This is a genomic window from Mesorhizobium sp. M0663, assembly GCF_040320585.1.
Classification (GTDB): domain Bacteria; phylum Pseudomonadota; class Alphaproteobacteria; order Rhizobiales; family Rhizobiaceae; genus Mesorhizobium.
Map to the genome: position 1 here is coordinate 54,790 of NZ_JAMYPX010000013.1, position 108,685 is coordinate 163,474.

General features: G+C 62.4%; 98 protein-coding genes, 4 tRNA genes, 3 pseudogenes and 1 riboswitch (1 of these 106 cut by a window edge). Of the genes and pseudogenes, 57 read left to right on the forward strand and 48 right to left on the reverse strand.

The annotated features are described in order from the left end of the window. Together NKI54_RS21470 and NKI54_RS21475 are read right to left on the reverse strand one after the other, a co-directional pair. Positions 1 to 361, reverse strand: partial view of an NADP-dependent oxidoreductase gene (locus NKI54_RS21470; RefSeq protein ID WP_352635524.1) — the 5' end (the start) only. 620 nt of this gene lie to the left of the window's left edge; the window shows 361 of its 981 coding nt (coding positions 1–361); the start codon lies at positions 359 to 361; the stop codon falls past the left edge of the window. Between the two features lie 128 nt (positions 362 to 489). Then, positions 490 to 1,563 (reverse strand): alkene reductase, encoded by a 1,074-nt coding sequence (locus tag NKI54_RS21475; RefSeq protein WP_031211698.1) that lies wholly within the window; start codon positions 1,561 to 1,563, stop codon positions 490 to 492. Positions 1,564 to 1,648: 85 nt separating this feature from the next. On the opposite strand from NKI54_RS21475, the gene NKI54_RS21480 reads away from it, so the two are divergent. Further along, on the forward strand, positions 1,649 to 2,518 hold the full coding sequence (locus NKI54_RS21480; RefSeq protein WP_352635522.1) for a LysR family transcriptional regulator: 870 nt from the start codon (positions 1,649 to 1,651) through the stop codon (positions 2,516 to 2,518). A gap of 435 nt (positions 2,519 to 2,953) precedes the next feature. Here NKI54_RS21480 and NKI54_RS21485 read toward each other — a convergent pair whose 3' ends face one another. After that, positions 2,954 to 3,604 (reverse strand): hydrolase, encoded by a 651-nt coding sequence (locus NKI54_RS21485; RefSeq protein ID WP_352451920.1) that lies wholly within the window; start codon positions 3,602 to 3,604, stop codon positions 2,954 to 2,956. A gap of 180 nt (positions 3,605 to 3,784) precedes the next feature. Here NKI54_RS21485 and NKI54_RS21490 point away from each other — a divergent pair, with 180 nt between their 5' ends. Next, on the forward strand, positions 3,785 to 4,678 hold the full coding sequence (locus NKI54_RS21490; protein ID WP_023676402.1) for a LysR family transcriptional regulator: 894 nt from the start codon (positions 3,785 to 3,787) through the stop codon (positions 4,676 to 4,678). 511 nt (positions 4,679 to 5,189) lie between these two features. On the opposite strand, the gene NKI54_RS21495 is transcribed toward NKI54_RS21490, so the two are convergent. Beyond that, a tRNA-Asn gene (locus tag NKI54_RS21495) sits at positions 5,190 to 5,264 on the reverse strand. Positions 5,265 to 5,484: 220 nt separating this feature from the next. Here NKI54_RS21495 and NKI54_RS21500 point away from each other — a divergent pair. Further along, entirely contained in the window at positions 5,485 to 5,745 is a 261-nt protein-coding gene (locus NKI54_RS21500; protein ID WP_023676401.1) for a hypothetical protein, read from the forward strand. A 64-nt stretch (positions 5,746 to 5,809) separates the two neighbouring features. Here the strand turns inward: NKI54_RS21500 and NKI54_RS21505 are convergent, their stop codons facing one another. Beyond that, positions 5,810 to 6,010 carry a hypothetical protein gene (locus tag NKI54_RS21505; protein WP_156937330.1) on the reverse strand — a complete coding sequence of 67 codons (201 nt, stop codon included), beginning with the start codon at positions 6,008 to 6,010 and terminating at the stop codon, positions 5,810 to 5,812. A 217-nt stretch (positions 6,011 to 6,227) separates the two neighbouring features. On the opposite strand from NKI54_RS21505, the gene NKI54_RS21510 reads away from it, so the two are divergent. The 8 genes from NKI54_RS21510 to NKI54_RS21545 all read left to right on the forward strand — a co-directional run bounded on the left by NKI54_RS21510 (position 6,228) and on the right by NKI54_RS21545 (position 17,339). Next, positions 6,228 to 6,301 (forward strand) — tRNA-Cys (locus tag NKI54_RS21510). An 89-nt stretch (positions 6,302 to 6,390) separates the two neighbouring features. Beyond that, entirely contained in the window at positions 6,391 to 7,059 is a 669-nt protein-coding gene (locus NKI54_RS21515; RefSeq protein ID WP_352568867.1) for a protein-L-isoaspartate O-methyltransferase family protein, read from the forward strand. A 186-nt stretch (positions 7,060 to 7,245) separates the two neighbouring features. Continuing rightward, complete coding sequence (locus NKI54_RS21520; protein WP_352587844.1) at positions 7,246 to 8,637, forward strand: TolC family outer membrane protein; 1,392 nt, start codon at positions 7,246 to 7,248, stop codon at positions 8,635 to 8,637. Positions 8,638 to 8,836: 199 nt separating this feature from the next. Further along, the gene (locus NKI54_RS21525; RefSeq protein ID WP_352587847.1) at positions 8,837 to 9,718 is read left to right on the forward strand and encodes a DUF2497 domain-containing protein; all 882 of its coding nucleotides are present in this window, start codon (positions 8,837 to 8,839) and stop codon (positions 9,716 to 9,718) included. A gap of 386 nt (positions 9,719 to 10,104) precedes the next feature. Beyond that, positions 10,105 to 12,888, forward strand: coding sequence for a valine--tRNA ligase (locus NKI54_RS21530; protein ID WP_352587850.1), 2,784 nt, complete (start codon positions 10,105 to 10,107; stop codon positions 12,886 to 12,888). 403 nt (positions 12,889 to 13,291) lie between these two features. Then, positions 13,292 to 14,512, forward strand: coding sequence for an OmpP1/FadL family transporter (locus NKI54_RS21535; protein WP_352587853.1), 1,221 nt, complete (start codon positions 13,292 to 13,294; stop codon positions 14,510 to 14,512). A 279-nt stretch (positions 14,513 to 14,791) separates the two neighbouring features. Further along, the gene (gene ilvD, locus NKI54_RS21540) at positions 14,792 to 16,516 is read left to right on the forward strand and encodes a dihydroxy-acid dehydratase (protein WP_352692343.1); all 1,725 of its coding nucleotides are present in this window, start codon (positions 14,792 to 14,794) and stop codon (positions 16,514 to 16,516) included. Next, positions 16,503 to 17,339, forward strand: a complete 837-nt coding sequence (locus tag NKI54_RS21545) for a tetratricopeptide repeat protein (protein ID WP_023678939.1) — start codon at positions 16,503 to 16,505, stop codon at positions 17,337 to 17,339. The genes ilvD and NKI54_RS21545 overlap by 14 nt, the downstream gene beginning before the upstream one ends. Before the next feature lie 23 nt (positions 17,340 to 17,362). Here the strand turns inward: NKI54_RS21545 and NKI54_RS21550 are convergent, their stop codons facing one another. The 4 genes from NKI54_RS21550 to erpA all read right to left on the reverse strand — a co-directional run bounded on the left by NKI54_RS21550 (position 17,363) and on the right by erpA (position 19,322). Next, entirely contained in the window at positions 17,363 to 17,680 is a 318-nt protein-coding gene (locus NKI54_RS21550; RefSeq protein ID WP_352692344.1) for a hypothetical protein, read from the reverse strand. Between the two features lie 77 nt (positions 17,681 to 17,757). Further along, a complete protein-coding gene (gene xth / locus NKI54_RS21555) occupies positions 17,758 to 18,552 on the reverse strand; it encodes an exodeoxyribonuclease III (protein ID WP_352692345.1) in 795 nt (264 codons plus the stop codon). A gap of 30 nt (positions 18,553 to 18,582) precedes the next feature. After that, on the reverse strand, positions 18,583 to 18,972 hold the full coding sequence (locus tag NKI54_RS21560) for a VOC family protein (protein ID WP_352470415.1): 390 nt from the start codon (positions 18,970 to 18,972) through the stop codon (positions 18,583 to 18,585). Positions 18,973 to 18,974: 2 nt separating this feature from the next. Then, positions 18,975 to 19,322 (reverse strand): iron-sulfur cluster insertion protein ErpA, encoded by a 348-nt coding sequence (gene erpA, locus NKI54_RS21565; RefSeq protein WP_352692346.1) that lies wholly within the window; start codon positions 19,320 to 19,322, stop codon positions 18,975 to 18,977. A 73-nt stretch (positions 19,323 to 19,395) separates the two neighbouring features. Here erpA and NKI54_RS21570 point away from each other — a divergent pair, with 73 nt between their 5' ends. The 13 genes from NKI54_RS21570 (at position 19,396) to NKI54_RS21630 (ending at position 36,069) form a co-directional block, all read left to right on the forward strand. After that, positions 19,396 to 20,610, forward strand: a complete 1,215-nt coding sequence (locus NKI54_RS21570; RefSeq protein ID WP_352692347.1) for a deoxyguanosinetriphosphate triphosphohydrolase — start codon at positions 19,396 to 19,398, stop codon at positions 20,608 to 20,610. 61 nt (positions 20,611 to 20,671) lie between these two features. Then, a complete protein-coding gene (argS, locus tag NKI54_RS21575; protein WP_352635503.1) occupies positions 20,672 to 22,429 on the forward strand; it encodes an arginine--tRNA ligase in 1,758 nt (585 codons plus the stop codon). Between the two features lie 103 nt (positions 22,430 to 22,532). Further along, positions 22,533 to 26,180, forward strand: coding sequence for an SPOR domain-containing protein (locus NKI54_RS21580; RefSeq protein WP_352635501.1), 3,648 nt, complete (start codon positions 22,533 to 22,535; stop codon positions 26,178 to 26,180). Positions 26,181 to 26,296: 116 nt separating this feature from the next. Then, positions 26,297 to 27,316: a beta-N-acetylhexosaminidase gene (nagZ, locus tag NKI54_RS21585; RefSeq protein ID WP_352635499.1), complete on the forward strand. Its 1,020-nt coding sequence runs from the start codon at positions 26,297 to 26,299 to the stop codon at positions 27,314 to 27,316. Positions 27,317 to 27,374: 58 nt separating this feature from the next. Further along, positions 27,375 to 28,175, forward strand: a complete 801-nt coding sequence (locus tag NKI54_RS21590) for a segregation and condensation protein A (protein ID WP_352635677.1) — start codon at positions 27,375 to 27,377, stop codon at positions 28,173 to 28,175. After that, positions 28,172 to 28,951 (forward strand): SMC-Scp complex subunit ScpB, encoded by a 780-nt coding sequence (scpB, locus tag NKI54_RS21595; RefSeq protein ID WP_352467012.1) that lies wholly within the window; start codon positions 28,172 to 28,174, stop codon positions 28,949 to 28,951. The genes NKI54_RS21590 and scpB overlap by 4 nt, the downstream gene beginning before the upstream one ends. 178 nt (positions 28,952 to 29,129) lie before the next feature. After that, complete coding sequence (locus NKI54_RS21600) at positions 29,130 to 29,351, forward strand: twin-arginine translocase TatA/TatE family subunit (protein ID WP_352635497.1); 222 nt, start codon at positions 29,130 to 29,132, stop codon at positions 29,349 to 29,351. 45 nt (positions 29,352 to 29,396) lie between these two features. Then, positions 29,397 to 30,083, forward strand: coding sequence for a Sec-independent protein translocase protein TatB (tatB, locus tag NKI54_RS21605; RefSeq protein ID WP_352467010.1), 687 nt, complete (start codon positions 29,397 to 29,399; stop codon positions 30,081 to 30,083). Further along, positions 30,080 to 30,943 carry a twin-arginine translocase subunit TatC gene (tatC, locus tag NKI54_RS21610; protein WP_023678927.1) on the forward strand — a complete coding sequence of 288 codons (864 nt, stop codon included), beginning with the start codon at positions 30,080 to 30,082 and terminating at the stop codon, positions 30,941 to 30,943. Before tatB ends, tatC begins: the two co-directional genes overlap by 4 nt. A gap of 294 nt (positions 30,944 to 31,237) precedes the next feature. Further along, complete coding sequence (serS, locus tag NKI54_RS21615) at positions 31,238 to 32,545, forward strand: serine--tRNA ligase (RefSeq protein WP_352467009.1); 1,308 nt, start codon at positions 31,238 to 31,240, stop codon at positions 32,543 to 32,545. Between the two features lie 244 nt (positions 32,546 to 32,789). Further along, positions 32,790 to 33,548: a 5'/3'-nucleotidase SurE gene (surE, locus tag NKI54_RS21620; RefSeq protein ID WP_352467008.1), complete on the forward strand. Its 759-nt coding sequence runs from the start codon at positions 32,790 to 32,792 to the stop codon at positions 33,546 to 33,548. After that, positions 33,545 to 34,210 (forward strand): protein-L-isoaspartate(D-aspartate) O-methyltransferase, encoded by a 666-nt coding sequence (locus NKI54_RS21625; RefSeq protein WP_023678924.1) that lies wholly within the window; start codon positions 33,545 to 33,547, stop codon positions 34,208 to 34,210. Before surE ends, NKI54_RS21625 begins: the two co-directional genes overlap by 4 nt. 326 nt (positions 34,211 to 34,536) lie before the next feature. Beyond that, entirely contained in the window at positions 34,537 to 36,069 is a 1,533-nt protein-coding gene (locus tag NKI54_RS21630; protein ID WP_023678923.1) for a peptidoglycan DD-metalloendopeptidase family protein, read from the forward strand. 96 nt (positions 36,070 to 36,165) lie between these two features. Here the strand turns inward: NKI54_RS21630 and NKI54_RS21635 are convergent, their stop codons facing one another. Then, complete coding sequence (locus tag NKI54_RS21635; RefSeq protein ID WP_023678922.1) at positions 36,166 to 37,041, reverse strand: ATP-binding protein; 876 nt, start codon at positions 37,039 to 37,041, stop codon at positions 36,166 to 36,168. Positions 37,042 to 37,334: 293 nt separating this feature from the next. Here NKI54_RS21635 and yajC point away from each other — a divergent pair, with 293 nt between their 5' ends. The 5 genes from yajC to NKI54_RS21665 all read left to right on the forward strand — a co-directional run bounded on the left by yajC (position 37,335) and on the right by NKI54_RS21665 (position 42,828). Continuing rightward, complete coding sequence (gene yajC / locus NKI54_RS21640; RefSeq protein WP_352451381.1) at positions 37,335 to 37,676, forward strand: preprotein translocase subunit YajC; 342 nt, start codon at positions 37,335 to 37,337, stop codon at positions 37,674 to 37,676. A 55-nt stretch (positions 37,677 to 37,731) separates the two neighbouring features. After that, complete coding sequence (locus NKI54_RS21645) at positions 37,732 to 38,832, forward strand: SecDF P1 head subdomain-containing protein (protein ID WP_352587894.1); 1,101 nt, start codon at positions 37,732 to 37,734, stop codon at positions 38,830 to 38,832. Positions 38,833 to 39,017: 185 nt separating this feature from the next. Further along, entirely contained in the window at positions 39,018 to 41,570 is a 2,553-nt protein-coding gene (gene secDF, locus NKI54_RS21655) for a protein translocase subunit SecDF (protein ID WP_352568850.1), read from the forward strand. A 15-nt stretch (positions 41,571 to 41,585) separates the two neighbouring features. Continuing rightward, entirely contained in the window at positions 41,586 to 41,975 is a 390-nt protein-coding gene (locus tag NKI54_RS21660) for an Mth938-like domain-containing protein (protein WP_352568849.1), read from the forward strand. A gap of 25 nt (positions 41,976 to 42,000) precedes the next feature. Then, positions 42,001 to 42,828: a phytoene/squalene synthase family protein gene (locus tag NKI54_RS21665; RefSeq protein ID WP_502894606.1), complete on the forward strand. Its 828-nt coding sequence runs from the start codon at positions 42,001 to 42,003 to the stop codon at positions 42,826 to 42,828. 26 nt (positions 42,829 to 42,854) lie between these two features. On the opposite strand, the gene trmFO is transcribed toward NKI54_RS21665, so the two are convergent. The 3 genes from trmFO to NKI54_RS21680 all read right to left on the reverse strand — a co-directional run bounded on the left by trmFO (position 42,855) and on the right by NKI54_RS21680 (position 44,973). After that, the gene (gene trmFO / locus NKI54_RS21670) at positions 42,855 to 44,264 is read right to left on the reverse strand and encodes a methylenetetrahydrofolate--tRNA-(uracil(54)-C(5))-methyltransferase (FADH(2)-oxidizing) TrmFO (protein ID WP_352635493.1); all 1,410 of its coding nucleotides are present in this window, start codon (positions 44,262 to 44,264) and stop codon (positions 42,855 to 42,857) included. 379 nt (positions 44,265 to 44,643) lie between these two features. Then, on the reverse strand, positions 44,644 to 44,784 hold the full coding sequence (locus NKI54_RS21675; RefSeq protein WP_023678914.1) for a DUF1127 domain-containing protein: 141 nt from the start codon (positions 44,782 to 44,784) through the stop codon (positions 44,644 to 44,646). 48 nt (positions 44,785 to 44,832) lie between these two features. Then, complete coding sequence (locus NKI54_RS21680; protein ID WP_023678913.1) at positions 44,833 to 44,973, reverse strand: DUF1127 domain-containing protein; 141 nt, start codon at positions 44,971 to 44,973, stop codon at positions 44,833 to 44,835. Between the two features lie 222 nt (positions 44,974 to 45,195). On the opposite strand from NKI54_RS21680, the gene NKI54_RS21685 reads away from it, so the two are divergent. Further along, a complete protein-coding gene (locus tag NKI54_RS21685) occupies positions 45,196 to 46,314 on the forward strand; it encodes a DUF2157 domain-containing protein (protein WP_352568847.1) in 1,119 nt (372 codons plus the stop codon). Then, entirely contained in the window at positions 46,311 to 46,895 is a 585-nt protein-coding gene (locus NKI54_RS21690) for a GDYXXLXY domain-containing protein (RefSeq protein WP_352635491.1), read from the forward strand. The genes NKI54_RS21685 and NKI54_RS21690 overlap by 4 nt, the downstream gene beginning before the upstream one ends. A 91-nt stretch (positions 46,896 to 46,986) precedes the next feature. Here the strand turns inward: NKI54_RS21690 and NKI54_RS21695 are convergent. Next, positions 46,987 to 47,071: transfer RNA gene (locus NKI54_RS21695), tRNA-Leu, on the reverse strand. A 343-nt stretch (positions 47,072 to 47,414) separates the two neighbouring features. Between NKI54_RS21695 and tig the strand changes: the two genes are divergently transcribed. The 5 genes from tig (at position 47,415) to NKI54_RS21720 (ending at position 52,347) form a co-directional block, all read left to right on the forward strand. After that, complete coding sequence (gene tig / locus NKI54_RS21700; RefSeq protein WP_023678910.1) at positions 47,415 to 48,890, forward strand: trigger factor; 1,476 nt, start codon at positions 47,415 to 47,417, stop codon at positions 48,888 to 48,890. Between the two features lie 160 nt (positions 48,891 to 49,050). Then, positions 49,051 to 49,572, forward strand: a complete 522-nt coding sequence (locus NKI54_RS21705) for a hypothetical protein (protein WP_352635489.1) — start codon at positions 49,051 to 49,053, stop codon at positions 49,570 to 49,572. Positions 49,573 to 49,784: 212 nt separating this feature from the next. Further along, positions 49,785 to 50,138 (forward strand): c-type cytochrome, encoded by a 354-nt coding sequence (locus tag NKI54_RS21710; protein ID WP_502894605.1) that lies wholly within the window; start codon positions 49,785 to 49,787, stop codon positions 50,136 to 50,138. A gap of 147 nt (positions 50,139 to 50,285) precedes the next feature. Then, positions 50,286 to 51,218: a heme o synthase gene (locus NKI54_RS21715; protein WP_023678907.1), complete on the forward strand. Its 933-nt coding sequence runs from the start codon at positions 50,286 to 50,288 to the stop codon at positions 51,216 to 51,218. A 316-nt stretch (positions 51,219 to 51,534) separates the two neighbouring features. Further along, the gene (locus NKI54_RS21720) at positions 51,535 to 52,347 is read left to right on the forward strand and encodes a DUF2189 domain-containing protein (RefSeq protein ID WP_352635486.1); all 813 of its coding nucleotides are present in this window, start codon (positions 51,535 to 51,537) and stop codon (positions 52,345 to 52,347) included. A gap of 65 nt (positions 52,348 to 52,412) precedes the next feature. Here NKI54_RS21720 and NKI54_RS21725 read toward each other — a convergent pair whose 3' ends face one another. From NKI54_RS21725 to NKI54_RS21770, 10 genes and pseudogenes are all read right to left on the reverse strand, one after another. Beyond that, positions 52,413 to 52,886, reverse strand: coding sequence for an aminoacyl-tRNA deacylase (locus NKI54_RS21725; RefSeq protein ID WP_352577606.1), 474 nt, complete (start codon positions 52,884 to 52,886; stop codon positions 52,413 to 52,415). Between the two features lie 144 nt (positions 52,887 to 53,030). After that, entirely contained in the window at positions 53,031 to 53,435 is a 405-nt protein-coding gene (locus tag NKI54_RS21730) for a cytochrome C oxidase subunit IV family protein (RefSeq protein ID WP_352635484.1), read from the reverse strand. Positions 53,436 to 53,445: 10 nt separating this feature from the next. After that, positions 53,446 to 54,168, reverse strand: coding sequence for a heme-copper oxidase subunit III family protein (locus NKI54_RS21735; RefSeq protein ID WP_352635482.1), 723 nt, complete (start codon positions 54,166 to 54,168; stop codon positions 53,446 to 53,448). Positions 54,169 to 54,181: 13 nt separating this feature from the next. After that, on the reverse strand, positions 54,182 to 54,886 hold the full coding sequence (locus tag NKI54_RS21740; protein WP_352635480.1) for a cytochrome c oxidase subunit 3: 705 nt from the start codon (positions 54,884 to 54,886) through the stop codon (positions 54,182 to 54,184). Then, the gene (ctaD, locus tag NKI54_RS21745) at positions 54,883 to 56,652 is read right to left on the reverse strand and encodes a cytochrome c oxidase subunit I (protein ID WP_023678901.1); all 1,770 of its coding nucleotides are present in this window, start codon (positions 56,650 to 56,652) and stop codon (positions 54,883 to 54,885) included. Before ctaD ends, NKI54_RS21740 begins: the two co-directional genes overlap by 4 nt. 91 nt (positions 56,653 to 56,743) lie before the next feature. Continuing rightward, complete coding sequence (coxB, locus tag NKI54_RS21750; protein ID WP_352692348.1) at positions 56,744 to 57,559, reverse strand: cytochrome c oxidase subunit II; 816 nt, start codon at positions 57,557 to 57,559, stop codon at positions 56,744 to 56,746. A 167-nt stretch (positions 57,560 to 57,726) separates the two neighbouring features. Beyond that, positions 57,727 to 57,919, reverse strand: a pseudogene (locus NKI54_RS21755) (efflux RND transporter permease subunit); the annotation flags it as partial. Positions 57,920 to 57,925: 6 nt separating this feature from the next. Next, positions 57,926 to 59,272 carry a PQQ-dependent sugar dehydrogenase gene (locus NKI54_RS21760; protein WP_352635477.1) on the reverse strand — a complete coding sequence of 449 codons (1,347 nt, stop codon included), beginning with the start codon at positions 59,270 to 59,272 and terminating at the stop codon, positions 57,926 to 57,928. Continuing rightward, positions 59,272 to 59,721 carry a DUF2231 domain-containing protein gene (locus NKI54_RS21765; RefSeq protein ID WP_352620501.1) on the reverse strand — a complete coding sequence of 150 codons (450 nt, stop codon included), beginning with the start codon at positions 59,719 to 59,721 and terminating at the stop codon, positions 59,272 to 59,274. Before NKI54_RS21765 ends, NKI54_RS21760 begins: the two co-directional genes overlap by 1 nt. A gap of 131 nt (positions 59,722 to 59,852) precedes the next feature. Further along, on the reverse strand, positions 59,853 to 60,209 hold the full coding sequence (locus NKI54_RS21770; RefSeq protein WP_023678896.1) for an SPW repeat protein: 357 nt from the start codon (positions 60,207 to 60,209) through the stop codon (positions 59,853 to 59,855). Between the two features lie 494 nt (positions 60,210 to 60,703). On the opposite strand from NKI54_RS21770, the gene NKI54_RS21775 reads away from it, so the two are divergent. From NKI54_RS21775 to NKI54_RS21785, 3 genes are all read left to right on the forward strand, one after another. Continuing rightward, positions 60,704 to 61,798, forward strand: a complete 1,095-nt coding sequence (locus tag NKI54_RS21775) for a glycosyltransferase family 4 protein (protein WP_352454464.1) — start codon at positions 60,704 to 60,706, stop codon at positions 61,796 to 61,798. Between the two features lie 237 nt (positions 61,799 to 62,035). Beyond that, on the forward strand, positions 62,036 to 62,902 hold the full coding sequence (locus NKI54_RS21780; RefSeq protein WP_352692349.1) for a class I SAM-dependent methyltransferase: 867 nt from the start codon (positions 62,036 to 62,038) through the stop codon (positions 62,900 to 62,902). A 350-nt stretch (positions 62,903 to 63,252) separates the two neighbouring features. Continuing rightward, a complete protein-coding gene (locus NKI54_RS21785) occupies positions 63,253 to 65,832 on the forward strand; it encodes a bifunctional diguanylate cyclase/phosphodiesterase (protein WP_036239064.1) in 2,580 nt (859 codons plus the stop codon). Positions 65,833 to 65,920: 88 nt separating this feature from the next. Here NKI54_RS21785 and radC read toward each other — a convergent pair whose 3' ends face one another. Together radC and map are read right to left on the reverse strand one after the other, a co-directional pair. Next, positions 65,921 to 66,667 (reverse strand): RadC family protein, encoded by a 747-nt coding sequence (radC, locus tag NKI54_RS21790; RefSeq protein ID WP_352568841.1) that lies wholly within the window; start codon positions 66,665 to 66,667, stop codon positions 65,921 to 65,923. Positions 66,668 to 66,719: 52 nt separating this feature from the next. Then, complete coding sequence (gene map / locus NKI54_RS21795; protein WP_352454462.1) at positions 66,720 to 67,547, reverse strand: type I methionyl aminopeptidase; 828 nt, start codon at positions 67,545 to 67,547, stop codon at positions 66,720 to 66,722. A gap of 294 nt (positions 67,548 to 67,841) precedes the next feature. Here map and NKI54_RS21800 point away from each other — a divergent pair, with 294 nt between their 5' ends. Beyond that, positions 67,842 to 68,138 carry a DUF982 domain-containing protein gene (locus tag NKI54_RS21800; protein ID WP_023678889.1) on the forward strand — a complete coding sequence of 99 codons (297 nt, stop codon included), beginning with the start codon at positions 67,842 to 67,844 and terminating at the stop codon, positions 68,136 to 68,138. 205 nt (positions 68,139 to 68,343) lie between these two features. Here NKI54_RS21800 and NKI54_RS21805 read toward each other — a convergent pair whose 3' ends face one another. Beyond that, positions 68,344 to 68,832 (reverse strand): hypothetical protein, encoded by a 489-nt coding sequence (locus NKI54_RS21805; protein ID WP_352568840.1) that lies wholly within the window; start codon positions 68,830 to 68,832, stop codon positions 68,344 to 68,346. 217 nt (positions 68,833 to 69,049) lie between these two features. Between NKI54_RS21805 and NKI54_RS21810 the strand changes: the two genes are divergently transcribed. Next, on the forward strand, positions 69,050 to 69,244 hold the full coding sequence (locus NKI54_RS21810) for a hypothetical protein (protein WP_352568839.1): 195 nt from the start codon (positions 69,050 to 69,052) through the stop codon (positions 69,242 to 69,244). Positions 69,245 to 69,371: 127 nt separating this feature from the next. After that, positions 69,372 to 70,160, forward strand: coding sequence for a DUF4145 domain-containing protein (locus tag NKI54_RS21815; protein ID WP_352635474.1), 789 nt, complete (start codon positions 69,372 to 69,374; stop codon positions 70,158 to 70,160). Between the two features lie 67 nt (positions 70,161 to 70,227). Here NKI54_RS21815 and NKI54_RS21820 read toward each other — a convergent pair. The 3 genes from NKI54_RS21820 to phaC form a co-directional block, all read right to left on the reverse strand. Beyond that, positions 70,228 to 70,302, reverse strand: a tRNA-Glu gene (locus NKI54_RS21820). Between the two features lie 174 nt (positions 70,303 to 70,476). Then, entirely contained in the window at positions 70,477 to 71,589 is a 1,113-nt protein-coding gene (locus NKI54_RS21825) for a YcbK family protein (protein ID WP_352568992.1), read from the reverse strand. A gap of 327 nt (positions 71,590 to 71,916) precedes the next feature. Continuing rightward, positions 71,917 to 73,752 carry a class I poly(R)-hydroxyalkanoic acid synthase gene (phaC, locus tag NKI54_RS21830; RefSeq protein ID WP_352568837.1) on the reverse strand — a complete coding sequence of 612 codons (1,836 nt, stop codon included), beginning with the start codon at positions 73,750 to 73,752 and terminating at the stop codon, positions 71,917 to 71,919. 97 nt (positions 73,753 to 73,849) lie between these two features. Between phaC and NKI54_RS21835 the strand changes: the two genes are divergently transcribed. The 5 genes from NKI54_RS21835 to recJ all read left to right on the forward strand — a co-directional run bounded on the left by NKI54_RS21835 (position 73,850) and on the right by recJ (position 80,055). Further along, positions 73,850 to 74,236: a hypothetical protein gene (locus NKI54_RS21835; RefSeq protein WP_023678887.1), complete on the forward strand. Its 387-nt coding sequence runs from the start codon at positions 73,850 to 73,852 to the stop codon at positions 74,234 to 74,236. 40 nt (positions 74,237 to 74,276) lie between these two features. Next, positions 74,277 to 75,494 carry an LL-diaminopimelate aminotransferase gene (locus tag NKI54_RS21840; protein WP_023678886.1) on the forward strand — a complete coding sequence of 406 codons (1,218 nt, stop codon included), beginning with the start codon at positions 74,277 to 74,279 and terminating at the stop codon, positions 75,492 to 75,494. A 276-nt stretch (positions 75,495 to 75,770) separates the two neighbouring features. Further along, complete coding sequence (locus tag NKI54_RS21845; RefSeq protein ID WP_352635470.1) at positions 75,771 to 77,084, forward strand: homoserine dehydrogenase; 1,314 nt, start codon at positions 75,771 to 75,773, stop codon at positions 77,082 to 77,084. Between the two features lie 142 nt (positions 77,085 to 77,226). After that, positions 77,227 to 78,210, forward strand: a complete 984-nt coding sequence (gene glpX, locus NKI54_RS21850; protein ID WP_352692350.1) for a class II fructose-bisphosphatase — start codon at positions 77,227 to 77,229, stop codon at positions 78,208 to 78,210. A gap of 60 nt (positions 78,211 to 78,270) precedes the next feature. Beyond that, positions 78,271 to 80,055: a single-stranded-DNA-specific exonuclease RecJ gene (gene recJ, locus NKI54_RS21855; RefSeq protein ID WP_352692351.1), complete on the forward strand. Its 1,785-nt coding sequence runs from the start codon at positions 78,271 to 78,273 to the stop codon at positions 80,053 to 80,055. A gap of 19 nt (positions 80,056 to 80,074) precedes the next feature. Here the strand turns inward: recJ and NKI54_RS21860 are convergent, their stop codons facing one another. The 3 genes from NKI54_RS21860 to folE all read right to left on the reverse strand — a co-directional run bounded on the left by NKI54_RS21860 (position 80,075) and on the right by folE (position 82,274). After that, positions 80,075 to 81,046: a patatin family protein gene (locus NKI54_RS21860; protein ID WP_352692352.1), complete on the reverse strand. Its 972-nt coding sequence runs from the start codon at positions 81,044 to 81,046 to the stop codon at positions 80,075 to 80,077. Positions 81,047 to 81,130: 84 nt separating this feature from the next. Further along, entirely contained in the window at positions 81,131 to 81,601 is a 471-nt protein-coding gene (gene hisI, locus NKI54_RS21865; RefSeq protein ID WP_352635466.1) for a phosphoribosyl-AMP cyclohydrolase, read from the reverse strand. A gap of 10 nt (positions 81,602 to 81,611) precedes the next feature. Next, complete coding sequence (gene folE, locus NKI54_RS21870) at positions 81,612 to 82,274, reverse strand: GTP cyclohydrolase I FolE (RefSeq protein WP_023678880.1); 663 nt, start codon at positions 82,272 to 82,274, stop codon at positions 81,612 to 81,614. A gap of 240 nt (positions 82,275 to 82,514) precedes the next feature. Here folE and NKI54_RS21875 point away from each other — a divergent pair, with 240 nt between their 5' ends. Next, positions 82,515 to 82,961: an iron-sulfur cluster assembly scaffold protein gene (locus NKI54_RS21875; RefSeq protein WP_023678879.1), complete on the forward strand. Its 447-nt coding sequence runs from the start codon at positions 82,515 to 82,517 to the stop codon at positions 82,959 to 82,961. Here the strand turns inward: NKI54_RS21875 and NKI54_RS21880 are convergent. After that, positions 82,958 to 83,871 (reverse strand): annotated as a pseudogene (locus NKI54_RS21880) (LysR substrate-binding domain-containing protein). The gene NKI54_RS21875 and the pseudogene NKI54_RS21880 sit on opposite strands and share 4 nt — an antisense overlap. Positions 83,872 to 83,962: 91 nt before the next feature. Here NKI54_RS21880 and NKI54_RS21885 point away from each other — a divergent pair. The 4 genes from NKI54_RS21885 (at position 83,963) to thrS (ending at position 87,689) form a co-directional block, all read left to right on the forward strand. Then, entirely contained in the window at positions 83,963 to 84,130 is a 168-nt protein-coding gene (locus NKI54_RS21885; protein ID WP_352635464.1) for a hypothetical protein, read from the forward strand. A gap of 79 nt (positions 84,131 to 84,209) precedes the next feature. Beyond that, on the forward strand, positions 84,210 to 84,584 hold the full coding sequence (yidD, locus tag NKI54_RS21890; protein WP_352635673.1) for a membrane protein insertion efficiency factor YidD: 375 nt from the start codon (positions 84,210 to 84,212) through the stop codon (positions 84,582 to 84,584). Between the two features lie 146 nt (positions 84,585 to 84,730). Further along, the gene (gene blaOXA, locus NKI54_RS21895) at positions 84,731 to 85,546 is read left to right on the forward strand and encodes a class D beta-lactamase (RefSeq protein ID WP_352692353.1); all 816 of its coding nucleotides are present in this window, start codon (positions 84,731 to 84,733) and stop codon (positions 85,544 to 85,546) included. Positions 85,547 to 85,715: 169 nt separating this feature from the next. Next, positions 85,716 to 87,689: a threonine--tRNA ligase gene (gene thrS / locus NKI54_RS21900; RefSeq protein ID WP_352635460.1), complete on the forward strand. Its 1,974-nt coding sequence runs from the start codon at positions 85,716 to 85,718 to the stop codon at positions 87,687 to 87,689. 159 nt (positions 87,690 to 87,848) lie between these two features. Here the strand turns inward: thrS and NKI54_RS21905 are convergent, their stop codons facing one another. Then, positions 87,849 to 88,814, reverse strand: coding sequence for an RgsD C-terminal domain-containing protein (locus NKI54_RS21905; protein ID WP_023678874.1), 966 nt, complete (start codon positions 88,812 to 88,814; stop codon positions 87,849 to 87,851). Positions 88,815 to 88,970: 156 nt separating this feature from the next. Here NKI54_RS21905 and NKI54_RS21910 point away from each other — a divergent pair, with 156 nt between their 5' ends. Further along, positions 88,971 to 89,555, forward strand: a complete 585-nt coding sequence (locus tag NKI54_RS21910; RefSeq protein ID WP_352568828.1) for a nitroreductase family protein — start codon at positions 88,971 to 88,973, stop codon at positions 89,553 to 89,555. Between the two features lie 20 nt (positions 89,556 to 89,575). Here NKI54_RS21910 and NKI54_RS21915 read toward each other — a convergent pair whose 3' ends face one another. Together NKI54_RS21915 and NKI54_RS21920 are read right to left on the reverse strand one after the other, a co-directional pair. Continuing rightward, positions 89,576 to 90,457, reverse strand: a complete 882-nt coding sequence (locus NKI54_RS21915; RefSeq protein ID WP_352635456.1) for an HpcH/HpaI aldolase/citrate lyase family protein — start codon at positions 90,455 to 90,457, stop codon at positions 89,576 to 89,578. A gap of 3 nt (positions 90,458 to 90,460) precedes the next feature. Then, the gene (locus NKI54_RS21920) at positions 90,461 to 90,952 is read right to left on the reverse strand and encodes a MaoC family dehydratase (protein WP_502897363.1); all 492 of its coding nucleotides are present in this window, start codon (positions 90,950 to 90,952) and stop codon (positions 90,461 to 90,463) included. A 110-nt stretch (positions 90,953 to 91,062) separates the two neighbouring features. On the opposite strand from NKI54_RS21920, the gene NKI54_RS21925 reads away from it, so the two are divergent. Then, positions 91,063 to 92,184 carry a DUF2336 domain-containing protein gene (locus NKI54_RS21925; protein ID WP_352692354.1) on the forward strand — a complete coding sequence of 374 codons (1,122 nt, stop codon included), beginning with the start codon at positions 91,063 to 91,065 and terminating at the stop codon, positions 92,182 to 92,184. Here NKI54_RS21925 and NKI54_RS21930 read toward each other — a convergent pair. Further along, positions 92,181 to 94,247: pseudogene (locus tag NKI54_RS21930) on the reverse strand (FUSC family protein). The gene NKI54_RS21925 and the pseudogene NKI54_RS21930 sit on opposite strands and share 4 nt — an antisense overlap. Positions 94,248 to 94,289: 42 nt before the next feature. Then, positions 94,290 to 96,341 carry a DNA topoisomerase IV subunit B gene (gene parE, locus NKI54_RS21940; RefSeq protein ID WP_352451346.1) on the reverse strand — a complete coding sequence of 684 codons (2,052 nt, stop codon included), beginning with the start codon at positions 96,339 to 96,341 and terminating at the stop codon, positions 94,290 to 94,292. 273 nt (positions 96,342 to 96,614) lie between these two features. On the opposite strand from parE, the gene NKI54_RS21945 reads away from it, so the two are divergent. Continuing rightward, positions 96,615 to 97,784, forward strand: coding sequence for a GGDEF domain-containing protein (locus NKI54_RS21945; RefSeq protein ID WP_352692357.1), 1,170 nt, complete (start codon positions 96,615 to 96,617; stop codon positions 97,782 to 97,784). A gap of 72 nt (positions 97,785 to 97,856) precedes the next feature. Here the strand turns inward: NKI54_RS21945 and gcvP are convergent, their stop codons facing one another. The 3 genes from gcvP to gcvT are packed head-to-tail and all read right to left on the reverse strand — an operon-like array spanning position 97,857 to position 102,176. Beyond that, a complete protein-coding gene (gcvP, locus tag NKI54_RS21950; protein ID WP_352587967.1) occupies positions 97,857 to 100,667 on the reverse strand; it encodes an aminomethyl-transferring glycine dehydrogenase in 2,811 nt (936 codons plus the stop codon). Between the two features lie 16 nt (positions 100,668 to 100,683). Then, complete coding sequence (gene gcvH, locus NKI54_RS21955; RefSeq protein ID WP_352587970.1) at positions 100,684 to 101,052, reverse strand: glycine cleavage system protein GcvH; 369 nt, start codon at positions 101,050 to 101,052, stop codon at positions 100,684 to 100,686. 5 nt (positions 101,053 to 101,057) lie between these two features. After that, positions 101,058 to 102,176 (reverse strand): glycine cleavage system aminomethyltransferase GcvT, encoded by a 1,119-nt coding sequence (gene gcvT, locus NKI54_RS21960; RefSeq protein ID WP_352692358.1) that lies wholly within the window; start codon positions 102,174 to 102,176, stop codon positions 101,058 to 101,060. A 148-nt stretch (positions 102,177 to 102,324) separates the two neighbouring features. Further along, positions 102,325 to 102,411: riboswitch (glycine riboswitch) on the reverse strand. A gap of 204 nt (positions 102,412 to 102,615) precedes the next feature. Here gcvT and NKI54_RS21965 point away from each other — a divergent pair. Beyond that, complete coding sequence (locus NKI54_RS21965) at positions 102,616 to 103,614, forward strand: hypothetical protein (protein ID WP_352692359.1); 999 nt, start codon at positions 102,616 to 102,618, stop codon at positions 103,612 to 103,614. A gap of 14 nt (positions 103,615 to 103,628) precedes the next feature. On the opposite strand, the gene NKI54_RS21970 is transcribed toward NKI54_RS21965, so the two are convergent. Beyond that, positions 103,629 to 104,459, reverse strand: coding sequence for a transporter substrate-binding domain-containing protein (locus NKI54_RS21970; protein WP_352692361.1), 831 nt, complete (start codon positions 104,457 to 104,459; stop codon positions 103,629 to 103,631). An 86-nt stretch (positions 104,460 to 104,545) separates the two neighbouring features. On the opposite strand from NKI54_RS21970, the gene NKI54_RS21975 reads away from it, so the two are divergent. Next, a complete protein-coding gene (locus NKI54_RS21975) occupies positions 104,546 to 105,148 on the forward strand; it encodes a DUF3011 domain-containing protein (RefSeq protein ID WP_352692362.1) in 603 nt (200 codons plus the stop codon). A gap of 23 nt (positions 105,149 to 105,171) precedes the next feature. Here NKI54_RS21975 and NKI54_RS21980 read toward each other — a convergent pair whose 3' ends face one another. From NKI54_RS21980 to gfa, 5 genes are all read right to left on the reverse strand, one after another. After that, positions 105,172 to 105,981 (reverse strand): molybdopterin-binding protein, encoded by an 810-nt coding sequence (locus NKI54_RS21980; protein ID WP_352647832.1) that lies wholly within the window; start codon positions 105,979 to 105,981, stop codon positions 105,172 to 105,174. Position 105,982: 1 nt separating this feature from the next. Next, positions 105,983 to 106,864, reverse strand: coding sequence for a cytochrome b/b6 domain-containing protein (locus NKI54_RS21985; RefSeq protein ID WP_352647834.1), 882 nt, complete (start codon positions 106,862 to 106,864; stop codon positions 105,983 to 105,985). A 104-nt stretch (positions 106,865 to 106,968) separates the two neighbouring features. Next, on the reverse strand, positions 106,969 to 107,646 hold the full coding sequence (locus NKI54_RS21990) for a DUF1345 domain-containing protein (RefSeq protein ID WP_352692363.1): 678 nt from the start codon (positions 107,644 to 107,646) through the stop codon (positions 106,969 to 106,971). 5 nt (positions 107,647 to 107,651) lie between these two features. Then, the gene (locus NKI54_RS21995) at positions 107,652 to 108,119 is read right to left on the reverse strand and encodes a YaiI/YqxD family protein (protein ID WP_352635439.1); all 468 of its coding nucleotides are present in this window, start codon (positions 108,117 to 108,119) and stop codon (positions 107,652 to 107,654) included. Between the two features lie 66 nt (positions 108,120 to 108,185). Further along, positions 108,186 to 108,685: S-(hydroxymethyl)glutathione synthase (gene gfa / locus NKI54_RS22000; protein WP_352692364.1), on the reverse strand; the 500-nt coding region annotated here is incomplete at its 5' end.

Below are 108,685 nucleotides of genomic sequence, written 5' to 3' on the forward strand. Positions count from 1 at the left end.
GCAAATGGTCAGCATAAGCGCCCAGGCCCCCCAGCGCGGCCATGACCCGGTCTCCGACCCTCACGCCTTCGACGTTGGAGCCGGTCCGCAGCACGACCCCCGCCATTTCGATGCCAAGCGTCGCGGGCAAAGATAACTTGAACTTGTCGCGGACGTAGCCTTCACGGATTTTCCAGTCGATTCCGTTTACTCCGGCAGCCTTGACCTGGACGAGCACTTGGTCGGGACCAGGCTCGGGGGCGGATACCCAATCGACCTTCAAGCTCTCTGTGCCGCCATATGCTTGAAGACGCAGGGCCCGGCCGGAGCCAAGCGGTTCAGCCCGGCCGGGGGCACTTTGGAAGTCATTGTGTAGGTTCATCAGGCTTCTCCTTCCTGTTGGACGATATAGTTTGAAATCTCTCAAGAAGAACTTCTAATTATGCAGTCCACATCGGGTGAGAAATGCTTATTCTACTGCTGGCGCTTGGGGATTTACTTGCTTGCGCTTTACGCGCTCAAAGCAAGATAGTCGGTGTAGCCCAGGGCGGTGCCACCATAGAAAGTGGCTTGGACTGCCGCATTCAGCGCCGCATTGGTCTTCAACCGTTCCACAAAGTCCGGATTGGCCAGGACCATCTGGCCGTAGGACTCCTGATCGGCCAGCCCCGAATCTACGTCGGCGCCGATCTGGTCACGCGGACGACTTGGCCGATTGAGGATCAGCGATTGGTGCCAGAGCTTGCGGATATCGGCCAGCAGCGCCTCGTCGCCCTGGTGCATGATGTGCACGTAAGCGAGCCCGAGCTTGTCGAGTTCGGCGACCAGATAGCGGTAGAGGTCCGGCCCTTCGGCGCCTTCGTCGATCCCCCATATCGTCGTCCCGGGTGAAAGGCGGATCGCGGTGCGGTCCGCGCCGATCTCCTCGGCGATCGCCGTGGCGACTTCGATGGCGAAGCGCGCTCGCTTCTCGATCGACCCGCCATATTCGTCCGTGCGCGTGTTGGCGCTGGGCGCGAAGAACTGCTGGACCAGGTAGGCGTTCGCGCCGTGAATCTCGATGCCGTCGGCGCCCGCCTCGACCGCCGAGCGCGCGGCATGGCGGAAATCGTCGACCGTCTGGCGCACCTCTTCGGTCGTCAGCGCGCGCGGCGTGGGAATATCCTGCATCCCGGTCATGGTGAACATACCCGCCCCCGGCGCGATCGCGGAGGGCGCGACGGCTTGGCGGTGATGCAGCGTATTGTCGGGATGCGACATGCGCCCGGCGTGCATCAGCTGGATGAAGATGCGGCCGCCCTTGTCGTGCACGGCGGAAGCGATCTTCCGCCAGCCGGCGACATGGGCAGGCGTGTAGATGCCCGGTGTGGTGAGATAGCCCTGGCCGTCATCAGAGGGCTGGGTGCCTTCGGTGACGATCAGGCCGACGCCGGCGCGCTGGGAATAATATTCGGTGGCCAGCTCGCCCGGCGTACCGTCGAAGGCGGCGCGGCTGCGGGTCATCGGGGCCATGACGAGGCGGTTAGGCAGAGTGTAGCGGCCGACGCGGACAGGGGTGAATAAGGGACTCATTGGGATCTCCATTTTGCTGGAGCGCTTGTCCACTATTCCAATGTCGGGATAAATCTGGCAAAAGTGAAATTAAATATTCCAAATATGGAGCAATAGCGTGAGCCATTTGAACGACATGGCGCTGTTCGTGGAGGTGGCGAGAGCGAGGAGCTTCCGGAAGGCGGCTGAGGCTCTGGGCATGCCCAACTCGACTCTGTCGCGACGTATCAGCGCGCTGGAGAAGGCGATCGGCCTGAGGCTTCTGCATCGAACGACGCGCAAGATCGAGCTCACCGAGGCCGGCCAGCTCTATTACGAACGAAGCAAGCGCATCGTCGACGAGGCACGGCTCGCACACGAGCAGCTCGGCGCGATGCTGGAGCAGCCGAGCGGTGTCCTGCGGGTCTCGCTCCCGGTCGACTTCGCCACGCTTTACCTGACGCCGATCATCGTCGATTTCGCGCGGCACTATCCCGGCATCACTTTCGAGTTCGACCTGACCCCGCGCCGCGTCGATTTGGTGGCCGAGCCGTTCGATGTAGCGATCCGCATCGGCGAGCTGGAAGACTCCAGCCTGATCGCTCGCCTGATCGGGCGCCACGCGCGCCACCTCTATGCGTCTCCTGGCTACATCGAAGCGTCCGACGAGCCGGCGACACCGGCGGATCTGGCGGAGCATGAATGCATCTGCATGCCGAAGATCTGGACCCTGCATCAGGGGACGAACAAGGTCGAAGTCGAGGTTGGAGGCCGCTTCACTGTCAACAGCGTCGGGATGATCCGCGCCCTGGCGGTCAACCACCAGGGCATCGCCCTGCTTGCCGAGAAGATCGTCGCCGAAGATTTGGCCTCGGGCAGGCTCCGGCGTGTCCTGCCCGAATGGCAGGGATCGGCGGTCAGCATTCACGCCGTCACCGAAACTCGCCTCATTCCAGCCAAGGCCCAGCGCTTCATCGAATTCCTGTCCGCCAGGCTGGTGGAAACTTGACCCAGATCGTTACGCGGAGAAAAGTCGGATGGCGGCGCGCTGCATCGCGCCTTAGCGTAGAAAAGACGGTGGCTCGCCGGAGTCGATGAAGCTGAGAAATACGAATTTGCCATACCCCCCTACACCAGAATGCACCAGAGTCGCCAAAAATGCGCAAACGTGACCGGACGGCGCAGAAGCCCTACGCCTCGCCGGCGGGCCGACACCGACGCTCAGGGAGCGGGCCATCGCTCTACCGCGAGGGCGGGGCGAGGTGCGCACGGCTGAACTCACGGCCATCGGCATCCCCGATGCTGTCTATCCAGGATGTGCGACGAGCGACTGCTCGTGAAGGTGGGTTCGGCATCACAAGGCTTCCCTGTGAGGTGAGATGGCGAGGGCCGGCAAACGGATCGATTCCGACCCTCACCGAAATGCTCGCCATCCCGGCCCGAATCAGCCTTCGCTCGGCACAGGCGTCTTGAGGAGTTGTTGCTCCCACAGGAAGGCGATGCCGCTGCCGCCGAAGTGCTGGATGAGAATCTCGGTCAGCTCTTCGACATGCTCGGTGCGCGCCCAGTCGCGCTGCCATTCGCCAGCGAGCGCCATCACGGTCATCATGTTTGCGCCAGCCGCGATCATCCGCTGGATGGCGATCTGGTGGGACTCGGTCGAAACGCCGCCCGACGCATCGGTGATCACGGACACGTCCCAGCCTTCGCCGAGGGCTTGGATGACAGGCATCGCGACGCAGACTTCGGTCCAAAGGCCTGCGATAATCAGTTGTTTGCGGCCGGTCGCCTTGACCACGTCCACCACCTTCTCGTCCTGCCAGGTGTTCACCCAAGTCCGGTCGATCACTTCCTGCCCCGGGAAGACGTCAGTGATCTGCTTGAAGAGGATGCCGCCACGACCCGCGATCACGCTGGTGAGAATGGTCGGAACATTGAAGGCTTTTGCTAGCTTCGCCAGCGCGGTCGCGTTGTTGACCACAGCTTGCGGATCGTGGCTGTTCAGGTTCGCGAGTTGGTAAGGCTGGTGGTCGATCAGAACGAGTACCGAGTCTTCAGGACGAAGAAGCGAATCAAGGCCGTTGCGAGGGGTCATCAAGACTTCCTTTCTCTGCCGCCATGGACGGCAATCTTTCTCTGCCGCTATGGACGGCAATGGGTTCACGGGAGACATGCGCCAGCGGGCGACGTTGCCTGGACGCAATTTGCCGTTCCTTTTGGTGATGCAGTAGTGCCATAATCAGGCAAGCTGTGTCGCGAAATGAGGAACGCTGAATTGGACATCGAAGATCTACAGACATTCGTCGCAGTGGCCGATGCAGGGGGCGTATCGGCCGCCGCGCGCCGGCTCGGCGTCTCCAAGTCAATCGTCAGTCGGCGGCTCTTTCGGGTTGAAGCGGAACTTGGCGTCCAGCTTCTTGCACGAACGACCCGCGGCGCCGCGCTCACCGAAGCGGGAATCGCGTTCAGAGACCATGCGGCCCGGGCCAGCGCAGAGATCGATACGGCTCGGGAAACGATCCTCCCCACCGGTGAGCTGCGCGGCCGCCTGAGGGTTGCCATGCCGCTTACTTTCGGCGCGACCCACTTCGCCCCCGTGCTCGCGGAAATGGCGCGTCTGCACCCGAAGCTTCACATCCATACTTCCTACAGCGATCGCTTCGTCGATCTCATCGCAGAAGGTTTCGATTGCGCGATCCGGGGCGCCTACCTTCAAGACTCCAACCTGATCGCGAAGCGCGTCGGGCCGATCCATGGAAAGCTTGTCGCAAGCCCGGATTATATCGAGGTGCACGGGTCACCCGAGACTCTGGACGAACTCGTCACCCATCAGGCCCTCATGCAGGGAACGGAAGCCTGGCAGTTCATAAATGGCAGCAAGATTGTTACGGTCCAGCCGCAGGGCAGGTTCAAGGCCGATAGCGCCACGGCGCTTGCCGCCGCGGCGGCGGCAGGTCTCGGCATCGCCTGGCTCCCCGATTGCATCACACATGAATATGTGGCCTCCGGCGCGCTGGTCCCGATCATGACACGCTATCCGGTACCTCCGGGGGCCGCGTATGTCGTCCGACCGCCGGGTCAGCATCCCACGCGGAAAGTGCGGGTGCTCACCGAGATGCTAATTGAGTACTTCAAACGGAACACGGATCTTTGGGGTCTTGACAACTAGGACACGAACGGTGCGAAGCCTCCCCACCGGCAGGAGGCACGGGGGTAAATTCTCCAGGCAACGCCGCAGGCGCGACGTCCACGCGGATCATGTTCAACCGAGTAGGCGTTGAGATCTTGCCTGTGCAGATCTGGCGCGAGGCCTCTCCGCTTTGTCCCAGCGACGCCTCGCGCGCGCAGGCTCAAAGCTATGCAATCCGCCGTCCACGAACACCTCGCGCCCGTCTGTAAGCTGCTGTCGTTGAGGCAGCGACGGCAAGTAATAACGGGCGGCAACGTTCGGACGCCGCCGCGGCGAACTGAACGGCGCACTCGGGCGCGAAGCCGCCGGTCATCAGTATTTCCGCGCGGTAGCCGCCGAATAGGCGTGGGCGGGCGAGCCCTGCTATTCTACGCCTGATTTCATCGGTCCTCGATGCTCTGACACTCTGGAGGCAGGACTATCGAGATCGACGCGTAGGGAGAAATTGCACGCTGGCGCGCAATATCGCGCTATGGCGTAGAAGAGGCGGTGGCTCCCCGGGCCGGATTCGAACCAGCGACCAACCGGTTAACAGCCGGTTGCTCTACCACTGAGCTACCGGGGAACAGAGGCTCTTGCGTGAGTGGGGCAGCCTATAGCAAACCCGTTTCGGCTTTGCAAAGAAGCATTTCGCATTTTTTCGGTGCTTTTTGGCGCAGGGCTTGCTGGCAATGGCCGGCGAGCGCCCTCATATGAGCTGTCTCTCGCCTGTCACGGAACAGAAAAGGCCGTTGCGGCTTTCTCCGGCTGATGGTGCTACTGATGCAAACGGATCGACATTTCACATGACGGCAATGAGCGACGAACAGCCACCGGCCCGGAAAATCTCGGTCTTCGGCCGCCAGTTCACCATGCCGCGCTCGCGCGGCCTCAGGATTGCGATCGGCGTTGTGCTGATCATCGGCGGCATTCTCGGCTTCCTGCCGATCCTGGGTTTCTGGATGGTGCCGATCGGATTGCTGGTGCTCTCCTACGAATTCGCATTGGTGCGCCGTCACCGGCGCCGCTTCGTCGTCTGGTGGGAGCGACGGCGCCGGCCGGATTGAGACTGCCCTGCTGACAGGCCGGTATCCGGCAAAATGTCGGAGAGCGGCGTGGTCCGTCCAGGCCTCACCGAGGCTGGTCGAAACAGCTTTCCAGGCGTTCGCAAAGCTCCTTGAGAACGGCGGTAGCCGATGCCAGCCGCGCCCGGTCGCGCGGCGGCAGGCTGTTTGCGCCTTCTATGCTGAGGCGGTCGATGGCATAGCGCACAAGCTCTGCAGACTGCGACAATCCGCGCGACGTGCCGTCCTTCGTAGCTGCTCGACGCATGGCGGAGCCTCTTCCTTGCCCAACGTGGCCGCCGGTTTCGGGTTCCCGTCGCCCAGAATCATGCTTAACGATAAGCTAATATGTTATTGCTAACATGGGCATTGCGTTGATAAGGCAGGGCATGGAATGTCGAGGAACCGTTGGGAATGCATGGTGGCCGCTTGACGGCATTTTCGCCGCAACCTATTGGAGCCGGGTGGAACGCCGGGAGCAATGAGGCCTCGTGGCGGAGTGGTTACGCAGAGGACTGCAAATCCTTGCACCCCGGTTCGATTCCGGGCGAGGCCTCCAATGCCCGAGCTCCCGCGCGTCAGCGCCAGGGGGCTTCAGTTCCGGTCGAAACAGCCGCGGCCTTTGCGCGGCAAGCGGATGGTTGGAACATGAGCGCTGATTTTGCCGAACGCCGGGTGAAGATGGTCGACGGCCAGATCCGCACCACCGACGTGACCAGCGCACCGCTGCTCGAGGCGATGCTTGTCGTGCCGCGCGAGGCCTTTGTCGGCGCCGGCCAGCGCGATCTTGCCTATATCGACGAGGACATCCGCATTGCCGATACGGCAGATGGTCCGCGCTATCTGATGGAACCGTCGCCATTGGCCAAGCTGATGCAGCTGGCCGATATCGGCCCAAGCGATTCGGCACTAGATGTCGGCTGCGGCACCGGCTATGCGGCGGCGATCCTGTCGCGGCTGGCAAGGTCCGTGGTGGCGCTGGAAAGCGATCCGGCGCTGGCCGAGACCGCCACTTCGACGCTTGCGGCACTTGGTTGCGGCAATGTCACCGTGGTCCACGGGCCGCTGCCGCAAGGCCACGCAGATAAGGCGCCTTACGACGTCATCCTGATCGGCGGCAGCGTCGGGGAGGTGCCGGCGGCGCTGTTCGACCAGCTTGCCGAAGGCGGCCGACTCGTCGCCGTGGAGGGGCAGGGCAATTCGGGCGTAGCCCGGCTTTTTTTTAAGACTGGAGGGGTTGTAACGGGAAGACGCGCATTTAATGCGGCAATTAAGCCACTACCGGGATTCGAACGCATTCCCGCCTTCGAATTCTGAGTGATTTTGCCTTGCAGCGAAGGCGCTGTCATGATCGCTTGCGTTTGAACAATCGTTGCTGATCTGCATAACCGGGCGTTTCTGGGGGCTTTCAGCGGGGGAACGATAAAAAACGCGGCGCCGGCTGATCAGAAGGAGAAGCCAGCGTGGCGCAGTTCCCGTGCAAAACGAATGAGGGAATATAACGTGCCGTCTGTACGCAAGTTGCTTTTTACCGCTGTCCTCGTTTCGGCGACAGCGCTGTCTCCAATGGCCGCCTCGGCCGAAACGATCATCGGGGCCCTTTCAAAGGCCTACCAAAACAATTCCTCGCTCAATTCTTCACGCGCCGGCGTTCGTGTCACCGACGAGGGCGTCGCCATCGCCAAGTCGGGCTGGCGCCCGACCATCACCGGTTCCGCGAGCATCGATTATACCGCCAGCCACAGCAACCGGTTGCACCGAAACATCTCGTTGACCACCGGCAACTTCGGCGTCGAGATCGACCAGACGCTGTTTGACGGTTTTCAGACCAGGAACAATGTGGCGGCCGCCGAATCGCGGGTCCGCGCTTCGTTCGAAAGCCTGCGCAACGCCGAAGAAAACACTCTTTTCAACGCGGCAAGCGCCTATATGGACGTTATCCGCGACCGCCAGGTCGCCGTGCTGACCGAACAGAATCTGCAATTCCTGACCGAGCAGGCGCGTGCGGCGCGTTCGCGCTTCGAGGTCGGCGAAGGTACGCGCACCGACGTCGCGCAAGCCGACGCCCAGCGTGCCTCCGCGGTGGCGCAGTTGAGCGCCGCCCGCGCGACGGCTCTGGCAAGCGCTGCGACCTATCGCCAGATCGTCGGCGACGAGCCGGGCAGGCTCAGGCCGGCTTCGCCGGTGTCGAAGCTGTTGCCGTCGAGCCTCGATGCGGCGATCGCGATCGCATCGGCCGAGCATCCGGCCATCCTCGCCACCGCGCATCTGGTCGACGCGGCGGGGTTTTCGGTGAAGTCGGCAGAGGGCGCGTTGCTGCCGCAACTATCGGCGTCGGCGGGTGTTTCGAGCGCCTTTCGCGGCACCGCGCCCGGCTCGCTCTCCTCGACACAGGATGGCGTAACCAATTCGGCGAACATCGGCGCGACATTGACGATACCGATCTATTCCGGCGGCCGGACCTCGGCATTGGTTCGCCAATCAAAGGAATCACTTAGCCAGGCCCGTATCGAGGTCGATGTCAGCCGCGACACCGTGCGCCAGGCGGTGACCTCGGCATGGTCGCAATACACCGCCGCGCAGCAAAGCGTCACGGCCAACCGGCAGGTGGTCGCCGCCGCGCAGCTTGCCCTGAACGGCGTCATCGAAGAGCGCAATGTCGGCCAGCGCACCACGCTCGACGTGCTCAACGCGCAGGCGACCCTCATCACTGCCAAGATCAATCTTGTCAGCGCCGAACGCGACGTGGTGGTGGCGAGCTATGCCATCCTCTCGGCGGTTGGCCATTTGTCGGCAGACCGCCTTGCGCTCAACGTGACGAAGTACAGGCCCGAAGAGCATTACAACGCCGTCAAGGACAAGTGGATCGGCCTGCGCACGCCGGACGGCCGCTGATCGCCAAGCCGTGTTTTCAGCCCGCGCTCGAACGACGCGCGGGCTTTCAACTCCCGACCCTAATCTGTTGAAATCCGAGATGTCGCCAGATTGGGGATTCTCGCAAGCCGTTCCGTCGGTTACGCTGTTGCCATGATTCGAATCCGGCATTGCCGGACAGGAAATCTGAGAACGAGTCACAAGGGCGGCGGATGTGACGATGGCGACGGCAAGCAGCGTACAGCGCGAACCTTCCATGGAAGAAATACTGGCTTCCATCAGAAGGATCATCGAGGACAGCGATACCGGCCGCAAGCAGCCGGGCGACGCGGACGAGCTGCGCCAGGATCTGCAACCGGCGCCGGCAGCAGCGGAGGCGGATGCGTTCCGCTCCGAACTGCGCGGCGGACTGGAGATCGCCAAGCCGGCCACGCGCGCCGAGGTGCAGCCAACGGCCGCGCCGGTCATTGAGCGCCTGGAAACGCCGGTGCGCCCCGGCCCGGTAAAGGCAGCGGTGACGCTGGCTGAGGTGAACGCCGCTCCCGAACCGCCCGCAAAGCCGGATCGGCCTGCGACAGCCAAGGCTGCCGAGACGACCGACACCATCATCGCCGATTGGCGGCGCGAGATCGCCGCGGTCGGCGACGCGATGGCCAAGCCGGAGCGCGCCGAGCCACTCCGGACGCCGGACGCCGAGCCGAAAGCCGAGGTTATTGAGAACGAGGCGACTGCTGGATCTGTGCCGGAGCCTTCGGAAATTGGGCCGGAGCCTTTGGAAAGCGGCCCGGAGCCTTCGAAAATCGGCCCGGAATCTTCGAAAATCGGCCCGGAATCTTCGAAAATCGGATTGGCGCGTCCGGCGGCCAGCGAGGCGCCGCCCGTGCGTCCGGCGATCCTTTCGGAGCATACGGGCCGGCAGGTTGCCGCCGCCTTCGGCGAGCTTTCCGATGCGTTTGCCAGCCGTAGCAAGAAGACCTTCGACGAGATGGCCGAGGAGATGCTGCGGCCCATGCTGCAGGACTGGCTGGACAACAACCTGCCGACGCTGGTCGAGCGGCTGGTGCGCGAGGAAATCGAGCGCGTCGCGCGCGGCGCGCAGTAGCAATTCGGAGAGCCGCCAATAGGCGGCGCTCGACCGGCGAATTGTCGAAGTCGGCGCTGCCCCTCATCCGCCTGCCGGCACCTTCTCCCCGTATAGTGACGGGGAGAAGGGGTTGACCGCAATTTAGGCGCCTTTTCCGCAACGTTCGTGATTGGCGAGAGCTTCAGTACAGGCGTCTTTCTCCCCGTCACTATACGGGGAGAAATGCCCGGCAGGGCAATGAGGGGCAGCGCAAACCTGAAGCGATTGCCGTGCAACATTCAGTTCCGCGAGTTGCGCCGAACCATCCCGGCGCTATCTATCGGCCATGCCCTTGCGGTTGACTTGGCAACAACCTTCCGATTTACACCGGACCACAAATTCCGGACAGCGCGGACCGTTTTCCCATGCTCGAAAAGACCTACGACGCCAAAGCCGTCGAGCCGAAGATTGCCAGGATCTGGGAAGAGGCCGACGCCTTTCGGGCCGGCGCCGGGGCCGAGGAGGGGGCTGAAGCCTTCACCATCGTCATCCCGCCGCCGAATGTCACCGGCTCGCTGCATATGGGTCATGCGCTCAACAACACGCTGCAGGACATTCTGGTGCGCTTCGAGCGCATGCGCGGCAAGAACGTTCTTTGGCAACCAGGCATGGACCATGCCGGCATCGCCACGCAGATGGTGGTAGAGCGCCAGCTTATGGAAAAGCAGATCCACCGCCGCGACCTGACGCGAGATGAGTTCATCGACAAGGTGTGGGAGTGGAAGGCCGAGTCCGGCGGCGCCATCCTCAACCAGCTGAAGCGGCTCGGGGCCTCGGCCGACTGGAGCCGGGAGCGCTTCACCATGGACGAGGGCTTATCCAAGGCCGTGCTCGAAGTGTTCGTGACGCTCTACAAGGAAGGGCTGATCTACAAGGACAAGCGCCTTGTGAACTGGGACCCGAAGCTGTTGACCGCCATCTCGGATCTCGAGGTCGAGCAGCAGGAAGTCAACGGCAACCTCTGGCACTTCCGCTATCCGGTCGAAGGCATGACCTTCGATCCGGAAAATCCGAAGACCTTCATTACCGTTGCGACGACCCGACCGGAGACGATGCTGGGCGATACGGCTGTCGCCGTCCACCCCGACGACGAGCGTTTCCGGCATCTCGTCGGCAAGAACCTCATCCTGCCGATCGTCGGCCGCAGGATCCCGGTGGTGGCGGACGAGTATTCCGATCCCGAAAAAGGTAGCGGTGCGGTCAAGATCACGCCGGCGCATGACTTCAATGATTTCGAGGTCGGCAAGCGCCACCGGCTGCCGGCGGTCAACATCCTCACCGTCAATGCGGCGGTGAGCCTCAAGGACAATGAGGACTTTCTCGCCGGACTGGACGTGACGCCGGAGCGCCAGGCCGTCTGGGACAGCCTCGACGGCCTGGACCGTTTCGATGCGCGTAAGAAGATCGTCGAGTTGATGCAGGCGGGCGGCTTTCTCGAAAAGGTCGAGCCGCATCGCCACACGGTGCCGCACGGCGACCGCGGCGGCGTGCCGATCGAGCCGTTTCTGACCGACCAATGGTATGTCAATGCGGCGGAACTGGCCAAGCCGGCGATCGCCTCGGTGCGCGAGGGCCGCACCAATTTCGTGCCCAAAAACTGGGAAAAGACCTATTTCGACTGGATGGAAAACATCCAGCCCTGGTGCATTTCGCGCCAGCTCTGGTGGGGCCACCAGATCCCTGCCTGGTACGGGCCGGACGGGCATGTCTTTGTCGAAAAGACCGAGGAAGAGGCGCTCGGTGCCGCCGTCGAATACTATTTGGCGCTGGAAGGGCCATGGAAGGCCTGGGTCGAGGACAAGCTCGAGAATTTCCAGCCTGGCGAGATCCTGACCCGCGACGAGGACGTGCTCGATACATGGTTCTCGTCGGCGCTGTGGCCGTTCTCGACGCTTGGCTGGCCGGACCAGACGCCGGCGCTGAAGACCTATTACCCGACCGACGTGCTGGTGACCGGTTTCGACATCATCTTCTTCTGGGTCGCCCGCATGATGATGATGGGCCTGCATTTCATGGACCAGGAGCCGTTTCATACCGTCTATGTCCATGCGCTGGTTCGCGACAAGAACGGGCAGAAGATGTCGAAGTCGAAAGGCAACGTCATCGATCCGCTCGAGCTCATCGACGAATACGGCGCCGATGCGCTGCGCTTCACCTTGACGGTGATGGCAGCGCAAGGGCGCGACGTTAAGCTCGATCCGGCCCGCATTGCCGGTTATCGCAATTTCGGCACCAAGCTGTGGAACGCGACGCGCTTCGCCGAGATGAACGAAGTGGCGCGCGACGACGATTTCTGGCTGCAGGACGCCAAGCTGGCGGTCAACCGCTGGATCTTGACGGAGCTGACGCGAGCCGCGCGCGACATAACCGACGGTATCACCTCATACCGCTTCAACGAGGCGGCGGGTGCCGCCTACCGCTTCGTCTGGAACCAGTTCTGCGACTGGTACCTGGAACTGCTGAAGCCGGTGTTCATGGGCACCGACGAGGCCGCCAAGGCCGAGAGCAGGGCATGCGTCGCCTTCGTACTCGACGAGATCTACAAGCTGCTGCATCCGATGATGCCGTTCATGACCGAGGAACTGTGGGCCGAAACCGCCGGCGAGGGCAGGCAACGGCAATCGCTGCTTTGTCATGCGGCATGGCCGTCGCCCGACTTCGAGGACGAGGCGGCCGCCGCCGACATCAACTGGCTGGTCGACCTTGTCTCCGGCATCCGCTCGGTGCGTTCGGAGATGAACGTGCCGCCGGCGGCTATCGCACCGCTCGTGGTGATCGGCGCCAACGACGCGACACACGAAAGGCTCGAGCGTCAGGGCTCGGCCATCAAGCGTCTGGCGCGGGTCGGCGACATCTCGCTCGCCGAGGCGCCACCGAGGGGATCCGCCCAGATCGTGGTCAACGAGGCGACGATCTGTCTGCCGCTCGGCAGCCTGATTGACCTTGCCGCCGAGGCAGCGCGCCTGCACAAGGAGCTTGCGAAGGTGACCGAGGAAATAGCGCGGCTCTACAAGAAGCTGTCCAACGAGAAATTCGTCGCCAACGCGCCGGAAGAGGTGGTGGAGGCCGAGCGTGAAAAACTCGCCGAATATCGCGAGGCGCAAGAGAAGCTTTCGGTGGCATTGGCGCGGGTGCGCGATGCCGGTTGATCGAACAGATTGGGCCGGCTGATCAAACAAATTGGGCCTGCTGGCCGCAATAGATTCGCCGGTCACGAATCTGCCTTCCAGACAGGCCGCCTGCCACGAAAACGGGCATTCCGCAGCGTAAATCTTGAGGCAAACTGAATGTTTTTGCCCCATTGTTGCCGTAATGTAACAATGGCTGACTGGGCACGCAAAATGCCCTGTTTTGTAGTGATTTAGGGGTTTTTCCCGAGTTTTCTCGTCGATCTGTATTGTGGCGGCCATTTTCCCGCCTCGGTAAGAAGGCCGATACCTTGTCGGAAATGCGTTCAGCCAAGGTGTACATGTACGCACGGCGAATTCGTTGTTGCGCCGTTAACCTGAATTGGTTCTAGCTTGATGCAAGGATGTTTCGGGGAGGAGATTCATGTGTTATTCGCGTCTGAAAGTGCTGCTGGGCGCGGGGGCTTTTTCGCTGGCTTTGGCTGGGACGGTGCAAGCCGGGGGCTTTGACCGGGGCGGCGTCAATATCGACCAGCTGTTCGACGCGGCGCCATATTCGTTCGACGCAGGCGTCACCTATGTTTCGCCACAGCGCAAACTCAAGAATGTGCAGCGTCTGGATGGCTCGGGATTGTCGACGTCGGCGGTGGATGTTGGTGGCGACTATGCGGTGCCGCATGTCGGCATCAAGGCCAACATCTTTGAGCCCGTAGACTGTCTTGCCACCTATACGAGACCGTATGGTGCGGACGCAAATTTCGGCATGAACAACGCCTATTCGCCGACAGCGGTCAAATACGCCGTCGACACAGACGATTTCGGTTTCACCTGCTCCTACAAGGTGAACGTCGGCAAGGGCGCCATACGATTCATCGGCGGTGTCTCCTACCAGCAGGTCGACGCGTTTCTGTCCCGCCAGACACTGCTGGCCTTCGGCAATACCGGCCTCGGCGTATTCAAGCTATCGGACGAGGCATGGGGTTGGCGTGCGGGCGCAGCCTATGAGATCCCCGAGATCGCCCTGCGCGCCAGCCTGATGTACTCTTCGAGCTACAAATATGACGGGCTATCGGGAACCGTCGACACTACCGGCTTCAGGGGCGCCTTTCCGGCGGATCTGGTTCCTGGCTCTACCGGCGTGTACCCAGTCTCGGCGTCGGCTGAAATACCTCAGGCTCTGGAATTCAAGCTGCAGAGCGGTATAGCTCCTGGCTGGCTGGCCTTTGGTTCCATCCGCTGGCAGGAGTGGAGCAAGCTTGGCGTCATTGCCATCAATGGCGTGCGCAGTCCGGTAACCGGTTTGCCCTCGCCCGTTTCATTCGACCTGCTTTATCGCGACGGCTGGACGGTCACGGGCGGTATCGGGCACAAGTTCACCGATCAATTGTCGGGCGTGGTTTCGCTGACCTGGGATCGCGGCACCTCGACGACCTCCGGCTATCAGTCGGATACCTGGGCCGTTGCCAGCGGCGTCTCCTATTCGCCGAACGACCAGGTCGAGGTCAGGCTCGGCGGCTCGATCGGTGTGCTGACGAGCGGGTCATCGACTTTCAGCGGTGTCGGCGACGTGGCGAATGCCGTTACCTATACCTACGGCAACGACCTGCTTCTCGCCGGTTCGGCTTCCGTCAAGATCAAGTTCTAACTATTAAATTTTAAACGACAAAACGGCCGGGCACTGCCCGGCCGTTGGTTGGATGCGTGGCGTCCGGCATTCGGCCGGCGCAACAATTGTCCCCATGATGTTCGCTTCTGTAATTGTGACGTTTTGGCAACAGTTTCTGAACAACCCTCGCGCCACCCGGCCGCCCGGGAACATTGCCCATTTCCCGCCATAAACCCGGCGCACCTCGAACTTGTCTCGGGACATGCGCCAAAAGGCTAGGCGAAGAGGCAGGCCGCACCGCCCGCGGCAAGGACGAGTATGGACGCCAGAGCGATCTCCAAGGCCAAGCTGCCGAGCCGCCACGTGACCGTTGGTCCCGAGCGGGCGCCGCATCGCTCCTACCTTTATGCGATGGGGCTGTCGGCGGCCGAGATCGCGCAGCCTCTGGTCGGTGTCGCCAGCTGCTGGAACGAGGCCGCGCCCTGCAACATCTCACTGATGCGCCAGGCGCAAGTGGTCAAGAAGGGCGTGGCGGCCGCCAGCGGCACGCCACGCGAATTCTGCACCATCACCGTCACCGACGGCATCGCCATGGGTCATCAGGGCATGAAGTCGTCGCTGGTGTCGCGCGAGGTCATCGCGGACTCGGTCGAGCTCACCATGCGCGGCCATTGCTACGATGCGCTGGTTGGATTGGCCGGTTGCGACAAGTCGCTGCCCGGCATGATGATGGCCATGGTGCGCCTCAATGTACCGTCGATCTTCATCTATGGCGGCTCGATACTGCCCGGCAGCTACCGTGGCCGGCAGATCACCGTGCAGGACGTGTTCGAGGCGGTCGGCCAGCATTCGGTCGGCACGATCGGCGACGCCGAGCTGCTCGAGATCGAGCAAGCCGCCTGTCCGTCGGCCGGCTCCTGCGGCGCCCAGTTCACCGCCAATACCATGGCCACCGTCGCTGAGGCGATCGGCCTGGCGCTGCCCTATTCCTGCGGCGCGCCGGCACCCTACGAGATGCGCGACCGCTTCAATTTCGCTTCCGGCGAAAAGATCATGGAGTTGATCGCAAGGAACATCCGCCCGCGCGACATCGTTACCATAGAAGCGTTGGAAAATGCCGCGACCGTGGTCTCGGCCACCGGCGGCTCGACCAACGCGGCGCTGCATCTGCCGGCGATCGCGCACGAGGCCGGGATAAAGTTCGATCTTTTCGACGTGGCCAAGATATTCGAGAAAACACCCTATATCGCCGACCTCAAGCCGGGCGGCAAATACGTCGCCAAGGACATGTTCGAGGCCGGCGGCATTCCGCTCTTGATGAAGACGCTGCTCGACCATGGCTATCTTCATGGCGATTGCCTGACGGTGACCGGCCGCACTTTGGCCGAAAATATGGAACATGTTTCCTGGAATGACAGCCAGGATGTGGTCCGTCCCGCCAACAGGCCGATTACCCAGACCGGCGGGGTCGTGGGCTTGAAGGGTAACCTTGCCCCCGAAGGCGCGATCGTGAAGGTCGCTGGTATGGCGGAGCTGAAATTCTCGGGTCCGGCGCGCTGCTTCGATTCGGAAGAGGAATGTTTCGAAGCGGTTACGCATCGCAACTATAGAGAAGGCGAGGTTCTCGTCATCCGTTACGAGGGTCCGCGCGGCGGCCCGGGCATGCGCGAAATGCTGTCGACGACGGCGGCTCTCTACGGCCAGGGCATGGGCGGCAAGGTGGCGCTCATCACCGACGGGCGTTTTTCGGGCGCAACGCGCGGTTTCTGCATCGGCCATGTCGGGCCGGAAGCGGCAGTGGGCGGCCCGATCGGGCTGCTTAGGGATGGCGACTTGATCTCGATCGATGCGGTGAACGGCACGATCGAGGTTGCATTGTCCAAAGCCGAACTGGCGGCGAGGGCAAAAGCATGGAAGGCGCGCACGACCGACTATCAGTCGGGCGCGATCTGGAAATACGCACAGACGGTCGGATCTGCCCGCGACGGCGCGGTCACCCATCCCGGCGGTGCCAAAGAAACACACTGCTATGCGGACATCTGAGTTGTTGAGGTCGTCTGTCCTTTCGGCACTGGTTGCGCTCGCCACGTTTGGCGCGACCTTGGGCGCCGTCGGCCAGGCCATGGCCTTCGACGATAAGGTGTTCGACGACAAGACCGGCGTGAAGCCGCAGTCGAGCCCTTGGGCGGTGTTCCAGTTCGGCTTTTCCGCCTACAAGAACGGCCATAAGGAGCAGGCTGCGGAAGCGTATAAATATGCCGCGGAGAACGGCCAGATCGGCGCCACCTGGAAGCTTGCGCGCATGTATGCCGAAGGCGATGGCGTGGCGCGAGACGACTACGCGGCATTCAAGTTCTTCAGCGAGATCGTCGACCAGGATGTCGAGCCCGGTTCGCCCGAGGAAAGCTATGTTTCGGACGCGCTGGTGGCGCTTGGCGACTATCTGAGGAAGGGCATTCCCGGCAGCCCCGTCGAGGAGAACGAGGTGGCGGCCCAGGAATATTACATGCGCGCCGCCGCCAACTACCGCAACCCGAACGCCCAGTTCGAGATGGGCCAGATGTTCCTCAAGGGTGAGGGCGGCGTCAAGGCCAGCGTCAAGCAGGCCGGACGCTGGTTCCAGCTGGCGGCCGAAAAGGGCCATGCGGGCGCGCAGGCGACGCTCGGCAACCTGCTTTTCCAAAGCGGCAAGATCGTGCGGGGGCTGGCGATGATGACCGCGGCGCTCGAACGGGCCTCACCCGCCGACCAGCCATGGATCCGCGGCATGCAGGAAGAAGCGTTTGCGGCCGCCGGCGAAGCCGACCGCCGCACCGCGATCTCGCTGGCCGACGACATCCTCACCAAGGGTGGCGGCGACCAATAGGTCGGCAGAATTCCGTTTTTAGATCAATTGTCGGTCGGTTCCGCCGGCATGCCGCTGGGCGCCGGTGTTGAGATCGGCGTGCCCTGCAGATGTGGGGCCAGCGTGTTCTCCGGGCAGCCGTCGCGGAGCTTTATCCAGGACGTGTTGTTGAGCTCCATGTCGCAGCGGGCGAGATGGCTCTGGCCTGCAACCGTCAGGCAGGCGACCCGGCCGATCTGGAATGATTTTCCGTTAGCCAGGCACTCTGCATCGGCAAAAGCCGGCGTCGCCACCGCCATCGCAAGCGCGCAGCCGATCGGGCAGAGTGCAAATCGAGTAGTCATGGGAACCCCAGCCACCATGATGATTTCTCATCAAGCGCGCGATTTGTGGCGATAAGAGGTCAACTTATCAATGTGCCGCCGGACAGCAGCTCCGGTCAGGCCGGCTGCAGCGCCAGATCGATCGCCACCGGCACGTGGTCGGAGGGTTTTTCCCAGGCGCGCACCTGTTTTTCGATCGAAGCCGAGGAAAACCAGTTGGCGGCTTCGGGCGACAGAAGCAAATGGTCGATGCGGATGCCGTTGTTCTTCTGCCAGGCGCCGGCCTGATAGTCCCAGAACGTAAAAATGTCCGGGGCGTCGGTGACGGCACGCATGGCTTCGGTGAAGCCGAGATTCTTCAGCCGCCGGAACGCCTGCCGCGTCGCGGGCTGGAACAGCGCATCGCTTAGCCAGTTTTCCGGATATTTCGCGTCGATCGGCTCGGGAATGACATTGTAGTCGCCGGCCAGGACCAGCGGCTCTTCCAGAGCAAGCCGCTCCTCGGCCCAGCGCTCAAGTCGCGCCATCCAGGAAAGCTTGTAGGAGAACTTCTTCTCGTCGTCGATCGGGTTGCCGTTCGGCAGATAGATCGAGGCAACGCGCAAGGCGCCCTTGTCGGTCGAGAACACGCCCTCGATGAAACGCGCCTGCTCGTCGGCATCGTCGCCCGGCAAGCCGCGATTGACCTCGTCGAAACGCAGCTTCGACAGGATGGCGACGCCGTTGAAGCCTTTTTGGCCGTAAGTCTCGACATTGTAGCCGAGCGCCTCGATCTCGGCGCGAGGAAACTGCTCGTCGACCGTCTTGATCTCCTGCAGGCAGGCGATGTCGGGCGCGCTTTCCGTCAGCCAATGGGTCAAATTGCCGATGCGGGCGCGAACGCCGTTGATGTTCCAGGTGACGATTTTCATGACGGCCTCGATAGGCTGGTGGTCCGGAGACTAGCGATCCGGTGGATGACGTTCGACAAGGCCGATCGTATTGCCTGCCGGGTCCTTTAGGAAGGCCATCCATTCGCTTTCCCCCGCCTGGCCGAACAGGCCTTCGGTGTCGCGATGGACGAGCGCCGGCGGCGCGGTGAAGGGAACACCGGCGGCCCTTGCCGAAGCGTGGAACTCGTCGAGGCCCGATATGTCGAGATAGACGGTGCCGGCAGGCAGGCCGTCGGTGAAAAGCAGGCGCACGTCACCGGCCATGATAAAGGCGATGCCCGGCGGATCGAAACGCGCATGCAGGTTCATGCCGAGCACCTCGCGCCAGAACGCCAGTGTCGCATCGAGGTCGCGCCCGGCGGAAAGCGCGACCTGACGGACCGCGCCGATGTCGGGCATTTCTAGATCGAGAAGCTGGTGCCGCAGCCGCAGGAGGCGACCGCATTGGGGTTTCTGATCTGGAACGACTGGCCCATCAGATCGTCAACGAAATCGATCACCGAGCCGCCCATATAGACCAGCGACAGGTTGTCGATCAGCACGGTGGCGCCGTCCTTTTCGATGGCGACGTCGTCGTCATTGCGCCTGTCGACCAGGTCGAACTTGTAGGAGAAGCCGGAACAGCCGCCGCCCTCGACCGAAACGCGCACGGCCGTCTTACCGGCTTCGCTCGCTACAATCTTGGCGATCCGCCTGGCGGCGGCGTCGGTCATCTCGACTTTCATGGCGGTCTTGGCATCAGCGCCCATGGGCGTCACCTTGCATTCGGTTTCGTATGATAGGTATGAAGCGCGACGGGGCAAGTCAACTGCGGCATACGCTATGACCAACGAGTTGGGCGACATCGGATTCGGCTATCGGCCGCGCGCGGCCTATGCCAGCGACCCGGCGAAGTCGCGCGGGCGGCTGTTCGACGAGGTGGAAAGCCCGACGCGCACGCCGTTCCAGCGCGACCGCGACCGCATCATCCATTCGACGGCGTTCCGCCGGCTGAAGCACAAGACGCAAGTGTTCGTCGCACACGAAGGCGACCATTACCGCACGAGGCTGACGCATTCGATCGAGGTCGCGCAAATCGCACGCGCTCTGGCGCGGGCGCTGCGCGGCGACGAGGACCTAGCCGAGGCGGTGGCCCTGGTGCACGACTTCGGCCACACGCCCTTCGGTCATACCGGCGAGGACGCGCTGAACGAGAAGATGGCCGCCTGGGGCGGCTTCGACCACAATGCGCAGTCGCTGCGTGTGGTGACGCGGCTGGAGCGGCGCTATGCCGAGTTCGATGGGCTGAACCTCACCTGGGAAACGCTGGAGGGGCTGGTCAAGCACAATGGCCCGCTGACCGATGCCAAGGGCAAAGGGCTGAAGGGGCCGGTGCCGCAGGCTATCCGCGACTATTCCGAACTGCACGACCTCGAGCTCGACCGCTTCGCTGGTATCGAGGCGCAGTGTGCGGCGATTGCCGACGACATCGCCTACAACACCCACGACATCGATGACGGCTTGAGGGCAGGGCTGTTGACGCTGGATATGCTGGAGGGCGTCTCGCTGCCGGGGTCGATCCTCAAGGGCGTGCGTCAGCGCTATCCGGCGCTCGATGACGTACGCACCGGCCACGAGCTGATGCGCCGGCAGATCACTATCATGGTCGAGGACGTGATCGTCTCGACGACAGCCAATCTGGCGCGCATCAAGCCCGGCAGCGCCGAAGCGGTAAGGGCGGCCGGCGAGCCGATGGTGAGCTTCTCCGCCGAGACGGCCGTATTGGAAAAGGAGCTGAAGGCCTTTCTCTACAAGCACCTCTACCGGCATGCGGAGGTCATGCGGGTGCGCGCCGATGCCGACCAGATCGTCAGGGACCTGTTCGACGTCTATTTCGCCGATCCGCGCGCTATGCCGGATGGCTGGCGCGAAGGGCTCGACCGGGCAGAGGACCGCGCCAAGGCGCGCAGTGTTGCCGATTTCCTGGCCGGCATGACGGACACTTATGCACTCAAGGAACACAGGCGTTTGTTTGACCATACGCCGGATTTGAGCTAGGGCGGGCGCGATTTTGCCGGCCAACGAGCCGGATTCCTGCAAAACCGTCAGAGCCACAGCAATGAACATCTTCGCCGATTTCAACGCGCGAATCATAAAGGCCGTCGAAGCGCTTGATTTGAAAGACAAGGATGGCGTGTCGCCGGACCTGTCGCGCATCGCCGTCGAGCCGCCGCGCGATGCCAGCCATGGCGATCTCGCGACCAACGCAGCCATGGTGTTGGCCAAGCCGACCGGCCAGAACCCGCGCGCGCTGGCCGAAAGGCTGGCCGAGGCGCTGCGCGCCGACGAGGATATCGCGGCCGCCGAGATCGCCGGCCCGGGCTTCGTCAATCTCAGGCTCAAGGACGGCTTCTGGCAGGCGCATCTGACGGCGATGCTCGGCGAAGGCCGCAACTATGGCCGCTCGACTATCGGCGGCGGCAAGAAAACCAATGTCGAATATGTCTCGGCCAACCCGACCGGCCCGATGCATGTCGGCCATTGCCGGGGTGCTGTAGTCGGCGACGCGCTGGCCAATCTGATGGCCTTCGCCGGTTACGACGTGACCAAGGAATACGTCATCAACGATGCCGGTTCGCAGATCGACGTGCTCGGACGCTCGGTCATGCTGCGCTACCGCGGAGCGCTCGGCGATGAGATCGGCGACATTCCGGCCGGGCTTTATCCAGGCGACTATCTGATCCCCGTTGGTCAGGCGCTGGCCAGCGAATTCGGCCGCTCCCTGCTGCAGATGCCGGACGAAGAGGCGCTTGCCATCGTCAAGGACAGAACGATCGATGCGATGATGGCGATGATCCGCGAGGATCTGGCGCTGCTCAACGTGCATCACGACGTCTTTTTCTCAGAGCGCACATTGCATGCCAACAATGCCAAGAAGATTCGCTCGGCGATCAACGACCTGACGCTGAAGGGCCACATCTACAAGGGCAAGCTGCCGCCGCCCAAGGGCGAGAAGCCGGACGACTGGGAGGATCGCGAGCAGACGCTGTTCCGCTCGACCGCGGTCGGCGACGACATGGACCGGGCGCTGGTCAAGTCGGACGGCACCTTCACCTATTTCGCCGCCGATGTCGCCTACCTCAAGGACAAGGTCGATCGCGGCTTCGTCGACCTGATCTATGTGCTTGGCGCCGATCATGGCGGCTACGTGAAACGGCTGGAAGCGCTTGCCCGGGCGATTGCCGGCGACGAGGTCAAGCTTACCGTGCTGCTTTGCCAGTTGGTGAGGCTGTTTCGCGCCGGCGAGCCGGTACGTATGTCGAAGCGGTCGGGCGAGTTCGTGACCTTGCGCGAAGTGGTGGAGGAGGTCGGCCGCGACCCGATCCGCTTCATGATGCTCTACCGCAAGAACGACGCGCCGCTCGACTTCGACTTCGCCAAGGTGACCGAGCAGTCGAAGGACAATCCGGTGTTCTATGTGCAGTATGCCTCGGCGCGCTGCCATTCGGTATTCCGGCAGGCGAGCGAGCAATTGGGCGAGGCCATGTTCGACCGCAACCAGCTGGCCGCCGAAGTGGCTTTGCTGACCGATGAGGGGGAGATCGGCCTGATCAGGAAGCTCGCCGAATATCCTCGGCTGATCGAAGCCGCGGCGCTCGCGCTCGAGCCCCACCGGCTGGCATTTTACCTCTACGAACTCGCTTCCAGCTTCCACGGACACTGGAACCGGGGCACCGATAATCCCGACTTACGTTTTGTTAAGGTTAACGACCGACAATTGACGCATGCCAGACTAGGGCTGGTGCAGGCTGTTTCGGACGTTTTGACGTCCGGCCTGACGCTGATCGGAGCCAATGCGCCCACCGAAATGCGTTAGGTTTGAGTAAAAAACCTGTCACCTTTTGCCCACATTGCGCTGGTAAGGGCCAACCCTACGCGACGTCCATGGCGTCCGAATGAGTGCGAGTTCGGGAACAATAATGGCAGACAGAACCCAGCTGAGAGCAGCCGACCACAACGACATCGCCAACGATGATCCGTTCGCGGAACTGACCAGGATCATGGGGTTCGACCCGCGCCAGCCGGTCAAACCGCAAACGCCGGCCCAGCCGAAAACCGCTGCCGCCGAACCGTCGGTGGACGAGGCCGATTTCGACATCGATCTCGAGAAGGAGTTGATGGGCGAGTTCGGCGCCGATGCCAATGACAATGCTTCCCCTGCCGAGCTTCGCGAGCCGACACCCGAACCGGCCGCCGCCGACGAAATGGAGGACGCGCTTGCTGCCTCGTTCGAACAGGATTTCGCGTTCGACGACAGTGCGGCGGACGATGCTGCTCCCGTTGCGGCCGCTCCTGTTGCCGCCGACGAAATTGCCTCCGCCCCCGAAAGGGCGTTCGCTCCCGCCGTCGAGCCGGAGTTCGACGACGAGTTCGATAACGCCGTCGCCGGCTCGCTCGAAGACGTGTCGCCGTTCGAGGACGACCTTTCGAGTGACGACGAACTTGCCGCCTCTGTCGACCAGGATTTTCGGCACGACGACGATGTGACGGCCAAGATCGCGGTGACCGGCGAGGATGATCCCAGGGCCGCAGCCGAGGCGATCGAGCCGGTCGACGAGCCCGCCTTCGACCCCGCCTTGGACGATGAGTTCGACAACGCCGTGGCAAGTTCGCTCGAAGACGAGCTGATGCTCGAAGAGCATGAGCCGATGGAGCAGGCGGCTGCCGTTGAAACCGCCGCGCAAGCGGCCGCGCCTGCGTTCGATGACGAGTTCGACGATGCCGTTGCAAGCTCGCTCGAAGGCGAGCTGATGTTCGACCAGCAGGAGCCGGCGGAAAACGTCTCCGCTCCGGCATCGCCGGTTGAAGCGGTTTCGGCCGATGAGGATCTTGCCGGCCATTTCGATGATGCCATGGCCGATGTCGACATGGACTTCGACGTCCGTCCGAACGAGCCTGCCGACATCGAAGAACCAGAGTTTATCGAAGAGCTGTCGATCGAAGAGCCAGAGGCCGCCCGGCTTTCCGGCACGGCCGCTGAAGCGGCGTTCGACGACGATTTCGATCTGAGCTTCGACGATGCGCCTGCCGAGGACGCCGAAGAGCCCGTGGCGCAGGTTGCGGCCGAACCGGCGCCGCCGGCCGCTGTCGTCGCGACGGCTCCAGTGGCCGAGGAACGCAGCCTGGAAGACGAACTGAACGCGCTGCTGGGTGCGATGAGCACACGGCCGGCACAAGCGGTCAACGAACCTCAGACAAGCCAGCAGTCTGCCCAGCAGCCTGCCCAGAAACCCGTGATGGCTGCTCAGCAGCCCGTCGCGCCGGTAGTTCAGAAGCCAGCCGTGGCTGCTGAACAGCCCGTGGCGGCGGCTGAGGACGTCGCCAACGAACCGGTGCATGCTGTCGACGAGCTGGATTGGGAACTCGACGAGCACGAGCCCGCCGAGCCGCAGCAGTCCAGTGCCGCCGATGACGCCGATCTTGGCAGTGTCCTCCTCGATGAGCTTGAAGGCGAGGATTTCGGTGTCGAAGCCGCTGCCGGACGCGCGGATGATCTCGACAGCGATGCGCTCGATGCCGACTTCGCCAGGAATATCGGCCTGGATCACGACTCGGCCGACAAGAGTGCGGCAGCTGCTGCCGAGGAAGACCCGCTCGATGCGCTGAACTGGCTGACAACACGCGCCACACCGCCCGAGCCGGCCCGCTCGTGGAGCCGCGTGACACCGGTCGCACAGCCTCAGCCCGCTTTTGCAAGCCAGCCGGTGGCTTCGGCGCGTCCGGCACCACCGCCGCAGCCGGCCGCAACGCCGTCCTATCGGGCCGCACCGGTCGAAGAGAGGCCGTCCTATGAAGATCGGCCCGCCTACACGGAAGCTGCACCAACCTCGCATCAACAGCCTTCCGCCTATGACGAGATGCCCGATGTCGAGACGGTCGACGTGCCCGAGCGCGTGGTGGCGCTGGCGGACGATCTCGACATTCCGGAGCTCAACTTCGACGATGACGAGCCGGTGGCGCCCGCCTACGACGATCTCGATGCCGATTTTGCCAGCCTTCTCACCGAAATGAATGCAACTGACATCGCGCCTGCCCCGGTGCGCAGTGCTGGCTATGACGATGAATACGATGCCGGCTTCGCGTCTGGCTACAAGCAAGATCGTAGCGAGACGCGCGCCTATGGCGCCAAGCCTGCGGAAGCCCCCGTCAGCGCGGCGGCCGCTTCCTATGCCGATGCAGCGGACGGTTTCGATCTGGGCCCATTGCCCGGTGGCCAGCCGGTTTCGCAGGCCGACGATTTCACCTTCGATGAGCTCGACTACGATCCCGAACTGGACGAGGAGATGTCGGTTCCGGGCCTTGCCGAACGCGGGGCCGAAAGGCAGCCGCGCAGGCGCGGGCTGCTGATAGGAGCGGTGGTCGGCGCCGTGGCGATCGCCGGAGGCCTTGGCGCCTTTGCGTTGACCCTCGGCGGCAAGAGCGGCGGCGATGCGCCGGTTATCGTCAAGGCCGACAACAGGCCGATCAAGATCAAGCCGGAAAATCCAGGCGGCACCGTCGTGCCGAACCAGGACAACAAGGTTTATGACGCTGTGGTCAAGGGCGCCAAGCCCGCCGAGCCGGTTCAGCAGAAGCTGGTCACCAACACCGAAGAGCCCGTGGACCTGAAAGCCAACGAACCGGAGAGCCGCGTCGTCGATCTTTCGCCCAATGACCCCGATGCCGCGGACGATATCGACGCGCCCGGCACCGAGGCGTCTGATAGCAATGCGTCTGGCACCAACGCGCGTGACACCAGCGCGCCTGACACCAATGCGCTTGGCGCCAATGCGGCTGGCGCTACCGAAACCGTCGCCGCACCGGCACCCAAGTCCGAGGATCGCATCGCGCAGGTTCTGCAGGAGGCCGAGAAGGGTGCAACCCCCGAGATCGTCGCCGTTGCGCCGCGCAAGGTACGGACCATGGTCGTGAAACCTGACGGTTCGCTGGTGGCGCGCGAGGATCCGGCGCCTGCCGCCCCGCAGATGGCTGCTGCCGAGCCGGCCGATCCGGCGCCGCAGCACGTCGCTCCGTCGGCCCAGGCCGACGCCGCCGCGCAGACCGGCACCGTGCCCCTGATCGACCAAATCACAAGTGATCCGAAGATTGGCGACCAGCCGAGTGGCGACCAGGCGAGCGGCGATCAGGCCGAAACCTCCAAGCTGCAGCCGGCGCCCAAGCCCGACACAAAGGCTGAAGCTAAGCCGTCAGCCAGCAAGCAGTCCGCCAGCACCCCGGCCACGGTTCCGGTGGCGCCGCAGCGTCCGTCCGACCAACCGGTCGATGTGGTTGGCGAGGTCAAGCCCGATCAGGTTGCTTCCATCGATCCGGCCGCGGCCGGGGCTGGTTCGTGGTCGATACAGATCGCTTCGCAGCCGACAGTCGAAAGCGCCCAGGCGACTTACCAGGATCTGCAGCGCCGCTACGGCAGCGTGCTTTCCGGCCGCACCGCCAACATCGTCAAGGCCGAGATCGCCGGCAAGGGCACCTTCTACCGCGTCCGCGTTCCGGCGCAGTCTCGCAACGAGGCGATCAAACTGTGCACCAGCTACAAGGCTGCCGGCGGCAATTGCTTCGTGTCCCACTAGGCACCAAAACCTCTCGAAAAGTCGGCGTCCGCGCCGGCTTTTTTGCGTGAACGGAAACCTCTGAAGGCAATTGCGGGCGATTCCCTTTGTCGGCGCGAAGCTCTAAACTGTTCCGCATGACCGAATCAAAATCCATGATCCTCGGCTGCGCCGGGAAATCACTGACCCGCGACGAGATCCGTTTCTATCGCAACGAATGCCCGTGGGGCTTCATCCTGTTTGCGCGCAATATCGGCGAGACCGAGCAGATCCGCGATCTGGTGGCCGCCATGCGCGACTGCGTCGGGCGTGCGGATGCGCCGGTGTTCATCGACCAGGAGGGCGGCCGGGTGCAGCGCCTACGGCCGCCGCTGGCGCCGAACTATCCGGCTGCCGGTGCACTCGGCGCCTTGTGGCGCGACGACCATGACGCCGGCACCCGTGCCGCATGGCTGATGGCGCGGCTGCATGCCTTCGACCTGCTGCGCTACGGCATCACGGCGGATTGCCTGCCGGTGCTCGACGTGCCCATCGAGGGCGCCAGCGACGTCATCGGCGCGCGCGCCTATGGCAAGGAGCCGCGCGCCGTCATCGAATTGGGTCGCGCCGCGGCGGAAGGCCTGATGGCGGGCGGCGTGCTGCCGGTGATGAAGCATATTCCCGGTCATGGAAGGGCCTTCGCCGATACGCATTTCGAACTGCCGACCGTCGACGCCTCGATCGGCGACTTGCAGCGGCATGATTTTGCCCCGTTCAGGGAGCTCAACCATTTGCCGATAGCGATGACGGCGCATGTCGTCTATAGCGCGATCGACCCGAAGAACCCGGCCACGACTTCCGGCAAGGTCATCGAAAAGATCATCCGCGACGAAATCGGCTTCGACGGGCTGTTGATGAGCGACGACACCTCGATGAAGGCACTTTCTGGGGATTTCCCGTCAAAGGCGGCCGCTATCCTTGCGGCGGGCTGCGATCTGGTCCTTCACTGCAACGGCGTGTTCGAGGAGATGGCCGGCATTGCATCGCGCACGACCGGGCTTGAAGGCAAGTCGTTTGAGCGCGCGGAGCGGGCGCTGACCTATATCAGGAACCGCGACGTGGCGGACGAGACCGAGATTCGGGCCGAATTTGCCAGTTATTTCGACGCGGTGGCCTAGCATCAAAGGAAGCGAAGTGGCGGAAACATTGGACCTGAAGGCCGGCAAGGCCGCACCGATGGACCGCTTGTGGGCCGAGAACGACGATTCCCGGCTGACCGGCGATCCGGCGTTGGTCGTCGATGTGGCCGGTTTCGAAGGTCCGCTCGATCTTCTGCTGCATCTTGCCCGCAATCAGAAGGTCGACCTGTCGCGCATCTCGATCCTGGCGCTGGCCGAACAGTATCTGGCGTTCGTCGAGAAGGTGAGGGCGCTGAGGCTGGAGCTTGCCGCCGACTACCTGGTGATGGCGGCATGGCTGGCCTTCCTCAAGTCGAAGCTCCTGATCCCCAAGCAGCCCGGCGACGAAGGCGAAAGCGGCGAGGAACTGGCGGCGGTGCTGCAGTTCCGGCTGAAGCGGCTGGAGGCGATGCGCGACGCGGCGGCACGGCTGGTCAACCGCAACCGGCTCGGACGCGACGTGTTTGCACGCGGCATGCCGGAAATGGTCATCGTCGAGAAGCGCAATGCCTATTCGGCCTCGCTCTACGACCTGTTGACCGCCTATGCCCAGCAGCGCCAGAAGCAGGCAATAACCCATGTGACGATCGCCAGGCGCGGCGTGTGGTCGCTCAAGGATGCGCGCGACGTGCTGACCAGGCTGATCGGGTCGCTGCGCGACTGGACGGCGCTCGACAGTTTCCTGGTCGAATATCTGGCCGGCCCGGAAGAGCGGCGCACCGCGGTTGCCAGCTCGTTTGCGGCGACGCTGGAACTGGTGCGCGAAGGCAAGATGGAAATGCGGCAGGACCAGGTGTTCGCGCCGCTTTATCTGCGCGGCCGCGCCGCGGCCATCAAGATAGTCGAGGTGACACCATGAGCGAACGCGCCAACGCTTCGGTCATTCCGTTCAAGGTCGACGACGACGCCGAGCAAGGCGCGGTCGCCGAAAACCCGGCACAAAATCAGGGGCAGAATTTGTCGCGGAATCCTGGCGAGCGGCTGCATATGGCGGAGGCCGTACGGATGGCCGAGGCGATCGTATTCGCCAGCGCCGAGCCGGTCAGCGAAAAACAGCTCACTTCGCGACTGCCCGACGGCATCAACATTGCCGCGGCGATGGCCGACCTGCAGCAGATCTATGCGCGGCGCGGCGTCAATTTGGTGCGCGTCGGCGATGCCTGGGCGTTTCGCACCGCCGGCGACCTTGCGTTCCTGATGAGCCGTGACACGGTGCAGCAGCGCAAACTGTCCCGCGCTGCCCTCGAAGTGCTGGCGATCATCGCCTACCACCAGCCGGTAACGCGCGCCGAGATCGAGGACATCCGCGGCGTCGAGACCTCAAAGGGGACGCTCGACACGCTGATGGAGACCGAATGGGTGAGGATGCGCGGCCGGCGCCGCACGCCCGGCCGTCCCGTCACCTACGGCACGACCGACATTTTCCTCGACCATTTCGCGCTGGAGGAGATCCGCGATCTCCCCGGCATGGAGGAATTGAAAGGTGCCGGGCTGCTGTCCGGCCGCATGCCGTCGAATTTCTCGGTGCCGCTGCCGCCGGCCGACCCCGATGCGCTCACCGACGACGAGGATCCGCTGACCGACATCGACCTCGAAGAACTCGGCCTTTTGACGCCGCGCGTCACGGAAGATTGAGCCGAGCGCCATCTTAAAGCCACAGGCAGGATGGAACTGCGCCGATTGGTAGCGGGCCGCCGTGCCGAAAGTGCGTGACTTCGGCCACTCATTCATGAACTCTGTCGCAGTTCTGTTTGAATCCGAACCCGAAAGCGCATAGATCAGCGTCTGGGAAACCGTTCGAGAGAGATTTGCTATGGGTTCATTTTCGATTTGGCACTGGATGATCGTTCTGGTGATCGTGCTGCTGGTCTTCGGCCGCGGCAAGATCCCCGAGCTGATGGGCGACATGGCCAAGGGCATCAAGAGCTTCAAGAAGGGCATGGCGGACGACGACGCTGCCGAGGACAAGCGTACCGTCGAACACCGTTCCGACGAAACCGTTTCGGTACCGAAGGAAAAGGCCAGCAAAAGCTGAGCCCAAAACTTTAGTCGGCCAAAACTTGAGTCGGAACGTATAGCCATGTTCGAAGTCGGCTGGACCGAGATGCTGGTGATCGCGATCGTCATGATCGTGGTCGTCGGGCCCAAGGATTTGCCCAACATGCTGCGCACCTTCGGCCGCACAACGGCGAAGCTGCGCGCCATGGCTTCCGATTTCCAGCGGCAGTTCAACGATGCGTTGAAGGAAGCCGAGCTCGACGACGTCAAGAAGTCGGTCGATTCGCTGAGAAGCCTCAATCCGGCAGCCGAGATCAGGAAGCAGCTCAATCCCTTCGAGCAGGCCGCCGCCGACGTCCGTTCCGGCGTCGACGCAGTGATGAAACCCAAGCCGGCCGTCGATGCCGCCGCTTCGACAGAGCAGACAGCCGAGCCGCTGAAGAACGGCGCAACGACGATGCCGGGCGTCAGCCCGCCGGAGCCGACGCCGGCCACGTCGATCTTTCCGGCGATGACGGACGAGTCCGTCGTAGCGCCGGCAGTGCAGGTGCAAACGGCTGCAGCGGCCGTGCCGAAAAAAGCACCTGCGGCAAAGAAGAAGCCAGCGCCCGCGAAAGCCGCGGCCGCCGCGCCGGCCAAGCCGGCAAAGACCGCTGCGCCGAAGGCTGCCGCAAAAGCTGAGCAAAAAGCGCAGTCGTCAGCGGCGAAGAAGCCGGCGTCAGCAACGAAGAAGCCGGCCGCCAGGAAAACGGCGGGAGCCGCCAAGTGAGCGTTTCGGACAAGGAAAAGGACGAGATAGAAAAATCGTCGGCTCCGCTGATGGAGCACCTGATCGAGTTGCGCCGGCGGCTGATCTGGTCGATTGGCGGTTTTTTTGTTGCCTTCCTGGTCTGCTTCTTTTTCGCCAAGCGGCTGTTCAACCTTCTGGTCATTCCGTTCAGATGGGCGACCCAATGGGCCGGGCTCGACCCGCACAAGGTCGAGCTGATCTATACGGCGCCACAGGAGTTCTTCTTTACCCAGGTCAAGCTCGCCATGTTCGGCGGCATGGTCATCGCCTTTCCGCTGATCGCCACGCAGATCTACAAATTCATCGCGCCCGGCCTCTACAAAAACGAGCGCAACGCCTTCCTGCCGTTCCTGATCGCCTCGCCAATCCTGTTCCTGATGGGCGCATCGCTGGTCTATTTCTTCTTCACGCCGATGGTGATGTGGTTCTTCCTCGCCATGCAGCAGACCGGCACCAACGACCAGGTGCAGATTTCGCTGCTGCCGAAAGTGTCCGAATATCTCAGCCTGATCATGACGCTGATCTTCTCCTTCGGCCTGGTGTTCCAGCTGCCGGTGGTGACAAGCCTGATGACGCGGGTCGGCATGCTGTCGTCCACGGCCCTGGCCGAGAAGCGCAAATGGGCGATCGTCATCGCCTTCGTGGTGGCGGCGGTGCTGACGCCGCCCGACCCGATGAGCCAGATCGGCCTCGCCATTCCGACGATCCTGCTCTACGAGGTCTCGATCTGGTCGGCCCGGCTGATCGAACGCAGCAAGGAGCGCGACCGTGTGGCCCGCGAAAAGCAGGACGCCACCGAAGAGGTGGCCGAAAAGCCGGCGGACGCGTCTTCGACGTAGGTTCGGTTGAAGCGGGCAGCATTTTTTTGCCGGCCATGGCAACTTTGTTCTTGCTTTGTGCCGGCAGCTATGCTACTAATTTAAGTATGGTGCCAATTGGCTCCAAAAACCCGCCTCTCGAGGCGGGTTTTTGTTTCCGGGGTTCTTTCGATCGAACGTTGCGCGTGCTGCCTACCTGAGGTCGGCGCGAAGGAACTCTGCCTTGACGTCTTGTATCGATGCGGTTTACGCCCTCTGGTCTTTGTTTTGGGCATTTCCTTGCCCCGAAACCGCCGTGCCGAGGACGAACAGACCATGCTTGACATCAAATGGATTCGCGACAACCCAAAGGCCCTTGTCGAAGCGCTGAAGAAGCGCTCGTGGTCGGCTGAGGATGCGCAGTCCACGGTCGACGACCTGATCGCCGCGGATGAGGCGCGGCGCGAGCATCTGACCGAGCTGCAGACCAGGCAGGAACGCCGCAACGCCGCATCGAAGGAGATCGGCAATGCCATGCGCTCGGGCGATGCAGCTCTTGCCGAAAGGCTGAAGGCCGAGGTCGGCGAGATCAAGGCCTTCATCCAGAATGGCGAGGCGCGCGAGCGCGAGCTCGACAAGGCGCTGAACGATGCGTTGGCAGTGCTGCCAAACGTGCCGTTCGACGACGTGCCGGTCGGCAAGGACGAGCACGACAACGTCGTCAAGCGCGTCGTCGGCGAGGTGCCGACGCGGCCGAACTGGGTGAAGGAGCATTTCGAGATCGGCGAAGCGCTCGGCATGATGGATTTCGAGCGGGCAGCACGGCTTTCCGGCTCGCGCTTCACCGTGCTCAAAAGCGGCCTGGCGCGGATGGAACGCGCGCTCGGCCAGTTCATGCTGGACCTGCACACCACCGAGCACGGCTATGTAGAGATCCAGCCGCCGTTGATGGTGCGCGACGAGGTGCTTTTCGGGACCGGGCAACTGCCGAAATTCGAGGAGGATTTATTCTTCGTTCGGCACGGGGACGGCAGGCTTGGCCTAATCCCAACCGCCGAAGTGCCGCTCACCAATCTCGTTCGCGACGAGATCACGCCGCACGAAAAACTGCCGCTGCGCTATACGGCGCTGACGCCGTGCTTCCGCTCCGAGGCGGGCTCGGCCGGGCGCGACACGCGCGGCATGCTGCGCCAGCACCAGTTCTACAAGGTCGAGCTGGTGTCGATCACCGACCAGGAGACTTCGGTTGCCGAGCATGAGCGCATGATCGAATGCGCCGAGGAGGTGCTGAAGCGGCTCGGCCTGCCGTTCCGCACCGTGACGCTGTGCACCGGCGACATGGGCTTTGGCGCGCGCAAGACCTACGACATCGAGGTCTGGCTGTCCGGCCAGAATGCCTATCGCGAGATATCGTCGTGCTCGGTATGCGGCGATTTCCAGGCGCGGCGCATGGACGCCCGCTACAAGGACAAAGACGGCAAGGGCAACCGCTTCGTCCACACGCTGAACGGTTCCGGCACCGCCGTCGGCCGCGCTCTCATTGCCGTCATCGAAAATTACCAGAACGAGGACGGCAGCGTAACCATTCCTGAAGCGCTTCGGCCTTACATGGGCGGTCTCGCAAAGATCGAATCATCGAAGTGACAAGCTTGTCGGCCCCGCGTTCCTTCGCGCCCCCCTCTGTCCTGCCGGACATCTCCCCCTCAAGGGGGGAGATTGCGCCGTCATCACAGCTTTCGCCAACTGTTGGCGTAGCAAGGAAGGCGGCGGCTACGGAATTGCCGATCTCCCCCCTTGAGGGGGAGATGTCAAGCGGTGGAAAAGAGGGCAGGACAGAGGGGGGTATCGTAGAGCGCTGCCGTCAATCCAATTCTGCAAAGGCGGTCTCATGCGCATCCTTCTGACCAACGACGACGGCATCCATGCCGAGGGCCTTGCATCACTCGAACGCATCGCGCGCACGCTGTCGGACGACGTCTGGGTGGTGGCACCGGAACAGGATCAGTCCGGCTATGCGCATTCGCTGTCGATCTCGGAGCCGCTGCGGCTCAGGAAAATCGGCGAAAAGCACTTTGCGGTGCGCGGAACGCCGACCGACTGTGTCATCATGGGCGTGAAGAAGATCCTGCCCGAAGCGCCTGACCTGATCCTGTCCGGCGTCAATTCCGGCGCCAACATCGCCGACGACGTCACCTATTCGGGCACGGTCGCCGGCGCCATGGAAGGCGCGCTGCTCGGCGTGCGATCGATCGCCATCAGCCAGGCCTATTCCTATGTCGGCGAGGACCGCGTCGTTCCCTACGAGACGACCGAAGCGCTGGCGCCGGCCCTGCTCGAAAAGCTCGTCGCCATGCCGTTGCCGGACGGCGTGCTGCTCAACGTCAATTTTCCGAACTGTGCGCCGGAAGAGATCGCCGGAACTGTAGTCACTTCGCAGGGCAAGCTGGTCCACAGCCTGTGGGTCGACGAGCGGCGCGACGGGCGCGGCCTGCCTTACTACTGGCTGCGCTTCGGCCGCGAGCCGGTCGAGGGCAAGCAAGGCACCGACCTCCATGCCTTGCGCAATCGGCTGGTGTCGGTGACGCCGCTGCAGCTCGATCTCACCGCGCATGAAATCCGCGATCAACTGGCCAAGGCGCTCGCATGAACTTGAACCACGCTGCAACGGTCGACGAGCGCGAAGGTTTCGCTGCCTTCCTGCTTCGTCTGCGCGGCAGGGGGACGGTGCCGAAGGCGCTGATCGCCGCCTTCGAGGCGACGCCGCGGCGCGGCTTTCTGTCTCCGCATTTCCACCCGATAGCCTGGTCGGACCGTATGCTGCCGATCGAATGCGGCGAGGCCATCGAAGGCGCCGACCTGCAGGCGGCGGTGATCGCGGCACTTGCCATCGAGCCGGGCAACCGGGTGCTCGAGATCGGCACCGGGTCCGGCTACACGGCGGCGGTGATGTCGCGGCTTGCCGCGCGGATCGTCACCATCGACCGTTACAAGACGCTGGCCGAACAGGCCCGGCAGCGGCTCGAGGCGCTCGCCATCGGCAATGTCATCGTGCGCCAGGCGGACGGTTCCAACGGGCTGGCCAACGAAGCGCCGTTCGACCGCATCGTCGCCTGGGCGGCCTTCGACAGCCTGCCGCGCTTTCTCCTCGACCAATTGTCGAGCGGCGGCATCGTCATCGCGCCGATCGGACCCGACGAAGGCGAGCAGGTGCTGGCCAAGCTGACCAAGGTCGGCAGCCGCTTCGAACGCGAGGATATCGGCCTGGTGCGCCTGCAGCCGATCCTGCACGGTGTCGCCGCGGTGATCTAGGCTGTGTCGATATTCAGGTTAGGCCGGCCTGCAAATGGCGGCTTCCTCCACTTCCGGCCTTCGCCGGCCGAAGCATTCATAAGAGGTCGCGGCAGTTAAGGCTATGGCCGGCGTAGGCCGGTGCTCACGTACCCAAAAGTACGCTCCGCTCCGGTTCTCGGAACCCACCATTTTCGGCTCGGCCTGACCTGAATCTCGACACACCCGGCGCTCGATCCTCGAATATTTTAAGAAAATTTGCGTCTGATTCTACAAGTTTAACCGACCGGTAACATTAACGCGCTTTAATCACACTCAGTTGTACCGGGTCTGTGCGGGTTAGTGCGATGCAATTCAGTGTTTTGAAGGCAAACGGACGCAATCTGGCGCGTGGCTGCGCCGTCCTCATGATCGCAGGCGCTGCGACGGGGTGTAGTTCCCAGGTGGCGCGGTTCAACAGCGTCGATGACGTGTTCACCGCCTCGACCAACAACCAGCGCGCCATCATCGACAAGCAGGATGCTGCCCAGCCCTATCCGGGCGATGTTGCGGCCGCGCCGATCGACGGCAGCCACACCCAGTCGGTCAGCCGCTCAAGCCTCGAACCGGTTACGGGACAGCAGTTGCCACCGCCGGCTCCCGCCCTGGCACCCGCAGCCCGTCCGGTGCGTACCGCTGCCGCGCCGACCCTGGCGCCTGCCGCTCCTCGTGTCGACAGGACGGCAACCGGCACCGTCGCTCCGGCGGCAAGGCCGTTCAAGAACGCCGAGCCCGACGCGCCGCGCATGGCGACGGCCGCCGGCGCACCGCATGCAACCGAGATCGTCGTCAAGGACGGCGAGACCATTTCCGGCCTGTCACGGCGCTACGGCGTGCCGGCCGATGCCATCATGAAAGTAAACGGGCTGAGCGCGACCAAGGGGCTGAAGACCGGCCAGAAGCTCGTCATCCCGGCCTATGCGTATTCGAGCAACGGCGCCACGCCGAAAGTCGCCGACGCCAAGCCCGCGAACGGCACCAGGCACGACCAGCCGGCCGACGCGCCGGAGAAGGTGGCCGTGCTGCCGCAGCAGCCGAAGCTCAGGGAAGGCAAGTCTGCCGCGCAGGTGGACGCCTCGGCTGCCGCAAGCCAGCCGAAGGATGGAAAGACCGCGCCCAAAGTGGCTTCGGCGACGGCCAAGCCAGCCGGTGCTGGCGGCACCTACACGGTTCAGCAAGGCGATACGCTGTCGGCCATCGCCAGAAAGACCGGCGTCGGCGTCGTCGCGTTGAAGCAGGCGAACGGCATGCAGGATGGACTGCTCAAGATCGGCCAGACCCTGAAAGTGCCGGCAGGCGGAACCGCTGTCGTCGCCAGTGCGAAGCCGGCAAAGGTCGATCCGGTGACGACGGCCACCACCCAGCCGCCTGCCAAGGCCACGCCGACGCAGACGCTCGCCTCCTACACGCCGCCAAAGAAGGACGCGAAAGTCATCCAGCAGGCCGAGGACGACGATGCGGTGGCGCCGGACGCAACGGGCATCGGCAAGATGCGCTGGCCGGTGCGCGGCCGCGTGATCTCAAGCTTCGGCGGCGGCAAGGACGGCGTCGACATTGCCGTGCCCGAGGGGACGCCGGTCAAGGCAGCTGAAAACGGCGTCGTCATCTATGCCGGTGACGGCCTCAAGGAATTCGGCAACACGGTGCTGGTGCGGCACGAAAACGGTCTGGTCACTGTCTACGGCCACGCCAGCTCGATCGAGGTGCAGCGCGGCCAAAAGGTCAAGCGCGGCCAGGAAATCGCCCTGTCCGGCATGAGCGGCACCACCGACTCGCCGAAACTGCATTTCGAAGTGCGCAAGAACTCGGCGCCGGTCGATCCTTCGACCTATCTCGAATAGAAGACGAAAGCGATTTGCGGGCCACTTGACCTTCAGCCCGCCGAGGAAGTCCGCTCCGCAAGGTGCGGGCTTCTTCTGCTGTTAGTCCTTGAGCGGCTAATCCTTCAGCGATTTGCCGAGCCGGCCTGCCAGATCCTGGGTGAACTGCCAGGCGACGCGGCCCGAACGGCTGCCGCGCGTCGTCGCCCATTCCAGCGCCTCGGCGCGCAGCGTCTCGGGATCGATGGCGAGATCGTGATGGCGGACATAGCCTTCGATCATGTCGAGATATTCGTCCTGCGAACATTTGTGGAAGCCAAGCCACAGGCCGAAACGGTCCGACAGCGAAACCTTTTCCTCGACCGCTTCGGACGGATTGATCGCCGTCGAGCGCTCATTGTCGATCATGTCGCGCGGCAACAGATGCCGCCGGTTCGAGGTGGCGTAGAAGATGACGTTGGCCGGGCGGCCCTCGACGCCGCCTTCAAGCGCTGCCTTCAGCGATTTATAGGACGTGTCGTCATGGTCGAATGACAGGTCGTCGCAAAACAGGATGAAGCGGAAGGGTGCCGCCTTCAGCAGTCCCATCAGCTTCGGCAGCGTGTCGATGTCTTCGCGATGGATCTCGATAAGCTTGAGCGGCAGGTCGAGCTTGGCCGAAGCGTTGACCGCGGCGTGCACCGCCTTGACCAGCGACGATTTGCCCATGCCGCGCGCGCCCCACAACAGCACGTTGTTGGCGGCGTAGCCGGAGGCGAAGCGCTCGGTGTTGTCGACCAATATGTCGCGGACGCGGTCGACGCCGCGGATCAGGCCGATGTCGACGCGGTTGACCTTGCGCACCGGTTCCAGATAGCCGGGATCGGCCTGCCAGACGAAGCAATCGGCCTCGCCGAGGTTGGTTTGCGGCACCGGCGGCGGGGCGAGGCGGGCGACCGCCTCGATCAGGCGGTCGAGCTTCTGGCTCAGGATATCGATGGTACTGTCGGTCATCTCTTGTCTTTTTTGTTTCGCTTTCAGGATGGTGCGGCAGGCCAACCTACCTGATTTCAGCGGTTTCGAAACTCGTCCCAAGCATTTGTTCGGGCATGATCTTTTGCGGAAACCGAGCGTCGCTTTTGGGGATCACCCTCTAACACGGCTCACCAGGCTGGAAAAGCAGCCGATTTGCCCGGCCGCGCAGTTGCATTGGCAACGTTACCGACTATATTCCGGCCAAATTTGGCGGGGCCGTCAAATTCCCAGAACGGTTAAGGCGGCTGTTTTTAAAATTCAGGAGTACCTCGATGTTCGTGACACCGGCATACGCCCAAGGCATCGGCGGGGACTCGTCCGCAATGTTTATCCAGATCGTGCCGTTTGCTCTGATTTTCGTGATCATGTATTTTCTGATCATCCGGCCGCAGCGCACGCAGCTGAAGAAGCGCGGCGAGATGCTGGCGGCGGTTCGCCGCGGCGACACCGTTGTCACCGGTGGCGGCTTGGTCGGCAAGGTAACCAAGGTGATCGACGATAACGAGCTCGAGATCGACCTTGGCGGCGGCACCAAGGTGACGGCGCTGCGCTCGACGATCGCCGACGTGCGCGTCAAGGGCGAGCCGGTGGCGAACCAGAACGCCAAGAAATAAAGCTCAGGAGATAACCGGGTCTTCGGGCGGCACGATCCGCAACGGGCAACGCCATATGTGGTTTTCGCGCCTTACCAAGATTCTTATCTGGCTGGCTGTTGCCGGCATGGTGGTCTTGGGCGTGATGCTTGGCGCGCGCGCTATGAAGCCGGACGGTACGCTCGTCGACCTTCTTGCCTGGCTGCCGAAGCGGCAGGCGAGTTTCGACCGGCAAGGTGGTTGGCAGATTCTGCTTGAGGTGGATAAGGAGGATCTGATCAAGAACCGGCTGGAGACGGTGCGCAATGACGTTCGCTCGCTGCTGCGCGATGCCAGGATCGGCTATACGGGCCTTGCTGGATGGGGTCGCGAGGTCAAGGTCCGCATTTCGGATCCGGCTCAGATCGATGCCGCCAAAACAGCCCTGAAAATATTCACCGATCCGGTTGCCGGGACGAACCCAGTCGAGGAGATCGCGCTTGATGAGCCGGAACCCGGATTGCTCAGCCTCACAATAACGGATGCTGGCGTCAGGCTTCGGACATTGATGGCGCTGGTGCCGTCGATGGAAGTCGTCAAACTCCGGGTTAGCGAGAGTGGCGCTTTCGAACCGATCGTGCAGCAGCAAGGCGATGACCAAATACTGGTTCGGGTGCCCGGCTTGCGGACCCCAGTCCGGTTCAAGGACATTCTCGGACGGACTGGCAAGTTGACATTTCAAATGGTCGATACGTCGTGGCCTGTGCAGGATGCGCTCAACAACCGGGCGCCGCGAGGCTCTTCGGTGCTCTATTCGCAGGACGATCCGCCGATTCCCTATCTGGTCGAAGATCGTGTGATTGTTTCCGGTGACAACATCGTCGATGCCCGGGCGACCTACAATTCGGCCATGAATGAGCCGGTTGTATCGTTCAATTTCGATTCCAAGGGTACAACGCGTTTTGCTCAAGCGACCTCACAGAATGTCGGCAAGCAGTTTGCAATGATCCTCGACAGTCAGGTGCTTTCGGCGCCAGTTATCCGCGAGCCGATCCTTGGCGGCTCCGGCCAGATATCAGGCAACTTCACCAATGAGAGCGCCAAAGAACTTGCCCTGCTTTTGCGTTCTGGTCCGTTGCCGGCAAGACTGAAAATAGTTGAAGAACGCACTATAGCGCCTGGCGGCGGGCAGAATTAGAATAGGGCAGGAGATCAGCCAATTACGTCGGAACCGATCCCGGCGGCGGCGCCAAATTGACTGCACCGCGCTCGACAATTGACGATGTGCAGGTTAAGGGCGAGCCGGTGGCGAACCAGAACGCCAAGAAATAACCGAATTGTCGGCGGAACGATCCGCCAGTACGCCCTGACGGACGACGCCATATGCTTTATTTTTCGCGCTTCAAGATGATCCTGATCTGGCTGGCCGTGGCCGCCACAGTGGTCCTCGCTGCGCCCAACCTTTTTTCCGCCAGCACGCTGGCCAAGTTGCCCGACTGGGTGCCGAAGCGGCAGATGACGCTCGGCCTCGACCTGCAGGGCGGCTCGCACATCCTGCTCAGGATGGATCCGAACGATCTGATCAAGGACCAGCTGGAGACGACGCGCGACGAAATTCGAACGCTGCTGCGCAATGCCAAGGTCGGCTATACCGGCCTTTCCGGATCGGGCCGCAGCGTTCAGGTCCGCATCACCGATGCCAATCAGGTCGATGCCGCCAAGAATGCGTTGAAGACATTAACCGATCCGGTGCAAGCTGGCCTGTTCAGCGGCGGCTCCATCCGGGAGATGACGCTGGATGAATCCCAGCCCGGCCTGCTGAAGTTCACCGTCACCGATGCCGGCATCAAATACCGCACCTCGGCGGCGCTGACGCAGTCGATCGAGGTCGTCGGTCGCCGCGTCAACGAGCTCGGCACCACCGAGCCGATCGTGCAAAGGCAGGGCGACGATCGCGTTCTGGTCCAGGTGCCGGGCCTGCAGGATCCGCAGCGGCTGAAGGAGATCCTCGGCCAGACCGCCAAGCTGACCTTCCAGATGGTCGACCAGTCGATGCCGGTGCAGGATGCGCTCAAGGGCCGCCCGCCGGCGGGGTCCTCGGTGCTCTATTCGCAGGACGATCCGCCCGTTCCCTATCTGATCGAGAACCGCGTCATCGTCTCGGGTGAAGACCTCGACAAAGCGAGTGCGACCTATAACTCCCAGACCAACGAGCCGGTGGTTTCGTTCACCTTCAATTCCAGGGGAGCGACGCGGTTCGGCCAGGCGACATCGCAGAATGTCGGCAAGCTGTTCGCCATCATCCTCGACAATCAGGTGATTTCGGCGCCGCAGATCCGCGAACCGATCCTTGGCGGCAGCGGCCAAATCTCGGGCAATTTTACTGCCGAGAGCGCCAACGACCTCGCCGTGCTGCTGCGTGCCGGCGCTTTGCCGGCGACGCTGACTGTGATCGAGGAGCGCACCGTGGGGCCTGGTCTCGGCCAGGATTCCATCCATGCCGGCAAGGTCGCGGGTATCATCGGGTCAATCCTGGTGGTGGCGTTCATGTTCGTCGCCTACGGTTTCCTCGGCTTCCTCGCCAATATCGCGCTGGCGGTGCATGTTGCGATGATCGTCGGGCTGCTGTCGCTGCTTGGAGCGACGCTGACCCTACCTGGTATCGCCGGTATCGTGCTGACCATCGGCATGGCGGTCGATTCGAACGTCCTCATCTATGAACGCATCCGCGAGGAGCGACGTGCCGGCCGCTCGGTCATTCAGGCGATCGATACCGGTTTCAGCAAGGCGCTGGCGACCATCGTCGATTCCAACGTGACCTCGCTGATCGCAACCGTGGTGCTGTTCTGGCTCGGAACCGGGCCGGTGAAGGGCTTTGCCGTCACCTATGCCATCGGCATCCTGACCACGGTCTTCACCGCCTTCACCTTCACCCGCCTGCTGGTGTCGATCTGGCTTCGCCGGGCCCGTCCGAAGGAGTTGCCGCGCGCGCCGGTGACCTTCATTCCGCCGGGAACGAAAATTCCGTTCATGGGCATCCGCCGCTGGACGTTCACACTGTCCAGCGTGCTTTCGGTGCTGTCGGTCATCGGCTTCATGACCATCGACATCAATTACGGCATCGATTTCAAGGGCGGCTCACTGATCGAGGTGCAGGCCAAGACCGGCAATGCCGATCTGGCCGACATCCGCGGCAGGCTGACGGAACTTAATATCGGCGAGGTGCAGGTTCAGCAGTTCGGCGAACCGAACGACGTGCTGATCCGCGTCGGCACGCAGGAGGGCGGCGAGAACGCCGAACAGACCGTCATCGACAAAGTGCGCGGCGAGCTGCAGGACCAGTATGATTTCCGCCGCGTCGAAGTGGTCGGGCCGACGGTCTCGGGCGAGCTTGCCAAGCAAGGCACCATTGCCATGCTGGTCGCGCTGCTCGGCATCCTGATCTATGTCTGGTTCCGCTTCGAATGGCAGTTCGCGGTCGGCGCCATCGTTGCGACCGTTCACGACGTGGTCATGACGATCGGCTTCTTCGTCATCACCGGCCTCGAATTCAACCAGTCGTCGCTGGCGGCGATCCTCACTATCATCGGTTATTCGCTCAACGATACGATCGTCGTCTATGACCGTGTTCGCGAGGATCTGCGAAAATACAAGCGAATGCCGCTGCCGCAATTGCTGAACAACGCCATCAACGAGACGCTGTCGAGGACGACGCTGACCTCGGTGACGACGATCCTGGCGCTGCTGGCGCTGGTGCTGTTCGGCGGCGAGGTGATCCGCTCGTTCACCATGGCCATGCTGTTCGGCGTCGTGTTCGGCACCTATTCGTCGATCTTTATCGCCGCGCCACTGCTTATCCTGTTCAAGCTGCGGCCGCAGGCCACAGCGTCCGATGAGGAAAAGCCGGTGGGCGGCGGCAAAGCCATAGCCACCTGACGGCTTGCCTCAAAAGTGGCCAAGGGCATCGTCATCCGCGAGGCGCATTTCCCCGGCCGCGCACCGATCGAGGCTTACGGCAATGGCGGTTTCCGCTTTGCCGACATGTCGCATCGCGGCTCGCTGCTGTGCCTGCCTTCTGGCATCTATGGCTGGGAGCCGGCCGATCCGTTGGCGCTGACGGCAGCGGATTTCACCAAGCTGTTCAACGAGGCCGCCAAGGTCGAGATCCTGCTGGTCGGCAGCGGCAAGGATCTGAGGCCGTTGCCGACCGCGCTGCGTGCCGCGCTGAAGGACGCCGGCATTTCCGCCGATCCGATGTCGACCGGGGCGGCGGTGCGGACCTATAATGTGCTGCTGGCTGAAGACCGCGCCGTGGCGGCAGCACTCCTCGCCGTCGACTGACGTGGCCGAAAACACCAAAGTCGTCATGGAGACGGTGCGCGCCGCCGATCATGACCGCTATCTGACCGCGCTCTACGCGCCCGAAGACAAGCGGGACGCGCTGTTTTCGCTCTATGCCTTCAACGCCGAAATTGCCGGCATACGCGATCGCATCCGCGAAGCGCTGCCGGGCGAGGTCCGGCTGCAATGGTGGCGCGATGTCATCGCCGCCGAAGAGGATGAGGCAGAGATTGGCCATCCCGTGGCGGACGCGCTGAAGGCGACGATTTCCACTCACCGCCTGCCCAAGGCGGCTTTCGACAATATGCTCGAAGCGCGCGTCTTCGATCTCTATGACGACCCGATGCCGTCGCGCACCGATCTCGAAGGCTATTGCGGCGAGACTGCCGCCGCGCTCATCCAGCTTGCGGCGATCGTGCTCGATCCGGCCGAAGCACCGCGCTTTGCCGAACTTGCCGGCAGGGCAGGTTGTGCGCAGGCGATGACCGGTCTGCTGCTTCTGCTGCCGCTGCATCGCAAGCGGGGACAGTGCTTTGTCCCGGCCGACATTTTGGCAGCGGCGGGATCCTCGCCGCAAGAATTCGTTACAGGCGACGGCGGGCCGGGCGCGGAACGCGCCGTTGCCGCGATGATCGCGCTGGCACGCGAGCATCTTTCCGCTTTCGAGCAGGGGGCGTCCACCCTGCCGGTTTCACTGCGTCCGGCCTTTCTGCCGCTGGCTCTGACGGGCGCGTATCTCGGCAAGATGGAGGGCTCCCGCCACTCACCGCTTGATGGCGCGGTGCGGCTTTCGGCCTTGCGCCGGCATTTGCTCTTGTTCCGGCGCGCGACGCGGGGCTGGCCGGTCGCATAGAGGCTGCCGCGTAGCCAACCTGATCGTTATTCCGCAGCTTCCGCCCGAAAAGGCAGCCCCAGCCATTCGCGGCAGTCGGCGAGCGCGCGCGATGTCACCGCATGCCGCTTGGCGACCGTCTTGTCCTTGCCGCGCAGCCGCTTGCCCTCGATCTTTGGCGCGTCCACGGGCGGGAACAGACCGAAATTGACGTTCATCGGCTGGAAGGAGCGCTTTCCCGGCTCGTCGTCGGAGACAATATGGCCACCAGTGATGTGGTTGAGCAGCGCGCCGAAAGCGGTGGTCAAGGGCGGCAGCGACGGCGCATGGCCAAGCCTTTCGGCGGCCGCGAAACGTCCGGCAAGCAGGCCGATGGCGGCGCTCTCGACATAGCCCTCGCAGCCGGTGATCTGGCCGGCAAAACGCAAGCCGGGCCGCGATTTCAACTGCAGCGACGCATCGAGCAGCGTCGGCGAATTGATATAGGTGTTGCGGTGCAGGCCGCCTAGGCGCGCGAACTCGGCGTTTTCCAGCCCGGGAATGGTGCGGAATACGCGCACCTGCTCGGCATGCTTCAGCTTGGTCTGGAAGCCGACCATGTTGTAAAGCGTGCCCAGTGCGTTGTCCTGGCGAAGCTGGACGACGGCATAGGCCTTTACAGACGGATTGTGTGCATTGGTCAGCCCCATCGGCTTCATCGGCCCGTAGCGCAATGTCTCGACGCCGCGCTCGGCCATCACCTCGATCGGCAGGCAGCCGTCGAAATAGGGCGTGCCTTCCCACTGCTTGAATTCGGTTTTCTGGCCGTTGACCAGCGCCTGGATGAAGGCAAGGTACTGCTCCTTGTCCATCGGGCAGTTGATGTAGTCCTTGCCGGTGCCGCCGGGACCGACCTTGTCGTAGCGCGACTGGAACCAGCAGATATCCATGTCGATCGTGTCGAAATGGACGATCGGGGCGATGGCATCGAAAAAGGCGAGCGCGTCGGCGCCGGTTGCGTCCGCAATCGACTGGGCGAGCGACGGCGCCGTCAGCGGGCCGGTGGCAACGATCGCCTGGTCCCAGTCCGCCGGCGGCAGGCCCGGCAATTCCTCACGCTGGATGGTGATGAGCGGGTGGGCTTCGAGCTTTCTGGTCACCGCTTCGGAAAATCCGTCGCGGTCGACGGCCAGCGCACCGCCGGCCGGCACCTGATGCGCGTCGCCGGCGCTCATGATCAGCGAACCGGCCAGCCGCATTTCGGCGTGCAGCAGGCCGACGGCATTGGTTTGCGCATCGTCGGAGCGGAAGGAATTGGAACAGACGAGCTCGGCCAGCCCGTCGGTCTTGTGCGCATCGGTGCCGCGGACGGGACGCATTTCATGAAGGACAACGGGAACGCCGGCTTCGGCCGCCTGCCAGGCGGCTTCCGAGCCGGCAAGTCCGCCGCCGATAACGTGAATGGGGTTCTTGTCCATGAGCGCCGAAATAGTCGCTTGGCGCGAGGATTGCAATTGCCAGGGATCGCACCGCAAGTGGGCTGCCTAGGAAAGACCGCCCAAAACAACAACACCCGCCGAGGGAGGAGATCCGGCGGGTGTCGTTTTGTTGGTCGATCCTCGGGAGGAGGTGAAGATCGACCGTATTCGTCATTGCCGGGGAGGAGGTCGGCTTTAACGAAATTCTTTTCGCCATTTGAAGGGCGCGAAACCCTTTTAGAAACAACCTGGAAACAGCGCCCGCCGGGGGAGGAGGTCCGGCGGGCGCCGTTTTTGTGGTCAACCCTCGGGAGGAGGTGAAGGCTGACCGTATCCGTCAGGGTCGGGGAGGAGGTCGACCCTGGCGAAATTCTTGTTGTTAGATCGCCCTGCGAGCGACCATCTTGATCTCGTCGCGGACGATGCCGAGATCGTTGAGCTGGCGATTCGACAGGCGACCCAGCTCGGTAACCGTCTCGCGGTAGACGCGCCAGTTACGATAGTTGCGGATCAGGTTCATTGTCGTTCTCTTTTCAAAACTGGTTCGGACCATTTGCGGCCCGAAGGATTAGACCGCCTTGCGGGCGACGTAGTGAATGTCGCTGCGGCTGATGCCGAGGTCGGTCAGTTCACGGGTGCTCAGGCGGTTCAGCTCGGACACGGTGTCCCTATAGCGGCGCCAGTTGCGATAGTTGCGGATCAGGTTCATGGTAGTCTCGTTTCGTCTTTCTTTCGGATCATTCCGTCTTTGTGTGCACCGTGAAAATAGGTGAGGTTATATCGATTTAAAAGCGCTATTGGTGCATGGCAGCAATGCAAATTGTGCAATGCAGCATTAACGCGCGTCCGGTTTTCCGCCCAGATCGGAAAATGCCGTTAGGTCAAACGCTTGGCCGGACGAGCTAAAAGGACCAAGCAAAGGGGGAGGGGCATGGCGAGCTATTCGTCACGGGTCAGGTCGGATATCGCGCGATGGCAGCAGGCTGGCCTGATCGACGCGCCGACAGCCGATGCGCTGACGCGCGACGTCGAGGCAAACGAACGCAAATCGCTGAGTTTCGGCTCGATCCTGGCGATGATGGCGGCGCTGCTGTTCGGCGCGGCTATCCTGATCTTTATCGCCGCCAACTGGGAAGTCATCCCGCGGCTGGTGCGGGTCGCGGCACTTTTTGCCGTTATCCTTGCCGGCTATGTCGGCGGCGCGGTGCTGAAGATGCGCGACCATGCGGCGATCGGCGAAGCACTGTGGATCGTCGCGGCGGCGGCATTCGGCGGTTCGATCGCGCTGATCGGCCAGATGTATCATTTGTCGGGCGACGAGGCCTCGGCCTTGATCACCTGGGGCGCCGGCACGGCGCTGGCGGCGGTGGCGCTGCGCTCAAACCCGCTGACCGTCGCTGCCGTCGGCATCGCCGATGCCTGGCTGTTCCTGAGAGGGTTCGACTACTTCCGGCGCACGGAATTTCCGCATCTCTTCGTGGTCATGGCGCTAATTCTGTTCGCCGTTTCGTTCTGGACGCGCAGCCAGGCGGCGCGCCACCTGATCATCCTGTCGGTCCTTTTCTACCTCGTGCTGTTGGCCATGGAATACGACACGCTGCAAGTCGCCATCCCGCTCGTTGCCGCATCGGTGCTGCTTTTTACCGCTGCGATCTTTGCTGCCGGGCCGGTCGAGAGGGTTTTGCAACTCGGCGGCAGGTTGCCCTTGCACGCGCTGATCGGCTTTCTCACCGGCCTGGCGATGATCCAATTCGAACTGGCGGATGAAAGCAGCTACAATAGCGGCTTCGCCATTGCCTCGGCTGTTGCGCTGGCCGGCATCGTCGCGGCGATCGTGCTGGGTGGCCGCGAGAGCCGGGGACTGCGCTGGGTTGCCTATGCGGGCTTCGCCTTCGAACTCGCCATCATCTATGTGGTGATGCTGCAATCAATGCTCGACACGGCAGGCTTCTTCCTTGCGGCGGCGGTGCTTCTCGCCGTTCTTGCTTTCATTATCATCCGCATAGAAAAGCGCATGAACGCCTCGAACATGACAGGAGCGGCGGCATGATGACCGGCAAAAGACTGATCATCTCGGCGCTGGTCCTGGCGCTCGTCCAGATCGGCTTTCTGAGCTGGATCATCGCCGGACGCGCGGCGATCCTGCGCGATGGCAAGCAGGTCCTGCTCAGGGTCGAGCCGATCGATCCGCGCGATCTCTTGCGCGGTGACTACATTCTGCTCGGCTACGATATTTCGCGCATACCGGTGAAGCTGATCGGCAACATTCCGGCCGGCAAGCTTTCCAGCGAGGAAACGTCGATCGTGGTCAGGCTGAAGCAGGGCGCCGACGGCTATTGGGGGCCGACCGCGGCTTGGTTCGGGCAAGCGCCGGCGCCGGCAGCATCCGATGAAGCCGATATCGTCGGACACGTCTCCGAGGGCTGGAATATCAGCCAGGGAGCAACGACGATCGCGCCGGAGTACGGCATCGAGCGCTTCTATCTACCGGAAGGCGAGGGGATAGCGATCCAGAACGACATGCGGGTGCGGCCGTTCGGCATCCGGGTGGCGATCGCGGCCAACGGCACGGCGCAGATCAAGGCGCTGGTGGACGGCGACAAGACACTGTTCGAGGAGCCGCTTTATTAGATCGCGCTACGGCCTTGGCAATGATCCTCCTTCGCCAAGGCTTCGGAGGAGCTTCGAGTGGCCTGCCACCCGAAGCTCGAAGAGCGAAGGGTGGTGCGGATGAAGGGACTCGAACCCCCACGCCTTTCGGCACTGGAACCTAAATCCAGGGCGTCTACCAATTCCGCCACATCCGCATTGCCCGGCCAATCCCATGTAGCCATCATTCTGTCAATGTCAGGGCCGATATCGGCATCATTGGCCGGAATGCAAAGACGGTTGAAAATCGGCCGCGCCTGTGACAAAAGGCGTGTCGAATGTGACGGGACGCGACGATCCGCTTCTGCAGAATGTGATAAGAAGTAGGAAAAACAAAGACTTATTCACATTTTGGAGCGTATTTCTGGAGGATTTGTGCCGCGTTGAGCGGACAGATCGCCAAGTCCCGCACCAAAAGCCATTCCCGGCAAGATCATACCGGCAGGCTGTAAACGGCAGGGGCCGTTTGACGGCCTCATTGGTGGAAACAAAGGTTTTATGATGCAGGTCACCGAAACGCTCAACTCCGGTCTCAAGCGCGAGATCAAGATCACCGTGCCGGCCGGTGACATGGAAGCCAAGCTGATGGCGCGGCTCTCCGATGCTAGGAACAAGGTCCGCATCAACGGCTTCCGCCCCGGTAAGGTGCCGGTTCAGCATCTGCGCAAGGTCTACGGCAAATCATTCATGGCCGAAGTGGTCAACGAGATTCTCAATGATTCGACCCGTTCGATCATCACCGGGCGCGGCGAAAAGGCCGCCATGCAGCCTGAAGTGATCATGACCGAGGACGAGAAGGAAGCCGAGAAGATCCTGGCAGGCGGTGCCGATTTCGAGTTCCGCCTGAACTATGAGGTCATTCCGCCGATCGAGATCAAGGATTTCTCCGACATCAAGGTGACGCGCCAGGTGTTCGACGTGCCGGATGAAGAGATCGACGAGCAGGTCAAGCGTGTCGCTGAATCCGCCCGCACTTACGAGCCGAAGACCGGCAAGGCCGCCGAGGGCGACCGTGTGACCATCGATTATGTCGGCAAGATCGACGGCGAAGCCTTCGGCGGCGGCGCCGGCACCGATCAGCCGCTGGTGCTCGGCTCGAAGGAATTCATCCCCGGCTTCGAGGACCAGCTGGTCGGCAGCAAGGCCGGCGACGAGAAGCAGGTCACGGTTACCTTCCCGGAAAACTACCAGGCGGCGCATCTGGCCGGCAAGGAAGCCACTTTTGACGTGACGATCAAGGAAGTGTCGAAGCCCGGTGCGCTTGAGATCAACGACGAGATGGCCAAAAATCTCGGCCTTGAATCGCTGGAGCGCCTGCGCGAGGTGGTGCGCGGTCAGATCGAGAACCAGTTCGGCTCGATAACGCGCCAGAAAGTCAAGCGGCAGTTGCTCGACCAGCTCGACGCTGCTTACTCGTTCGAGGCGCCGTCCAAGCTCGTCGAGGCCGAGTTCAACAACATCTGGAACCAGGTCAACCGCGACCTCGAAGCTGCTGGGCGCACCTTTGCCGACGAAGAGACGACGGAAGAAGAAGCGCGTGCCGAATACATGCGGCTTGCCGAGCGCCGCGTGCGTCTCGGCCTGGTTCTCGCCGAAATCGGCGAGAAGGCCGGCGTCACCGTGACGGACGAGGAATTGCAGCGCGGCCTGTTCGAGCAGGTGCGTCGCTATCCGGCCAACCAGCAGCAGGAAGCCTTCGAATTCTATCGCAATAATCCCGAAGCGCTGAACACGTTGCGCGCGCCGATGTTCGAAGAGAAGGTGGTTGACCATCTGCTCGGCCAGATTTCGGTCACCGATGTCAAGGTCAGCAAGGAAGAGCTGCTGGCCGACGACGAGGATACGGAGACAACCAAGGCCAAGCCGGCGAAGAAGGCGGCTGCGAAAAAAGCGGACACCAAGAAGGCCGACGACGACGCTGAAGAGCCGAAGAAAAAGGCCGCGCCGAAGAAGAAGGCCGCCAAGGACGCTGAATAACGTCCCTGCTGAATTCCGAAAGGCCGCCTTCTCGAGGCGGCCTTTTTCGTTGTGGCGCAGACGCAACGGATTTCACGCATCTGGCGGTCGAGGTAGCGATATGAAGCTTTGATGATTATCTGCGCTGGGTTGCTGACCGCAGCGGTTGTTGGAGGCATCGTTGAGACAGTTCTTCGGTATCGGAAGCGTGGCGGCGGCGTTCCTGCTTGCGTCGGTCTGCGGCATTGCCCAGGCTGATACGGTTCTCGACAACTGGCGGTTCGACAAGAGCAGCGATGGCCTTGTCACCGCCTCGCTTTACGCGACCAACAAGCTCATCACCGGTGGCGGCGCATTGAGCTACAGCCCGGTTTTGACGATCGCCTGCCGGACAGCCGGCGAACCGCGTTGGAGCGAATGGCTGCAACTGAGCGACACCGTTTCCGCCAGCCGAACCATCGCCATGTCGGTGACTGTCGGCCAATCCGGCAAGCTCAACGAAAGCTGGTCGGTCGGCCCGCGCAGCAGAATGCTGGTCCGCGACGGTGCCGACGGCATCAGGCGACTGATTTCCGCGGACCGGCTGCTGCTGTCCTGGCGGTTCGGGCTGCTGTCGGGGCGCGGCAAAGCCGAGTTTGACCTCACCGGAGTTGAAGGGGCGATCGGCCGGATCGCCGCCAGCTGCAACACCAAATTGCCTTGAGCAGATTGTCCGCATTAAACCTTTGCATGGCCGAACTCTACCTGCCGGCCGGGTTCTGTGGTATGTAGGTGCCGCAACCCCAGGCATTGGATATCCGTTCTGCCATTCAAGAGCGCATGCCAGCGGACTAAATGTCGGCCTGTGCAGGTCAGCCAGGGCAAATTGGCGATCAGGGAGGAAATGCCATGCGTGCCATTGTGTTTTTTATCATCATGTCCGTCGCCACCGTCATTGCCGGCCCCTCGCGGGCACAGGATGCCGCGGCGGGTGAGAAGGTCTTCGCCAAATGCAAGGTCTGCCATATCGCGGACAAGGATCAGAACAAGATCGGTCCGTCCTTGAACGGCGTCATCGGCCGAACGGCCGGCACGCATCCAGGGTTCAGCTATTCCAAGGCTATGACCGAGGCCGGAAAATCCGGCGTTAAATGGGACGAAGCCACGCTGACGACCTACCTTCGCGATCCCAAGGCGATGGTCAAAGGAACCAAGATGGCGTTTGTCGGCCTCAAGAAAGACGAGGACATCGCCAACGTCATTGCTTATCTGAAGCAATTCTCCAAATAGCCCGACTCTTCCGCCGGATCTTGGCATAGCAAACAGGTCGAGGCATAGCCTCGGCCGCAATCTGCCGGCAGTGTCGGTGGGGAGGGCGGCTCGTTGCAAAAAAGACATTGGCCGGCTAGGCTGCCATTCCCATCGGTGGTCGTCTGAATGTCGACTGAAGAAAGCCGTCTCAAGGATACCGGCATCCGCCTCTCGGAGGCGACGGCGGGTGATTTCTTTGCGCTTTTGAAGCCACGCGTCATGGCGCTTGCCGTGTTTACTGCCTTCGTCGGCCTGATGATGGCGCCCGGCGTGATGAATCCAGTTATCGCCGTAATTGCCATCGGCGCAATCGCGGTTGGAGCGGGAGCCGCCGGCGCGCTCAATATGTGGTACGACGCAGACATAGACGCCTTGATGTCTCGCACGTCCAAGCGACCAATTCCGTCCGGTCGCGTCACGCCTGGCGAAGCTCTCAGCTTCGGTCTGGTGCTTTCCGCACTGTCGGTCATGACGCTCGGCGTGCTGGTGGGGTGGCTCGCCGCATCGTTGTTGGCGTTCACCATCTTTTTCTATGTTGTTATCTACACGATGTGGCTGAAGCGCTCGACGCCACAGAATATCGTCATAGGCGGCGCGGCAGGCGCCCTTCCTCCGGTAATCGGGTGGGCTGCTGCAACCGGCGCAATCGGCATTGAAAGTCTCATCCTGTTTCTGATCATTTTCCTCTGGACGCCGCCTCATTTCTGGGCGCTGGCCCTTTTCAAGGTCGGTGACTATGCCGCGGCGGGGGTCCCGATGATGCCGAATGTGGCCGGCCAGCACTCGACCAGAAAACAAATCTTCGCCTATTCGCTGCTCTTGGCGCCAATCGGCGTGCTTCCTTGGGGCTTCGGCTTCGCGAGCGGATATTACGGCACTGTTTCAGCCGCGTTGGGTGCAGGTTTCATTTGGCAGGCCTGGAAGGTTCTCGTCGCCGACAAGGAGATGAAGCCGGCAAAGGCACTGTTTGCGTATTCGATTGTCTATCTTTTCGCAATATTTGCGGCGTTGCTTGCCGACACCATTGTAATGCGAGTGATCGCTTCAGCCGACTATTGACCCCGGCTCAAAACATCACGTTGGCAGAGCACAAAATCCCAGCAACAGCAGAATAATGACGCCAAGGCCGAGTATGAGAACTGTCCTTCCGTCCATGACCTTCACCTTCGACTAGAAGAGCATATCGAAGAACGGCGTCCGTAGCTAGTCAGGCTACCCGGGACCTCCTACTCCCGGGCCTTCCTACAAAGCGCGACAAGTCCCCCGCATGAGAGTATATTGATCATGGTGCAGGTCGCGGTTTGCGTGGGCCAATCATGCGGAACGGCAGCACCGTAAAACGCGACCTTACCGGACCTGGTCTGGAGGAATGGTCATGGCAAGCTTTCACGTAATAGCAGGCGCCAGCGAGGCGCTGGAACACACCAGAATTCGAAAAATCGGTGTCTCCGATCTTTTTGATGCGCTCAGGCGTGGCGTCGATGATTTCATGGTCAAGCCGTCGCACATCGTTTTTCTCTGCCTGATCTATCCGATTGCGGGAGTCGTGCTTGCTGTCTGGACATCAGGTAACAACACGCTGCCATTGCTGTTTCCGCTTGTATCCGGCTTTGCACTGATTGGTCCGTTCGCGGCGATCGGCCTCTATGAGATCAGCCGGCGACGGGAAGCCGGGCTCGACGCCTCGTGGAGGCACGCCTTTGAGGTCAGGAGTTCTCCAGCACTGCCGGCTATTGCAGCGGTCGGCGTCATGCTGCTTGCGATCTTCATCGCCTGGCTTTTGACGGCCCAGATATTCTACCAGACCCTGTTCGGCCCGGCGCCGCCGCAATCGCTGTCCAGCTTCATCAGTGAAATATTCGCCACGGGACGCGGCTGGACGCTCATCATCCTGGGTCACGCCATCGGCTTCGTGTTCGCCGCGGTTGTGTTGTGCACCACGGTCGTCGCATTCCCGTTGTTGCTCGACCGCGATGTCGGCGCCTACGAAGCCATCCACACCTCGGTGCGCGTTGTCCTGGCCAACCCGATCGTGATGGCCGTGTGGGGCCTTATCGTCGCCGTCGCCCTGATCGTCGGCTCGCTGCCAGTGTTCGCCGGGTTGGCAGTCGTGCTGCCGATCCTTGGTCATGCGACCTGGCATGTCTATCGGAAAGTTGTGGAATCGCCGCCGGCCACCAGACCGTGAGCTGAAAAAACCTGCCCTGCGCGCACCGGTGAAAGTGCCGGTGCGGGCAGGGTGGGGCAGAGCTTTCAATAGGCCGGGTGGCTGAAACGGGCCTGGCGCGCGTCCTTTGTCAGGTCGCGGAAATCCTTGCCGCTCACATGCACCAGCGTCCTATGGTCACCGCCCTCGAAATAGATTTCGGGAGCGTCGCCGAGGCTTTCATCGAGGACCACTGGCACATCATAGGCAGCGCCGATCGGCGGCACAGCGCCGACGTCGCAATCGCCGAACAACGAGACCACCTCGTCTTCGGAGGCAAGTCCAAGAGGCTTCTCCATGACATCCTGCAATGTCGCGAGTTCTATCCTGTGCGTACTTGGAACCACGGCGAGCGCGTAGCCACGGTCGTGGTGAACGACCACCGATTTGGCCATTATGCTGCCAGGCACATGTGCCGCAATGGCGGATTGTCTGCTTGTCGCCGTGCGGTGGTGCTCGACGGTGTCGTAGGAAATTCCTTTCCTATCGATGAAGTCCTTCAGTCTGTTTGCGATGGTCATCTTGGGCGCCCCTTGCTGGTGTTCGCGACGCATGTGGAAACGCCGGCATCGCCTGTCGTTTCCGATACCAACAGAAATGGACCAGCCGTGGATTGTTTCAAGGCGAAGGCTCCAGGACCGGACGGCCTGGATCCGGATTGCATGTCAGGGCCCGGCCCCGAAAAACGCCATTCGGGTGAGAAGCGTGTAGTCCGCTTCGAAGACCATCATCGTCACGAACACCAGAACCAGCACCGGCGGCAGGATAATTGCATATGCCAGTGCCAGCCGTTCCCAGGCCATGTGCATGAAGATGGCGACGATCAGTCCTGCCTTGAGGATCATGAAGATCAGGATCAGCGACCATCTGAGATAGCCGTGGAGACCGAAATAGTCGACCAGATAGGAGCAGGTGCTGAGGATGAACAACCACGCCCAGACCACCAGATAGAGCTTGATCGGGTGCTCTTGATGAACCTCCGCCGGGGTAAACCCGGTCGTCGTCGCATCATGGGTACGGGCGCTGTCCAGCGCATGCTGTCCCAGGCCGTTTGCGGTTGCTTCAGCCATGTCCTGCCTCTCACCAAAGATAGAAAAATGCGAAAATGAACACCCAGACCAGGTCGACGAAATGCCAGTAAAGCCCCATGATTTCGACGTTCTCGTAGCGGCCCCTTCGGCTGGTGAAGAAACCGGGCCGTCCGACGTCGTAGTCTCCGCGCCAGACCTTTCGCGCCACGATGATCAGAAAGATCACCCCGATCGTCACGTGCGTGCCGTGAAAGCCGGTAATCATGAAAAAGGATGCGCCGAACTGGGCAGCGCCCCAGGGATTGCCCCAAGGCCGCACGCCCTCGGTGATCAGCTTGGTCCATTCGAAGGCCTGCATGCCGACGAAGGTCGCGCCGAGTGCTGCGGTCAAGAGCATCAGCACTGCCGTCTTGCGGCGGTCGCGGCGGTAGCCGAAATTGACCGCCATGGCCATCGTTCCGCTGCTCGAGATCAGCACGAAGGTCATGATGGCGATAAGGATCAGTGGAATGTCGGAGCCGCCGATGCGCAGGGCGAAGACCTCGCTCGGATTGGGCCACGGCACGCGTGTTGAGATACGCGCGGTCATGTAGGAGAGCAGGAAGCAGCCGAAGATGAACGTGTCGCTGAGCAGGAAGATCCACATCATGGCCTTGCCCCAGGACACGTTTTTGAACGCCCGCTGATCCGAGGACCAGTCGGCGGCGATGCCTTGCCAGCCTGCGGGCCGCGGCTCTGTTCGGCCGATGTGGACCAGTGTCGTCTCTGCCATCCGCCCGTTCCTCCTAGGTCAGCAACCCTCGGCAAATGTCGATTAAAGTCGAAGCCCACCCGGCCAGAAGCGCAAAGATGGCGAGCCAGACGAAAAGCAGGAAATGCCAGTACATGGCGCACAGCTCGACACTGAGGCGAAGCCGCTGCGGCTGCGCTCCGTTCCAGGCGCCGACGCTCGTTCTGCCCAGCCCGACCAGTCCTCCCAGTATATGCAGGCCATGCATTCCCGTTAGCAGGTAGAAGAAGCTGTTGGCCGGATTGGATGCCAGAAAATAGCCGTCCGCACTCAGTTCCCGCCATGCCACAAGCTGTCCAATCAGGAAGACGAGCGCCGTGAGTCCAGCGGTGGCGAGGCCAAGCCTGACCATGTCCACTTGACCCTTGCGCGCCGCGAGCGAAGCGCACTGTATCGCAATGCTGCTCAAGACCAGTACGCCGGTGTTAAGCCAGAGCAGGGGCGGGATGGGCAGCGGCCGCCAATCCGACAGCGCCATGCGCATGAAGTAAGCACTGGTGAACAGCGCGAACAGGCAGCCGACGACGGCAAGGAAGACGCCGAGACCGATCTTTGCGGTCGGCAGCGCCGATCGGTCCAGAGCGACAAAATCCCCGATCATACCTGGCTCGAGCCACGGCTTCGTCATTAGCCGCTGATGGGAAAGCCACCACCCGGCAATACCGGCGATCACGAGCAGGAAGACCAGGATTACGCTCATGCCGGCTCCCTGGAGGGCGCGAAGGAGCCCGGAACGTTTTGCGGTATGAAGTCCTCCTTGGCTCCCGGTACGCTGTAGTCATAGGCCCAGCGATAGACGATCGGCAGATCCTTGCCGAAATTGCCGTGGGCGGGCGGTGTTTCGGGCGTCTGCCACTCGAGCGTCGTTGCCCGCCACGGATTGCCGCCAGCCTCACGGCCATGGCGGATGCTCCAGATGAGATTGAACAGAAACACAATCTGAGCAAAACCGACTATAAAAGCCATGATGCTGATAAACGAGTTCAGGTGGTGGGCCGATTCCGTCATGATCGTCATGTCGGTCAATTCGTTGTACCGCCGCGGCACGCCCATCAAGCCGAGATAGTGCATGGGAAAGAAGATCAGATAGGCGCCGAGGAAGGTGACCCAGAAATGGAACCGGCCCAGTGTCTCGTTCAGCATCCGGCCGGTGACCTTCGGATACCAGTGATAGATCGCGCCGAAGATTACGATGATCGGGGCAACCCCCATGACCATATGGAAATGGGCGACGACGAACATCGTGTCCGACAGCGGAACGTCGACGACGACATTGCCGAGGAACAAGCCGGTCAACCCGCCATTGACGAAGGTGACGATGAAGGCCAGGGCAAAAAGCATCGGAATCGTGAGGTGGATGTCGCCGCGCCACAGCGTCAGCACCCAATTATAGACCTTGATGGCTGTTGGGACGGCGATGATCAATGTCGTTGTGGCGAAGAAAAAGCCGAAATAGGGATGCATGCCACTGACATACATGTGGTGCGCCCAGACCACGAAGCTCAGCGCGCCGATGCCGACGATGGCCCAGACCATCATGCGGTAGCCGAAGATGTTCTTGCGCGCATGGGTGCTGATCAGGTCGGATACGATGCCGAAGGCCGGAAGCGCCACGATGTAGACCTCCGGATGGCCGAAGAACCAGAACAGATGCTGGAACAGGATCGGGCTGCCGCCGCCGTGCTGCAACTGTTCGCCCATCTCGACGATCGCCGGCATGAAGAAGCTGGTGCCGAGCGCCCTGTCGAGCAGCATCATCACGCAGGCGACGAACAGCGCCGGGAAGGCGAGCAGCGCCATGATGGTGGCGGTGAAAATACCCCAGACAGTAAGCGGAAGGCGCATCAGCGTCATGCCGCGCGTGCGCCCCTGCAGCACCGTCACGACATAGTTCAAGCCGCCCATGGTAAAGCCGACGATGAACAGGATCAGCGAGACAAGCATCAGGATGATGCCCCAGTCCTGGCCGCCTGGCGTACCGGTCATGATTGCCTGCGGCGGATAGAGCGTCCAGCCGGCACCCGTCGGTCCGCCGGGCGCAAAGAAGCTCGACACCAGGACCAGCACGGCGAGCAGATAGATCCAGTAGCTCAGCATGTTGACATAGGGAAAGACCATGTCGCGAGCACCAACCATCAACGGGATCAGATAGTTGCCGAAGCCGCCCAGGAAGAGTGCCGTGAGCAGGTAGATCACCATGATCATGCCGTGCATGGTGATGAACTGGTAGTAGGCTTCCGGGGTGATGAAGTCGAATGTGCCGGGGAAGCCGAGTTGCAGCCGCATCAGCCAGGATAGCACCAGCGCGACCATGCCGATCGCTGTCGCCGTCGCCGAATACTGGATGGCGATGACCTTGGCGTCCTGCGAGAAAACGTATTTCGTCCACCAGCTGTGCGGATGGTAGAGTTCCATTTCCGCGACTTCGGCCGGCGGTACCGCATCTGCAGGTGTGATATCGACCATAGGAACACCTCCGTGCCCTTTTCGGCCAGCCCGACAGTTCGGGCTTGCCACACTAATTTCAATCCCGACGGCGCGCCGTCGTTCCGGTTTCCTACTCTGCCGAGCCCATCTGCTGGGGGGCGGACAGCTGCGCAAAAGTCTGCTGCTGGCCAAGCCACGCCAGATAGTCTTCCTGAGTATCGACCATGACCACGCCATGCATCATCGGATGTCCCTGGCCGCAGAGTTCGGCACACAGGACCTGGAAGGTTCCGGTCTTGGTCGGAGTGAACCAGAAATAGGTGACCGAGCCCGGGATCATGTCCATCTTGGCGCGGAATTCCGGCACGTAGAAATCGTGCAGCACATCGACCGAGCGGAGCAGCATCTTGACCGGTTTGCCTACCGGGAGGTGCAGGTCGGCCGCTTCCACTACGACATCGTCCTGGCCGTTGGCATCGGTGGCGATGACGCCGAGTGGATTTTCAGCGTTGACGTCGCGAGTGTCGGATGTGCCGAGCTTGCCGTCCTTGCCGGGGAGGCGGAAACTCCATTGCCACTGCTGGCCGACGACTTCGACCTCGGTTGCGTCGCCTGGAACGTTAACGAACCGGCTCCAGACGAACAGGCCTGGAACGAGCAAAGCGGTGACGCCAACCGCGGTGACGACCGTCAGCCAGGATTCGAGCCGCCTGTTCTCAGGTTCATATGCCGCCTGATTGCCTTCCCGATGACGGAAGCGGAAGACGCAATAGGCCATGAAAAGAACCACGGCGGCGAAGACGACACCGGTGATCCAGAAAGTTATGATGATGGTGTTGTCGATATAGTCCCAGTTCGAGGCAATCGGCGTCCACCACCATGGGCTCAGGAAGTGGAACAACACCGAGCCCACGACTATCAGAACGAGTACAAGCGCAACGGCCATGTCCCGGTTCCTCCCGGTATTCCAAGCGGCGCAAGCCGTCCCGGGAAATACCAAGTGCATCATAACTTGATTTGCGATGAAAATTCTAGAGCCGGCTGTGGGAAGGGCAAAAATACCATTTCGGGGCTGGCGGTCCTTCGGTTCGGCGGTGATCAGCGGCAGCGCGTGGCAAACATCGTCAGCGTCGAGTAACCGGCAAGGGCGGGCACGCCGAATGTGCCCGGCAGAGTCACCGGAACGGCGATCGTCGGGGATCGTCGCGCGCAGGTTCTGCAGGAACAGCAGCATGACGAAGCACGTCAGCACGATTGCTTCGACCAGTGTCCGTTCACCTGCTCGACGCTCGACGAAGGGAGTGGAGCCACTTTATTGGCCGGCAGATGTCACCCGCCAAACTGTGTTGCCGACGTCGTCGGCGATGAGCAGGGCCCCGGTTTTGTCGACAGCCAGGCCGACAGGCCGGCCGCGCGCCTTGTTGTCCTTGTCCAGGAAGTCAGTCACCACGTCGGTAGCGACGCCGCTCGGACGGCCGCCGCTGAATGGTACGAACACTACCTTGTAGCCATTGAAGCGCGTGCGGTTCCAGCTGCCATGCTCGCCAACGAAGGCGCCGCCGCGATATGCCTCGGGAAGGCTGGTTGCCGTATAGAAGGCCAGTCCCAGAGGGGCGACGTGGGAACTCAGTGCATAATCCGGAACGATCGCTTTTGCGACCAGGTCCGGACGTTGGGGCATGACGCGGGGATCGAGATGCTGGCCGTAATAGCTGTATGGCCATCCGTAGAAGCCGCCATCCTTTACCGAGGTCAGATAATCCGGCACGAGATTGGGGCCGAGCTCGTCGCGCTCATTGATCACTGCCCAGAGCGCCCCGGTCTGCGGCTCCCAGCTCAGGCCGTTTGGATTGCGCAAACCGCTGGCGAAAATGCGCGACCGGCCGGTGGCCCTGTCTACCTGCCAGATGGCGGCGCGGTTCTTCTCTGCCTCGATGCCGTTTTCGGCGACGTTGCTGTTCGAGCCGATGCCGACATAGAGCAGCGAGCCGTCGGGGCTTGCCACCAGACTCTTCGTCCAATGGTGGTCGATCGGGCCGCCGGGCAGGGCGGTTAGCGGCGTTCCGGGCACGGTGATCTTTGTGTCACCGGTGTTGTAGGGATAGCGGACGATGGAGTCGGTATTGGCGACGTAGAGATCGCTTCCCACCAGCGCCACGCCAAAGGGGGAGCTCAGGTGGTCGAGGAATACGCTGGTCAGCTCCGGCTTGCCATCGCCATCGGTGTCGCGCAGCAGCGTAATGCGGTTGCTTGGGCCGCTGTCGCCGCCCGAGGTGACCCAGGATTCGATCCAGCCCATCACCAAATCCTTGGGCCGTTTGATCGGTTCGCCACCCGGCGCCTTGGACTCGACCACCAGGACGTCGCCATTGGGCAGCACGTAAAGCGACCGCGGATGCTGCAAGCCGTGGGCATAAGCCTGGATCTGCAGCCCCTGCGCGACGGTCGGCTTTTCGTCGTTCTTCCATCCGACCACGGAAGCGAGATGCATGGGCGGGAAGAAATATTGGATCGGCTCCGGCAGGTTTGGATTCGGCCCTATCTGACTGCTGGGATCCGGGTCGTTGCCGCTGCACGCTGCAAGAGTGATCGCCGCAGTGCAAATGAGGACGGACACCGCGATGCGCCTGGTCTGACCGATGGAGCTTGCTATGCGCATCAATCCGCCACTCCGACGTGATGCCGGTACACCATGGACCAGCCCAGCCAACCAGTGAAGATGAGGATGAGCACGACAACCGCCGAGAGGATCAAGCCGGTAGGAACGATGGAGGTCCATGCATCGCGGGTGTGCACGAGCATGTTGATAATGGATAACGCCAGCGCCAGAAGATTGCCGAGCACGTGTGGCCAGGCGGGGGGCTGTGCCCTTATCAGCGGATTGGCCAGGAAATCGATCAGCCCCGCGATCGCTGCTAGGCAGCCCATGATCACGCCGACGGTAACCAGCCAAGCGGAGAAGTCAGCCCACATCATCTCCGCTGTTCGCCAATAGGCTAGATCCGTCAGCAGGGTGCCGACGAAGCAGGCGATCGGAAATGGCACGAGCATCGGATGAATAGGATGTCCCGCAATCCTGGCCGTCGAACGCGGATTGTCACCGACCATAATGCGCCATCCTTCCTATTCTCGTCCAAACAAACGCCGCCTGCCCGGCCTCCGGCGGCTGTTGCCGAGAGACCGGCAGACGACCGATAGATCCGTCAGGCCCAAAAAAGGGCGCTGGCTGGCTGCGCCTGTTAGGCGGCGGACTGGGTCGGCGGGTTCTGATACATCATCCAGAGCTCGATCGCCGCCAGCACGGCGACCAGAATGCCGATCACGACATGCACGGTCATCGCCGTGGTCGCCTGGAATCCAAGCACCCAAGGCGATGCGAGAACCCACAGTCCGACGACCAGGTTCACCCACTCTTCCCACACGGCAAATGCTGCGAGGGCGGCAACCGAAAGCACGACGATCAAGATTCCGCTGCCGAGGGCGTTCTGCGTCTGCGGGCCTGCCGCAAATGCGAAGATCCAGGGAGAGAAGAACAGAATTGCCCCAAGGATCAGGTTGGCTACGTCACAGAGCCTGGCGTTTGTCCACTGGTTCATGGCATCCTCCATAAGGAGCGTTTATGGCTCCCGAGTTCGGCAAGGTGGTGCCTGAGTTCGGCGCGATACGCCCGAAGCCGCTCACTCCGTGTCACGGCAGTGCCCTTGCCCGGCCGGAGTTGCGCATGTGGCGAACTCCAGTCAAATCCAGCTATCTAACTGAATTCCGGGCTTTATGTTCCATTGGGCACCGGCACGCCTGGATCAATTGATGGTGATCGAACAAATCCAAACCTGCCTGTCAGGGGGCGGCGGGACGGCGGCGCGTAGCTCATTCTGTCTTTTTATCGAGCCGGTGAAACATTTCTCATGGATCGCAGTTCTTGGATCCAGAGGAGTTGAATAAGGGCAACCTGATTGCACGGGAGGAGCGCGGACGGCACAACTATAAATACGCTCTGCATAGAATACTTCGCAACTGGAAGCTCTCGCTTGTCTTGGTTGTCGCCGAAGCTTGTTTGAAAGACGGCGGTCGCCGCCGAAAAGATTTCTAAATGAAAATAGCCCAGATCGCACCGCTAACCGAATCCGTGCCGCCCCGAACCTACGGTGGAACCGAGCGAATTGTTTCGTATCTGACCGAAGAACTTGTCCGACAGGGCCACGAGGTGACGCTGTTCGCCAGCGCCGATTCTCGTACCTCAGCCGAGCTGGTGCGATGTTGCGACGTCGCGCTGCGCCTGAACCCCAGGGTCCAGGACGGTGGTCCGCACCATGTTATGATGCTTGAACGGGTGCGCCGGCGAGCCGATGAATTCGACGTTTTACATTTCCACGTCGATGTTCTGCACTTCCCAATAATTCGGGATTTTGCCAGACGAACGGTTACCACGCTTCACGGCAGGCTCGACCTGCCCGATCTGGCACAGCTTTATGCGATGTTCGACGACGTTCCCCTGGTCTCGATTTCCTTCGACCAGCGCCGGCCCATGCCGCCCGTCAATTGGGTTGGAACCGTGCATCACGGCCTGCCCCGCGATCTTCTGCCATTCCACCCGAACACCTCTGGCTATCTTGCGTTTCTCGGTCGCATCTCGCCGGAAAAGGGGCCGGAAACGGCTATAGAAATAGCAGCGCGGGCCGGGTTTCCCCTGAAGATCGCCGCCAAGATCGACAAGGTGGACCAGTCGTTCTGGAAGGAAAGGGTCGAGCCGCAAGTGCTGCGGCATTCGAACGTGGAGTTCATTGGCGAGATCGATGAGCGGCAAAAGGCGGATTTTCTGGGCAATGCGATAGCGCTTTTGTTTCCGATCGACTGGCCGGAACCCTTCGGGCTCGTAACGATCGAAGCAATGGCCTGCGGTACGCCGGTGGTTGCGTTCCGGCGTGGCGCCGTCCCGGAGATCATCGATGACGGTGTGTCCGGATGGATCGTGGATACGGTGGAGGAAGCCGTGGGCGCGCTCCGGCGCATAGACAGCCTCGATCGCGCACGAGTGCGGCAGACGTTCGAGAAGCGGTTCACGGTCGAGCGCATGTGCAGCGATTATGTGGCACTCTACCGAGCACTCACGAGCGGCACGGCAGACGCAGTTGCCCCCACAAACGAGCTCTCCAGAAATATCGCGATGGTGGCTGTGCCGGGCTGAGGAACCGACTAATCCATATACAGACCACGACGGCGGAGTCCGGGAGCGCCTGCGGGGTCTTGTCGCCGGGCGCGGCGATCGCGCCAGAAGCCTTTGATCAGCAGCAAGCCTTCCCGGGGCTAGTGCTTTCGCGAGCGGCGGCGCACTGCCGCCCGGTCCGGATTGACGCGCGCTACTTTCGCTGCAAAGGTGCTTTAATGACTTGTTTACCATGCGTCAGTCAGGGGTGGGGGGAATTTGGAACGGTTTCTGAGCGCGAACCGCCTTAATTGGGATGATCGGGCCGAACTGCACTCGACCGACACAACGGGCAGCTACCACATCGAGAATGTGCTGGCCGGCGGATCCAATCTCTATGAGCTGGAAACGCGCGAGCTCGGCGATATCGCCGGCAAGGATATCGTCCACCTGCAGTGTCACATCGGTCTTGACACGATCAGCCTGAAGAATCTCGGCGCAGGCAGCGTGACCGGGCTCGACTTTTCACCGACGGCGATCGTGGCGGCGCGGGATTTTGCTGCGAAGGCAGGCACCGACGTGCGCTTCGTGGAAGCGCCACTGTTCGAGGCGGTGGAAGCGCTCGGCCGGACCTTTGACATCGCTTACGTTACTTGGGGCTCGGTAAACTGGCTGGACGACGTGTTCCGTTGGGCGCGGGTGGTTGCCGATCTTCTGCGACCCGGCGGCCGCCTCTACATGGCCGAGGGCCATCCATTGATGTTTCAGTGCGATCGAAAGGCCGCGGCCCTGGAATTGAAGCACGACTGGCGAACGCCGATAGCTCGGCCGCTCGCCTGGAACGAGGAACTGACCTACACCGGCGATGATCGCATCTTGAAGCATCCTCGCTATTATGAATGGATCCACCCGATCAGTGACGTGGTGAATGCGCTGATTTCAGCTGGTCTGACGCTCGATTTTCTCAATGAGCATGATACGGTTTCGTGGCAGCACTTTTCATTTGCCGTGCGCGCCGGCAAGGATATGTACGGCCTACCCGAGAACTCTCCCAAGATACCGATGGCCTATTCCATTGGCGCGACGAAGCGCAGCGTCGGCAAGATACCATACCTTGTGTCTCCCAAGGCGATTGAGGGGCACTAGTCCAAGGTCAACGCTCCAGAGTACTCGGGTCGGAGCGTCGAAATGTGCAATGGCGCTCGTGCGCCTCGATCTTCCGAGCAAGGCTGATCTAGCTGGCGTTTCATGTTGGTCCGCATCGTGCAGCCCGCCTTCAGCATCGCTGTCGGTATCGCAGCCGGCGTCAGCCGTCGGAAAATGAAATTTCTCAGGAGTATGAAGGTCAAATTAAACATTGAAAGCTAATGTTCCTCATCGGGTCGACCCCGAGAACCTGAAAATGGCACTTGAGGAATCGCCTATTGGCTTTTTTCCGCGCTAGGTTCAACGGCATCAAGGAGGCCGTCTTTTCGTCGGCAAATATTCCGGCGGCGATCGCGTTTGTCGTCATCCTTGTCAGCGCAGCGTTCGCGGAGCACCAGAACAAAATCGTCTCGGACCAGGCCGTCCGTGCGGACGTGCTGACCAAGGTCAATCTCATCCGCGCCAAGCTCGAAGGCAATATCAACGGAAACCTTCAACTCGTGCGTGGACTGGTCGCCGCGGTCGTGACCGAGCCCTATATGGGACAGCAACGCTTCGCCTCGCTCGCGAGCAATCTGTTTGGCGCCGACTCGCAATTGAACGATATTGCCGGCGCGCCTGATCTGGTCGTTTCCCTTATGTATCCGATGGAGGGTAACGAGCAGGCGATGGGTCTGGACTACCGCAAGAACGAGCGGCAGCGTGCGGCTGCGCTAAGGGCGCGAGACGAACGCAAGCTGGTGCTTGCCGGTCCCGTCGACCTGAAACAGGGAGGACAAGGCTTCATCGGCCGCTTTCCGGTCTTCGTGCCGAGCGCTGGCAATACGGAAAGGTTCTGGGGTATCATTTCCGCCGTTGTCGACGTGCAGCGCCTTTACAGAGCGAGCGGCTTGCTTGACGACGATCTCGGGATCGACGTAGCGCTGATCGGCAGGGACGCCCTCGGTCACCGAGGTGGTCAATTCTACGGCAATGAGGAGATCAGCAAAAGCGATCCGGTGACGGCTGACGTTTTGCTTCCTTCCGGCTCGTGGCAGCTCGCGGCCATTCCCAAAAACGGCTGGCCTTCGACGCCAAGCAACGCATGGTTGTTGCGCGCGATCATGGCGACGGCCGGAGCCTTGGTTGTGTTCCCTTTCCTGGTCACAGGCCGCCTGATTGGCGAAAGACAGCGCAATTATGCGGAATTGCGTCGATTGTCACGACGCTTGGAACTCGCTCTGGAAGCTTCGGCTATTGGGGTTTGGGAACACGATCTCGCGACCAACGAGCTTACGTGGGATGATCGCGTCAACGAAATATATGGCAAACCAACCGGCGAGCACCGGGGCTACCCAGACTGGGCGGGAGCAATCCACCCAGATGATTTGGCTGGCGCCAACGCGGACTTCGACAGGGCGGTGGCCAGCGGACGACCATATTTGTCGGAGTACCGGATTGTGCGTCAGGATGGCGAGATCCGTCATGTCCGGTCCAAGGCGATCCTCTACCGGGTCGCAAACGACACCCCAAAAATGATCGGCGCGGAATGGGACGTGACTGCCGACGTCCTGCTGAACAAGGATCTGGTTCGTGCAAAACAGCTGTCCGAGTCGAAAAATGCAGAACTCGAGTCGGCCAAAGCGCGCATAGAGCACATCGCGCTTCATGATTCGCTGACCGGCTTGCCCAACCGGCGTTACCTCGACCAGGTACTGGAACATTACGCGGCAAACGCCAGGCGCTCAGGCGGGCACGCGGCACTGCTTCACATAGATCTGGATCGGTTCAAGCACATCAACGATACGCTGGGCCACGCCGCCGGTGACGCGATGCTGGTTCACGCGTCAACCGTGCTCAGGTCGAAGGTCGGCGACGAGGGATTCGTCGCCCGTATCGGGGGAGACGAATTCATCGTTCTGTGCGTGGTGCGCGACGATACCAAGCAACTGGCGCTGCTCGCCGACCGCATCATCAGCCAGATGCGCGAACCCGTCTACTATCAGGGTCATCGATGCCGTTTTGGTGTCAGCGTGGGAATCGCTGTCGATAACGCAAAAGATGTCGAAGCCAAACACCTGCTGGTGAACGCCGATATCGCGCTTTACCGAGCAAAGGGGCGGGGCCGCAATCGATACGAATTCTTCACCGACGCGATGCAAAGCGAAATCGTCGATACTAAGCGGATTGCCGACGAAATTCTCGGCGGCCTCGAGCGCAACGAGTTCATCCCCTTCTACCAGCCCCAATTTGACGCAAAGACGCTCGAAATCGTTGGGGTTGAGGCGCTGGCGAGGTGGAAACATCCAATAAAGGGTATTTTGGCGCCCGACATCTTCCTGAGGATTGCAGAAGAACTGAACGTCGTCTCGATTATCGACCAAGCCATATTGAAGCAATCGCTTTCGGATTTCGAAGAGTGGTCCGCTGCAAAACTTCACATTCCGCGGGTGTCGGTCAATGTCTCGGCCAGGCGCCTTCAAGACGAGGAGCTCATCAAGAGCCTGCGAGAACAAAATATCAAGAAAGGAACAGTTTCGTTCGAGCTTGTTGAGTCGATTTTCCTGGACGAGAACGACGACCTTGTCACCTGGAATATCGAGCAGATAAAAGAGCTGGGGATTGACGTCGAAATAGACGATTTTGGTACCGGCTACGCTTCGATGGTCAGTTTGCTGAAGTTGCAGCCGCGCCGGCTGAAGATAGATCGGCAGCTGGTCACCCCAATCGTCAAATCTCCGCAGAGAAGGCAGGTTGTCTCGTCGATCATTGAAATCGGCAAGTCGCTGGGTATCGAGGTCGTGGCGGAAGGCGTCGAGACGATGCAGCATGCACGGCTACTCAAGGGCCTGGGCTGCGACATATTGCAGGGTTATGCCTTCGGCCACGCATTCGATTCCGAGGGACTTAAGACCTTTGTCCGATCGCGACGCCTGCGCACGGCCAGCTGAGCCTCGGCGCCAGAATTTATCGAGCCGACCGCCTTGACGTTGCGGTACAGAGGCGCACAGCGGACAAAGCTGAAAACAACGCCAAACCTCAGATCAGCAGCAGGCCCTTCATGCTGGAGTGGCCTTTCCTGCCGATGATGATGTGGTCGTGAACGGCAATGCCAAGCGGTTTGGCCGTTTCTATGATCAGCTTGGTCATCTCGATGTCGGCGCGCGACGGCGTCGGGTCTCCCGACGGATGGTTATGCGCCAGAATGATCGCCGTGGCGGAGAGCTCCAAGGCGCGCCTGACCACCTCGCGCGGATAGACCGGTGTGTGGTCGACTGTGCCGACCTGCTGGACTTCGTCGGCGATCAGCGCGTTTTTCTTGTCGAGGAACAGGATGCGGAACTGCTCGCGCTCCTCGAAGGCCATCACCGACCGGCAGTATTCGAGAACCTGCGTCCAGGTCGACAACAGCTCGCGGCCGACGATCTCGCCGCGCGCCATGCGCTGCGCCGTTGCCGCAACCACCTTGAGGTCGAGCGCCACCGCCGGGCCGATGCCCTTCACCTCCTGCAGGCGCTCGACGGGCGCACCGAGGACCTCGGCCAATGTACCGAAGCGTGCCAGCAATGCCTTGGCGACCGGCTTGGTGTCGGCGCGCGGGATCAGCCGAAACAATAAAAGCTCGAGCAGTTCGTAGTCGGGGAGGGTGTTGGTACCGGCGGCGAAGCGCTCGCGCAGGCGGTCGCGATGGCCGAGATAATGCGGCTTGTCGGCGGCCACCGCCTTCGCGGGCGATCGCACTGGCCTTTCGGGAAAGAAGGCCCGCTCGTCATCGTCACCGTTCATGGCTGCCCCACCCAGCATTTGCCGGGCAAGGTAACGCCCGATCTGCCAGACACTAGGCCCGCAGGCCGGGGCGGTCGAGGTTTTTTGGCGACAGCGTGAAGATCTCGCAGCCGGTCTCGGTGACGCCGATCGTGTGCTCGTACTGCGCCGACAGCGAACGGTCGCGCGTCACCGCGGTCCAGCCGTCCGACAGCACTTTCACATGCGGCCGGCCGAGATTGATCATCGGCTCGACGGTGAAGATCATGCCCGGCCGCATCTCGACGCCTTCGCTGGCGCTGCCGTAATGCAGGATATTCGGCGCGTCGTGAAACAGCCGGCCAACCCCGTGGCCGCAGAAATCGCGCACCACCGAGCAACGCTCGGCTTCGGCATAGGTCTGGATGGCGGCGCCGATGGCGCCGGTTCGGGCGCCCGGCTTGATTGCCGCGATGCCGCGCATCAGGCACTCATACGTGACTTCGAGCAGCCGCTCCGCGGCACGCTTGATCGTACCCACCGGATACATGCGCGAGGAGTCGCCATGCCAGCCGTCGAGGATATAGGTGACGTCGATATTGACGATGTCGCCATCCTTCAATGGCTTGCTGTCGGGTATGCCGTGACAGACGACGTGGTTGATCGAGGTGCAGGATGATTTCGTGTAGCCACGGTAGTTGAGCGTCGCCGGAAGCGCGCCATGGTCCATCCCGAACTCGAAGACGAAGCGATCAATCGCTTCGGTGGTGACGCCGGGCGCCACAATCGGTACCAGTTCGTCGAGGCAGCGCGCGGTGAGATCGCAAGCCTTGCGCATGCCGACAAAACCTTCCTCGTCGTAAAGACGGATCTGGCCGGTGTTTCTGAGCGGTGCCGTGGCGGCGTCGAGATAGGTGACCATTTTTATCCGTCTTGCAGGATGCGGGGCTGGATGAGCCTCCGCGAGAGAAACCTTCCCAGATTTGGCACTGGAAAGCGCAAGGTTCAAGGACGAACTGCCGGCGACGGCCGAAGACCGGCGATATTCACGCCTGGGAGCATTCTCCTTGCCTCTAGCGGCCCATGCTTCGCCGGGTTCATTGACCACCGTAGTGACGACACATTTCTAGGCGAGAAGTCGGCCCAAGCGTTAGCCGCCACGGCAACTTTTTGCGACGAACGGCGCTGCTGCGGGGGTCGGTTCGGGAGAGATCGAATGGACAGACTGCAATTCGAGGTGCCGGTGCGGATCGCGCCTGTGCCCGGCCAGCCGGTCGAGGAAATCTACAGTGTCGAGCAGGCGCTCGATTTCCTGCAAACGTGGCCGGTTCGCCGGAAGGGACCAACCTACCAGGCCGCGTTCAATGCCTGTTTTGGCGCCACGGTGGACATCGTCGAGACCGAGGACGCATGGCGGGCCTTCATGGCCTTTTGCCGGGTGAGCGGCCTGCTTGCCAGGGACATGATGGTTCCGCGCAAGCGCGGCGGCGAGGCGAGGGGACTGCGGGCGTAGGGAGCCGGTTCGATTTCTGCCGGCGTTCCATCTGGAAGTTGACGAAGCGCTCCATGCGAAGCTCGATCATACCCGCGATCGTTGACATTTGGCGGCCTTTGCTTGCCGGGTGGGAAGGGTGTCTACAGGAGATGACGGCTTCGCACCGGCTTGCGCGGCTATGGCGGGCCGTAACCGGCGAGCGCTGGCGGTCCGGACCGAAGGCCTACAGCTTTCTGACAAGCTCCTTGCGTTTCGCGTCTCTGACGGTGTCGCTGTATCGGAACTCCGATTCCTTAGGAAAGCGAATCCAGACATCGTGCCATGCGTTCCGAGACGTGCCGCGCGCCACGTTCCTGACCCATTGAGACACCGAAGAAAATGTGGTCGCATCGCTTACCACATTCTCGGACTTGATGGTCGCGTAGTGTGTCTTACCCAGGTACTTCATGCGAAGCTCGGTTCCGTTGGGCAGGAACACAAAGCTCCACTGATGGCCGCGATCGGGGTCGCCGAACTCAGCTCCAGCAACGGCCTGCTCTGCTGCGAACTGGGCAACGCCCTCCCTGGTCCACACAAGCGGCTCGTCCCGCGTTCGCTCGATGAACTGTTCCACCTGATCGACGGCTAGGCTGACCGGGTCAAGCTTGCCCCCGGATCGAAGGATAATGCGGTTGTATAGATCCTGCGGGAAGGGAATCGAAACGTAATCCACCAGCGCTCTCCCTGTTCGAGTAGGGGCTTTATGGCAGAGTTAAAAATAGTAGTCAATCGTAGCTATGCGTAGTTATTTGCTGCGCTTTAGTGCCGTCTCACCTACTCCGAGCGGAAGCTCACGTTCGCGCTGAAGTCTCCCATCTTCCAGACGCCGTGAAATAACAGCGGCAAGCTCCGTGACCTGAGTGCCGAGCCCTGGGAGCCCCGGAGGAGAGATGCTGAGGCTGCGCTGGCGCCGCAGCCGCCATTGGGCGGAGCTCGACAGGATCGAGCGCATCTCCAAGGCGGTGGTGGACACCGAGCGCGGCGGCCAGCTGGTGGTCAAGTACACCGCCCAGCTCAGCAGCACCGAGATCGTGGCGAAGGCCGAAGCCGCCCAGCGGGCCGTCTCCGGGGCCATCAACAGCTGACTCCCATCGCTCCTTCCCCGGCAGCGCGGCTAGGGCCGCCCGCCTCGCGGCCGGGCGGCCCTAGCGTTGATTTCGTCTCTCGTCGGGTCTAATGCCGAGGGTCGGCATCGAATGAGAGAACGGCTGCATGTCCACGGAGACTCCTCCGACCGTCATCAAGGCGAACTGTTCGAGCTGCGGCGGGGAGCGCAACTGCGAGGTCCGCGGATATCACGATCAGCGCGGCGACGATGATTACCGCCACTGGTCAAAGAAGTGGTACATCCTCGAGTGCCGTGGTTGCGAACATGTATTTGCGCAGACATCGTTCTCCAGCAGCGAAGACTTCGAGGTCGTATATCTGCCGAACGGCGAAGAGATCTTGGATCACAATGTCTACAACGACACGTGGCCCGCACAGCTGAAGAGAAATCGACCTGACTGGTTTGCGAACGTGTTGCTGATAGGCGGGGACTTGAGTGAAGCTCTGACCGAGCTCTACGGCGCGCTCGACAACGACCTCAACACTCTGGCGGCCATCGGAATGCGAACGACATTCGATGTGGCTTCGGGCCGACTAGGGGTCAGTCAGAATATGACATTCAAAGAGAAACTGGGTGAGTTGGCCCATAAAGGCCACATCGGCGTTATCGACGAGAAGCGCCTCCTCGCGCTTGTCGAGGCGGGCAACGCTTCAGCGCATCGAGGCTGGAAGCCAAGTGGTCATGACTTGAACACGATGATGGACGTGTTGGAGCACTTTCTCCACGAGGCATTCGTCAGGCCGGCGCTTAATTCGCACCTCGATGCCAAGATCGATAAAATGAAGAGCCTTGTTCCGCCGAGAGCCACCATAAAATTTCCCGCAACTCCGCCCCTCAGCGTACCTGACGCGAATCCCCCCGCGCCATCCACACTGCCGCCCATATTACCCTAGAATCAGCCTGCGAAGGCGAGAGGGACCGCGATGCATCCGGTAAGTACCTGATTTCTTGTGGATTTTCTGGTACGCCCAAGGGGAATCGAACCCCTGTTACCGCCGTGAAAGGGCGGTGTCCTGACCGCTAGACGATGGGCGCGCTCAGATGTGAGCGCTTATAGTTGCGTCGCGACAAACCGGCAACCCGTCTGCCGCCGGCTGCGACAACTTTTTTCCTTTGGCTCCAAACCGCGTCTTTCCGACAGCCAAGCTGGTTTTTGCGGCATGATGCAACGCCGCCGAAGGGCCTTCGCGGTGACGGAAGATCCTCGCCCTAGCCGCGCCTGCGGCAACGCCAGTTCCAGTCGCGCTCCGGTCCGACATCGACGTGAACGGATTCGGTGTGGCAGTAGGTGCCGACGCCGCCGCGGCCCGGCATGGTGCGGATGTAGCTCGCCAGTTCCCACTTCGAGACGCCGGGGACCTGGATGTCGGCGGCGGCGCAGTACATGTGCAGCGAATTCTTGGCGCCGTTGGCGCGGCGGTTGCGGGCCGGATCGCGGTAGCCGGAGGTGACCGTCATCTTGCGGCCGTAGTGGCCTTCGATCGTCTTCAGCACGCGAACCAGCGACGGCTTCAAGCAGGCGACATCGACGCTTTCGTTCTGTTTCAGGAGGCCGTTGGGCGCCAGCCGGGCGAGGCCGGCGGCGGAGGCGACCTGGTAGGCGCCACCCGAACCTTCGTCTTCGTTGAGATCGACGTCACTCTCATCGTCGAGGCCGGATTTGCGCTTGATCTCGAACAGCGCCGTCTGTCGCACGCCGGGCAGCGCATCGGCCGTGAAGTGGCTGGTATCGCCCGTCGACACCAGCTGCACCGGCTTTTCAGCCGGATTGGCCGAGGCCAGGGTAACGGTGGGTTTTGCCGCAGGCGTCGCCTTGGCCTGCACGACCGTTGGCTGCCCGCCCGATCTGCTGTTGGCCGGCGATGCTGCCGAAGCGGGGGTGGCGCTGAACAGCGAGGCCAGGAAATTTTTCTTCGGTGCGTAGGCCTGTGGCTGCGGCATCTCGCCGGCGGTCACATAGACCGGGTTGTTCATCGCCGGCGCTGCGGCCTTGGCGTCGGGCTTCGATGCATCAGCACTGTTCTGTGCCACGGCCTGATCGGCCGTCTGGGCGTTTGGTTGCAGCGGCTGCGGCGTGTGTCCCGCGATCGTCTCGGCTGCCGTGGGAACGGCGATCGGGAAGCCGGCATCGGGCTTGGCCCCTGGCTTGGCCACTGGCACATAGGCCACCTGCTCGGGAAGGTTGGCGTCACCGTCGGCATTCATCGTCATTTGTGCGGTCGTCATCTGCGACGATGATGCGGCCGTGCTGGCCTGGGGCGCACCGGCGGCCGTGCTGATTTCGGTAGCCGAGGTATTATAGCCTGGCATGCCGACCGACATGGTCGGGTCGCCGGCCGAGGTGCAGGACGCCAGGAGCACCGAGAAAAGCGCCGCCACAATGGCGCGGCTTTCTCCCTTCGCGAGGCGCGATCCTGCTGATCTCAAAACAAAATTCCCCCTCGATATCCGACCGGTTCGTCATTGGCGCGGCGTCGAAACGTCTCGTCGAAATGACCCTTGTTCCCCGAACCGGAAACGAGACCTGTGTCAAATCTGCAAGCCTCAAAGTAATTTGGCGGCTAGAGGATGAATCAAGGCTGCTCAGGGTTGACGGCACCATTTCGCCCGCTTTTGGCGGCGCGTCAACTCACCACACATTACAGATGGTTACACGCGCACCTTGACATAGGTGCCGGGGGCTTCGCCTAGAACTTGCATATGCTCGCCCGGTTTGCGGGCCGGTACGCGGGTATTGTCCCTGGCTTCGATCCAGCGTTGCCAGTGCGGCCACCAGGAACCGGGATGGTCGGTGGCCCCGGCGAGCCACTGGTCGAAGTCGCCGGCCGGCTTGCCGCCGGTCGAGTAGTGATATTTCTGCGCCGCCGGCGGATTGACGACCCCGGCGATGTGGCCGGAGCCGGCCATGACGTAATCGACCTCGCCGCCGAAATATTTCGAGCCGAGGAATACCGACAGCGCCGGCGCGATATGGTCCTCCTTAGAGGCGAGGTTGTAGACCGGCATGGTAACGTCCTTCAGCGAAACCGTGCGGCCCGCCAGTTCCATCATGCCTTGCGAAAGCCTGTTCTCGAGATAGCAATTGCGCAAATAGAAGGAATGGTTGGCAGCGCCCATGCGGGTCGAATCGGCATTCCAGTAGAGCAGGTCGAAGGGCAGGGGATCCTTGCCGCGCATGTAGTTGTTGACGACATAGGGCCAGATCAGGTCGCCCGAGCGCAGCATGTTGAATGCAGTCGCCATCTTGGTGCCGTCGAGATAGCCTTTTTCGTTCATCGCCTTTTCGACGGCCGCGACCTGTTCCTCGTCGACGAACACTTTTAGATCGCCGGCATAGGTGAAATCGACCTGGGTGGTGAAGAAGGTCGCCGATTTGATGCGGTGGTCGCCTTCCTGCGCCATCAAGGCCAGCGCTGCCGCCAACAGCGTGCCGCCGACGCAATAGCCGATGGCGTTGACTTGCCTTTCGCCGGTGGCCTTCTCGATCGTGTCGAGGCCGTATTGCAGGCCCTCCCTGATATAGGCCTCCCAGCTCTTGGCGCCGTGCCGCTCATCCGGGTTGATCCAGGAGATGACGAAGACGGTGTGGCCTTGCTCGACCGCCCAGCGAATGAAGGATTTTTGCGGGTTGAGGTCGAGGATGTAGTATTTGTTGATCCATGGCGGGCAGATCAGCAGCGGCCGCTTGAGCACGGTGTCGGTAGTCGGTTCGTATTGCAGGATTTCGGCGACGTCGCTGCGGCCGACCACCTTGCCCGGCGTGGTGGCGAGATTCTTGCCGATCTCGAAAGGCGAATAATCGGCCTGCCGCAGCTTCAGGTCGCCCTTGCCGGCGGCAATGTCCTCGGCCAGCATCTTCATGCCGCGCACCAGGTTTTCGCCGTTGGAGGCGACAGTCTCGCGAAACAATTCCGGATTGGTCAGGATGAAATTCGACGGCGAGATGGCATTGGACACCTGCTTGACATAAAAGCCGGCCTTGTGGCGGGTGTGCTCGTCCAGGCCGTCGGCGTGCTCGACCAGTTCGGCCGCCCAGCGCGAGGTGACCAGATACGCCTGTTTGAGGAAATCGAAGAAGGCGTTGCGGCCCCATTCCGGGTCCTGGAAACGCTTGTCGCCGCGCTCGGGCTTGACCGCGTCCTCGGCGTCCTCGGCGCCGGCGCCGATGCGCTGGACGGCGTTGGCCCAGACGGTCATGTAGCCGGAAAACAGCCGCGTTTGCGCCTCCAGCGCGCGCTGCGGGTCGGAGAGCCAGTATTCGGTGAGCTTGGAGAACGTCTTCACCATGTCGACGACCGGCTCGGCGACGTGATCGCGCACCTCGCCCTTTTCCCGCGGCTCGGCCCATGCCGAGGCGGCCTTGCCGGCCTGCTCGATCATGCGGGCCATGTTCAGGGCGAAGCGTTCCGGGTCCTTCACCAGATATTGCTCGACGGTCGAAGGTTGGTCATCTTCCGCTTTGCCCGAATCGGGTGTTTTGGACATGGTTCGCGGGGTTCCTCCCGAAGCGTTTTGTTGACATATTACCATGGGATATCGAACAGGGTCCAATGTGCTCTAACCCGGCCGCCAGGAAAACAATATGACGATTAATATTGGCAAGAACGTTTTTTCCGGCACTGGTCGTTTTTGCCGCATGGCGCTCGTCCTGTTGGCGATGGCCGGTTGCACGAGCAGCAACATAGAAGGTGCAGCGCCCGCCACCGGCCTTGTCGGCGCGAAGGACACCGGTTCCTATCCGAACCTGAACATCCGGCCGCAGGTGGCGGCCGAGCAATTCACCGACGAGGAAAAGAATGCCAAGCTCGCCCAACTGAAGGCCGAGGAGCAGAGCCAGGCCGCCAAGGGCGGCGGCGTCAAGGTTGCGGACCAGGCAGCGCTGGACCAGCTGGCCAAAAAACACGGCGCCGAGGCGCTGAAGCAGATCGAAGGCAAATGCGACCCCGCTCTCGACCCTAGTTGCAAATAAGCTTATACGCGCGACCGCAACCTCACTGTCTGGAACTGCCATGGAAGAATTTCACAAGGTCCGCCGGCTTCCGCCCTATGTCTTCGAACAGGTCAATCGGCTGAAGGCCAGCGCCCGTTCGCGCGGCGCCGACATCATCGACCTTGGCATGGGCAATCCGGACCTGCCGACGCCCAAGGCCATCGTCGACAAACTCTGCGAGGTGGTACGCGATCCGCGCACGCACCGCTATTCGTCGTCGCGCGGCATTCCGGGCCTGCGTCGTGCCCAGGCCAACTACTATGCCCGCCGCTTCGGTGTGAAGCTCGACCCGGACAGCCAGGTGGTGGCGACGCTCGGCTCGAAGGAGGGCTTTGCCAATATGGCGCAGGCGATCACCGCCCCCGGCGATGTGATCCTGTGCCCCAACCCGACCTATCCGATCCACGCCTTCGGCTTCATTATGTCAGGCGGCGTCATCCGCTCGCTGCAGGTCGAGCCGGACGACGGCTTCATCCCGGCGTTGGAGCGCGGCATCCGCCATTCGATCCCGAAGCCGCTGGCACTGATCCTCAATTATCCATCCAACCCGACGGCACTGGTCGCTTCGCTCGATTTCTACAAGGAGGTGGTGGCCTTCGCCAGGAAGAACGACATCATCATCCTGTCGGATCTTGCCTATTCGGAGATCTATTTCGACGGCAATCCGCCGCCTTCGGTGCTGCAGGTGCCGGGCGCCATAGACGTCGCCGTCGAGTTCACCTCGATGTCGAAGACCTTTTCGATGCCGGGCTGGCGCATGGGTTTTGCGGTCGGCAATGAACGGCTGATCTCGGCGCTGACGCGAGTGAAATCCTATCTCGACTACGGCGCCTTCACGCCAATCCAGGTGGCGGCGGCGCATGCACTCAACGGCGACGGCGCCGACATCGCCGAAGTGCGCGACGTCTACCGCAAACGCCGCGATGTCATGGTCGACGCTTTCAGCCGCGCCGGCTGGACCATTCCCGCACCGGCGGCTTCGATGTTCGCGTGGGCGCCGATCCCGGAGCCGTTCAAGCACCTGGGCTCGCTTGAATTCTCCAAGCTCCTGATCGAGCACGCCGACGTCGCGGTGGCGCCGGGCGTCGGCTTCGGCGAGCATGGCGACGATCACGTGCGCATCGCGCTGGTCGAAAACGAGCACCGGATCCGGCAAGCGGCGCGCAATATCAAGCGCTTCCTCGCATCCAGCGCCAAGCAGCCGAATAACGTCGTGCCGCTCGCCGCGCATCGCTGAGTGGTTCAGTCACAGCCATGACCGACCCTGCCAGCATGAACGTCCAGGCCGTCGTTTATGTCAGGCTAATCGATGAGTCGGTTTCCGTTTGGCGGCCGGTACAAGCAAAACAAATTAGTCCGACCACATACCTCATCTTGGACCAGCCCATACCAGCCTCGGAAGTGTGGGAGTTTCAGCCCGGGACTATAGTCACCGTGACCCGGAAGCCTGATGAAAACGACGACTATCTGGTTGCGGTCGAAAATCAATTCTAGCTGGCGGACAGACTCTCGGATGACTGAAGCGTTGCGTGTTGGAATTGCCGGCCTCGGCACCGTCGGTGCGTCGGTGGCCCGCGTGCTGCGCGACAAGGCGGCTGAACTGACGCGGCAGTGCGGACGCGACATCGTCGTGTCGGCGGTTTCCGCCCGCGATCCCAAACGCGACCGCGGCGTTGATCTTGGCACAGCACAGTGGTTCGACGACGCCGTCAAGATGGCGCAGACCGCCGAGATCGACGTGTTCGTCGAGCTGATCGGCGGCGACGAAGGCCCATCACGTTCGTCCGTCAAAGCGGCGCTCGAGGCCGGCCGACATGTCGTCACCGCAAACAAGGCGTTGCTTGCCAAACACGGGGTGGCATTGGCCGAGATCGCCGAGAGGAAAGGCGTGCTGCTCAACTACGAGGCGGCGGTGGCCGGCGGCATTCCGGTTATCAAGACAATGCGCGAGGCGATGGCCGGCAATTCGGTGACCCGCGTTTTCGGCATCCTCAACGGTACCTGCAACTACATTCTGACGCGCATGGAAGCCGAGGGCCTGTCTTTCGATGCCTGCCTGAAGGATGCGCAACGGCTGGGCTATGCCGAAGCCGACCCGACCTTCGACATCGAGGGTCACGACACCGCGCACAAGCTGTCGATCCTGACCAGCCTTGCCTTCGGCACGAGGATCGCCGCCAACGATATCTACATGGAAGGCATCTCCAACATCAGCCAGGCGGACATCCGCGCGGCCAGCGATCTCGGCTACCGGATCAAGCTGCTTGGCGTCGCCCAACGCACCGAAAGCGGCATCGAGCAGCGCGTGCACCCGACCATGGTGCCGACGGCCTCGGTCATCGCGCAGGTGCACGGCGTCACCAATGCGGTGGCGATCGAAACTGACATCCTCGGCGAATTGCTGCTTTCCGGCCCTGGCGCCGGCGGCAACGCCACCGCGTCGGCGGTGATCGGCGACATTGCCGACATCGCCAAGAGCCGGCCTGGCTTCCAGCATGGTCCGGTCTTCGGCCGGCCGGCGAAGGAATTGAAGCCTTATAAGAAAGCGCAGATGCGCAGCCATGCCGGCGGTTATTTCATCCGGCTGACCGTACACGACCGCCTCGGCGTCTTCGCGGCAATAGCCAAGCGCATGGCCGACAACGACATTTCGCTGGAATCGATCGTCCAGCATGCCGCCGGGCCGGAAACCGAGGCACAGAAGACCGTCATCCTGGTGACCCACGAGACGACCGAGGCGGCGGTGCGCAAGGCCGTCGACGGCATCACCAGGGACAGCCTTCTGACCGACAAGCCGCAAGTCATCCGCATCGAGCGGGCCGGATAGCAGTCTCACATTTTGCGTTTAATCGATTGATATTGCTGCGCTTTCAAAAAGGTCCAGCGCAGGTCTTGCTGTTGTCACGGGGCTTTGACACAAGGAGCGCGTCTCCGGCGGGAGGCTGAGTGCCAACGAGGATTGTCCATCGATGAATGTGGCCCAGAACATTGTCGCCGGCCTCGACCGGATACTGACCATGGAATTGGTGCGCGTCACCGAACGCGCCGCGGTCGCGGCCGCCAGATTGCGCGGGCGCGGCGACGAGAAGGCGGCCGACCAGGTCGCGGTCGACGCCATGCGGCAGGAGCTTAACCGTCTTGCCATCAACGGCACGGTGGTGATCGGCGAAGGCGAGCGCGACGAGGCGCCGATGCTCTATATCGGCGAGGAGGTCGGTACCGGCAAAGGCCCGGCTGTCGACATAGCGCTCGATCCGCTCGAAGGCACGACGATCTGCGCCAAGAACCTGCCCAATGCATTGGCTGTTATCGCCATTGCCGAAAAAGGCAGCCTTCTGTTCGCGCCCGACGTCTATATGGACAAGATCGCGATCGGCCCAGGCTATGCCGACGGCATCATCGACATCGATGCCTCGCCGGCCGAAAACATCGCCAGCCTGGCCAGGGCCAAGGGCGTGCCGGTGGCAGAGATCACCGCCTGCATCCTCGACCGGCCGCGCCATGGCGCCTTGATCGAAGCCGTGCGGGCGACAGGCGCCGCGATCCGGCTGATCGGCGACGGTGATGTCGCCGGGGTCATCCATACCACCGACCCGGACGAGACCGGCATCGACATCTATCTCGGCACCGGCGGCGCGCCGGAAGGCGTGCTCGCAGCTGCCGCCTTGCGCTGCACCGGTGGCCAGATGCAGGGCAAGTTGATCCTCGATACGCCGGAAAAGCTGGCGCGCGCCGCCAAGATGGGCATCTCCGACCCTAAACGGATCTACCACACGCAAGACATGGCACGCGGCGACGTGCTGTTTGCCGCGACCGGCGTCACCGACGGCAATATGCTAGCCGGCGTCAAGTTCGGCCGCAATTTCATCACCACGCACACGATCGTGCTGCGCTCGTCATCGCGGACCGTGCGCGAAATCAAGGCCAGGCACCAGGATCTGGAAAAGTTTTGATTTCGACTCAGTTAGCCGTTGCATACTGTGCGCAATGACAAATTGCAGACGGCGCGTCACGTGACGGGGGAAAGACGCTTTTTCCTCGATGTCAGGCAGTCGGCCACCGGCGTTTCCTGGGAACACCGGCTGACCGAACGTCAGGACATGGCCGCGCTCGCCATCGCGCAAGGGTATGGCGTGCCTGACATCGTGGCACGTGTGCTGGCCGGGCGTGGCGTCACCGCCCAACAGACCGAGCGGTTTCTGGATCCGACCATCCGCAACCTGCTGCCCGACCCGGCATCGCTGACCGACATGGACAAGGCCGCCTCTCGCATCGCCCAGGCGGTGATGGCCAGGGAAAAGGTGGCGATCTTTGGCGACTACGATGTCGACGGCGCCGCCTCATCGGCTCTGCTCAAGCGCTTTCTCGCACATTTCTCGGTGCCGTCGGAGATCTACATACCGGACCGCATCTTCGAGGGTTACGGCCCCAATCCGGAAGCGATGCGCGAACTCGTCTCGCGCGGCGCGACGCTGATCGTCACCGTCGATTGCGGCACCAATAGTGCTGCTTCCATCGACGCGGCGAAGGCCGTCGGCGCCGACGTCGTGGTGCTCGATCACCATCAGGTCGGCGGGCCGTTGCCGGCGGCGGCTGCGGTCGTCAACCCCAATCGCGAGGACGACCTTTCCGGACAAGGCCATCTTTGTGCGGCCGGTGTCGTCTTCCTTTGCCTGGTGCAGACCGCGAAGATTCTGCGCAGCCGCCTGCCGGATGCCGCACCGCCGGACCTGCTTGGCCTGCTCGATCTGGTGGCGCTTGGCACCGTCTGCGACGTGGTGCCGCTCACCGGCATCAACCGCGCCTTCGTGGTCAAGGGGCTGCAGGTGGCGCGGCAGCAGAGAAACGAAGGGCTGGCGGCGTTGGCGCGGGTCTCGCGTATCGGCGAGCCGATCAGCACGTTCCATCTGGCCTTTCTGATCGGTCCGCGCATCAACGCCGGCGGGCGCATCGGCGACGCAGCACTTGGCAGCCGCCTGCTTGCAACCGACGACCCGGTCGAGGCCCTCACCATCGCCGAGACGCTGGATCGGCTCAACCAGGAGCGGCAGTCGATGGAGCAGGAGATGCTGGCCGCCGCGCGCTCAGAGGCCGATGCCGAGCTTGCCGGCGGCAATGGTCCGGCCATCGTGGTCACAGCCAGCAGCAACTGGCATCCTGGCATTGTCGGCCTGCTTGCCTCGCGGCTCAAGGACCATGCAAGACGGCCGGCCTTTGCCATCGCCTTCAACGCCAATGGTGTCGGCACGGGGTCAGGCCGTTCAGTGTCGGGCTTCGACCTCGGCCGGTTGGTACGCGAGGCCGCCGATGCCGGACTGATCGTCAAGGGCGGCGGCCACGGAATGGCGGCCGGCATCACTGTCGAGCGGGCGAAGCTCGGCGAACTCAGGGCTTTCTTCGAAGAGCGCGCGGCGGTGGATGTGTTCCGCCTGCAAGGCGAGGAGAGCCTGGCGATCGACGGCGCGCTTGCCGCCGAGGGCGCGACGCTTGCGCTGCTCGATGCGCTTGAGAAGGCAGGGCCGTTCGGCGCCGGGCATGTTGCGCCGGTGTTCGCGCTGCCGCGCCACCGGCTTGTCGATGCGCGGGCGGTCGGCAGCAACCACATCCGCGCCGACCTGCAGTCGGAAAGCGGCGGCCGCATCCAGGCGATCGCCTTTCGCGCCGTCGACACGGCTCTTGGCGAATTCCTGTTCAAGAACAGGGGTAAGCCGGTGCATGTCGCCGGCTCGCTGTCGGGCAACCACTGGAACGGCAACCGCACGGTGCAATTTCGTATCGTCGACGCGGCGCTTGCCTGAGAGCTCGCTGCCGCCCTGCCTAAGCGAGGACGGTCTGCAGCCGGGTCAGGTCGCCGATCTGCGCCATCGTTGCCTGGTAGCCGATACGGATCGCTTCGTCGGCGCGGTGGAATTCGGTCAGGCCGATATGGCTGAGCTTCGGCTGCAGCGATATGTCCGGCGGGTCGCCGGCCAGCCTGGCGCGCGAAATGCGGTCCTGGATGATGTTGAAGGCCTCGACCATGACGCCGGTAATGCCGAGCCGCGTCTCGCGCGACTGGCGTTCGGGATCGGCGTGGCCGGCCCTCGGCGCGTCTTTCTCGATGACCAGCTCGCCGGCATTGTGCTTGATCACCGCGGCGCGGCCGAACAGATCGTAGTGAAGGTTCACCGCAACTACGAGCGGCTGCTCGTAGGCACGGCAGACCGAGACCGGCACCGGATTGACCAGTGCGCCGTCAACCAGCACACGCCCATTGCAGGCGACCGGCTCGAACACGCCGGGCAGCGCGTAGGAGGCGCGCATTGCGGTGCTCAACGAGCCGCTCGACAGCCAGATCTCATGGCCGGTGCGGATTTCCGAAGCGACGCAGACGAATGGTTTTGGCAGGTCCTCGAAGCGGATGCCGGCTATGTGCTCGCGCAGCCGCGCATCGAGCTTCATGCCACCGAACAGGCCGCTGCCGCGTAGATTGAGGTCGAGAAGGCCAAAAATGCGCCGCCTGGTCAGGCTGCGCGCGAATTCTTCCAATTCGTCGAGTTTGCCGGCAACATAGCAGCCGCCGACCAGCGCGCCGATCGATGTTCCGGCGATCATCGACACTTCGATGCCGACTTCGTCAAGCGCGCGCAGCACGCCGATATGCGCCCAGCCGCGCGCACAGCCGCCACCCAATGCCAGCGAAATCCCAGTTTTGCCCGGAGATTTGGTTTCGGATGCGCCCGCGGCCGAGGAGAGGCCATTGGCCTCCCGAACGTCAGGTCTGTTGCGCAATGACGCCCAGTCGAGCATCACAATCTCCCTTGTCCCACGGTCATCCTATAGGCGGGCCGTATCGAAATCATGAATATACGTGGCTGAAGTGCTGCGAATGGTTCATATTGATGGTGTATTGGGCTTTCGATACGTTTTTTCCGCATCGAACAGCGGCTTGCTGCCGTCGCTGGCAAGCGTCCCTTTGCCATCGCTCAGCCCCACCGTCCGATAAAAGCATGAACGTCGGCCGGTGTGACAAGTTGCTTGGTGACCCAGCACTTTGACGCGCAACCATATCGCGTCCTGGTCACAATCCGTGAGCATCTCGACAACCTCCTGGACATTGCCCGAGGTTTCGCCCTTCTTCCACAGCGCGTTGCGCGAACGCGACCAGTAGTGCGCGATGCCGGTCTCGAGCGTCAGCGCCAGTGCCTCGGCATTCATGTGCGCGACCATCAGCAGCATGCCGTCTTTGGCATCGGTGACGACGGCGGTGACGAGGCCGCCGGCATCGAAGCGCGGCGAAAGGACCGTGCCTTCCTCAAGCGCCTTCTTGTCTGAGGGAGCTTTCGGGAACTCCAATGCCGACATTCGCCGGTCCTTATTTAACTAAGGTGGGGCGGGTCTGATCAGTTCCGCCGCCGCGCACCATGGTGACGAAGCGGACCTGCTCTTCGGGTGTATCCTTGAAGACGCCGGTGAAGGTCGAGGTCAGCGTGGTGGAGCCCTGTTTGCGGATACCGCGCATGGCCATGCACATATGCTCGGCCTCGAGCATGACGGCGACGCCACGCGGATTGAGCACGTCCTGGATGACCCCGGCAATCTGCGCCGTCATCGCTTCCTGGGTCTGCAGACGATGGGCGAAGATGTCGACGACGCGGGCGATCTTGGACAGGCCGACGACCTTGCCGTCCGGCAGATAGCCGACATGCGCCTTGCCGATGATCGGCACCATGTGGTGCTCGCAATGCGAGTGGAACGTGATGTCCTTGACGATCACGAGGTCATCGTAGCCGGCGACTTCCTCGAAGGTGCGGCCGAGTTCCTCGGCCGGACACATGTCGTAGCCGTTGAACATTTCGCGGAACGCCTTAGTGACGCGCTTCGGCGTGTCGATCAGACCCTCGCGGTCAGGGTTGTCGCCGGTCCAGCGCAGCAAGGTGCGCACCGCGGCTTCGACTTCGGCCTCGCTTGGCCGGTCGGTGACCGGCTTTTCCATATAGGCCGACTGCGGCATGAGTTTCTTGATAACGGCGTCCATAAAGGCGTCTCCCGTAGTTCCTCTCTTAGGAGGAACGAGTTGAACGGACCACGACCTTTCGGGTGTTAGAAACTCGCCCGGTTTCCAGCCCGTAAGTGGCGTGAACAGATTTGGGCATGACGAGGTTTGTGGTCGCCTTGTCGATACCCGACTACCGCCATTATATATGTTCGTGCCGAGCGAAAGGAAGACGCCAGAGCGGCAATCGCTGTTCGCTGGGCGGCGACGGATTGGAAAAATATGATCGACGATGTCTACAATGCGAAAATTCTGGGTTTTGCCGGAAATATCGCACGGATCGGCCGGCTCGACCGGCCCGACGCAACCGCACGAGCACATTCCAAACTGTGTGGCTCGACGGTGACCGTCGATCTGAAGATGGATGACGGCGTCGTCAGCGATTTCGCGCATGACGTGAAAGCCTGTGCGCTTGGCCAGGCGTCGTCTTCGATCATGGCGCAGCACGTCGTCGGCGCCAGTGCAGAAGAATTGCGCAGCGTGCGCGAGACGATGCTGAAGATGCTGAAGGAAAATGGCCCGCCGCCCGAAGGCCGCTTCGCCGACCTGAAATACCTGGAGCCGGTGCGCGACTATAAGGCGCGCCACGCCTCGACCATGCTGACCTTCGACGCAGTGGTCGACGCGATCGGCCAGATCGAAAAGAAGCGGGCGGAAGAGGCGGCCTAAACCTTGGCGAGAAAACGCCGGCTTTCGGCGAATTCCGCCCGGACCCAGTCGGCAAAAGCCCTGGCCGGCTCGGAAAGGTCATTCAGCCTTCTGGCCACTAGCCAATAGGCGCCCGACGCGACGTCGATGTCGAAAGGCTTGATCAGCGCGCCGGACGCAAGTTCTTCGCCGATCTGCAAAAGATCGCCCAGCGCGACACCATGTCCAAGCAAGGCTGCCTGCTTCGAAAGCGAAGCATCGGCCAGCATCGGGCCGCGCGCAGGCACGGCATCAGCCGTCACGCCCGCCGCTTCGAACCAGCGCGCCCAAGCCTGACGGTTTTCTTCGTGCAGCAATGTATAGCGACCAAGGTCGATCGGCTTTTCCAGAGCTGGGCCGGATGCAAGAAGTGCCGGCGACAGAACTGGGGAATCGACGACCGCGGCAAGCTGTTCGGCTTCGCTGCGTGGCCATGAGGTGGCGTGCGCACTGAAACGTAGGGCAAGTTCGGGCTGATCGCTGCGAAACTCTATCAACCTCGGGTCGACCTCAAGGGAAACGTCGATGTCGGGTCGCAACTCGCGAAACCGGTTGAGCCGCGGCACCAGCCATACGGATGCGAGCGATGGCTCGACGCTGACACGTACCAGGACTGCGTCGGGGCCGCCGTCAATTCCGAAAGCAGCCTGTCGATGCCCTCGAAACTTCTGACCAACTGGTCGTGCAGCCGCCGGCCGGTGTCGGTCAACTCGACGCGGCGATGATGGCGGAAGAACAAAGGTTGGCGCAGGAAGGTTTCGAGCTCGCGGATCTGTCGGCTGATCGCCGCCTGCGAAACATAAAGCTCCTCGGCCGCACGGCTGAAGCTCAGGTGACGACCGGCTGCTTCGAAGCTTCTGAGAGCCGTCAGGGGGAGGTGTCCGCGCTTCATTCGCATAACTCAGAGTTATCTGACGTGGACGTTATACTCGTTTGAAGAGCAAGGCCAGCGGCGCTCTAATCGGTGCTCAAGGAGTGCCGCCATGATCCAGTTTCTCAACGTTCTGGGCGATGTCCTGCGGATCGCGACGTTTCAGTGGTACGACGAGAAACCGCATAGGGATTGGTGCGAGGAGAGGCCGCCGACCAGCGTCGCCGTATGTCGAAGGCCGACGCCCGACCGCTACCCGGTTCGCCGTACCAGGCCATGATGGGATTGCCGGAACGGCATTGCGTTCCTGGCCCGATGCGCACATCTATCGCGTAGGGAAACGCGATGTGGAGACTGCGGTGGTCGGCCAACATCGGCAAGCGCACGGCGCCAGACCGATTCGACAAGGACGCAATTGGCCCGGCCCGTGGCGCAAGACGCCGGGCCGCGTCTTCGGCACGTCGCTTGTCCGACTCTACCAGCTGACGCTGTCCGGCTTCGTCGGCAATTCCTGCCGGCATCTGCCGACCTGTTCCGAATACGCGCACGAAGCGATCGCCCGCCACGGGCTGTGGGCCGGCGGCTGGATGGGGTTTTTCCGGGTGCTGCGCTGCGGACCGTTCGGCACGCACGGCATCGACCGGGTGCCTGAGGCACTGGCTGATCGCTACCTCTGGTTCACGCCATGGCGGTACTGGCGGATCGGGAAAAAACGTGGCGAGCTGGACAGTTGACCGCAACTGTGCGGTGCACAAAGGGATCGCTTTCTACGCTCTGGTAGGGTTAACCGCAGCTTGCGCTGACACAGCGCATTTGAGACAAAATCGAGACAAGACACCTCGCTAAGCCGCTCCTGACACCCTTCAGGAGAGATTACCAAATGCGCCGGATAGATCGTCTTCCCTTCGTTTTCGCCGTGGTTCTCTATGTCCTGGCGTGGCTGATGGGTTTTCCGATCCGTACGCAATCGGCGCCGCTCGGGGACGTCGAATGCACGCTGATCGTCGACGCCGCAAGCGGCGAGACGCTGTATCGCCAAGGGACCTGCGATCAACGCTTCAGCCCCGCCTCGACATTCAAGGTTCCGCTGGCGCTGATCGGCTATGATGCTGGAATCCTGAGCGACGAGCATACGCCAAGCTGGGAGTACAAGGCAGAGTTCAATGCCCCGAAACGGGACCGCAAGACCGTCGACCCGACGATCTGGGAAAGGGATTCGGTCCTTTGGTTCTCACGCGAGATTACGCGCCGGCTCGGCAGCAAACAGTTTGCCGGCTATGTGTCCAGATTGGACTATGGTAACACCGAAGTCTCCGGCACTGCCGGCAAGAATGACGGCCTCACCCATTCCTGGGTGAATTCTTCGCTCAAGATATCTCCGGTCGAGCAGGTCGATTTCCTGCGCAAGCTGCTGGCGCGGAAACTGCCGGTCTCGGACAAGGCCCATGCGATGACCAGCGCGATTGTCCCGACCTTCCGGGCAGGCGGCTGGACGGTGCAGGGCAAGACTGGAACGACCAGGCTCGGCGACAGCGCCGACAAGCGCTCGCTTGGCTGGTTTGTCGGCTGGGCGCAGACCGATGCTCGCAAGATCGTCTTTGCCCGCCTGGCAGTCGATACGAAACGTTCCGACACGCCAAAGGGGCTCAAGACGCGGGCGATGTTCCTGAAAGATCTGCCGAATCTCCTCAGGTGACCTACATCCGGCTTTACGGCGCCGAAAACTGCCCATAAAAGACCGCTCGCCGCCGGACGCATCCGGCTTTTGCCTGATGCATGTCGTTACCCCAAAACCGCTGCGCACTTTTGGGCGACATGCATTTTCACCACCCGCGCTCGTTTGCGGGACTGGATAGGAGAATCTTATGCTGAATTCCGTTTCCCTGACATTTCCCGATGGTTCCGTTCGCGATTACGACGCGGCGATGACCGGCGCCGGCCTGGCGGAATCGATCTCGAAGTCGCTGGCCAAGAAGGCCGTTGCCTATTCGATCGACGGCACAGTGCGCGATCTTTCCGACCCGATCGGCAGATCGGGCAAAGTCGAGATCATCACCCGCGAGGACCCGCGTGCGCTGGAGCTCATCCGCCACGATGCAGCCCATGTGCTGGCCGAAGCCGTGCAGGAACTTTGGCCGGGAACGCAGGTGACCATCGGGCCGGTGATCGAAAACGGATTCTACTACGATTTTGCCCGCAACGAGCCGTTCACGCCCGACGATTTCCCGGTGATCGAGAAGAAGATGCGCGAGATCATCGCGCGCAACAAGCCGTTCACCAAAGAGGTGTGGTCGCGTGAGAAGGCGAAAAGGATCTTCGCCGACAAGGGCGAGCGCTACAAGCTCGAGCTGATCGACGCCATCTCCGAGGATCAGGATCTCAAGATCTATGCACAGGGCGACTGGTTCGATCTTTGCCGCGGCCCGCATATGGCCGCGACTGGCCAGATCGGCAACGCCTTCAAGCTGATGAAGGTCGCCGGCGCCTATTGGCGCGGCGACAGCAACAACCCGATGCTGACCCGCATCTACGGCACGGCCTGGGCCGACCAGGCGCAGCTCGAAGCGTATCAGACGATGCTGGAGGAGGCCGAGAAGCGCGACCACAGGAAGCTCGGCCGTGAGATGGACCTGTTCCACTTCCAGGAGGAGGGCCCCGGGGTCGTGTTCTGGCACGCCAAGGGCTGGAGGATGTTCCAGAACCTGGTCAATTACATGCGTCGCCGCCTCGACGAGCAGGGCTATCAGGAGGTCAACGCGCCGCAGGTGCTCGACAAGAGCCTGTGGGAGACGTCAGGCCATTGGGGCTGGTACCGGGACAACATGTTCAAGGTGACGGTTGCTGGCGACGACACCGACGACGACCGGGTGTTTGCGCTGAAGCCGATGAACTGCCCCGGTCACGTCCAAATCTTCAAGCACGGGCTGAAATCCTACCGCGATCTGCCGGTAAAACTTGCGGAATTCGGCAATGTGCATCGCTATGAGCCGTCCGGCGCGCTGCACGGGCTGATGCGCGTGCGCGGCTTTACCCAGGACGATGCGCACATCTTCTGCACCGAGGAACAGCTCGCCGACGAGTGCATCAAGATCAACGATCTGATCCTCTCGACCTATGCCGATTTCGGCTTCGACGAAATCACCGTCAAGCTGGCGACCCGCCCCGAAAAACGGGTCGGCACCGACGCGATGTGGGATCATGCTGAGGGCGTGCTGCAGGACGTGCTCGACAAGATCGCGGCGCGGTCGGGCAACCGGATCAAGACGGGCGTCAATCCGGGCGAGGGCACGTTCTACGGGCCGAAGTTCGAATATGTGCTGAAGGACGCCATCGGCCGCGACTGGCAATGCGGCACCACGCAGGTTGATTTCAACCTGCCGGAACGGTTCGGCGCCTTCTACATCGGCTCGGATTCGGAAAAGAAGCAGCCGGTGATGGTGCATCGCGCCATCTGCGGCTCGATGGAGCGTTTTCTCGGCATCCTGATCGAGAATTATTCCGGCCATTTCCCGCTCTGGTTCGCGCCGCTGCAGGTGGTGGTGGCGACGATCACTTCCGATGCCGACGATTACGCGCGAAAGGTCGTCGCGCAGCTGAAGGCGGCCGGGCTGATCGCCGAGGCCGACCTGCGCAACGAGAAGATCAACTACAAGGTCCGCGAGCATTCGCTGGCCAAGGTCCCGGTCATACTGGTCTGTGGCAAGCGCGAGGCCGAGGAAGAAACGGTCAATATCCGTCGTCTCGGGTCGCGCGACCAGGAATCGCTCGGCCTCGCAGCCGCCGTGAAGCTGCTTGCCGACGAGGCGGTGACACCCGACCGCAAGCGCCGCGCGGCCTGAACCAGTCGACCAGCAACGAATGGCGGTGGAGCGATCCACCGCCATTTTTTATATTTTATATGCCTGTCACGCCGCGCGCCTATCTGGCAAATCGATCGACGTGCGCGTCGGCAACGCGCTGGCGCGACGCATGCGCAAGGCAGCTTAGAGGGGCGCGCCTCAGTCGGCGCCTTCCTCGGAATCGATGGCCGAAGCCTCGGTGGCCAGAACCTCGATGTCCTGGTTGTGCCCAGCCACCACCGTAAAATCCTTCTGGTAGATGCGGTCGCGGTTCTTGGCGATGATGGTGTAGTCGCCCTCGGCCAGCACCATCGAGGCAAAGGCGCCGACGGTTTCCTTGATCGGATCGCCGGATTCATTGAGCAACGACCAGGAGGTGTCGGCGATAGCCTCGCCGCCTGGTTCGCGCACCAGCTTCATGGTCATCTCGGCGGCACGGTGCTCGACCGTCGCTTCGGTGAGCTTGCCGGCCTCGACGCGGATGTCGGAGCGGATGACCGCGTTCACCGCGCCATAGGTCGACACGACGTGGTAGGTGCCGGCATTGAGCCGCACGACGCTGTTCGGCTCGACATCGGGTATGATGAGGGCGCGATCGCCATCGGCCGCGGCGTGGCTCTCATAGATCGAGAAGCGCAGCTTCTTCGGCGGTATGCGTACCCCGCCGGACAGCACGGCATCGAGCTTGAGGCCACCGGCATCGAGCACGAGGCTCTCGCGCTTGGCTTCCTTGCCGACGGTGATGCGCTTGGTGGCGCCGGCCCGCCCGTAGGAGGCGTGGACCAGATACGAACCCGGCTCGAGCTGGAATATGGCGGTGCCGCCATGAGCGGAGGCGACCATCGGCAGCTTGCCGTCGCTGGCCGATTCGGGTTTGAAGACGCGCCAGACGATGCCGCGCGTGATGTCGGCGCCCTTGTCGGTCAATTGCGCTGACAGCGTGATCGCCCCGCTGCTGCCCAATGCCAGCGATGTCTCGCTTTTCGGAGGCGCATAGCCCGAAATTCCGGGAAGCTTCAGCTCGCCGAGGCCGTCCACATCCTGGGCGACGGCAAGCGAAACCGGCACCATCAACAGTGCGGCAGCGAGCCATATCAGGAAAAGACGCAATGTCCCCTCAAACATGCCTTGCGTTGAAGCCCAAGGCGGTGGCAATTTCAAGGCTTAAGAGTCCGGTCGGCTTCTGCTACAGGGCTCTTTGTCCGGCGCGCCGCGCCAATGCCCAAGCCGCCCGATGTCCCGATGGTGCGCTTCAGCTCAAATTCCAGGAGACTTGCGCCCATGGCGTCGCCGATCATCGATCTTCTGCTGACCCGAAATTCCGCGCCGATCCCGGATTTGAAAGAACCGGCACCGGGCGATGCGGAGATCGCGACGATGATCGCCGCCGCCTCGCGGGTGCCGGACCATGGCCGGCTGGAGCCTTGGCGTTTCATCCTCTATCGCGGCGAGGCCCGCATCGAGATCGGCAAGAAGCTGGCAGAACTTGCCGAACAGCGCGAAGGGCCGCTGCCGGAAGGCCGGCGCAACCAGGAATTGGCGCGCTTTTCGCGGGCGCCGCTGGTCATCGGCGTGATTTCTATCCCCAGGGAAAATCCAAAGATCCCGCAATGGGAGATGTTCCTGTCCGGCGGCATGGCGGCGATGAACCTGATGCTTGCCGCCAATGCGCTGGGCTACGGCACCAACATGATCAGCAACTGGTATTCCGACGTGCCCGAGGGCAGGGCGATCCTCGGCCTGGCGCCGCATGAGCGGGTCGTCGGCTTCGTCCATATCGGCTCCTACCAGGGGCCAGCGCCGGAACGACCGCGGCCCGATCCGGCAAAGCTCTATGCCGACTATTCAGGGCCGTGGGTGGGATAATTTCGGCGCGGAACAGACCCCTAAGGATCAAGCTCCGATGCCTTGGCTCGTGCCAGGAGCCGCTCTGCGAGCTTGAGATGCGGCCGGTCGTACATCTTGCCATCCATGCCAACGACGCCGGGATTTCCTGCCGCCTCGAACGCCTCGACGATCGCCAGGGCGCTTTTCACCGCTTGCGCCGAAGGTGTGAAGGCGGCGTTGATGACCGGCACCTGCGCCGGATGGATCGCCATCTTGCCGGTGAAACCGTCGCGCTCGGCCTCGGCGCATTCGGCCTCGAAGCCGGCCATGTCGCGAAAATCCGGAAACACGGTGTCGATTGCCGCGACTTCCGCGGCACTTGCGGCAAGCATGGTCATGGTGCGGGCGAAGCGGAACACATCCGTGTAGCGGCCATTCCCGTCGCGCGTCGCGCGCGCGCCGATCGCCGCCGACAAATCTTCCGCCCCCCAGGTGACGCCGACAAGCCGCGCGCTTGCACGGGCGTAGGTCGCTGCGGCCAAGACGCCTGCGGCCGTTTCTGTGATGATCGGCAGGATCCTTATCCCTCCATCCGGCAGGCCGCTTTCGGCTTCGTGCACCCTGAGCTTGGCCGAGAGATGCTGGACATCCAGTCCGCTGTTCGACTTAGGCAGCATGATGCCGTCTGGTTTTGCTGGCACGAGCGCCGCCAGATCGTCGTCGGTCAGTCCGGTCGAAAGGTCATTGACGCGCACATAGATCGCGGAGCTGGTCCGGTGCCTGTGCTCGGCGATAAAACGCGCCGCTGTGTCGCGCGCCAGACCTTTGTTCTGCGCAGCAATCGAATCCTCGAGGTCGACGATGACCACGTCGGCGCCTACGCCAAAGCCCTTCTCCAGCTTCTTTTCCGAATCGCCGGGAACGAAGAGCAGAGAACGCATCGGCTATGCCTTTTTCATCATCATGGCTTGCCTCGTGCATTTGGCAACCAGCACATCGTTCTGGTTATAGGCGCGGTGCTCGAACTCGACGATACCGCGGTCCGGTTTCGACCTGGAATCGCGCACCGAAACCACCGTGGTCTCGACGCGAATGGTGTCGCCATGGAAGACGGGGTGCGGAAACACTGTCTCCTTCATGCCGAGATTGGCGATGGTGGTGCCGACGGTGATGTCATTGACCGAGATGCCGATCATCAGGCCAAGCGTGAACAGCGAATTGACCAGCGGCTTGCCCCATTCGCTCTTCGCCGCGAAGTCGAAGTCGATGTGCAGCGGCTGCGGGTTCAACGTCATCACCGAAAACAACATGTTGTCGCTTTCGGTCACGGTTTTGCGCAGCGTGTGCGTGAACACTTGGCCGACAGCGAACTCCTCAAGATAAAGCCCGGCCATGGTCGATCTCCTCCGCTGCTTCAGGGTTGATAGGCGTTGCATATCGCGCTCGCAAGCCAGTTAACGAACATGGTGAACCGTTCGTAAACCATTTGTGCCTACGGTCTCCGCCAGGGTCAGAAGCGTTCTGGCAAGGGGCGTAAGCAGGCGACATGGTCGTTTCGCATTTCCTGAAATGGATCCATACGGCGAAGGTGTCGGAGCGTGCTGCGGCGGCAAGCGCGCTGGCTCGCGCCTATGTCGACTCGGACCTGCCTTTCGAGGACCGCTGCGCTGCCGAGGCGGCGCTGACGCTGCTGCTCGATGACGTATCGTCGAAGGTGCGGCTGGCGATCGCCGACGCGCTTTCCATGAGCCATCATGCGCCGCCGCAGATCGTCAGCGCGCTGGCCTCGGACCAACCGGAAGTCGCAGCCTTGGTACTGGCGCGGTCGCCGCTGCTTGCCGATGCCGACCTGATCGATCGGGTTGTCGGCGGCCAGAAGGCGACGCAGAAGGTGATCGCCGACCGGCCACGCGTCTCGATGTCGGTTGCGGCGGCGATCGCCGAGATCGGCGAGCCGGAAGCCTGCGCCACGCTGCTCGCCAACAGCGGCGCCGATATCGCATCGATCAGCTTTCGGCGCATGGCCGAGCGGCACGGCCATCTGCCTCTGGTGCGCGAAGCGCTGATTGCCGACGCGCGCCTGCCCGCCGATTGCCGGCATTTGCTGCTGGTAAAAGTGGGCGAGACGCTCAAGGGCTCGCCGCTGGTGCTGGCGCTGATGGGCGCCGCCAGGGCCGAGCGCGTCACGCGCGATGCTTGCGTCAAGGCTTCGGTGACGCTGATCGAAGGCACGCGGACAGAGGAACATACCGCACTTGTCGAACATCTGCGCCTGCGCGGCGACCTGACCGCAAGCTTCGTCGTCCGCACCATTGCGCACGGCAAGGTCGACTTCTTTGGTTCGGCGCTGGTCGCGCTCAGCCAACAGTCCGAACAACGGGTGAGAGCACTGCTGGCCGGCGGGCATGACATAGCGTTGCAGGCACTGTTCCGCAGCGCCGGGCTTGCCGCCGCCACCCACGCCATCATTCTGCGCGCGCTGAAGGTCTGGCGCGAGGTCGCCAATGGCAAACGCCTCGCCGGCGTCCAGGAAGTGAGCTGGCTGATGCTGAAGGAATTGGGCGGACAGTCCGCCGAAGGCGATCTCGCCGGGCTGGTCAAATCGATCCATCTCGACGCGCTGCGCGAGAACGCACGCGGGCACGCGCTGGCGATCGCCGCTGCTTAAACCCGGTCCTTCGCGAAAAAATCCGGAAAATCCTCGATCGCGGCGGCAATGATGCGCAGCGAGGCGGCGATCTGCAGCATTTCGGCTGCTTCGCTTCGCTCCGCGATGCCAGCTGCATATTGCCTGGCGACGGCGACGGTCGTCGTCTGCGGCTCGCCGGGCCGCCTGAACAGCAGCTCGCGTGCCAGACCGCGCAGGAAATTGGCGATGGAAAGTGCTGTTTCAGGTGGGATCGCGGAACTCTGTTGCGCGTTGCGCAGCCGCAGGATTTCGAGGCCGACAGTAACCGCAGCAATGCCGCCGTCGAGAACGGCGTCGCCTTTCTCGCCGGCGTTCTGCAGCAGCGGCATCAACTGGTTGATCCTGTCGTAGGCAAGGCTTTCGAAGGCCGATCGCCGCGGCATGCGCTCATGCAGACAAAGGCGGGCAAGATCTTCGCGCATGGCTTGCCGGATGCGGTTGACGGTGACCCAGGGGTCGGCGGGCAGCACGATGGCGAAGACGCCGATCGCCAGAAGAATGCCGACCAGGACCGATGCCGAATTGGCGAAGAACGGAAACGGATCGTAGGTCATCGCCTGATGTGGGCTGAGGAAGGCAAGGAAATTGATGGCAAAGGCCGTTGCCACGCCGACATAGCGCGGATTCGCCATGCCCAGTGTCGCTGGTATCAGGATCGGCACGACAAAGACCATGAACCATCCGAAGCCTGGCAAAGCCGGAAGCGCCAACTGGCCGATGAGAAACGCAAAGGGCAGGGCGAGCAACGTGCCCTCGAAGAAGTTCCATGCCGACCGGATCGGATCGGGGCGAGCGGCGAACAGGCTGGAGACGACCGCGACCAGAATGACCGTGCCCGTCGCGTCCGACCATTTCGTCGCCAGCCAGAAGCCGGCGACCAGGAGCGTGGCGATAGCGGCGCGCACGGCATTGCGCGATGCCGCACGGTAATCGCGGTGCACCACCAGCGCTGGCTGCCGCCGTTCGCGACTGGCACGAGACGGGGGAGAGCGGAGTGCATCCAGGCCGCGCAGCACTTGCTGCATGGCCTCGGCGAAGTCGGCGGCAATGGTTAGGCGGGTGACAGTGCCAGCCCAGTCAATGTCTTGCCCGGCCGCGATGTCAGGCATCTGTCGCGCCTTGCCGGCGATTGCGTCGAGCCGCGCCACCCAGGGCGCCGTATCGTCCAGCGCGCGCGGCTTGGCTACCAGTTCGCCGACAACGGCCTGCAACTCGGCGCGAACGGGGATGAGGGCTGCATTCTTCGGAGCGGCATGGGCATGCAGCGCACGCGCCGCTGACAGGGCCGACAGAAGCTGACCGATGGTACGCCGGACCGGATAGGCGCGGGTGGCGAGGCTCGGCCCCTCCAGCCTTGCGTAGGTGCGCATCTCGCCGAGCGTCTGGACATCGCCGATCAGCTTGCGGTGCAGCCCGGCAAGCTTTTCCGCATCGCCGCCGGAAAAAGCGCCGTCCGCATAGGCCGCCAGGTCGAGAATACTGCGTTTCAGTCTTGAGATGATGGCGTCGGCGGCCAGTTTTGGCAGGATCAGCCGGCTGGTCAGCGCAGCGCAGACGATACCAAGCACGATTTCCGCGCAGCGCGCCACGGCGAGATCGATGACGAGGTGCGGCTGGCCGAAAGCCGGCAGGCCGATGATCATCGCGGTGTAGCCGGCAAGCGCCGCGCCATAGGCTTCCGGATTGCGTAGCAGCGACGAGACCAGCGAGCAGATGCCGATCCAGACGGAAAGAACTGCAACCAGCAACCACGGGTTGGCATCGAAAACAGTGGTAATGCCGATCGCCGCCAGCGCGCCGGCAAGCGTGCCGAGGAGACGATAAAACCCCTTCGCCAGCACCATGCCGGCGACCGGCTGTGCGACGATGAACACCGTCATCATCGCCCATTACGGGTGGTCGAGCTTCAGCGCATAGGCGGCCAAAATCGCGATGAGGCCGGCCGAAACGGTCCGCAGGGCAAAGATCCAGTCCCAGCGCGTCGGCCGCGTCAGGCCAGCGATCCGCGTGCCGATATCGTCCTTCAGCCGCGCCCAGGTCAAGTGCTCGTCTCCAGCTCAGAAGGCCAAGCTAGCGGCGGGAGCTCAGATATCCAGCACTTCCGTCTCGGCGAATTCCGCGCGTTCCTGGATGAAGCGGAAACGGGCCTCGGGCTTGGTCCCCATCAATGCGTCGACCGCATCCTTGGTCGCCGCCTCGGCATCGATAACGTCGACCCGCAGCAGCGTGCGCTTTTTCGGGTCCATGGTGGTTTCCTTGAGCTGGGCGGCCATCATTTCGCCCAGCCCCTTGAAGCGGCCGATTTCGACCTTGCCGCGCCCGGTGAATTCGGTGCGCAGGAGTTCGTCCTTGTGCGCGTCGTTGCGGGCATAGGCGACCTTGCCGCCTTGCCGAATCGAATAAAGCGGCGGCACCGCCAGATAGAGATGGCCGCCGCGGACCAGGCTCGGCATCTCCTGGTAGAAAAAGGTGATCAGCAGCGAAGCGATATGGGCGCCGTCGACGTCGGCATCGGTCATGATGATGACCCGGTCGTAACGCAGGTCCTCGTCGCGATATCTCGAGCGCGTGCCGCAGCCAAGCGCCTGGATGAGGTCGGATATCTGCTGGTTGGCGGCAAGCTTGTCGTTGCCGGCGCTGGCGACGTTGAGGATCTTGCCGCGCAGGGGCAGCACCGCCTGGCTGGCGCGGTCGCGCGCCTGCTTTGCCGAACCGCCGGCCGAATCGCCCTCGACGATGAACAGCTCGGCACCGGCGGCGGCATTCTGCGTGCAGTCGGCGAGCTTGCCGGGCAGGCGCAGCTTGCGCACCGCACTCTTGCGCGACACTTCCTTTTCCTGGCGGCGGCGCACCCGCTCGTCGGCGCGCGCGATCACCCATTCGAGCAGTTTCGAAGCTTCCTGCGGATTGTCGGCCAGCCAGTGGTCGAACGGGTCGCGGATAGCGCTTTCGACGATGCGGATCGCCTCGATCGTCGCCAACCTGTCCTTGGTCTGGCCGACAAATTCCGGTTCGCGGATGAACACCGACAGCATGCCCGCCGCCGAGATCATCACATCCTCGGAAGTGACGATCGAGGCGCGCTTGTTGCCGACCAGGTCGGCATAAGCGCGCAAGCCGCGCGTCAGGACGTTGCGGAAGCCGGCCTCATGCGTGCCGCCTTCGGCGGTCGGAATGGTGTTGCAATAGGAATTGATAAAACCGTCGCCGCCGAACCAGGTTACCGCCCATTCGAGCGAACCGTGGCCGCCCTGCTTCTCGCTCTTACCGGCAAACATTTCACGGGTGACCTGGAATTCGTCGCCGAGCGAGGCTTTCAGATAATCCTTGAGGCCGCCCGGAAAATGGAATTCTGCCTTGGCCGGCGTCGTGTCCTTTTCCTTGATCAGCGAGGGATCGCAGGTCCAGCGGATTTCGACACCGCCGAACAGGTAGGCCTTTGACCGCGCCATGCGGTAGAGCCGCGCCGGCTCGAAAGCAGCACCCTTGCCGAAAATCTGCTCGTCTGGATGGAAGCGGATCTTCGTGCCGCGGCGGTTGTGCACCTCGCCGAGCTGCTCCAGGCCGGTCACCGGAACGCCTCGCGAGAAGCGCTGGCGATAGAGCTTGCGCCCAATCGCGACCTCGACCTCGAGATGGTCGGACAGCGCGTTGACCACGGAAACGCCGACACCGTGCAGGCCGCCGGACGTCTCGTAAACCTTGCTGTCGAACTTGCCGCCTGAATGCAGCGTCGTCATGATGAGTTCGAGCGCCGGCTTCTTGAATTTCGGGTGCGGATCGACCGGAATGCCGCGGCCGTTGTCGGTTACGGACAGGTATCCGTCGGCGGAAAGCTCGACATCGATGAAGGTCGCATGGCCGGCGACCGCCTCGTCCATCGAATTGTCGATGACCTCGGCGAACAGATGGTGCATCGCCTTGTCGTCGGTGCCGCCAATGTACATGCCCGGGCGGCGGCGCACCGGCTCCAGCCCCTCCAGCACTTCGATATCGGCGGCACTGTAGCTCTCGCTGGCGTCGCGGGGCGCCGGCCGCTTCGCCGCCTGCACCAGCGGGTCGGCCGGGCGCGCGGCGGCGCGAGCCGGTTGCGGCTGCTTGTCCAATTTGGCGAAAAGATCGTTATTGTCGTCCATGCCGGTCCTGGATTCCGATGCTGCGAATCACCACCCGATACTGCCACGCTTTTTGCGGGCAGGCGACGGAGGTTCCTGTTACGTTCGAGGATAGAGCCTCTTACTGCAAAACCATTCGACAACCAAGCGGCGGAAATGGGTCGAAGCCTGGAGCATCGACGCTTTGTAAACCCTGTCCGAAGGTTACGCCGCAAGATTGGCTGAAAAAACGGTATTTGCGGACTGTCGCTGACCTAGAATGCAGCGGAACCCTCAAGAGGCTGTCGCTTAAGCATGTTGGATTACAGTTCGCTCCTGCTCGCGGCGGCGCTGTCGGGCACGTGCCTTAGCATCACCATGTTTGCGATCTGGTTCACCGCGCCACAGGCACGCTTTGTGCTGACGGTGGCCTGCGGCATTCTCGTGCTGGTCGCACATGTGGTGTTGTTCTGGCATTTCACCAGGGATCCAAGCGCCTGGCTTTGCCAGATCGTGCTTGTGCTTCTCAGCCTCGGCTTCCTGATCATCTGCCTGTCGGCCATGCAATACCTCGGCATAGGCGACTACAGGCGAGCCATCTTGCCGACCTTGGTTGCGATGGCCGTTTGCGCGGGCGCGACGTATCTCGGGTTTGATGGTGTCGGCTTTATTGTCACCTACGCGACGGTAACGGCGCTGCTCTCGCTCATCGGGGCGATGTTCTGGATTGAGGGTGGTCACGATCGCCGGATATTGCTGGTCGTCTCGTTCCTGAGCGGCGTCTGTGCGCTGTCGTTCGGACTTTGCGGCGCGGTCCTGCTGGTCACGGGCCAATGGGTGCTGGGTGTTGCGCCCGACAATTGGGCCGAGCGGGTGAATTCCGTCGTGGCCGTCGCCTGCATGACCGGGCTCGGCGCATTGACGCTCTCCCTGCACCATTTGCAGGCGCAGATCGAATTGAAGGCCGAGACGATGACCGATCCATTGACCGGGCTGATGAATCGGCGGGCGTTGACGGCACTCTACGGCGAGCGGGTCTTCGGCCCGTTCATGTCCGTCGCCATGTTCGACCTCGACCATTTCAAGAGGACGAACGACGTATTCGGTCACCCGGTCGGCGACCAGGTCCTGCGCCGCTTTGCCGCCGTCATCAGGAAATACGCCCGGACCGGCGTCGACGCCTTCCGGTTGGGCGGCGAGGAATTCGTGCTCGTCATGTCGCGGATGACGGAAGAGAAGGCCTATGACATTGCGAGCAAGATCAGCGTCGCCTTCGGCACGGAAGTCGTGGCCACCCAACTCGGTCCGTTGCGAAGCACAGTCAGCGGCGGCATCGGCTTTGGCGGAACAAACGGCACCGGTCTCGACGATGTGCTGGCCGAAGCCGACGCAGCACTCTATGCGGCAAAGCGCGCCGGGCGAAATCGCGTCGTCGTCCGGGACCGGGCGAGCAAGGCCGACGGGCCGGCCTTGCGTTCTGCCTGATTGAGGTTTCTATCTTCTTGTTAGACCCATGACCTTGTCCGAAAACCGGATTCCACTTTTCGGGATCATGATCTATTCCGCCGCACCCAGATATTCCGACAGCGGCGGGCAGGAGCAGACAAGGTTGCGGTCGCCGGCGACATTGTCGATGCGCGACACCGGCGGCCAGTATTTTGCCGCCGTGTCGGCATCGCCGGCGGGGTAGGCCGCCTCCAGGCGCGAATAGGGATGGGTCCACTGGCCGGCCAACGCCTCGGCGGCGGTGTGTGGCGCGTTGACCAGAGGATTGTCGCCCAACGGCCATTCGCCCTTCGCCACCTTGGCTGCCTCGCCGGCTATGGCGATCATCGCCTCGCAGAAGCGATCCAGCTCGCGCTTGGGCTCGGACTCGGTCGGCTCCACCATCAGTGTGCCGGCCACCGGGAAAGACATGGTCGGTGCATGGAAACCATAGTCGATCAGCCGCTTGGCGATATCGTCGACGCTGATGCCGGCGCTGTCTTTGAGCACGCGGGTGTCGAGGATGCATTCATGCGCAACGCGTCCGTTGCGCCCTTTGTAAAGCAGGGGGAAATGCTCGCCGAGCCGCGTCGCCACATAGTTGGCGGAGATGATCGCCGTCTCGGTCGCCTGCTTCAGGCCGGAAGCGCCCATCATGCGGATATACATCCAGGTGATCGGCAGGATGGAGGCACTGCCGAACGGTGCCGCCGCCACGGCATGGGCCGAGCCTTCGGTGACGTGGCCGGGCAGATATGGCTTCAGGTGCGCCTTGACGCCGATCGGGCCGACGCCGGGGCCGCCGCCGCCATGCGGGATGCAGAAGGTCTTGTGCAGGTTCATGTGGCAGACATCGGCGCCGATATCGCCGGGACGGGCGAGGCCGACCAGCGCGTTGAGGTTGGCGCCGTCGAAATAGACCTGGCCGCCATGGCTGTGGACGAGGGCACAAAGGTCGCGCGCGCCTTCCTCGAAGACGCCATGCGTCGAAGGATAGGTGAACATCAGCGCCGCAAGGTTGTGCGCATGCTCGGCTGCCTTGGCCTGCAGGTCGGCCATGTCGATATTGCCGTCCTCGGTGCAGCGCACGACGACGACGCTCATGCCGGCCATGGCCGCACTTGCCGGATTGGTGCCATGCGCCGAGGACGGGATCAGGCAGACGGTGCGATGGCCTTCGCCGCGCGACAGATGATAGCCGCGAATGGCGAGCAGCCCGGCATATTCGCCCTGGCTGCCGGCATTGGGCTGCAGGGTCACCGCGTCGAAGCCGGTGATCTCGGCCAGCCAGCCTTCCAGCTCGTCGATCATGGCGCGATAGCCTATCGAATGGTTTGCCGGCGCGAAGGGATGCAGGTTGGCGACATCAGGCCAGCTCACCGGCATCATTTCGGCGGCGGCGTTGAGCTTCATGGTGCAGGAGCCGAGCGGGATCATGGCGCGGTCGAGCGCCAGGTCCTTGTCGGCCAGCCGGCGCAGGAAGCGCATCATGTCGGTTTCCGAGTGGTTTTCGCGGAAGACGGGCTGGGTGAGGAACTCCTTGCCGCGCGGTGTTCCTGGCATGGAACTGCCGGCGGCAACGTCGGCCTTGGCGCCGAAAAGCGCTGCGATTGCCTCCAGATCGGCTTCAGTGGAGGTCTCGTCGAAGCTGATGCCGACATGGTCGGCGTCGATGACGCGCAGCAGCCGGCCGGTCTTTTCCGCGGCGGCGGCAATCGCGCCGGCTCTGCCCTTCACTTCCACGGTCACAGTGTCGAAGCGGCTGTCGCCGAGCACCGAAACGCCCGCTGCCTTGAGGCCGGCAGCCAGGCGGTTGGCCAGCGTGTGGACGCGGCCGGCAATCGCCTGCAGCCCGGCAGGGCCATGCCAGATCGCATAGGCCGTCGCCATGTTGGCGAGCAGCGCCTGTGCGGTGCAGATGTTGGACGTCGCCTTGTCGCGGCGGATATGCTGCTCGCGTGTCTGCAAAGCGAGGCGATAACCGGGACGGCCCTTGCTATCCGTCGACTGGCCAACGAGCCGGCCGGGCATCAGCCGCGTCAGCCTGTCGGAGACGGCGCAATAGGCGGCGTGCGGCCCGCCAAAGCCCATCGGCACGCCAAAACGCTGCATCGGGCCGACGGCGATGTCGGCGCCAAGCCTGGCCGGCGCATCGGTCAGCGTCAGGCCAAGCGGGTCGGCGATGAAGACGACCAGCGCGCCGGCCGCGCGGGCCTTGTCGATTGCTGCCTTGTGATCGCCGTAGACGCCGAACGTATCGGGCCAGGAGACCAGCAGGGCGGCGGTGTTGTCGTCGATCACCTCGCCGTCAACCTCGATGCCAAGCGGCTCGGCGCGGGTGCGCACGACGTCCAGCGTCTGCGGGTGCGGCGTGCCGGCCAGTGCCACCTTGGTGCGCTTGTCGCGATGATGGCGCAGCGCAATGCCAACCGCTTCGGCCACCGCCGTCGCCTCGTCGAGCAGCGAGGCCGACGCCACCGGCAGGCCGGTCAGTTCTGTCACCAGCGTCTGGAAGTTGAACAGCATTTCCAGCCGGCCCTGACTGATCTCGGCTTGGTAAGGCGTGTAAGCCGTATACCAGGCCGGGTTCTCGAACAGGTTGCGCTGGATCACCGGCGGCACGTGGACGCCATGATAGCCGGCACCGATGAAGCTCTTCAGCACCGTGTTCTTTGCCATCGTCGCCGCGAGCTCGGTCAGCGCTTCCGCTTCGCTTGCGGGCGCGGGCAGGGCCAGCGGCCGGTCGAGCCGGATCGACTTCGGCACTGCCTGGCTGATCAGGGTCTCGACCGAAGGAACGCCGATCGTCGCCAGCATGGCTCTGACGTCATGGAGGCCCGGGCCGATATGGCGAGCCGAGAAGGGGTAGGGTGCTGCGGTCATCTTCCTGGTCCTGCTATCAACCAATATGGGCTTTGTAAGCGGCTTCATCGAGGAGCCCGTCGAGCTGGCTTTCATTGGCCAGCTTCATCTTCCACAACCAGCCGTCGCTGGTTGCCGCCGAATTGACGAGTGAAGGATCCGATGACAGCGAGGTGTTGGCCTCGGTGATCTCGCCGTCGACCGGCGCGTAGACATCCGATGCGGCCTTGACCGATTCGACCACCACGGCGGTGTCGCCCTTGGCCAGTTTTCTGCCCAGTTCCGGCAGCTCGACGAAGACAAGGTCGCCGAGCTGCTGCTGTGCGTAGTCGGTGATGCCGACCGTGGCGATGCCGCCCTCGACGCGCAGCCATTCGTGATCTTCGGTGAAATAGGTCTTTGCCATTGAAATCATCCTTTGCGGTAGCGATGGGGCGTGAAGGGCAAGGGGTGGATGTCGACCGGGATTTTCGTCCCGCGGACATCGGCGAACAGTTTTGCGCCGGATTTGGCAAGCGGCGTCTGGACGTAGCCCATGGCGACCGGATGACCGGCCGAGGGGCCGAAGCCGCCTGAGGTGACATGGCCGGCAGGGTTGCCGTCAGCATCGAAAAGGGCAGCACCGGCGCGCACCGGCTGGCGGCCTTCCGGCTTCAGGCCGACGCGTTTTTGCGCCGGACCACGCTCCAGGATGGCGCGCAGCGCATCGGCGCCGATGAAGGCGCCAGAGGCGCGAACCTCCTTGGGGATGGCCCACATCAGCCCGGCGCTGGCCGGATCGATTTCCGGCGTGATGTCCAGCCCGTGCAGGCACAGTCCGGCTTCGAGCCGCAGGCTGTCGCGGGCGGCAAGGCCGACCCACATCACCCGCTCGTCCTCGAGCAGCCTGGTGACGAGGTTTCTTGCATCCGCTTCGGGCAGGTCGATCTCGAAGCCGTCTTCGCCGGTATAGCCGGACCGGCTCATGAACCATTTTTCGCGCGGCTCGATGCCGTGCATGAACACCAGCGAACCGGTCTCGATGCCGGCGCGGGAAAGGGCAGCCCACGCCTCGGAGCCCTGTATGGCCAAGAAGACGCGGTCGAGCGCATCCACTTTTACATCGAAATCGCCCTCTGCATCGAAATTTTTGGCCAGTGCGCGCAGATGCTTTTCGTCGGCGGCGGCGTTGCCGGCATTGGCGACCATCATGAAGCGCTCGGCGCCGAGCCTGGTGACGATCAGATCGTCCAGAATGCCGGCCGCCTCATTGAGGAAGAACGTGTATTTGGACTGGGAAATCTCAAGCGCGCCGGCATCGAACGGGCAGGCGCGGTTCAGAAGCGCTGCTGCGCCCAGGCCGCTGATTTCGAACAGCTTCATGTGCGAGATGTCGAACAGGCCGGCATGCTCGCGGCTGTGCAGGTGCTCCTTCATCACGCCGGCCGGATAGGTCAGCGGCATCGACCAGCCGGCGAAGGCGCCGAAACGCGCACCGGCTGCCATGTGCAGATCTTCGAAGGGAAGGTGTTTGGTGTCGTCGCCCGTCATGTCATCTCCAGAGTCGCACGCAAGCGGCCGCGAATGGCGACCAGTCCGTGCCCCTCTGTCTGAAGCCTGAGAGACTCGCGCCCCGTAACTCTGTCGGCAGCGCTTACACCTTCGGCGCGGGGGCCAGCCCCGACTTTCCAGAGTGTCTTTCCCGTCTACGGTTCTTTTGCCTGAGAGATTTCGGGCGATTTCCCCTTCGGCGGCAGCTCTCGCTGCTCTCTCCCGCAAACAGGTAGGACTCGGTCAGGAGCCCTCGACTCGTCATCCATAGCCCGTGGACGACACCTTGTCACCTGCCGGCGACATTTTTACTGCCAAGTCTTCTGCGGGCCTTCTTTACAGGCAAGCCTTCGCTAACCACGCCGCTTGCCGGTTTCTCAAGACCTTGCCGATATACCGCATAAGGGCCGGCAATTACCGGCGGCGGGCGGGGAAGAAAATGGGCGAATTGATCATGAGCGCGCCGGTGGCCGGGCTGACCTCGAAAAATCGGATCACGGCGGAAGACGTGGTCATGCTGCGCGGCGAAGTGTTCGGCGACGGCGTGGTAACGCGCGGCGAGGCCGAGGCGCTGTTCGCGCTGGATGCAACGGCGAGGGACAAATGCGCAGAATGGCTTGAGTTTTTCGTCGAGGCCGTCACCGATTTCATCGTCCACCAGGAAAAGCCGGCGGGCTATGTTTCGCAGGACAATGCCGACTGGCTGATCCGGACGATTTCGCGCGACGGCATGGTCGACAGCCAGACCGAACTCGAGCTGCTGGTGCATGTGCTGGAAGTTGCCAAATCATCGCCGAGCACGCTTTCCAGCTATGCGCTGGAGCAGGTCGCTCATGCGGTCGTGGACGGCAAGGGGCCGCTGATGACCGGCGGCAGGCTTATCCCTGGGTCGATTGCCAAGGCTGAGGTCGAGCTGTTGCGCCGCATCCTTTACGCCTACGGCGGCGATGGCAACATCGCCATCAGCCGCGCCGAGGCCGAGGTGCTGTTCGAGATCAACGAGCGGACAGCGGCGGGCGACAACGATCCGTCCTGGAACGATCTGTTCGTCAAGGCGATCGCCAATTTCGTCATGTGTTCGGCCGGCTACGAACCGCCGGTGCGCGACGTGGCGCTGCGCCGGGATTCGTTCTTCGAGCAGGCCGATCCGGAGATCGGCGGGTTCTTCAGCCGCATGGTATCGGGCGGCCTGTCCGGCATCATAGAAGCCTATCGCTCACCCGGCGATATCGAAGCCGAGTGGGAGTCCAAGAACAAGGCAGCCGAGGCTCTGGCCCGCCGCGCCGAGACGGTCGATGCCGGCGAAGCGAAGTGGCTCGCCGAACACATCGGCGACCGGCCGCTGCAGGAGAACGAGCGCGCGCTGCTGACGCTGATCAAGCACGCCTCGCCGGAAATCCACCCGGCGCTGAAGCCGCTAATCGACAAGGTCGCGTAAGCAGTCGCGCGACGCTATTGTTTGGCGGGCTCCGGCTTGGCGCTGGTGTCGAACCGCGACATCCATTTGAAGCTGCCGAACCAGTAGCGGCGCACGCCGCCTATGGTGCCGTCGGCGGTGCGCGCGCCGATCCAGTTGTTGACGTATTGGACGAGGCGGACATCGTCCGGGCGCATCGCAAACGCCTCCGGCGTCCGCAACAGCGGGCCGCCCACCATTGTCAACTTCGCGTCATAGAGCCTTGCGGCCATTTGGGGCGTTGGCGATGTCGCGACCATTGCCTGTGCGTCGCCGCCGATGATCGCGGCGAAAACATTAGAGGTATTGTCGAAAGACAGGATGGTCGCCTTGGGAAAAGCTTCCTTCGCGGCGGCTTCATCGGTGGAATTGGACAGCACGGCGATCTTGTATCCCGGCGCCGCCACTGCCTTGCCCGGCCTTTTCCCAAGACTGGCGATCGTCGCAACCATGCGGATATCGGCGGTGCCGGTCTGGTTGGAGAATACCACCTCGCGTGCGCGTTCCGGCGTACTGGCGTAGCCCGCCGCGATCATGTCGAAATCACCCTTGAGCAGTCTTGTCTTAAGGTCGTTCCAGGGCACCTCGACCAGCTTCAGGTCGACGCCGAGATCAGACGCCAGCGCACTGGTCAGGTCGACATCATAGCCGGCGAACTTCCCGTCGGCCTTCTTGAGGATCCATGGCGGGTTGAGCGCCACGCCGACCGTCAGTGTCTTCTGGTCGATGATGCGCTTGAGGCTGTCGTCCGCCCGGGCTGGCAGCAGCGACAAAGCCAACCAGGCAGAAAGGGCAAGTATAGTTGTGGCGATCATCTTAGCGCGCATTAATATAACCTCGCTGAGCCCGTCCGGTTGTCAGATTTACACAGAGGTGCCATTCTGTCGATAGCGGACCCTGATGGAGAGTTGCGATGTCGGCACGGATGGCGGTTACCGGTTCGATGATGTTCCTGGTTTGCATCCTGGGCAATCCGGCGAAGCTTTCGCTGCTGCCGGCGGCAGCGCAGGCTGCGGGGGCAAAACGCGTGGTCTGCTCCAGCGCCGATTACCGCTATTCCTATTGCGGGGTCGATACGCGCCGCGGCGTGCAGTTGACCTCCAGGCTTTCGAAGGCGCGTTGCGTGTACGGTAGAAGCTGGGGCTATGACGGCGGCGGCATCTGGGTCGACAATGGTTGCTCGGCCGAATTCGCAGTCGCCGGCCCCAACCGCAATCCCTCTGCTGGCGACGTCGCCGCAGCCATTATCGTCGGCGGCGTGGTAGGCGCCATTCTCGACAACGGCAATTCGCATCGCCATCATTCCGATAATTACTATCCGAAGCCGCGCCCGCGCCGTTACGACCAATTGATCGATCCGACGCCGCAATTCGACAATCAGGGCAACCCCAACTTCGATACCCACGGCAACTACCAGGGACCGCATGGGCTGGGCAAGCTTGTCACCCCTGACGACAATCCTGACCTGAATCCGGCCCTGCGCAGCGACGGCGACGACAGCGACGACGACAGTTAGATGAAGCTTGGGTCAGGTTTCGGTCAGATGCCGCCGTACCAGTCGTAGCCATTGTCCTCCCAATAGCCGCCTCTGCCGCCGCCGAGATTGGCGAAGCCGTCGACCAGCTCGATCTTGTAGAGGTATTTCGGCATCTTGTAGCCGAGCTGGCGCTCGACGCGGACGCGCAGCGGCGCGCCGTTTTCGACCGGCAACGGTTTGCCGTTGAGGCCATAGGCAAGGATCGTCTGCGGATGACGGGCATCGACCAGGTCGATCGAGCCGTAATATTTGATGTCGCCGGCCAGGCTGCGGTCGATCGTATCGAGGCAGTGGAACATGAGGTAGCGCGCCTGCGGCTTGACCACTGCCTGGTCGAGCACCAGCGACAGCGGCGTGCCGGTCCATTTGGCAATGCAGCTCCAGCCTTCGACGCAGTCGTGGCGGGTGATCTGGGTGCGGCTCGGCATGTTCATCAGCTGCTCGCGGCTCAGCGACAGCGGTTTTTCGACGAGGCCTGAAACCTCCAGCCGCCAGTCGGCGAAATCGCTGGCGAGCAGGCCCTTGTAGAAATCGTCGTCCGGTGCGGTGACGCCGTTCGGCCGCTGCGGCTGGCGAATGTCGGCCTCGGTGAACTCCGGCGCCAGCGCGTCACGGCCGGCAAGCAGTCGCTGCGCCCGCCAGGTCAGGCCATTGGCGCTTTCGAGGAAGCTGCGCAGGCCGTCGCCGACGCCAAGCTGGCTGTCGAAGGCGTCGCAGCCCGACAGCATGATGCCGGAAAGGCCGAGGCTGGCCGAGGTCAGGAATTTTCTGCGGCTTATCTGTAGCTTGGGGCTGATCTCGAATTTCGCCATGTCAGGCACTCCTCTCTGGCGCTTTGTCGCCATGCGCCGGCGGGTCGGTTCGGTACCACCCGGTGATGATGGAGCGCAGCTCGTTGATCGGGCCGGCGGCCAGGATCATCAGGATGTGGATAATGAAGAAGGCGACGAGCAGCAGCATCACCGTGAAATGAATGGTGCGCGCCGTCTGTCGGCCGCCGAGCACGTCGTTCAGGAATGGCAGCACCGAATCCATGCTCGGCGACATGGCAAGGCCGGTGATGATCATCAGCGGCAACAGCACGAACAGCACGCCGCCATAGGCCATCTTCTGCAGCGTGTTGTAGTCGCGCGTGTGATGGAACCTGAGCTTGGCGTGCTCGACAATGTCTCGCGGCAGGCGCCTGAAATCATCGAGGCGCGGGGCAAGATCGCGGCGCAAATGGCCGTTGATCAGGCTGGCGACCAGCCAGACCAGCAGCGTGGTGGTCAGCACCCAGGCAAAGAAGAAATGAACGACGCGCGCGGTGCCGAGATCGTAATAGGAAGGGATCGTCGCCCAGGACGGGAAGGCACGGGAGGTCTCCTGGCCGGCCGGACCCGACCAGCCGAGCACGCCAGTGGTATCGAAGCGCTTGCCGAAGATTTCGGTATAGCCGCGCGGGCCAGTCGCCGTATTCTCGGCGCCAATGGCGAAGACGGTGTTGTTGTAGCCAAAACCCGACTCCTTGCCGATATAGAGCTGCGGGCGGGCGTTGAAGATCTGCAGGCCGGAAAGCAGCATGAAGAACAGCGCGATCGCCCACAGCCAATGCGTCAGCCGCGTCCAGCGCGACTGGCGATAGGTCAGCGTCGCATCCGTCGAAGCAGCGCTATCTGCCTCGGTGCTGGCTTCGCCTTTGGCAACTGATTCCATATTTTCCGTGCCTCCCTGCCAAGTGGTTCCGCATGGCCTGTCAGATCTCTTCTCCTCCCAATACGTCGCCAGCCTAAGCGATGTTTCACCCGATCACGGATTTATTACGGACTGCCGAGGCTGACGGCGAGGTTGACCGCGGCTGCCACGATGACCGTGTTGAAGAAGAACGACAAGATCGAATGCACAAGCACGACACGGCGCATTTGCGAGGTCGTGATGTTGGTGTCGGCGGTTTGCGCCGTCATGCCGATCACCGTGGCGAAATAGAGGAAATCCGAGCCTTCCGGCCGCTTGCCGCCCGGGAAGTCGAGGCCGCCGACCGGAATTTTCTTTTTTGTGTCGCCATCCATCGCATCGCCGTCCAACCAGTAGAGATGCGCGTAGTGAAGTGCCGCCATCGCATGGATGGTCAACCAGCCAAGCGGTATAGACAGCAGCGCCACCGTAAGCTCGACGGTGTCCGCGCTCTTCTCCCTGTTGATCAATTGAAACAACGAAATGATGGCAATAGCGACGACAATCAGCGTGACCGCGAAGATGGCCAGTACCGGCAGGTCCGTGTCGCCTGCATTCTTGCGCAGATAGCTGCCGGTAAGCCGCGGCATGTGGGCGATGATAAGAACGAGATAGGCGGCAAAGAACACATTGGCGCCGATCGAATAGGCAAGCGGCGCACGCCAGACCAGCGCGGCGCCAAAGGCTGCCGCGCCGATGCAGGCCGACACCGCGAACGGCGTGTGGCGTTGCATGGGCATCTTGGTCGGGGTACCAGTCGCCATGGCCTTCAGTCCGCAGACGCGGATTTCAGCGCCCGCCGTAGGATGCGGTCAAGCTCGCCGAGGAACCGCGAGCGGTCCTGCGGCGCGAAGCTCGAATTGTAGCCCTTGCTTTCGCCGGTCTCGCGCAGATGCTGCTTGAGATCGCGCATTGCCACCGCCATGCCGATCGTTTCGGGCGTAAACGGGCGTCCGGTCGGACCAAGCACATGGGCGCCAAGCGCCACAGCGCGCGCGGCAAGCGGGATATCGGCGGTCACCACAATGTCGTTGGACCGGGCATTTTCGGCGATCCAGTCGTCGGCGGCATCGGCGCCCTTGGAGACGACGACATTGCGGACCATCGGATCGCGCGACGGACGCAAGCTGCCATTGGAGACGAAGGTGACGACGATGCCGTGCCGCTCAGCGACTTTTTCGACCTCGGCCTTCACCGGGCAAGCGTCGGCATCGACGAGAATAGCAGGTGCGGGCATTGTTGTTCCAAATGTGAAAGAGCCGGGCGGCGTCGCCCGGCTCGATCGATGATAGTCGAGCGGCTACTAGGCCGGCAACGCGCCGGATCGCTTGGCCGTCCAGGTGGCGATATAGTCCATCAGTCCTGGATTGAGGCAATCATAAGGTTCGAGCCCGATCGACTTCAGCTGTGACCTTATGCCGTCCATGCGGCTCGGATCGACACCGGACTCGATGATCGAGGAGACAAAGGCGGTGAAGCCCGGCGGCGACCAGCCGTCTTCCTGGAAGCGTTCCGGATGGATGAAGGACAGCCCCTTGAAAGCGTGGTCGCGCTCGACCGGGCCGTGCATGTGGACGCCGCAGCCGGTGCAGGCATGGCGCAGGATCAGCGCGCCCGGATCGACGATCTTCAGCTTGTCGGCGTTTTCGGTCACCGTCACGTCGTTTGTACCGGCAACCGCCACGACCGAGAACAGTGCGCCTTCCGGCTTCCAGCATTTGGTGCAGCCGCAGGCATGGTTATGGGCGATCTGGCCCTTGACCTTCACCTTGACCGGGTTGCTGGTGCAGGCGCAGACCAGCG

Bases quoted from the DNA above. Each gene is read 5' to 3' on its own strand.
- NKI54_RS21475 (WP_031211698.1), bottom strand. From the start codon at position 1,563: ATGGAGATCCCAATGAGTCCCTTATTCACCCCTGTCCGCGTCGGCCGC.
- NKI54_RS21485 (WP_352451920.1), bottom strand. From the start codon at position 3,604: ATGACCCCTCGCAACGGCCTTGATTCGCTTCTTCGTCCTGAAGACTCG.
- NKI54_RS21500 (WP_023676401.1), top strand. From the start codon at position 5,485: ATGACGGCAATGAGCGACGAACAGCCACCGGCCCGGAAAATCTCGGTC.
- NKI54_RS21505 (WP_156937330.1), bottom strand. From the start codon at position 6,010: ATGCGTCGAGCAGCTACGAAGGACGGCACGTCGCGCGGATTGTCGCAG.
- NKI54_RS21515 (WP_352568867.1), top strand. From the start codon at position 6,391: ATGAGCGCTGATTTTGCCGAACGCCGGGTGAAGATGGTCGACGGCCAG.
- NKI54_RS21525 (WP_352587847.1), top strand. From the start codon at position 8,837: ATGGCGACGGCAAGCAGCGTACAGCGCGAACCTTCCATGGAAGAAATA.
- NKI54_RS21530 (WP_352587850.1), top strand. From the start codon at position 10,105: ATGCTCGAAAAGACCTACGACGCCAAAGCCGTCGAGCCGAAGATTGCC.
- NKI54_RS21535 (WP_352587853.1), top strand. From the start codon at position 13,292: ATGTGTTATTCGCGTCTGAAAGTGCTGCTGGGCGCGGGGGCTTTTTCG.
- ilvD (WP_352692343.1), top strand. From the start codon at position 14,792: ATGGACGCCAGAGCGATCTCCAAGGCCAAGCTGCCGAGCCGCCACGTG.
- NKI54_RS21545 (WP_023678939.1), top strand. From the start codon at position 16,503: ATGCGGACATCTGAGTTGTTGAGGTCGTCTGTCCTTTCGGCACTGGTT.
- NKI54_RS21550 (WP_352692344.1), bottom strand. From the start codon at position 17,680: ATGGTGGCTGGGGTTCCCATGACTACTCGATTTGCACTCTGCCCGATC.
- xth (WP_352692345.1), bottom strand. From the start codon at position 18,552: ATGAAAATCGTCACCTGGAACATCAACGGCGTTCGCGCCCGCATCGGC.
- NKI54_RS21560 (WP_352470415.1), bottom strand. From the start codon at position 18,972: ATGCCCGACATCGGCGCGGTCCGTCAGGTCGCGCTTTCCGCCGGGCGC.
- erpA (WP_352692346.1), bottom strand. From the start codon at position 19,322: ATGGGCGCTGATGCCAAGACCGCCATGAAAGTCGAGATGACCGACGCC.
- NKI54_RS21570 (WP_352692347.1), top strand. From the start codon at position 19,396: ATGACCAACGAGTTGGGCGACATCGGATTCGGCTATCGGCCGCGCGCG.
- argS (WP_352635503.1), top strand. From the start codon at position 20,672: ATGAACATCTTCGCCGATTTCAACGCGCGAATCATAAAGGCCGTCGAA.
- NKI54_RS21580 (WP_352635501.1), top strand. From the start codon at position 22,533: ATGGCAGACAGAACCCAGCTGAGAGCAGCCGACCACAACGACATCGCC.
- nagZ (WP_352635499.1), top strand. From the start codon at position 26,297: ATGACCGAATCAAAATCCATGATCCTCGGCTGCGCCGGGAAATCACTG.
- NKI54_RS21590 (WP_352635677.1), top strand. From the start codon at position 27,375: ATGGACCGCTTGTGGGCCGAGAACGACGATTCCCGGCTGACCGGCGAT.
- scpB (WP_352467012.1), top strand. From the start codon at position 28,172: ATGAGCGAACGCGCCAACGCTTCGGTCATTCCGTTCAAGGTCGACGAC.
- NKI54_RS21600 (WP_352635497.1), top strand. From the start codon at position 29,130: ATGGGTTCATTTTCGATTTGGCACTGGATGATCGTTCTGGTGATCGTG.
- tatB (WP_352467010.1), top strand. From the start codon at position 29,397: ATGTTCGAAGTCGGCTGGACCGAGATGCTGGTGATCGCGATCGTCATG.
- serS (WP_352467009.1), top strand. From the start codon at position 31,238: ATGCTTGACATCAAATGGATTCGCGACAACCCAAAGGCCCTTGTCGAA.
- surE (WP_352467008.1), top strand. From the start codon at position 32,790: ATGCGCATCCTTCTGACCAACGACGACGGCATCCATGCCGAGGGCCTT.
- NKI54_RS21625 (WP_023678924.1), top strand. From the start codon at position 33,545: ATGAACTTGAACCACGCTGCAACGGTCGACGAGCGCGAAGGTTTCGCT.
- NKI54_RS21630 (WP_023678923.1), top strand. From the start codon at position 34,537: ATGCAATTCAGTGTTTTGAAGGCAAACGGACGCAATCTGGCGCGTGGC.
- NKI54_RS21635 (WP_023678922.1), bottom strand. From the start codon at position 37,041: ATGACCGACAGTACCATCGATATCCTGAGCCAGAAGCTCGACCGCCTG.
- yajC (WP_352451381.1), top strand. From the start codon at position 37,335: ATGTTCGTGACACCGGCATACGCCCAAGGCATCGGCGGGGACTCGTCC.
- NKI54_RS21645 (WP_352587894.1), top strand. From the start codon at position 37,732: ATGTGGTTTTCGCGCCTTACCAAGATTCTTATCTGGCTGGCTGTTGCC.
- secDF (WP_352568850.1), top strand. From the start codon at position 39,018: ATGCTTTATTTTTCGCGCTTCAAGATGATCCTGATCTGGCTGGCCGTG.
- NKI54_RS21665 (WP_502894606.1), top strand. From the start codon at position 42,001: ATGGAGACGGTGCGCGCCGCCGATCATGACCGCTATCTGACCGCGCTC.
- trmFO (WP_352635493.1), bottom strand. From the start codon at position 44,264: ATGGACAAGAACCCCATTCACGTTATCGGCGGCGGACTTGCCGGCTCG.
- NKI54_RS21675 (WP_023678914.1), bottom strand. From the start codon at position 44,784: ATGAACCTGATCCGCAACTATCGTAACTGGCGCGTCTACCGCGAGACG.
- NKI54_RS21680 (WP_023678913.1), bottom strand. From the start codon at position 44,973: ATGAACCTGATCCGCAACTATCGCAACTGGCGCCGCTATAGGGACACC.
- NKI54_RS21685 (WP_352568847.1), top strand. From the start codon at position 45,196: ATGGCGAGCTATTCGTCACGGGTCAGGTCGGATATCGCGCGATGGCAG.
- NKI54_RS21690 (WP_352635491.1), top strand. From the start codon at position 46,311: ATGATGACCGGCAAAAGACTGATCATCTCGGCGCTGGTCCTGGCGCTC.
- tig (WP_023678910.1), top strand. From the start codon at position 47,415: ATGCAGGTCACCGAAACGCTCAACTCCGGTCTCAAGCGCGAGATCAAG.
- NKI54_RS21710 (WP_502894605.1), top strand. From the start codon at position 49,785: ATGTCCGTCGCCACCGTCATTGCCGGCCCCTCGCGGGCACAGGATGCC.
- NKI54_RS21715 (WP_023678907.1), top strand. From the start codon at position 50,286: ATGTCGACTGAAGAAAGCCGTCTCAAGGATACCGGCATCCGCCTCTCG.
- NKI54_RS21720 (WP_352635486.1), top strand. From the start codon at position 51,535: ATGGCAAGCTTTCACGTAATAGCAGGCGCCAGCGAGGCGCTGGAACAC.
- NKI54_RS21725 (WP_352577606.1), bottom strand. From the start codon at position 52,886: ATGACCATCGCAAACAGACTGAAGGACTTCATCGATAGGAAAGGAATT.
- NKI54_RS21730 (WP_352635484.1), bottom strand. From the start codon at position 53,435: ATGGCTGAAGCAACCGCAAACGGCCTGGGACAGCATGCGCTGGACAGC.
- NKI54_RS21735 (WP_352635482.1), bottom strand. From the start codon at position 54,168: ATGGCAGAGACGACACTGGTCCACATCGGCCGAACAGAGCCGCGGCCC.
- NKI54_RS21740 (WP_352635480.1), bottom strand. From the start codon at position 54,886: ATGAGCGTAATCCTGGTCTTCCTGCTCGTGATCGCCGGTATTGCCGGG.
- ctaD (WP_023678901.1), bottom strand. From the start codon at position 56,652: ATGGTCGATATCACACCTGCAGATGCGGTACCGCCGGCCGAAGTCGCG.
- coxB (WP_352692348.1), bottom strand. From the start codon at position 57,559: ATGGCCGTTGCGCTTGTACTCGTTCTGATAGTCGTGGGCTCGGTGTTG.
- NKI54_RS21760 (WP_352635477.1), bottom strand. From the start codon at position 59,272: ATGCGCATAGCAAGCTCCATCGGTCAGACCAGGCGCATCGCGGTGTCC.
- NKI54_RS21765 (WP_352620501.1), bottom strand. From the start codon at position 59,721: ATGGTCGGTGACAATCCGCGTTCGACGGCCAGGATTGCGGGACATCCT.
- NKI54_RS21770 (WP_023678896.1), bottom strand. From the start codon at position 60,209: ATGAACCAGTGGACAAACGCCAGGCTCTGTGACGTAGCCAACCTGATC.
- NKI54_RS21775 (WP_352454464.1), top strand. From the start codon at position 60,704: ATGAAAATAGCCCAGATCGCACCGCTAACCGAATCCGTGCCGCCCCGA.
- radC (WP_352568841.1), bottom strand. From the start codon at position 66,667: ATGAACGGTGACGATGACGAGCGGGCCTTCTTTCCCGAAAGGCCAGTG.
- map (WP_352454462.1), bottom strand. From the start codon at position 67,547: ATGGTCACCTATCTCGACGCCGCCACGGCACCGCTCAGAAACACCGGC.
- NKI54_RS21800 (WP_023678889.1), top strand. From the start codon at position 67,842: ATGGACAGACTGCAATTCGAGGTGCCGGTGCGGATCGCGCCTGTGCCC.
- NKI54_RS21810 (WP_352568839.1), top strand. From the start codon at position 69,050: ATGCTGAGGCTGCGCTGGCGCCGCAGCCGCCATTGGGCGGAGCTCGAC.
- NKI54_RS21815 (WP_352635474.1), top strand. From the start codon at position 69,372: ATGTCCACGGAGACTCCTCCGACCGTCATCAAGGCGAACTGTTCGAGC.
- NKI54_RS21825 (WP_352568992.1), bottom strand. From the start codon at position 71,589: ATGTCGGTCGGCATGCCAGGCTATAATACCTCGGCTACCGAAATCAGC.
- phaC (WP_352568837.1), bottom strand. From the start codon at position 73,752: ATGTCCAAAACACCCGATTCGGGCAAAGCGGAAGATGACCAACCTTCG.
- NKI54_RS21835 (WP_023678887.1), top strand. From the start codon at position 73,850: ATGACGATTAATATTGGCAAGAACGTTTTTTCCGGCACTGGTCGTTTT.
- NKI54_RS21840 (WP_023678886.1), top strand. From the start codon at position 74,277: ATGGAAGAATTTCACAAGGTCCGCCGGCTTCCGCCCTATGTCTTCGAA.
- NKI54_RS21845 (WP_352635470.1), top strand. From the start codon at position 75,771: ATGACTGAAGCGTTGCGTGTTGGAATTGCCGGCCTCGGCACCGTCGGT.
- glpX (WP_352692350.1), top strand. From the start codon at position 77,227: ATGAATGTGGCCCAGAACATTGTCGCCGGCCTCGACCGGATACTGACC.
- NKI54_RS21860 (WP_352692352.1), bottom strand. From the start codon at position 81,046: ATGCTCGACTGGGCGTCATTGCGCAACAGACCTGACGTTCGGGAGGCC.
- hisI (WP_352635466.1), bottom strand. From the start codon at position 81,601: ATGTCGGCATTGGAGTTCCCGAAAGCTCCCTCAGACAAGAAGGCGCTT.
- folE (WP_023678880.1), bottom strand. From the start codon at position 82,274: ATGGACGCCGTTATCAAGAAACTCATGCCGCAGTCGGCCTATATGGAA.
- NKI54_RS21875 (WP_023678879.1), top strand. From the start codon at position 82,515: ATGATCGACGATGTCTACAATGCGAAAATTCTGGGTTTTGCCGGAAAT.
- NKI54_RS21885 (WP_352635464.1), top strand. From the start codon at position 83,963: ATGATCCAGTTTCTCAACGTTCTGGGCGATGTCCTGCGGATCGCGACG.
- blaOXA (WP_352692353.1), top strand. From the start codon at position 84,731: ATGCGCCGGATAGATCGTCTTCCCTTCGTTTTCGCCGTGGTTCTCTAT.
- thrS (WP_352635460.1), top strand. From the start codon at position 85,716: ATGCTGAATTCCGTTTCCCTGACATTTCCCGATGGTTCCGTTCGCGAT.
- NKI54_RS21905 (WP_023678874.1), bottom strand. From the start codon at position 88,814: ATGTTTGAGGGGACATTGCGTCTTTTCCTGATATGGCTCGCTGCCGCA.
- NKI54_RS21910 (WP_352568828.1), top strand. From the start codon at position 88,971: ATGGCGTCGCCGATCATCGATCTTCTGCTGACCCGAAATTCCGCGCCG.
- NKI54_RS21915 (WP_352635456.1), bottom strand. From the start codon at position 90,457: ATGCGTTCTCTGCTCTTCGTTCCCGGCGATTCGGAAAAGAAGCTGGAG.
- NKI54_RS21920 (WP_502897363.1), bottom strand. From the start codon at position 90,952: ATGCAACGCCTATCAACCCTGAAGCAGCGGAGGAGATCGACCATGGCC.
- NKI54_RS21925 (WP_352692354.1), top strand. From the start codon at position 91,063: ATGGTCGTTTCGCATTTCCTGAAATGGATCCATACGGCGAAGGTGTCG.
- parE (WP_352451346.1), bottom strand. From the start codon at position 96,341: ATGGACGACAATAACGATCTTTTCGCCAAATTGGACAAGCAGCCGCAA.
- NKI54_RS21945 (WP_352692357.1), top strand. From the start codon at position 96,615: ATGTTGGATTACAGTTCGCTCCTGCTCGCGGCGGCGCTGTCGGGCACG.
- gcvP (WP_352587967.1), bottom strand. From the start codon at position 100,667: ATGACCGCAGCACCCTACCCCTTCTCGGCTCGCCATATCGGCCCGGGC.
- gcvH (WP_352587970.1), bottom strand. From the start codon at position 101,052: ATGGCAAAGACCTATTTCACCGAAGATCACGAATGGCTGCGCGTCGAG.
- gcvT (WP_352692358.1), bottom strand. From the start codon at position 102,176: ATGACGGGCGACGACACCAAACACCTTCCCTTCGAAGATCTGCACATG.
- NKI54_RS21965 (WP_352692359.1), top strand. From the start codon at position 102,616: ATGGGCGAATTGATCATGAGCGCGCCGGTGGCCGGGCTGACCTCGAAA.
- NKI54_RS21970 (WP_352692361.1), bottom strand. From the start codon at position 104,459: ATGCGCGCTAAGATGATCGCCACAACTATACTTGCCCTTTCTGCCTGG.
- NKI54_RS21975 (WP_352692362.1), top strand. From the start codon at position 104,546: ATGTCGGCACGGATGGCGGTTACCGGTTCGATGATGTTCCTGGTTTGC.
- NKI54_RS21980 (WP_352647832.1), bottom strand. From the start codon at position 105,981: ATGGCGAAATTCGAGATCAGCCCCAAGCTACAGATAAGCCGCAGAAAA.
- NKI54_RS21985 (WP_352647834.1), bottom strand. From the start codon at position 106,864: ATGGAATCAGTTGCCAAAGGCGAAGCCAGCACCGAGGCAGATAGCGCT.
- NKI54_RS21990 (WP_352692363.1), bottom strand. From the start codon at position 107,646: ATGGCGACTGGTACCCCGACCAAGATGCCCATGCAACGCCACACGCCG.
- NKI54_RS21995 (WP_352635439.1), bottom strand. From the start codon at position 108,119: ATGCCCGCACCTGCTATTCTCGTCGATGCCGACGCTTGCCCGGTGAAG.